The organism is Streptomyces sp. WM6372, assembly GCF_001279655.1.
Taxonomy (GTDB): Bacteria; Actinomycetota; Actinomycetes; order Streptomycetales; family Streptomycetaceae; genus Streptomyces.
In genome coordinates this window covers 1-91,255 of the sequence record NZ_LGDB01000175.1, presented here as the reverse complement: position 1 = coordinate 91,255, position 91,255 = coordinate 1, and the positions used below count along the sequence as shown (strand labels likewise).

General features: G+C 69.1%; 84 protein-coding genes and 13 pseudogenes. 46 read left to right on the top strand and 51 right to left on the bottom strand.

Translation table 11 applies throughout. The features are described 5' to 3' along the window. The first annotated feature begins 426 nt into the window (after positions 1-426). The 4 genes from ADK52_RS43660 (at position 427) to ADK52_RS14415 (ending at position 3,156) form a co-directional block, all read left to right on the top strand. Positions 427-834 carry a hypothetical protein gene (locus ADK52_RS43660; protein WP_234343768.1) on the top strand — a complete coding sequence of 136 codons (408 nt, stop codon included), beginning with the start codon at positions 427-429 and terminating at the stop codon, positions 832-834. Between the two features lie 155 nt (positions 835-989). Continuing rightward, entirely contained in the window at positions 990-1,478 is a 489-nt protein-coding gene (locus ADK52_RS42365; RefSeq protein ID WP_159045950.1) for an RICIN domain-containing protein, read from the top strand. Positions 1,479-1,606: 128 nt separating this feature from the next. Beyond that, complete coding sequence (locus tag ADK52_RS45040; RefSeq protein ID WP_420714863.1) at positions 1,607-1,879, top strand: transposase; 273 nt, start codon at positions 1,607-1,609, stop codon at positions 1,877-1,879. A 527-nt stretch (positions 1,880-2,406) separates the two neighbouring features. Beyond that, positions 2,407-3,156: an IS5/IS1182 family transposase gene (locus tag ADK52_RS14415; protein WP_053690178.1), complete on the top strand. Its 750-nt coding sequence runs from the start codon at positions 2,407-2,409 to the stop codon at positions 3,154-3,156. A 66-nt stretch (positions 3,157-3,222) separates the two neighbouring features. Here the strand turns inward: ADK52_RS14415 and ADK52_RS14410 are convergent, their stop codons facing one another. Then, entirely contained in the window at positions 3,223-3,735 is a 513-nt protein-coding gene (locus ADK52_RS14410; RefSeq protein ID WP_267887255.1) for an SMI1/KNR4 family protein, read from the bottom strand. 320 nt (positions 3,736-4,055) lie between these two features. Between ADK52_RS14410 and ADK52_RS14405 the strand changes: the two genes are divergently transcribed. Further along, positions 4,056-4,418, top strand: coding sequence for a hypothetical protein (locus ADK52_RS14405; protein ID WP_053690176.1), 363 nt, complete (start codon positions 4,056-4,058; stop codon positions 4,416-4,418). Between the two features lie 202 nt (positions 4,419-4,620). Continuing rightward, positions 4,621-5,289: pseudogene (locus tag ADK52_RS14400) on the top strand (transposase); the annotation flags it as partial. Between the two features lie 65 nt (positions 5,290-5,354). On the opposite strand, the gene ADK52_RS40030 reads toward ADK52_RS14400, so the two are convergent. The 3 genes from ADK52_RS40030 to ADK52_RS42970 all read right to left on the bottom strand — a co-directional run bounded on the left by ADK52_RS40030 (position 5,355) and on the right by ADK52_RS42970 (position 6,958). Then, positions 5,355-5,912: a GNAT family N-acetyltransferase gene (locus ADK52_RS40030; RefSeq protein WP_078988320.1), complete on the bottom strand. Its 558-nt coding sequence runs from the start codon at positions 5,910-5,912 to the stop codon at positions 5,355-5,357. 9 nt (positions 5,913-5,921) lie between these two features. Then, positions 5,922-6,419, bottom strand: coding sequence for a hypothetical protein (locus tag ADK52_RS43655; RefSeq protein WP_234343753.1), 498 nt, complete (start codon positions 6,417-6,419; stop codon positions 5,922-5,924). 287 nt (positions 6,420-6,706) lie between these two features. After that, entirely contained in the window at positions 6,707-6,958 is a 252-nt protein-coding gene (locus ADK52_RS42970; protein ID WP_199828501.1) for a hypothetical protein, read from the bottom strand. Here ADK52_RS42970 and ADK52_RS14390 point away from each other — a divergent pair. Next, positions 6,944-7,468: pseudogene (locus tag ADK52_RS14390) on the top strand (endonuclease I family protein); the annotation flags it as partial. The gene ADK52_RS42970 and the pseudogene ADK52_RS14390 sit on opposite strands and share 15 nt — an antisense overlap. Positions 7,469-7,482: 14 nt before the next feature. On the opposite strand, the gene ADK52_RS41490 reads toward ADK52_RS14390, so the two are convergent. Together ADK52_RS41490 and ADK52_RS14380 are read right to left on the bottom strand one after the other, a co-directional pair. Beyond that, positions 7,483-8,076: a hypothetical protein gene (locus tag ADK52_RS41490; protein WP_063783843.1), complete on the bottom strand. Its 594-nt coding sequence runs from the start codon at positions 8,074-8,076 to the stop codon at positions 7,483-7,485. Positions 8,077-8,245: 169 nt separating this feature from the next. Next, complete coding sequence (locus tag ADK52_RS14380) at positions 8,246-8,575, bottom strand: hypothetical protein (RefSeq protein WP_053690173.1); 330 nt, start codon at positions 8,573-8,575, stop codon at positions 8,246-8,248. A 300-nt stretch (positions 8,576-8,875) separates the two neighbouring features. On the opposite strand from ADK52_RS14380, the gene ADK52_RS42360 reads away from it, so the two are divergent. Both ADK52_RS42360 and ADK52_RS14375 read left to right on the top strand, forming a co-directional pair. After that, entirely contained in the window at positions 8,876-9,106 is a 231-nt protein-coding gene (locus ADK52_RS42360) for a hypothetical protein (protein ID WP_159045948.1), read from the top strand. 295 nt (positions 9,107-9,401) lie between these two features. Beyond that, the gene (locus tag ADK52_RS14375; RefSeq protein WP_053690172.1) at positions 9,402-9,797 is read left to right on the top strand and encodes a DUF4265 domain-containing protein; all 396 of its coding nucleotides are present in this window, start codon (positions 9,402-9,404) and stop codon (positions 9,795-9,797) included. A gap of 208 nt (positions 9,798-10,005) precedes the next feature. Here ADK52_RS14375 and ADK52_RS14370 read toward each other — a convergent pair whose 3' ends face one another. From ADK52_RS14370 to ADK52_RS14355, 4 genes are all read right to left on the bottom strand, one after another. Continuing rightward, positions 10,006-10,212, bottom strand: a complete 207-nt coding sequence (locus ADK52_RS14370) for a hypothetical protein (RefSeq protein ID WP_159045947.1) — start codon at positions 10,210-10,212, stop codon at positions 10,006-10,008. A 566-nt stretch (positions 10,213-10,778) separates the two neighbouring features. Beyond that, positions 10,779-11,066, bottom strand: a complete 288-nt coding sequence (locus tag ADK52_RS14365; protein ID WP_053690170.1) for a hypothetical protein — start codon at positions 11,064-11,066, stop codon at positions 10,779-10,781. Next, positions 11,059-11,349: a hypothetical protein gene (locus tag ADK52_RS14360; RefSeq protein ID WP_053690169.1), complete on the bottom strand. Its 291-nt coding sequence runs from the start codon at positions 11,347-11,349 to the stop codon at positions 11,059-11,061. The genes ADK52_RS14365 and ADK52_RS14360 overlap by 8 nt, the downstream gene beginning before the upstream one ends. Before the next feature lie 154 nt (positions 11,350-11,503). After that, entirely contained in the window at positions 11,504-11,707 is a 204-nt protein-coding gene (locus ADK52_RS14355; RefSeq protein WP_053690168.1) for a hypothetical protein, read from the bottom strand. Positions 11,708-11,794: 87 nt separating this feature from the next. Between ADK52_RS14355 and ADK52_RS14350 the strand changes: the two genes are divergently transcribed. From ADK52_RS14350 to ADK52_RS14340, 3 genes are all read left to right on the top strand, one after another. Then, positions 11,795-12,808, top strand: a complete 1,014-nt coding sequence (locus ADK52_RS14350) for a helix-turn-helix domain-containing protein (RefSeq protein WP_053690167.1) — start codon at positions 11,795-11,797, stop codon at positions 12,806-12,808. Positions 12,809-13,334: 526 nt separating this feature from the next. Further along, positions 13,335-13,781 (top strand): DUF2690 domain-containing protein, encoded by a 447-nt coding sequence (locus tag ADK52_RS14345; RefSeq protein WP_159045946.1) that lies wholly within the window; start codon positions 13,335-13,337, stop codon positions 13,779-13,781. A gap of 298 nt (positions 13,782-14,079) precedes the next feature. After that, positions 14,080-18,141, top strand: a complete 4,062-nt coding sequence (locus ADK52_RS14340; protein ID WP_078988316.1) for a GDSL-type esterase/lipase family protein — start codon at positions 14,080-14,082, stop codon at positions 18,139-18,141. 86 nt (positions 18,142-18,227) lie between these two features. Here the strand turns inward: ADK52_RS14340 and ADK52_RS14335 are convergent, their stop codons facing one another. Continuing rightward, positions 18,228-21,971, bottom strand: coding sequence for a helix-turn-helix domain-containing protein (locus ADK52_RS14335; RefSeq protein ID WP_159045945.1), 3,744 nt, complete (start codon positions 21,969-21,971; stop codon positions 18,228-18,230). A 364-nt stretch (positions 21,972-22,335) separates the two neighbouring features. Further along, entirely contained in the window at positions 22,336-22,575 is a 240-nt protein-coding gene (locus ADK52_RS14330; RefSeq protein WP_053690163.1) for a hypothetical protein, read from the bottom strand. An 841-nt stretch (positions 22,576-23,416) separates the two neighbouring features. Between ADK52_RS14330 and ADK52_RS14325 the strand changes: the two genes are divergently transcribed. Both ADK52_RS14325 and ADK52_RS14320 read left to right on the top strand, forming a co-directional pair. Beyond that, entirely contained in the window at positions 23,417-23,905 is a 489-nt protein-coding gene (locus ADK52_RS14325; RefSeq protein ID WP_053690162.1) for a GNAT family N-acetyltransferase, read from the top strand. Then, positions 23,902-24,646 (top strand): annotated as a pseudogene (locus tag ADK52_RS14320) (hypothetical protein). Before ADK52_RS14325 ends, ADK52_RS14320 begins: the two are co-directional and overlap by 4 nt. Positions 24,647-24,924: 278 nt before the next feature. On the opposite strand, the gene ADK52_RS14315 reads toward ADK52_RS14320, so the two are convergent. After that, entirely contained in the window at positions 24,925-25,698 is a 774-nt protein-coding gene (locus tag ADK52_RS14315) for a class I SAM-dependent methyltransferase (protein ID WP_053690161.1), read from the bottom strand. 217 nt (positions 25,699-25,915) lie between these two features. Further along, positions 25,916-26,236, bottom strand: coding sequence for a hypothetical protein (locus ADK52_RS14310; RefSeq protein WP_159045944.1), 321 nt, complete (start codon positions 26,234-26,236; stop codon positions 25,916-25,918). Positions 26,237-27,110: 874 nt separating this feature from the next. On the opposite strand from ADK52_RS14310, the gene ADK52_RS14305 reads away from it, so the two are divergent. Both ADK52_RS14305 and ADK52_RS14300 read left to right on the top strand, forming a co-directional pair. Continuing rightward, complete coding sequence (locus ADK52_RS14305) at positions 27,111-27,638, top strand: hypothetical protein (RefSeq protein WP_199828500.1); 528 nt, start codon at positions 27,111-27,113, stop codon at positions 27,636-27,638. A gap of 653 nt (positions 27,639-28,291) precedes the next feature. Then, the gene (locus ADK52_RS14300; RefSeq protein ID WP_053690158.1) at positions 28,292-29,803 is read left to right on the top strand and encodes a hypothetical protein; all 1,512 of its coding nucleotides are present in this window, start codon (positions 28,292-28,294) and stop codon (positions 29,801-29,803) included. Here the strand turns inward: ADK52_RS14300 and ADK52_RS40005 are convergent. From ADK52_RS40005 to ADK52_RS14270, 5 genes and pseudogenes are all read right to left on the bottom strand, one after another. Beyond that, positions 29,800-30,620, bottom strand: a protein-coding gene (locus ADK52_RS40005) for an IS5 family transposase (protein WP_107090061.1) whose coding sequence is annotated in 2 segments (ribosomal slippage) — positions 29,800-30,278 and positions 30,278-30,620 — 822 coding nt in all. Because the reading frame shifts where the segments join, the coding sequence is not laid out codon by codon here. The genes ADK52_RS14300 and ADK52_RS40005 overlap by 4 nt on opposite strands. A gap of 68 nt (positions 30,621-30,688) precedes the next feature. After that, a protein-coding gene (locus tag ADK52_RS40000) for an IS5 family transposase (protein WP_420714862.1) occupies positions 30,689-31,533 on the bottom strand; the annotation gives its coding sequence in 2 pieces (ribosomal slippage) (positions 30,689-31,188 and positions 31,188-31,533; 846 coding nt in all). Positions 31,534-32,201: 668 nt separating this feature from the next. Then, positions 32,202-32,594 (bottom strand): annotated as a pseudogene (locus tag ADK52_RS39995) (ATP-binding protein); the annotation flags it as partial. A 434-nt stretch (positions 32,595-33,028) separates the two neighbouring features. Next, the gene (locus ADK52_RS42355; RefSeq protein ID WP_159045943.1) at positions 33,029-33,172 is read right to left on the bottom strand and encodes a hypothetical protein; all 144 of its coding nucleotides are present in this window, start codon (positions 33,170-33,172) and stop codon (positions 33,029-33,031) included. Positions 33,173-33,616: 444 nt separating this feature from the next. After that, a complete protein-coding gene (locus ADK52_RS14270; RefSeq protein ID WP_053690155.1) occupies positions 33,617-34,339 on the bottom strand; it encodes an SDR family oxidoreductase in 723 nt (240 codons plus the stop codon). A 96-nt stretch (positions 34,340-34,435) separates the two neighbouring features. Here ADK52_RS14270 and ADK52_RS14265 point away from each other — a divergent pair, with 96 nt between their 5' ends. The 3 genes from ADK52_RS14265 (at position 34,436) to ADK52_RS42350 (ending at position 36,955) form a co-directional block, all read left to right on the top strand. Further along, entirely contained in the window at positions 34,436-35,383 is a 948-nt protein-coding gene (locus ADK52_RS14265) for an AraC family transcriptional regulator (RefSeq protein ID WP_053690154.1), read from the top strand. A gap of 361 nt (positions 35,384-35,744) precedes the next feature. Next, positions 35,745-35,879 (top strand): hypothetical protein, encoded by a 135-nt coding sequence (locus tag ADK52_RS44470; protein WP_267887253.1) that lies wholly within the window; start codon positions 35,745-35,747, stop codon positions 35,877-35,879. Between the two features lie 473 nt (positions 35,880-36,352). Further along, positions 36,353-36,955 (top strand): hypothetical protein, encoded by a 603-nt coding sequence (locus tag ADK52_RS42350; protein ID WP_159045942.1) that lies wholly within the window; start codon positions 36,353-36,355, stop codon positions 36,953-36,955. 298 nt (positions 36,956-37,253) lie between these two features. On the opposite strand, the gene ADK52_RS14260 is transcribed toward ADK52_RS42350, so the two are convergent. Next, positions 37,254-39,005: an FG-GAP repeat domain-containing protein gene (locus ADK52_RS14260; RefSeq protein ID WP_053690153.1), complete on the bottom strand. Its 1,752-nt coding sequence runs from the start codon at positions 39,003-39,005 to the stop codon at positions 37,254-37,256. Between the two features lie 350 nt (positions 39,006-39,355). Between ADK52_RS14260 and ADK52_RS45035 the strand changes: the two are divergent. Together ADK52_RS45035 and ADK52_RS45030 are read left to right on the top strand one after the other, a co-directional pair. Next, a pseudogene (locus ADK52_RS45035) lies at positions 39,356-39,582 on the top strand (BCCT family transporter); the annotation flags it as partial. Continuing rightward, positions 39,563-39,775: a hypothetical protein gene (locus ADK52_RS45030; protein WP_420714864.1), complete on the top strand. Its 213-nt coding sequence runs from the start codon at positions 39,563-39,565 to the stop codon at positions 39,773-39,775. The pseudogene ADK52_RS45035 and the gene ADK52_RS45030, both read left to right, overlap by 20 nt. Positions 39,776-39,819: 44 nt before the next feature. Here the strand turns inward: ADK52_RS45030 and ADK52_RS14255 are convergent, their stop codons facing one another. Then, positions 39,820-40,560, bottom strand: coding sequence for a rhomboid-like protein (locus tag ADK52_RS14255; RefSeq protein WP_063783841.1), 741 nt, complete (start codon positions 40,558-40,560; stop codon positions 39,820-39,822). A 119-nt stretch (positions 40,561-40,679) separates the two neighbouring features. On the opposite strand from ADK52_RS14255, the gene ADK52_RS44465 reads away from it, so the two are divergent. Then, positions 40,680-40,901 carry a DUF6233 domain-containing protein gene (locus ADK52_RS44465; protein WP_267887257.1) on the top strand — a complete coding sequence of 74 codons (222 nt, stop codon included), beginning with the start codon at positions 40,680-40,682 and terminating at the stop codon, positions 40,899-40,901. Between the two features lie 51 nt (positions 40,902-40,952). On the opposite strand, the gene ADK52_RS42345 is transcribed toward ADK52_RS44465, so the two are convergent. After that, positions 40,953-41,165 (bottom strand): hypothetical protein, encoded by a 213-nt coding sequence (locus tag ADK52_RS42345; protein ID WP_053690152.1) that lies wholly within the window; start codon positions 41,163-41,165, stop codon positions 40,953-40,955. 113 nt (positions 41,166-41,278) lie between these two features. After that, positions 41,279-41,683 (bottom strand): transposase, encoded by a 405-nt coding sequence (locus tag ADK52_RS14245; protein ID WP_159045941.1) that lies wholly within the window; start codon positions 41,681-41,683, stop codon positions 41,279-41,281. A gap of 226 nt (positions 41,684-41,909) precedes the next feature. On the opposite strand from ADK52_RS14245, the gene ADK52_RS14240 reads away from it, so the two are divergent. Further along, positions 41,910-43,112 carry an ISAs1 family transposase gene (locus ADK52_RS14240; RefSeq protein ID WP_053690151.1) on the top strand — a complete coding sequence of 401 codons (1,203 nt, stop codon included), beginning with the start codon at positions 41,910-41,912 and terminating at the stop codon, positions 43,110-43,112. 75 nt (positions 43,113-43,187) lie between these two features. Here the strand turns inward: ADK52_RS14240 and ADK52_RS41465 are convergent, their stop codons facing one another. Both ADK52_RS41465 and ADK52_RS45025 read right to left on the bottom strand, forming a co-directional pair. Beyond that, positions 43,188-45,161 carry a caspase, EACC1-associated type gene (locus tag ADK52_RS41465; RefSeq protein ID WP_159045940.1) on the bottom strand — a complete coding sequence of 658 codons (1,974 nt, stop codon included), beginning with the start codon at positions 45,159-45,161 and terminating at the stop codon, positions 43,188-43,190. After that, a complete protein-coding gene (locus tag ADK52_RS45025; RefSeq protein WP_420714861.1) occupies positions 45,133-45,534 on the bottom strand; it encodes an effector-associated constant component EACC1 in 402 nt (133 codons plus the stop codon). The genes ADK52_RS41465 and ADK52_RS45025 overlap by 29 nt, the downstream gene beginning before the upstream one ends. Before the next feature lie 286 nt (positions 45,535-45,820). Between ADK52_RS45025 and ADK52_RS14225 the strand changes: the two genes are divergently transcribed. Then, entirely contained in the window at positions 45,821-46,177 is a 357-nt protein-coding gene (locus ADK52_RS14225; protein WP_063783840.1) for a transposase, read from the top strand. Here the strand turns inward: ADK52_RS14225 and ADK52_RS39975 are convergent. Beyond that, complete coding sequence (locus ADK52_RS39975; protein WP_107090059.1) at positions 46,139-46,399, bottom strand: NUDIX domain-containing protein; 261 nt, start codon at positions 46,397-46,399, stop codon at positions 46,139-46,141. The two genes, ADK52_RS14225 and ADK52_RS39975, sit on opposite strands and share 39 nt — an antisense overlap. Positions 46,400-46,500: 101 nt before the next feature. Here ADK52_RS39975 and ADK52_RS14220 point away from each other — a divergent pair, with 101 nt between their 5' ends. Continuing rightward, entirely contained in the window at positions 46,501-47,349 is an 849-nt protein-coding gene (locus ADK52_RS14220; protein WP_053690148.1) for an arylamine N-acetyltransferase family protein, read from the top strand. Between the two features lie 283 nt (positions 47,350-47,632). Further along, positions 47,633-48,441: pseudogene (locus ADK52_RS39970) on the top strand (IS5 family transposase). Here ADK52_RS39970 and ADK52_RS14205 read toward each other — a convergent pair. Beyond that, positions 48,433-48,840, bottom strand: a complete 408-nt coding sequence (locus tag ADK52_RS14205; protein ID WP_234343749.1) for a hypothetical protein — start codon at positions 48,838-48,840, stop codon at positions 48,433-48,435. The pseudogene ADK52_RS39970 and the gene ADK52_RS14205 overlap by 9 nt on opposite strands. A gap of 225 nt (positions 48,841-49,065) precedes the next feature. On the opposite strand from ADK52_RS14205, the gene ADK52_RS14200 reads away from it, so the two are divergent. Next, a complete protein-coding gene (locus ADK52_RS14200) occupies positions 49,066-49,593 on the top strand; it encodes a hypothetical protein (RefSeq protein ID WP_234343747.1) in 528 nt (175 codons plus the stop codon). Here the strand turns inward: ADK52_RS14200 and ADK52_RS41460 are convergent. Next, a pseudogene (locus ADK52_RS41460) lies at positions 49,541-50,373 on the bottom strand (IS5 family transposase). The gene ADK52_RS14200 and the pseudogene ADK52_RS41460 overlap by 53 nt on opposite strands. An 82-nt stretch (positions 50,374-50,455) precedes the next feature. Here ADK52_RS41460 and ADK52_RS41455 point away from each other — a divergent pair. Then, positions 50,456-51,271, top strand: a pseudogene (locus ADK52_RS41455) (IS5 family transposase). Between the two features lie 86 nt (positions 51,272-51,357). Here ADK52_RS41455 and ADK52_RS14185 read toward each other — a convergent pair. The 8 genes from ADK52_RS14185 to ADK52_RS14155 form a co-directional block, all read right to left on the bottom strand. Continuing rightward, positions 51,358-51,747, bottom strand: coding sequence for a hypothetical protein (locus tag ADK52_RS14185; protein ID WP_053690144.1), 390 nt, complete (start codon positions 51,745-51,747; stop codon positions 51,358-51,360). A 105-nt stretch (positions 51,748-51,852) separates the two neighbouring features. After that, positions 51,853-52,371 (bottom strand): nucleic acid/nucleotide deaminase domain-containing protein, encoded by a 519-nt coding sequence (locus ADK52_RS39955; protein WP_053690143.1) that lies wholly within the window; start codon positions 52,369-52,371, stop codon positions 51,853-51,855. Between the two features lie 616 nt (positions 52,372-52,987). After that, positions 52,988-54,388 (bottom strand): isopeptide-forming domain-containing fimbrial protein, encoded by a 1,401-nt coding sequence (locus tag ADK52_RS14175; protein WP_199828498.1) that lies wholly within the window; start codon positions 54,386-54,388, stop codon positions 52,988-52,990. A gap of 565 nt (positions 54,389-54,953) precedes the next feature. Next, positions 54,954-55,424 (bottom strand): helix-turn-helix domain-containing protein, encoded by a 471-nt coding sequence (locus ADK52_RS14170; RefSeq protein WP_324615913.1) that lies wholly within the window; start codon positions 55,422-55,424, stop codon positions 54,954-54,956. 358 nt (positions 55,425-55,782) lie between these two features. Then, complete coding sequence (locus ADK52_RS42965; protein ID WP_063783839.1) at positions 55,783-56,208, bottom strand: hypothetical protein; 426 nt, start codon at positions 56,206-56,208, stop codon at positions 55,783-55,785. Between the two features lie 132 nt (positions 56,209-56,340). Continuing rightward, positions 56,341-56,505, bottom strand: a complete 165-nt coding sequence (locus ADK52_RS45020) for an IS3 family transposase (protein WP_159045939.1) — start codon at positions 56,503-56,505, stop codon at positions 56,341-56,343. Positions 56,506-56,928: 423 nt separating this feature from the next. Next, entirely contained in the window at positions 56,929-57,783 is an 855-nt protein-coding gene (locus ADK52_RS14160) for a hypothetical protein (protein WP_053690141.1), read from the bottom strand. A 3-nt stretch (positions 57,784-57,786) separates the two neighbouring features. Continuing rightward, complete coding sequence (locus ADK52_RS14155) at positions 57,787-59,469, bottom strand: PHP domain-containing protein (RefSeq protein ID WP_053690140.1); 1,683 nt, start codon at positions 59,467-59,469, stop codon at positions 57,787-57,789. An 851-nt stretch (positions 59,470-60,320) separates the two neighbouring features. Here ADK52_RS14155 and ADK52_RS42335 point away from each other — a divergent pair. The 4 genes and pseudogenes from ADK52_RS42335 (at position 60,321) to ADK52_RS14130 (ending at position 63,999) form a co-directional block, all read left to right on the top strand. Further along, positions 60,321-60,587: a hypothetical protein gene (locus tag ADK52_RS42335; RefSeq protein WP_159045938.1), complete on the top strand. Its 267-nt coding sequence runs from the start codon at positions 60,321-60,323 to the stop codon at positions 60,585-60,587. Positions 60,588-60,730: 143 nt separating this feature from the next. After that, positions 60,731-61,628, top strand: a pseudogene (locus tag ADK52_RS45015) (SDR family NAD(P)-dependent oxidoreductase). 241 nt (positions 61,629-61,869) lie between these two features. After that, positions 61,870-62,787, top strand: coding sequence for an alpha/beta fold hydrolase (locus ADK52_RS14135; RefSeq protein ID WP_053690136.1), 918 nt, complete (start codon positions 61,870-61,872; stop codon positions 62,785-62,787). A 228-nt stretch (positions 62,788-63,015) separates the two neighbouring features. After that, positions 63,016-63,999, top strand: a complete 984-nt coding sequence (locus ADK52_RS14130) for an SDR family oxidoreductase (RefSeq protein WP_053690135.1) — start codon at positions 63,016-63,018, stop codon at positions 63,997-63,999. A gap of 477 nt (positions 64,000-64,476) precedes the next feature. On the opposite strand, the gene ADK52_RS14125 is transcribed toward ADK52_RS14130, so the two are convergent. Next, on the bottom strand, positions 64,477-64,719 hold the full coding sequence (locus ADK52_RS14125; RefSeq protein WP_053690134.1) for a hypothetical protein: 243 nt from the start codon (positions 64,717-64,719) through the stop codon (positions 64,477-64,479). A gap of 98 nt (positions 64,720-64,817) precedes the next feature. Continuing rightward, the gene (locus ADK52_RS14120) at positions 64,818-65,768 is read right to left on the bottom strand and encodes an alpha/beta fold hydrolase (RefSeq protein WP_053690133.1); all 951 of its coding nucleotides are present in this window, start codon (positions 65,766-65,768) and stop codon (positions 64,818-64,820) included. Between the two features lie 142 nt (positions 65,769-65,910). On the opposite strand from ADK52_RS14120, the gene ADK52_RS14115 reads away from it, so the two are divergent. The 3 genes from ADK52_RS14115 to ADK52_RS14105 all read left to right on the top strand — a co-directional run bounded on the left by ADK52_RS14115 (position 65,911) and on the right by ADK52_RS14105 (position 67,696). Next, entirely contained in the window at positions 65,911-66,567 is a 657-nt protein-coding gene (locus ADK52_RS14115) for a TetR/AcrR family transcriptional regulator (protein WP_053690132.1), read from the top strand. A 155-nt stretch (positions 66,568-66,722) separates the two neighbouring features. Beyond that, on the top strand, positions 66,723-67,061 hold the full coding sequence (locus ADK52_RS14110; protein WP_078988321.1) for an STAS domain-containing protein: 339 nt from the start codon (positions 66,723-66,725) through the stop codon (positions 67,059-67,061). A gap of 359 nt (positions 67,062-67,420) precedes the next feature. Then, entirely contained in the window at positions 67,421-67,696 is a 276-nt protein-coding gene (locus tag ADK52_RS14105; protein ID WP_053690130.1) for an isoamylase early set domain-containing protein, read from the top strand. Positions 67,697-67,757: 61 nt separating this feature from the next. Here ADK52_RS14105 and ADK52_RS14100 read toward each other — a convergent pair. The 4 genes and pseudogenes from ADK52_RS14100 to ADK52_RS14085 form a co-directional block, all read right to left on the bottom strand. Continuing rightward, positions 67,758-68,141, bottom strand: a pseudogene (locus ADK52_RS14100) (GNAT family N-acetyltransferase). A gap of 26 nt (positions 68,142-68,167) precedes the next feature. Continuing rightward, on the bottom strand, positions 68,168-68,587 hold the full coding sequence (locus tag ADK52_RS14095; RefSeq protein WP_053690129.1) for an arsenate reductase ArsC: 420 nt from the start codon (positions 68,585-68,587) through the stop codon (positions 68,168-68,170). A gap of 31 nt (positions 68,588-68,618) precedes the next feature. Then, a complete protein-coding gene (locus ADK52_RS14090; protein ID WP_053690128.1) occupies positions 68,619-69,365 on the bottom strand; it encodes an aquaporin in 747 nt (248 codons plus the stop codon). After that, positions 69,362-69,754, bottom strand: a complete 393-nt coding sequence (locus ADK52_RS14085; RefSeq protein WP_053690127.1) for an ArsR/SmtB family transcription factor — start codon at positions 69,752-69,754, stop codon at positions 69,362-69,364. The genes ADK52_RS14090 and ADK52_RS14085 overlap by 4 nt, the downstream gene beginning before the upstream one ends. Positions 69,755-69,842: 88 nt before the next feature. Between ADK52_RS14085 and ADK52_RS43635 the strand changes: the two are divergent. After that, positions 69,843-70,219 (top strand): annotated as a pseudogene (locus ADK52_RS43635) (ArsI/CadI family heavy metal resistance metalloenzyme); the annotation flags it as partial. A gap of 710 nt (positions 70,220-70,929) precedes the next feature. Here the strand turns inward: ADK52_RS43635 and ADK52_RS39935 are convergent. The 3 genes and pseudogenes from ADK52_RS39935 to ADK52_RS14075 all read right to left on the bottom strand — a co-directional run bounded on the left by ADK52_RS39935 (position 70,930) and on the right by ADK52_RS14075 (position 73,687). Beyond that, a complete protein-coding gene (locus ADK52_RS39935) occupies positions 70,930-71,805 on the bottom strand; it encodes a GNAT family N-acetyltransferase (RefSeq protein ID WP_078988309.1) in 876 nt (291 codons plus the stop codon). A gap of 24 nt (positions 71,806-71,829) precedes the next feature. Further along, positions 71,830-72,789, bottom strand: a pseudogene (locus ADK52_RS14080) (sensor histidine kinase); the annotation flags it as partial. Between the two features lie 442 nt (positions 72,790-73,231). Beyond that, the gene (locus tag ADK52_RS14075; protein ID WP_053690126.1) at positions 73,232-73,687 is read right to left on the bottom strand and encodes a DUF3592 domain-containing protein; all 456 of its coding nucleotides are present in this window, start codon (positions 73,685-73,687) and stop codon (positions 73,232-73,234) included. A gap of 272 nt (positions 73,688-73,959) precedes the next feature. Between ADK52_RS14075 and ADK52_RS14070 the strand changes: the two genes are divergently transcribed. Both ADK52_RS14070 and ADK52_RS14065 read left to right on the top strand, forming a co-directional pair. After that, positions 73,960-75,531, top strand: coding sequence for an alpha/beta hydrolase (locus tag ADK52_RS14070; protein WP_053690125.1), 1,572 nt, complete (start codon positions 73,960-73,962; stop codon positions 75,529-75,531). Between the two features lie 323 nt (positions 75,532-75,854). Beyond that, a complete protein-coding gene (locus ADK52_RS14065; RefSeq protein ID WP_053690124.1) occupies positions 75,855-76,700 on the top strand; it encodes an SAM-dependent methyltransferase in 846 nt (281 codons plus the stop codon). Positions 76,701-76,984: 284 nt separating this feature from the next. On the opposite strand, the gene ADK52_RS14060 is transcribed toward ADK52_RS14065, so the two are convergent. Together ADK52_RS14060 and ADK52_RS14055 are read right to left on the bottom strand one after the other, a co-directional pair. Then, complete coding sequence (locus ADK52_RS14060) at positions 76,985-77,380, bottom strand: hypothetical protein (RefSeq protein WP_234343743.1); 396 nt, start codon at positions 77,378-77,380, stop codon at positions 76,985-76,987. After that, on the bottom strand, positions 77,377-77,706 hold the full coding sequence (locus ADK52_RS14055; RefSeq protein ID WP_053690123.1) for a DUF6247 family protein: 330 nt from the start codon (positions 77,704-77,706) through the stop codon (positions 77,377-77,379). The genes ADK52_RS14060 and ADK52_RS14055 overlap by 4 nt, the downstream gene beginning before the upstream one ends. A 264-nt stretch (positions 77,707-77,970) precedes the next feature. Here ADK52_RS14055 and ADK52_RS14050 point away from each other — a divergent pair, with 264 nt between their 5' ends. Both ADK52_RS14050 and ADK52_RS14045 read left to right on the top strand, forming a co-directional pair. Continuing rightward, the gene (locus ADK52_RS14050) at positions 77,971-78,609 is read left to right on the top strand and encodes a ClpP family protease (RefSeq protein ID WP_053690122.1); all 639 of its coding nucleotides are present in this window, start codon (positions 77,971-77,973) and stop codon (positions 78,607-78,609) included. Between the two features lies 1 nt (position 78,610). Further along, on the top strand, positions 78,611-79,213 hold the full coding sequence (locus ADK52_RS14045; RefSeq protein WP_053690121.1) for a ClpP family protease: 603 nt from the start codon (positions 78,611-78,613) through the stop codon (positions 79,211-79,213). A gap of 85 nt (positions 79,214-79,298) precedes the next feature. Here the strand turns inward: ADK52_RS14045 and ADK52_RS14040 are convergent, their stop codons facing one another. Continuing rightward, the gene (locus tag ADK52_RS14040) at positions 79,299-79,739 is read right to left on the bottom strand and encodes a helix-turn-helix domain-containing protein (protein WP_053690120.1); all 441 of its coding nucleotides are present in this window, start codon (positions 79,737-79,739) and stop codon (positions 79,299-79,301) included. Between the two features lie 455 nt (positions 79,740-80,194). Between ADK52_RS14040 and ADK52_RS43630 the strand changes: the two genes are divergently transcribed. Next, positions 80,195-80,614 (top strand): hypothetical protein, encoded by a 420-nt coding sequence (locus ADK52_RS43630; protein ID WP_234343741.1) that lies wholly within the window; start codon positions 80,195-80,197, stop codon positions 80,612-80,614. A gap of 30 nt (positions 80,615-80,644) precedes the next feature. Here the strand turns inward: ADK52_RS43630 and ADK52_RS42330 are convergent, their stop codons facing one another. Continuing rightward, a complete protein-coding gene (locus ADK52_RS42330; RefSeq protein ID WP_053690118.1) occupies positions 80,645-81,034 on the bottom strand; it encodes a DUF4258 domain-containing protein in 390 nt (129 codons plus the stop codon). 207 nt (positions 81,035-81,241) lie between these two features. Between ADK52_RS42330 and ADK52_RS42325 the strand changes: the two genes are divergently transcribed. Next, positions 81,242-81,433, top strand: coding sequence for a hypothetical protein (locus tag ADK52_RS42325; protein ID WP_159045936.1), 192 nt, complete (start codon positions 81,242-81,244; stop codon positions 81,431-81,433). A 480-nt stretch (positions 81,434-81,913) separates the two neighbouring features. On the opposite strand, the gene ADK52_RS14020 is transcribed toward ADK52_RS42325, so the two are convergent. Next, a complete protein-coding gene (locus ADK52_RS14020; protein ID WP_053690116.1) occupies positions 81,914-82,639 on the bottom strand; it encodes a peptidylprolyl isomerase in 726 nt (241 codons plus the stop codon). A gap of 525 nt (positions 82,640-83,164) precedes the next feature. Here ADK52_RS14020 and ADK52_RS14010 point away from each other — a divergent pair. Beyond that, positions 83,165-84,637, top strand: coding sequence for a lipase/acyltransferase domain-containing protein (locus tag ADK52_RS14010; protein ID WP_159045935.1), 1,473 nt, complete (start codon positions 83,165-83,167; stop codon positions 84,635-84,637). Continuing rightward, complete coding sequence (locus tag ADK52_RS14005) at positions 84,634-87,450, top strand: NACHT domain-containing protein (protein WP_053690113.1); 2,817 nt, start codon at positions 84,634-84,636, stop codon at positions 87,448-87,450. The genes ADK52_RS14010 and ADK52_RS14005 overlap by 4 nt, the downstream gene beginning before the upstream one ends. Before the next feature lie 263 nt (positions 87,451-87,713). Here the strand turns inward: ADK52_RS14005 and ADK52_RS42320 are convergent, their stop codons facing one another. Next, the gene (locus ADK52_RS42320; RefSeq protein ID WP_159045934.1) at positions 87,714-87,878 is read right to left on the bottom strand and encodes a hypothetical protein; all 165 of its coding nucleotides are present in this window, start codon (positions 87,876-87,878) and stop codon (positions 87,714-87,716) included. A gap of 143 nt (positions 87,879-88,021) precedes the next feature. Between ADK52_RS42320 and ADK52_RS14000 the strand changes: the two genes are divergently transcribed. Both ADK52_RS14000 and ADK52_RS13995 read left to right on the top strand, forming a co-directional pair. Further along, a complete protein-coding gene (locus ADK52_RS14000; protein ID WP_159045933.1) occupies positions 88,022-90,046 on the top strand; it encodes a serine/threonine-protein kinase in 2,025 nt (674 codons plus the stop codon). A gap of 65 nt (positions 90,047-90,111) precedes the next feature. Continuing rightward, positions 90,112-91,255, top strand: a pseudogene (locus tag ADK52_RS13995) (hypothetical protein); the annotation flags it as partial.

Genomic DNA, 91,255 nt, shown 5'->3' with positions numbered 1-91,255 from the left:
GCGTCGATTCCCTCCTCCGCCTTGCGATCGCACGCACCAGACCCCGCCAGCCCCGCCCTTCGGGCGGCCGACGCTACTTTGACGACACTCCCTAGGCGGCCCGGCCAGACGGCCCTCGCATCCCCTCCATCCGAGGGGCGCCACAGGCCGTCGGAGGCGGTCTCGGGCCCGGCTGCGGCACGGTGGCTTTGTCGCCGAGAGCCAGCAGCGCTTATCGGTCAGGGCCGAGTGCGCCGAGCGTCTCCCTCGCCTGCAGCCTCATCTGCTGGCGACGCCTCAACAAGCCCGACTCGTGATCGTGTTACGAGCTCAAAGGCAGGTTCCGCACCTCAGTGTGCGAGCACGCCGCACATGTGGGTGCGGCACCGCCTACTTCGAGCTCGACACCAGCAAGGTGGACATGCACCCACCGGCCCCAGCACGGCCGTGGCAGCCGAAGTGCAGCTCGTCACCGAAGCCGGCGAGTGCCCCGGTGAGGTCCTGGTCTTCGCCCAGGGCGGCTATCTGTCTGTCCTGGCTGGAAGTCTGTTCATGGAGCGACGACATCGAAGTGACACTGGCCGCCGCGCGTCGCTGGTTGCAGACACGCTCTTGATCCCGAACGACCAGCGCCCAACGGCCTCCGCGACACCGCCGACATCACGAATTCAAGTTCAGAAGCGCTGGCCACGCCGCCGCGCGGCCGATGCAGCCCCCGATGGCCTTCTACAGGAACAGGGCCTCGGTTTCCAATGTTATCTCGATCACGTTTATCTTACCGCACAGGTGAACACCCGCCCATATGCGGACAGCTCGAATCCCGCAAAATGTCTTTATTACCCAAAGCCAATGTGATGCCGAGAGGTATCGATGGGCCAGAGGGTTGACTCACCCCGAGTTGAAGCAGGATGCTCACAACGTAGCAATCGATATCGATTGCTTTCTCTCAGCTCAAATAGGCTAAAACCTGCACTGGTCGTGGACAACGCGCCAACATGAGAGAGTGGGACGTGAAGAATAAGATAATCACCGGACGGATCGGGGCGCTATTATCAGCGCTTGTAGCCGTAATCGGGTTCAGCGTCATCGATGCCGGCAGTGCACGTGCTGACGGCGGCACCATCCACCACATCCAGCACGCCATCGGGGGCTCCTGCCTGGACAGCAATGTAGCAGGAGACGTCTACTTCAACCCCTGCCAGTCCGGAAACGTCTACCAAGAATGGCGCTTCATCTGGGTTGGAAATGGCCTCTGGCATATCCAGGACGTAAACACCGGTCGATGCCTGCACGTAGACTACCAATGGGGCCTCGGAACGAGCTCGGCATGCAATAACAATGACATGGCTGTGCTATGGCAGCTCTGGACCGGGAATCGCCAGTTCGAAAACGGGGACAATTTCGCTTGTCTCGACGGAAATCTCAGTCGCCCTTATCAAACTCAGGGCACCTGCGTGGCAAGCAATATATACCAGACCTGGAATCTCATCAATATCTAGAGAGGGTATCGGGTGGCCGGCACCCTGCGTGTCGGCTGCCTTCGCGTTCCTCAGAGCTCGTAACAGGATCTTACTGAGAAGCCCTGGTCGGGCACTACCGGTGCGATGATTCGGCCGTTCGTGATGGCGTGAGCACTCGGCCTTGGATCCTGGATGACGTGTTGTGGGTACTGATCGAACCGCTGCTGCCGCCCTGGCCGGAACGGTCGCCGGGGCCGCGGCCGGTGCCGGACCGGTTGTGTCTGCAGGGCATCCTGTACGTCCTGCGCAACTACATCGCCTGGCAACTCCTGCCGCCTGAGCTGGGGTTCGGTCGGGACAGACCTGCTGGCGGCGCCTGGAGCGGTGGCAGCAGGCCGGGGTCTTCGACCAGCTGCACCGCATCCTGCTCGCCGAGCTGAACGTGGCCGACCGCCTCGACTGGTCCAGGGACTGCGTGGACAGATCCCACATGCGGGCGAAAGAGGGGGAGCCGACACACCGGTCCATCGCCGGTCGACCGGCATAGCCACGCGTCCGATCCGAACATACGCACCGCACCGCCCGATGCAGCCCGCACCCGGGGCGGGGGGCCGCGCTGTGCCGCGCCGCGCACGGCGTGACCAGCACCGCCGTGGCCACGTTGTGCCACCAGACGTACGTGTGACTGGTCGAGACAGATGTCGCCTGGCCTCGATGGCCGTCACCCGTGTCACCTCAGCGGGCTGCCATCATGCTCAGATGGCCCACGACATAGTGCTCTTCCTCGCCGCCGACGACGAGACCGCTGCTGCGACGCGCCTGCGGGGACCTGGTGAGGCCGTTGAGTCAGTGAGCTCTTTCAGAGTGGCCACTGATCGGGTGACGGGCCAGCCTCCCGCAACTCACTAGGCTCCCGTGCCGTTGAGAGAGGTGATCGACGTCTCAACTCATCAGCACAGGAGCCTCGTTGGTTCCCCGTCCTGCCGCATTCGACCTGCCTCATGCTCTGGTCGAGTGGGTATCGATGCTCATCGTCACCCGTGAGGGTGACCGACGCTGCAAGCTCCCGCCCCACCAGCGCGCCCTCGTCGGCCTGGTCTACCTGCGCCGGCACGAGAGGCTCGCGCAGATCGCCGCCGGCTTCGGCATATCTGTCGGGACCGCCCACGCCTACGTCACGGCCGTCGTCAACCACCTGTCCCGCCGGGCACCCGGTCTGCTGCGGGTCCTGCGCGAGACGGATCCTGATCACGTCCTGCTCGACGGGACGCTCGCCGAGTGCGACCGGGTCGGCGACAGCCGGGCCGACTTCTCCCAGAAGCACCGCCGTCACGGCGTGAACGTGCAGGTCGTGGCCGATCCCACCGGCAACCTGCTGTGGATCTCACCCGCGCTGCCCGGCCGCACCCATGACCTGACCGCGGCCCGCACCCAACGCATCATCCGGATCTGCGAACGCCAGGGCGTTCCCGTGCTCGCCGACCGCGCCTACATCGGGGCCGGCCCCTGGGTGACCACGCCCATCAGACGGCTTCCCGGCCAAGACCTCACCACAACCCAGTGGGCGATCAACCGAGCCCTGTCAGCGGCACGAGCACCGGTCGAACGAAGCATCGCGCGACTCAAGTCCTGGCAGATCCTGCGCCGGGCCCGCTGCAGCCCCAACCGGATGACCGTCATCGCCGCAGCCGTCCTCGCCCTGGAACGTCAACGCTGATGAATCTCACTGCCGTTCCAGGGTGAGGACGGATTGGCAATGGCCGTCATCCAGTTGGGAACCGTCTCACGACCAGACAAGTCGCCCTTCGGCAACGGAACAGACCGGATAGTCCCCCGCGCCGATCCTCGTCAGCATCTCCGCCACGGAGTCGAAGTAGTGAGCCAGTGACGCGTACTCGCCGGTGACCGTGGGCGCACCCACGAACCATCTGCCGATACGTCCGTCCCTCGCGTCGATGAACTGTCCCATCCAGCCGTCCCGGTCCGACTGGAACGGGATCCACTCCTCGCGCCATTCGCTCCCACCGGACAAGGGGTGATTCGCGTAGAGCCTCTCCATCGCCCGGATGCCCAGAATGAAGCTTCCCTCGTCGGGGAACCCGTCGAAGCCGCAGCACATCACGTCGTCGTCGACGTCTTCCTCCGGCAGATCCAGATTGTTCTGCAACAGCCACGTCCGCAGGTCCCCATGAAGGGAGATCCCCATCCGTTCCTCGGCTGCCGCGAGCATCTGCTCCGTAGCGGGCCCCGGCAGATCCGCGTGATCGGCCGGCGCATGCTCTCGAAGAAGGCTCATCACACGCGACCAACTCTCAGCCACACTCATCGCCCTATGCCCTCTGTCCTCTCTACAGGGATGTCTCCGTCCGACTACGCCACTGCGGAGGTTGGGAAGTACCGGCCGGAGAACCTTGCAGGGATGGTACTTCGAGCATGCGTTCCATCCCTCCCCACAATCACCTTCCGCCCCGAAGCGCAGGACCGGCCCCTCAGCGAAGTGACCGCCCGCGACTTTTCACAGACAACCCACCGTGCCCGGCGGGGCCAGCCGAGGAGCTTCCAGGCTCAAGCGAGGGCCGCGGCGTCACCCTGGAGTGGCGAAGCTGAAAACGCTCAGTGACCTGCCGTTTCATTGAGCCGGACAGCGCCATCGCCGAATGGGACATGTACTTCGAGGAGCCTTCGGCCGAGGCCCCACCGGTCGATCGGCTCCTTGGGTGGGCGTGGCCGGACTGGGTCACTGCCCCCTTGAACGATGGCGTTGAGGTGTTCGCTCTGCCGCAGCGTTTGACCGGGGCGCTGACCAACGCGAGCTCCGACGGGCTCGAAGAGCTCGCAGGCCGCTGGACCACGCGGGTCCGATCTGAGGATGGGCACGACTTGACCGACGATGATCTACTGGCGGTCCTGCAAGGCGTTGCCCGCCTCGCAGCGTCTGCGGTGAATACGGGTGGCGGCCTCTACAGCTGGAGTTCCTGACCATTCTCCTGCGAGGGACACTCGTTTTTAACACCACTGCATGCCAAGAGCTCGGTCCCAGTGGAGTCGAGCAATGCTCAAGACCTGTGTATCGGCCTCGGGAGGGGTGCCTCGCGGAATGCGGAGGGCGTACCTTCCCGAGTGATCGATTGATGGTCACCGAGTAGACCCGCGTTGCACCGCGGGTTGGGAAGGCACGCCCGTGCTCAGCGTAGTCAACAACGACGGAACCACCGAGACCGGATCCCTGATGGACGACATCGTCCGCGAGGGTGCCCGGCGGATGCTCGCCGCGGCCCTGGAGGCCGAAGTCAACCAGTACATAGCCGAGTTGGCCGGTAAGCGGGACGAGGTGGGCCGCCGTCTGGTGGTCCGCAACGGCCATCATCGCGAACGGACGGTGACCACCGCCGCCGGGCCGCTCGCGGTGAAGGCGCCCCGCGTGAACGACAAGCGCGTCGATGCGGAGACCGGTGAGCGCAAGCGGTTCTCCTCGAAGATCCTCGCGCCGTGGTGCCGCAAGTCCCCGAAGATCAGCGAGGTCCTGCCCCTGCTCTACCTCCACGGACTGTCCTCCGGGGACTTCGTGCCCGCGATGGAGCAGTTCCTGGGCTCCTCGGCCGGCCTCTCGCCGGCGACGGTGACCCGGCTGACGAAGCAGTGGACCGACGACCACACCGCCTTCCAGGCCCGCGACCTGTCGGATTCCGACTACGTCTACGTGTGGGCCGACGGCGTCCGCCCCAAGGTCCGCCTCGGCCAGGCCCACTCCTGCGTCCTGGTCCTCATGGGCGTGCGCCCCGACGGCCGCAAGGAACTCATCGCGCTGGCCGAGGGGCTGCGCGAATCGACCGAGTCCTCGTCCCACTTGTCCGCGCCGGAGCCCGCTTCGAGAGCGGGATCCTGGTCGAGCGCGAAGAGACCGCGGCAGCCTGATCAAACGCCACTTGCTCCAAGGATGCACTCATCGTTCCAATCAGGAACCGTTGTGCTGCCGGAGAGCCAGTCACGTCGCAGAATCGCATACCCGACGGCGTCACGAACCTTGCCGTCGGCCGTCGGCCACGCGTCGCGATAGTGCGCTTCCTTCGCGTAACCACACCTTTGAAAAGCACGGCGCATCGCTACGTTGTCCTGACGAGTGGTGCCCTCGATCCGCTGGACCTGGGGGAACTCGGTGAACACGTACCTGGTGAGCCAGGTCAGGGCCTGTCCTCCGAGTCCCCGCCCTCGGTGCTCGGAGCGGATCCGCAGATCGAACAGCGGCGTGTCGTCGCACAGGTCCATCAGCCGGACAAGGCCGGTTCGCGCACCGGCAACCATGATCCAGAACGCCCGGTTGTCCTGGTTGTCATAGCGGCCCTCTCCAATCCACTGCCGGACTTCGGCCTGGTCGACAACGTCCGAGCCGTGAAATGGCCACGTGTCGCCTGAGAGAAAGCCGACCAGTTCTTCTGCGTCGGCCGACTTGAAGCGTTCGTAGGTGATCTCCACGGCCGCACTCTAGAGACGGAGGCGCCAGCCCGGAACCGATTTTCCAGACCGCCGACGGAACACCTGAGGAAGGCGAGGAGGTTCCGAAGTAGGCACTGAGCCCGGCCAGCCTCGACATGGCAGCTGATCACCAAGACCTGCCAGGACGTCGCAAGTCGAGTGATCCACAACTATTGACAATTGCTCAGTGGAGTCGAAGTACAGGGTGAAGAACCAAGATCGGTCTGCTGCAACGATGTTGCCGGTACGCAATTTTTCGTCGAGGTGCCGAGCGCTGAGGATCTCAACGGTCTCGTCGAGGTCGAGTGTCGTCAGGCCGATCTTCAACGACCGCTTCAGCCTTGTCGCGGCGATGCCGACGACCATCCACTGTGGCGGCTGTCCGTCGTAGAGCACTACCTCGTTGCCGGTGGCGATGGCGTCGCGTGCTGCCTTGCAGGCACTGTTTTGCTCATGGAGCATCACGGTGATGTCGGGCGGACTTGAGCCCTCGTCCTCGGTGGCCATGCGGCGACTGTAGAGACCGAATGCAGGCGTTGCCACAGGATTCGGGGTGACCTCCACAGGGCTCAGGGACAGAGGCGGTGGTGACAGGTAGGACTGCGGACCGGCAACATGATGGTCAATCGGTCAACAGCAAACCCTGGCTACAAGATGCCCTCCACCCCGGAGACGTCGGTCCAGTCCTCCAGCCATGCACGTGCCTTGGCCGGGTCGGTCTTCATCGGGACGAGGGTCCATGGGGCCGTCAGGCCGTGGTCGGTGAACAGTGCCTCCAGTCGGGCGCGGCGTTCTCAGTAGGGCAGGTGCTGCAGCTCGATCCCCTCGTGCTGCAGCGCGGCGAACGCGATGTAGAACGCAGGCAGCGTGGCGGCCAGACCGCGCGCGCTCCGGGCGCGGGCGGCGGCCCGGCGCTGCAGCGCCTCAAAGGACAGTCGGCCGGTCACGGCGTCCCAGACGAGGAGCTCGCCGTCGAGGACAAGGCCGTGCGGCAGCTGCTCTGCGGCGGCCGCCACCAGGTCGGGGAACCGGTGTACTCGGGCCACTCCCAGTCCAAGAACTCCAACGGCGGCGGCGTCGACGACTGAAACCGCGAGCACGTCTGGGCCAAGAGCCACGGCGACTTCGGCACCGCCACCGGCCCGGGCACCGACCTGCACCACCTGCGCCCCGAGGACGTCACGGTCAACAGCACCCGCGGCAACAAGGACTTCGACATGGCCGGCAGCCCGGTCGCCCAGTCCCCCGGCAGCTACACCGACGCCGACTCCTTCGAGCCGCGCGACGCCGTCAAGGGCGATGTCGCGCGGATGCTGCTCTACATGGCCGTGCGCTACGAGGGCGGGGACGGCTTCCCCGACCTGGAGATGAACGACAGGGTCAACAACGGCACCGCCCTCTTCGGCCGGATCAGCCTGCTGAAGCTGAAGAAGTGGAACCAGATGGACCCGCCGGACGCCTTCGGGCAGCGCCGCAACCAGGTCATCTACGACACCTACCAGCACAACCGCAACCCGTTCATCGACCACCCGGAGTGGGTCGACTCCATCTGGTAGGCGGCGGCAGCGGGCTACTTCACGTAGATCTCGTCGAGGGTGTCGATGACCCCTTCCGCGTTCAGGTGGTAGCGGAAGGGAAGGCCCTTGTCCGGGTGAGTGTCCAGCCAGGAGGTCAGCTCGCTGGTGGAGATGGGCTTGCCCATCACCTCCGAAGGGAGGATCGGCGCCGTCGCGGTGATCTTGGCCTTCTCCGAGATCGGGATGTACGTCCACGCGCCCGACGGTTCGAAGCGCCCGGGGCAGCCGTACGTGCCGTGCTGGACGATGAGGTTGGTCATGCCGCCCTCGGGCGTGTAGCGGTGCACGGCGATCGTGTCGGGCGAGACCGGCATCCTGTGGTCGGCGCCGCAGGCCGGCGCGGAGGGCGGGGCCGGGGCGGGGGGATTCTTCCCCGCCGGGGTGGCGGTCGCCGAGGGCTTGGGCGCCGCGCCGGTCTTCGAAGGGGCCGGCACGGCGGTCGTGGAGGTGGGCGACGCCGGTGCGGCCGCACTGGGCTTCGCGTCCGGTGCGGCGGCCTGGTCGTCGCCGTTCTGACAGGCGCTCAGCGCCAGCATCCCGCACATCGCGAGGACGGCCATGGCCGCCTGCCCCCGTACCGCTCTCATGGTCTTCTCCCTCTGCGAGTTCCGCCGTCGCGCAGACCGTAGCCCCCGGGATCCGGCCGGGGTGATGGCCGGATGTGATTCGTCACCGGGCCGGGACCGGCTTGTTGCGGAGTACTGACCTCCGGCCCCGTGCGGCGGACATCCCTGACCGCTCGGCGGTCGGCGTCGGTCAGGCGGCGGTGCGGCCGCGGGCGGCGGCCCGGCGCTGGAGCGCTTCGAAGGACAGGCGTCCGGCTGCGGTGTCCCAGACGACGAGTTCGCCGTCGAGGACCAGGCGGTCAGGCAGTTGCTCGGCGGCGGCGACCAGATCGGGGAAGCTGTCCTGGACCAGGGGGCCGCGCCGGGTCTGGAGCAGGACCCTGCCGTCCGGGCTGGCCGGGGTGAAGAGAATGGCGCGGTGGCCGTCGAACTTCTGCTCAAAAGCAAGATCACGCACGAGAGCAGGCACCGACTCCACGGCCTGCGCCAGCATCGGCTCAACCGGCGGTCGCAGCACCATCCCTGGGGCCTCCCTCTCAGTCGCCCCCTTCCAGAGTCGACCCGCCCGGCGCGACACGGTCAGGCGGGCAGCGCCGCGTCATCCATCCGAAGGGCCGGCGGGGCCGACCGGGGACGGGCGCAGCTCCGCCCCGGCACAGGGGCGGCACCCTGTACCGGGGCGGGCACGGGCTGGGCCGAGGAGGAACGGCCTCTACCTGAACTCGTTGATCACGTTTCCGAACCCGTTGTTCACCGCGTCACCGAAGGTCTGCGAGGTGACGTTGAACGACTCGTCCCGTGCGACGCTCCCGATGTCGCCGTGGCTGTCGACCTAATCGGCCATTGCGGTTCCCGTGAACGACAGGGCGGCTCCTACGAGGGCGACAGCAGCAAGTACACGCTTGGTGTTGTCCATGCCCAGCCAACGATCTTGAATCCCGGCGGGTTACATCCGGACAGCCCGGAGTCCGTGTCATTCGTTGTCGATGATGATCGACTCGTTGTCGTGGCGGCCGTGGTGGTCGTGGTGTTCGAACTCGTCGGCCAGTAGGACGATCTCGTTATCGTGGTGGTCGAGGCCGTGGTCGAAGAGGTCATGGTGGGGGAAGTGACCGAAGTCGTCGTCCTCCTCGATGACCGTCGTGTCGTCCGTCTTGAGGTTGAGCTCCTTCTTCTCGGCAACGATCGTATTGTCGGCGCCGTCCTCGATGAAGGCCTGTTTGGCTTCGATGTGCGGCGCGTCCGCCTGGGCGGGGGTAGACCGGGGCCGTCACGCGGCACACCTGCACCCACGCCCCTTACATCGCCCAAGCCGACCTGGCGCGCCGTTCGGCCTGGATGGTCAGATGGAACAGCTGTGGCTGACGCCCCTCAAGGACGACACTTACTCCATCGCCTGCATCCCGTTCCAAACGTACGGACTTGCTCTCGGCGACCGTGTACGCCTGTCAGCGAACGGCCGGGTCAGCGAGGTCGTGGGGAGCTCTTCACATCGTGTCCTGCGGATGCCTCTCATGCCCGTCCCAGACCCGAAGCAGTTGACGGAAACGATGGATCGGATCCGGACCGCGATTGATGCCGCGGGGCTGCTGAGCGAGTGGAGTGGGGACCGCCACGTAGCCGTCGACATTCCGCCTGAGGCAGAGCTTTCGATGCTGTTCGACATCATGCAACGCGAGGTGTCCGAAGGCGGGGCCTTCTGGGAGTGGGCTGATGCCATGGCATTCTCCGCCCAGCACTGAGCCGCCGCACTGGACCTACAGGCCCCCTCTTAAGAACTTCGTGAGGATCCGGGTCCGAAGAAGCGCGAACGATGCACGGCCGTACATGGCCCTCTTCAGCGTTTTGACTCTGTTGACGTGTGCCCTTCGACAACGCCTGAGCTCCAGCGGACGGTGAGCCCGGCGGTGACGGCTTCCAGATCCTGGCGGAGGAAGCCGGCGAAGCCGCTCATCGGGTTCGAGGCATCTTGCTCGGCTTTCGGATCCATTCGAGGAGGAAAAATCCGCGGCGGTTGCAAACGAGGTCGGCGAAGGCGCGGGCCAGGTCACAGGCCCGGGTGATGTCGGGGCAGGCGAGCCGGACTTCCAACAGTCGTTCCTCCTGCTGGTCGGTCAGCGTCTCGCGAGGGCGCATGATCCAGCCGGTGATCTTCACAACCCCCACAACCGAGAGATCCCCTGGCGAAACGTTCCCGCACGCACCTCGCTGACCTGGGGACTCACGAAACTCCGGTCAGAGCCCTGAAGCCGCGCAGCGCTCAATCAACCTGCCAACCAGGATCCGATCTCAGAACTCCGCAGCTCAGACGGCTGGCGCACCCGGACACTGTGCGGCTTCGGGAGCCAACGCGCGATCCGTCGTTGAGCCGGTATGAAGACGATCATGCTGTGCACGGCCCCGGTTCCGGACGGATGGGCCGCCCGCAGCAGCGAATGTCCGCCATCCCTCCGGAACCGAGGGGCTGACGGGACTGAAATCCGCGATCGCATTCACGGGTGCGGGTAGCCGTGGCCGGCAAGCTGGTGCTCCCGGCCCGGAGGCCCGGCGACGCCGTGGAACACGATCCGCTCGAACTCTGAGTCCCCACCCGGTCGCTCTAAACCGCACCCACCGTCCCCGCCGGTGTCCCGCCCCCTTCGCGGGCGCAGCGGCTTGCCGGTGCGCAGGTACGGCCGGCTCGGCGTGGCCCTGCCGCGCCGGGCAGGGCGCCGCCGCACCAGTCAGAACACTAGGACGTGTGTGATGACGATCTGCAGTGGATCTTCGTCGCGGCTGATGACGTACTCGGCGATCCCGAGCTCGCCGTCAGCCCCGAGTGCCAGGCGCCGTTGCTGCGGGCGCCGCGGCGACGCCGTGCTCCCCGGCACCATGCCACCGGTCTCGCCGATGGTGACCATCGCGGCCACGATCGCACCGAAAACGTCCGGCGGCAGCAATGGGTCCATCATCAGCTGGGAGACGCTCTCGGACAGGACGCACGGCAGGCCTTCGTCGTACGGCTCACTCAACGGGCAGCCCCGCCGCCCGGCGCCGCGCCAGCAGCTCATCCAGCGAGACGGTGGACACCGTGCCGACCAGCACCGCATCGGCACGCGCGTCGGCGTCCGGATCGGTGTCGAGCATCGCCTGGCCCCACCAGCGCAAGAGCACCCCCTTGGCCTGCTCCGGGGCAGCGGCCAGAAGTTCGCGGTAGAACTCCATCCGCTGCCCACCCGACAGCGCGGCCGCGATCCCCTCCGCGTTACGCGGCACCCGCTCGCCTTCGTGCCGGTATATCGGCTCTGCGGTCATCAACCGCCCCTTTCCCTCTCACCCGAGTCTGCCTTGCCGACACCGCTGCGGTCGACCGTCCGCTCGGGAACGGCCGCCTACCAGTGTGTCGGGTTCCCAAGACGATCGTCGCGGGAACCCGACCCACAATGGCTTGCTGCCCGGGCATTCGCGGTCAGCGCGCCATGGCAGCGAACGCCCCGACTACGGCGGTGGCGGTGGTCACCGTCGCCGCGAAGCCGACCGGTCCGGACCTGATCGAGGCCCGGTAGCTGCCTCCGTCCCGGCCGGCGAGGTACGCGGCCGCGACGGCCACCGTCATCGCGAGCATCAGCATCACCACGGCCACCAGCAGAATCAGCGTCAGACGGACAGACATCACAGGCTCCTCGGTGAGGGATCCGCACCGGGTGGTGCCGTTCACCGAATGTCGCGGTCCAGCCGTTCAACCGGGTTCATGTGACGGATGATGAACAAGGTTGAACAGGGCGTCGGTTTGGGCAGGTGGATCTTGGAGCGTGAGTACGGTCAGGCCGGGCAGGGACCTCTGGCCGAGCTGAAAGCAAAACTCAGACGCCGTCAGGAGACCGCGGGCCTGAGCAGGGACCAGTTCGCCGCGCGGACAGGGCTCAGTACGACGACGCTCCACAACGCGATCAACGACCCGGGCAAGGTACCGACCGCGCAGACCCTGCGCCTGCTGGTGCCGAAGCTGAATCTCGACCTGGACGAGCTGCTGGACCTCCGGGGCCGGGCTGTCGGGCAGCGGAGCGGCAGGGGCGTAGAGGAGGCGGAGGCCGCGGAGGCGGCGGTTCCTGCCCGTGCGGCTTTGGTGGGAAGGCCGATTCTTGAGTGCGACCCGTACGACCTGGAAGTCAAGCCCGCGCCGCCGGCGGGCGTCGGCCGCCCTCGGGCGGGCCACGTGATCGGTTCGCCGGGCCGCTCGGCCTCGCTGCCGGGATACGTGCGGCGTGACCACGACACCTCGACGCGCAAGACCCGAGCGTGCTGGGAGGCCATTCAGGGTCTCTGGCCGAACGGTTGGCGGCTGTGGCACCCGTATCACCCCAGCCGGGCCGAGGCGGCAGTCGCCGGCCTGGACAGGGTCGGGCCGCGCACCGTGGTGCGGCCGAACGACGCACAGGACTACTTCGGTGACAGCGGACATGGTGAGGCGATTGCGGCCGCGCTGCACACGCTGGTGACCGACCCGGGCCGCGGCCCGGTCCTGGTCCTCGGCACGCTGCGGCCCGAGCACGTGGCCAGGTACTGCGCGCCCACGCGTGCTGAGGACCGTGATGAGCACGCGCGGGTGCGGGAGCTCTTGGCGGGCCGCCTGGTCGCCGTGCCCGAGACCGCCGCCCGCCTCACCCGCGGCGGCCGACGCCTTCACCTGCGACTCTCCGCCACCTGGCCCTGGAGACACGACCTCGCCGCCGCGTTCCACCGACTCGCTGCCTTGCCCGGCCCGGCCAGCTGACTGGCAGCCCCCGACCATCCACGGCCCGAGGAACTTGGAGAACCCGACCGCCGCGCCGGAAGCCCACCATGGCCACCCACCAGCACCACCCCAAGCGACCTCGCTCGGTCATCCAACAGCCGCAACTGAAACGGCGAGGTTAGGCGGCGGACGCCTGCGCCGCATCGGGCGGACAATCGCGGCAGCGGCAGCGGCCGGGGCCCGAAAGGCGCGGTCGCAGCCGTCGCAGGTCTGGAACGGGTCCGGCCGTCTGGCGAGCCGGGCGACCGGGGCCGCCCGCGCGCCTGGATGCGACGGGACTCGTCGCCAAGGTCCACGCCCTGCGCCGCCGCCCCCGTCCACGCAGGCCGGGCTCCGGGGTTGTGCTGGTGCATCCAACGTGACCTGCGCAGACATCACATCCGAGGTGTGCGAGATCGTGCGGAAGACGGCCTGAGCCTCGCCCCGCTCGCCCTGAAGCCCTTTTGATGAGTGCACGTCGCGACAGCCGCGATCACCGAACGATTGGGTGGGGATCATCATGCTCATGGACACGAGGAAGACCAGGTTCGCCCGGGCGGCACTGACCGCGCTGACACTGACGGCCGGACTGCTGCTACCCACGACGGGGACGGCCACGGCGGCCGCCACGGCCGGCTGCTACCGAGCTTCCTGCGAGAACGAGGACCCTCAGGACATGGGCTGCGCCGCCGATGCCTTCACTGCTGCCTGGGCGGGCGGCAACGTTGAGCTACGGTTCAGCCCCCAGTGCCAGGCAGCGTGGACGAGGGTCAACGATGCCAACGGCGCCGGCCAGGTTTCCTGGCGTTTGAGGAGCCTGTACTCGAACGGCGTGCCGCGGCAGACGTACGACTATGCCGGCAACTACGGCGGCGTGGGCTGGTCGAAGATGTCCGACGACGGGGACGGCCTCCTGGCCGAGGCCTGCTACAAGGTCATCAACCAGCCTGAAGTCTGCAGTCCCCGCTACTGATCGTCGCAGCGGAGCACCCAGTCGCCGCAGCGCTGTACTGAGGTCGCTGTCCAGGTCCATCGGTCACGAGCGTCTGGTGGCTGCCAGTGATGGCGCACTCAGTCACCAGACGCTCGCTCGTGGCCACAGCACCTTCCGCAAAGGCGTCGGAGCGGAAAGCCAGTCGAACCGGGCCGAGTCATGAGGACGGCTCCGCTAGCCCCTTCCCAGTTCGCTGTCGCGCCCGGGCTGTCGACGCCGTGGTCGCCGTGTCCGGGTGCACGGCGGACCCTCGCGCATCGACCTGAAATGAGCCCGCATGCACAAGTCGAGAGATACGAGACACCGGCGCAGAAGCCGGCTCAGGCTGGCCGCCCTGGTGGTGGCGGCATCGATGGTGTTCTCCATAGACGCCGCCGCTTCGGCCGAACCCAGTCCGCCGCCCGCCCCCGCACCGGCCGACGCACGCCCCGCCACCGAGGACCGCTCCGCCGTGGACGTCGCCCAGCGGGACTCGATCCTGCCGAAGGACTGGCGGCGGTCGCAGGACCGGGCGTGGACGACGTCGGGTGACCCGACCGGCTTCCACCTGCTGATCGCCGACGCGAAGTCCGGCTACGCGTGGCGGACCGTCGCCTCCCTAGCCGAGCCGGGGTTCGAGACCGATCTCTGGATCGGCAACGTGTGCTTCACCGGTTCCGGCCGACGTGCCGTGGTCGTCTACGGCCCTCGCCGGTTCACCAACCGCGAGGAGACCTTCCAGCGCGGCGGGTTCGTCGCCGTGGTCGACCTCGACGACGGCAAGGTGACCAAGCTCGGTTCCACGGCCAGCCTCGCCTATCACAACCCCGGCTGCGGGGTGGGCGAGACGGCGGTGCTGGCGCAGAACGGCGGTGCAAAGCTCGGCCGCACCCGGTTGAGCGTCGTGGACACGGTGAAGGCGACGACCGTACGGAGTCACGAGCTGGCGGGCCAGATCACTTCGGCCGTCCCGGTCGGCGACAAGATCCTCGCGGCCGGAGGTCCGGGGGTCATCGAGATCGACACCGCCGGCCGGACGAAGACGCTGACGTCGACCGCAGGGGTGCCGCTCTACCTACGGCCCGACGCCGACGGCGGCCTGGCGTTCCTTGAGGCACCCGATGAGAAGACGGCCGTGGCGAAGCACCTCCCCGCGAAGGCGCGTACCGCCAAGGAGATCGCCCGAGGCCCACTCACCGGTCTGGGGCTGTCCGCCGGGGCGGGCGGCAAGGTCTTCCTGACCGGCAAGCCCACCAGCAAGAAGTCCCTCCCCCGCACCATGTCCCAGGTGGACGCGGCCCCGGGAGCGGAGGTGTCCAGCCTCGGCCAGGTGGAGATCCGCAGAGACGCCACCCGGGGCGAGGGGGCGGCCACCGCCGCGCCTGACGCCGCACAGCCCGTGGCCTTCACCGCGCGGATGACCGGCTCCGGCAAGACGGCCGACTTCCGCTTCACCCCGGCCGCACCGCCTGTGGCGGCGTCGCCCGAGGCACAGTCCGAGGCGCAGCCTTCCGTCACCGCACAGACGCTGGCCGCCGGCTCACCGACGAACCCGGTCGACGACGACCGCACCTGCGCCGTCCCGCGCAACGACCCGAAGACGCAGGTGTTCCAGCCGCACTGGAAGCAGGTGGAGTGGGCGGCCAACCTCGCGGTGCAGGATGCGCTGAGGACGGAGCGGCCCGCGAACTGGAACCAGTCGGGGCTGCCCGCCTGGAGCCCACAGGGACTCCGTCCCTCGATCCCGCTGGAGGGCGGTGGCCGGGTTCCGGCGCAGATCCTGCTGGGCGTCCTCGCCCAGGAGTCCAACCTGTGGCAGGCGTCCAACCACGCCCTGGAGGGCATGACGGGCAACCCGCTGGTCGGCGACTTCTACGGCAGGCGCGCCGGCATGCGTGCACCCAGTACCGACGAGTGGTCGGTCAACTGGGACGAGGCCGACTGCGGTTACGGCGTCGCCCAGGTCACCGACGGGATGCGGGTGGGGCAGCAGCCCGAGACCACCCAGCGGGCGATCGCGGTGGACTACGCGACCAACATCGCGGCCGGGCTGCGCATCCTCCAGGAGAAGTGGAACCAGACCTACCGGGCCGGCATCCGTATCAACAACGCCGACCCCGCCAAGATCGAGAACTGGTTCGCCGCACTGTGGGCGTACAACTCCGGGATCAATCCGCAGGCGCACACCGGCAACACCAGCGGGTGCACCCCCGGTCCGATATGCACGGACTCCAGGGGCAACTGGGGACTCGGCTGGACGAACAATCCCGCCAACGCGGACTACCCCAAGACCCGGGCGCCCTTCCTGGAGTCCCCGTCCGCCGCGAAGACGCCTCAGTTGTGGCCGTATCCGGAGAAGGTGATCGGCTGGGCGGCCTACCCCATCACCAAGTACGACTTCCGCAAGTCGGGCAACGCCGCTTGGGCGACGGGGTACAACCAGGCCTGGTGGAACGACACCACCTGGCGGGCCAACGCCAAGCCCCCGGTCCGGGCGTTCTGCGACAACGGCCCGGACGGCAACCGTTGCGACTTCACCCGGTCCGAGCCCTGCCTGGAGGGCGACTACCACTGCTGGTGGCACAAGCAGGTGACTTGGAAGACGGACTGTGCCGACAGCTGCGGGAACGAGAACATGCGCTTCCCCACGGACTATCCCGAGCCCGTCTTCGCACTGAAGCCCGAAGAGGAGGCGGCACGCAAGATGCCGGTCGAGCACTACCGGCCGAACTGCGATCCGTACGACACCGACGAGGGCGGGGTGAACGACGTCCCGGACGACGCGCTGATCATCGACAACACCGTGGACTCGGTGAACTCGGTCCGGCCGGCCTGTCTTCGCAACTGGGTCAACCAGGGGACCTTCGGGCTGACCTTCGCTCAGGACAACACCGGGCACTACCGGTCCAAGATCGACCTGCACCAGATCGGCGGCGGGCTCGGCGGCCACTTCTGGTTCGGCCACACCCGGAAGGCCGAAGCCGAAGGGGGGCAGATGGCGGTCACCGGTACCTGGAGGCTGAACCAGCCTCTCAACTCCTGGGCCCGGGTGATGGTCCACCTGCCCGCCCACAGTGCCGATACCCAGCAGGCCGCCTACAAGATCGACCTGGGGGACGGCACACCCGCACGGGAACGCATCATCCCCCAGCGGGTCCTGGAGCACCGCTGGGTGTCCCTGGGCGTGTTCCGGATCAACGGGACGCCGAAGGTGTCGCTGGCGAACGTGACCAGGGACGGCGACGGCAACGAGAAGATCGCCTGGGACGCGATCGCCTTCCAGCCGCTCGCCGCCAAGCCGAGGAACATGGTCGTCTCGCTCGGCGACTCGTTCGCCTCCGGTGAGGGAGCGTCGATCAGCGCGCAGAACGACTACTACCGGGAGACGGACAACACCGGCGGGGACATCGTGGGCAGCTACAACGACTCTGGCTACCAGTGGCGTTACGGCAATGCCTGCCACCGGTCCAAGTACGCCTGGTCGCGGCTGGCGAGGCTGGCCGACAGCGCCACCCCGATCGGGGCCAGGGCCGATGCCTGGGATCCGGAGGTGGACCACAAGCTCCTCGCCTGCTCCGGCGCCCGGACGAAGGAGCTGCTGCCCAGCAAGGCGGTCCGCCCCGATGAACGGATCACCGACGCCGACGGCAAGGGCGCTGCCGAGCGGTTCCACGAAGTGTCCCAATTGGACGCGGGTTTCCTCGACGAGAACACCACCTTGGTGACGCTGTCGATCGGCGGCAACGACGCGGGATTTACCTCGGTCCTCCAAAGCTGCGTCGTCTCGGTCGGTGACGGAAACTGCCAGGACGAACCGCTGGACGCGGCGAAGGACCCGCGCCCGCTCCGCGAGACCGGCCCCGAGGTGGTCCGGAACAAGGTGATCCCGTCGGTGGACACCGTGCTGCGGACCATCCACAACCGGGCTCCGAACGCCAAGATCGTGCTCATGACGTATCCGAGACTGATCTCCCGCCAGGGAATCTGCGTCGGCACGACCATCATCGTCGACGGAAGGGCCGTGCCGATCGGCATCAACCCGAGCGAGGCCGACTGGGTCAACGAGAGCACCGAATACCTGGACAACCAGCTGAGCAGCAAGGTGTCGGCGCTGGCACTGGAACTGAACGCGCCGATCACCATCGCCGATCCCCGTCAGGACCTCGAAGGTAAGGCGGTCTGCGGTGATCCGGCAGGTCTGCACGGCTTCACCATGACCAGGACGGAGGGAGAAACGCCCATGCTCCCGGAACCATTCGACAGGATCCGTCCCTCCCAGCAGACCTTCCACCCGAACCGGGAGGGCACTCCTCTGTTCGCGAACGCGCTGAACCGGACCCTCGCCGCGATGGGCCTCTGAGGTCAGGTGTCCGCCGGTAGGTGCCGCCGCCGGTCATCCGGCGGCGGCACCTACCCGTTCGGCTGCCCGTACGCCTACCGGCACGGCTACCCGCACGGCGCCCGGTAGCCAATTCCCGGGGCGTACTTGCTCCACTCCGCGCCCGTCATGCGGTCACCGCTGGTGCCGCACACGGTCTCGATCACCTTCCCCACCTCCGTGTCGACCTGGTGGAGGTCCCCGGCGGCACCGCTGAGCACGTGTCCGCCAGGGTGGAAGGCCACGCCCCAGACGGCCGTCTGTCCGGTTTGCAGCACGGCGGTCAGCCGAGGCCGGGAGGGGTCGGCCGCGTCCCACAGCCAGATCTGACCGGCGCCCGTCCCGGCGGCCAGGGACCGGCCGTCGGGACGGAAGGCCAGCGCGTGGATCCGTCCGTCCGGCCCGCTGACCGGATCGCCGATCCGGGCGGGACGGGCGGATCCCACGTCCCACAACTGCACGGTCCCGTCGGCCGATCCCGCCGCGAGGGTGTCCCCGCCGAAGGCGACCGAGTACACATCGGTCCGGGAGACGGGCAGGGGCTCTCCTACGAGCGCCGGCCGGGCCGGGTCGCTCATGTCCCACAGCGGCACCTGACCGCGCGAGGTGGCGGCCGCGAGACGCTTTCCGTCCGGGCTGAAGGCCACCATGAAGACGATGCCCAGCTTCGGCTCCAGCACCGCGAGCGGCTTGGCGTGGGCCGGGTCGCCGACGTCCCACAGACGTACCGTCTCGTCGTCGCCACCGGTGGCCAGCACCGCGCCGTCGGGACTGAACTGCACATATTCGATGAGACTCGTCGCGCCTGTCAGCGGCGATCCGAGCAGCCGGGGATCGCCGGGGTCGCTGATGTCCCACAGCAGCACCGCGTTCCCGCCGCGCGTTCCCGCCGCGAGGAGCCGTCCGTCCGGACTGATCGTCACGATGCCGGCGATCCGGTCGAAGGGCTCCGGTGCGCGCAGGACCGCTGTGAGCTGCGCAGGACGCTCCGGGTTCGTGGTGTCCCACAGCCGGACGTCCCCCGCCGCCGCGGCCATGAGCCTGCCGTCGGGACGGTAGGCGACGGTGGTGATCGGGACCTCCCCCGCGGGAATCACCGGACCGGGCAGGGTCCACAACCGGGCAACGCCGTCCGCCGCGTTGGTCACCAGTCGTCTGCCGTGGTCGCGGAAGGCGACCGCCGTCACCGGATCCGGGTGCGGCAGTGTCGACACCACGGTCTGCGTCGACATGTCCCACAGGCGCACCATGCTGTCCGCGCTCCCTACGGCGACCAGCCGCCCGTCGGCGCTGAACGCCAGGGTGTTCACCCAGGCGCCGGCCTTGCCGACCATCGGCTTCCCCGCGACGGGCAGCGCGGGATCGCGCACGTCCCACAGCCGGACCGCGCCGTCGTTGCTGCCCGCGGCCAGCTGGGTCCCGTCGGGGCCGAAAGTGACGGCATTGACCCGACCGGTGCCGCCGAGCGGTGCACCGACGGGCAGCAGGCGTCCTGTGGAGAGCTCCCACAGCCGCACCTCACCCGCCGAGTCACCCGTGGCCAGCAGGCCGCCGTCGGGCCGGAAGGCCACGGCGTTCACGCTCTTCGTGTGGCCCACGGCCGCCTCGACGGGCGTCGGCCGCGCGGGGTCGCGTACGTTCCACAGGTGGACCTTCGTGTCCTCGCTGCCCGCGGCCAGGAAGGCTCCGTCCGGGCTGAACTCCAGGGCCTGCACCGCGTCCGCGGGCCCGGCGAGCGGTGCGCCGAGGGCGACCGGATGCGCGGGATCCCGTAGCGACCACAGCGACACCGACCGGCCCTCGCCGGCAGTCGCCAGGGTCTTCCCGTCCGGGCTGAAGGCGACCGCGTAGACCAGCCCGTTCGTGGGCAGCGGCGGAGCGCCGGTACGCCGGGGCCCGCCCGGACCGGTCAGCTCCCAGATCAGCAGCTCGTTGTCGCTTTCCATCGCCCCGGCACCTGCCAGCAGCCTGCCGTCGCCGGAGACGGCCACCGCCTGCCGTGCCCGTCCCGGACGCACGATCCGGGTCACCTCGGGCGTGGTCGAAGCGGCCAGCAGGGCCGATCGGGCCTCGGTGGTGGGCGCTATCCGGTAGGCGCTCAACGCCAGTTGGTTGGCCAGTCCCGGATCGGACTCGCGCAACCGGGCGGCCGTCACCGCCAGCTGGCGGGACACCGCGACCTCGCGCCGGGCATTGGCCTCCGACCGCTGCCACAGCGAGTACACGCTCAGGCCGCTCGCCACCAGTAGCAGCGCCACCAGCGAGGCCACGAGCCGCTGCAGTCGGCGGGTACGGCGGCGGGTGGCCGCCTCGTCGGCGTGCTCGGCCGCGACACAGGCGTCGAGGAACTCGGACTCCAACCGGTTCAGGTCGGCCTCGTGCACCCCGCCGACCGCCCACTCGCGGGCCATGGACAGCTTCCCGGAGCGCAGCAGTCCACCCGGGTCCCGGTCGCCCTCGTCCCAGGCGCGGGCGGCGTCCGTGATCTGCCGGTGAATGCGTAACCCCGCCTGGTCGGCGTCGATCCACTCGCGCAGCCGGGGCCAGGCGGTGAGCAGCGCCTCATGGCTGATCTCGACCGCATCGGCGTAGGCGGTGAGCAGCCGGGCCTCCACGAACCGGTACAGCACGTCCTCGACGTCGTCGGCGAGTTCGGTGTGATCGGCCCGCCTGCGGGTGTCGGCGACGCCGTCGCCTATGTGGACCAGGCGCAGCAGCAGCCTGCGGGCACGTTCTCGGTCGGCGGCGTCGAGCCCCGCGTACACGGCTTCTGCGGTGCGGGCGACCGCGCCGTCGAGTCCGCCCGCCTGCCGGTAGGCCTCTACGGACATGCGCGCGTCGGGGCCGCGGCGTTCCCAGGTGGTCAGCAACGCGTGGGAGAGGAGCGGCAGGGCGCCCGCGTTGCGGACCCGCTCGGCGCCAGCCGGGCCGATCTCACGCAGGACGAGGTCGACCAGGGCGTCGTCGATGTCGCAGTGGGCCTTGCGGGCGGGTTCCACGATGGCCCGGCGCAGGTCGGTGGCGGTCATCGGGCCGATCACGACCTGGTTGGCCTGGAGCGCTTCGGCGAACCTGGTGTCGCGCAGCGCGTCGGCGTAGAAGTCGGCGCGCAGGCCGATCAGTACGCCGCCCGGCAGCGTGAACACCGCGTCCAGGAACCGGGCGCGTTCCGCGGGGTCGGCACAGGAGGTGAAGACTTCCTCGAACTGGTCGATCACGAGCACCGACCCGGGCTCGGCGGGCAATCGGCTCATGGGATGGGCACCGGGGGTGCACAGGGACCATGTCGTGCCCCGGTTGGTCAGCTCGGCAAGCACTCCGGCACGCAGGGCGGACGACTTGCCGGAGCCCGACGGCCCGACGATCACCACCGGTGCCCGTGCTTCGTCCATGCGGGCCAGCAGCTGATCGGTCAGTCCTTCCCGCCCGAAGAACCAGCCCGCGTGCTCCACTTGGAAGGCCTCCAGCCCGCGATAGGGAGAGGGGCCGTCCAAGGTTCGTCGTGCGGGCAGTCTGCGGACCCTGGCCAGGGCCGAGAGCCACAGCTCCCGGTCGGCCCTGTCCTCGACCCCGCACAGGGCCAGTACCTGCTCGAAGGCGTCGATCTGAGCGGGCTGCGGCAGGCTCGCCCCCCGGAACCAGCCGCCCAGCGTGCCGAAGGGAACCCCGGCGGCCTTGCCCAGATCGCGCAGGCTCCAGCGGGCGGCCTGCCGCAACTCCGTCAGTTCGCGTGCCAGATCGTTCCTGGTCGCCACCGCCCCCGGGTCCGGCTTCGCCGGTCTCGGCAGGTCTCCTGCTTCTGCAACGTCCACGTCTCTTCCCCCCACGAGCGGATTGCCGCGACGATCGGCGCGCAGGAGCATAGGGGCGCTGCGCCCTACGCGGCAGCTGATTCCGCATCTGGCGGACAGTCGCGGCAGCGGCCCGGTGCGGGAGCGCGGAAGGCACGGTCGCAGCCGTCGCAGGTCTGGAACGGGTCCGGCCGTCTGACGAGCCGGATGGAAGGTCACCTCCGGCTACCCTGCCCCAACGTCCCCACCTGCCCCAGCTCGGTCCGGACGATGCCGCCGAGGCTCTGCGAGCTCACTGGCACCTCGGTGGTGCTCCCGTTGGCCAACTCCTCGTCGTTCGGAGCGCCCTCCCGGCTTCCCGCGGGAGGGCCGCCGTGTGGCCGCCTCAGGGCCCGTCGGACTCGGCCTCGTACAGGTGCGGTTTCCCGCCCTGCCAGGCGATGGCCGATGAGTCGCCGAGGACCAGGCCATCCGGGTCGGGGACGTCGATGCGCCGCAGGAACTCGATCAGATCCCGGTCGCTGTGGGCGACCCCGAGCACCGTGTCGACGCCGCGGACACGGATCACGACCCGTCGGCCGCCCGTCGGGGAGATTCTGTGCACGAGGATCGGCGCAGGCTCCATCCCTCCAGCCTGCTACCTGCCCGCGGGGCGGGCATCTCGCGGTCAGCCGCCCTCGGCGACGGCGCGGGCCTCGGCGCGGCCGAGGCCATTGGCCGACCTGCGCCTTCGCGCCGTCACCGACGCCGACCTCGAGTCGGTCACGCTCCTCGTACGGCTCTGTACTCGGCTGTCGTGTCACCTCTGGTACGGACGTCTCTCCGCGCTCCCGGCGAGCCCATTCTTCGGCAGTCCATGCCCACTGATACATGAACGGGGCTGGGGGAACCGGGTCGGGGCGAGCCTCGGAATCGAATCTGGCAACGGGCACCATCCCGCAACGGCGACGCCGCCAGGACGGCGCCGTCCAATACAACGCCAGCTTGGCACGACGTGTGAACGACGACTTCGAGCAAATGGCCAGCGTCGTCATCCAGATCTGATCGACGCACGAGGCCAGGAGCGAGACCGCCAACAACGTGAAACGCCTCGCCGTACCCCGCCCCAAAACCAGCTGGTCGACCCGGGGTGCCCAGGACTCAGGCACCCGGCACAAGCTCAAGCGCCTGGTCAGCCTCGGCGTCCTCACTGAGCCCGAACCCGGCTTGTTCACCCACCACCGCCCGAGCAACTCCGCACCACCAGCCCACCTGCCCCAAGCCGGCTGCAGAATCGGGCTGGCGCCCCGCCCACGGGCGTCACCGTGCTGCCCCCGGACGCCCCGAACCTCGCCGACGCCCGGCCCCGGTCGCGAGCGCAAGCCCCTCCGGCTGACGTCAAGGCCGGTCCGAAACCCCTTGGACGGCACGGGGAGCGGCTTGCTGAAATAGGAGACGGCGGCTGTCGGAGTCGAAGGGATGCGTCGATGACCGAGATCAGGTTGCACCTGTCGGTGCGAGGCCTCACCGACGCGGACCTGCCGTCCTGCAGCTGGGCCGGCTCCCCCAAGCACGTGCGCGAGCTCGTCCACCAGATCCGCCGCGCCGAGGCGGGCGAGATCGACTACCTTGCGGTGTGCACGCCGGTCGGGCTCCCGGTGGCGGTCGGCGGCATCGACTACACGGTCAAGCCCGGCGCCGGCACGCTCTGGCAACTCAGCGTCCACCCGGCCCTGCAGTCCTGCGGGATCGGAACGCTGCTGATCCGCTCCGCCGAGCAGTGGATCAGCGCCCGGGGCCTGACCCACGCCGAACTCGGCGTCGAGGAGAGCAACCCGCGCGCCCGCGCCCTCTACGAACGCCTGGGCTACCGGGCCTTCGGCCGCGAGCTCGACTCCTGGGACGTGGAGGCCGAGGACGGCTCGCTCCGGCGGTACGAGACGATGTGCACGCTGATGCTCAAGGACCTGGCGTGACGCTGGATTTCGCGGCCTTCGTCGCCGATGCGGGGCCGACGCGGCCGTCGTCGGACTCGTCCTCAAGGGCTCACAGGCCCACGACGGCATCACCACCCGTCACTCCGACCACGACCTCTACGTCATCCTCGCCGACGACGCGGCGAGCGAGCTGGCTGCACTCGACGGCTACCGCTCCGCGCAGCTCGACCTGGTCGTCACCACCCTCGAACGGTTCCGCCGGCCCGCCGACTGGGAGCGGTACGCCATCGCCCGCTCCAGGTGCTGGTCGACCGCCGCGACGGGGAGGTCACCCGGATCGTCGCCGCGATGGGACGGCTCGGCGCCGAGGAGGCCTTCCGGTCCGGCGCCGCCCTGCTGGACGCCTACGCCAACTCGCTCTATCGCTCGGTCAAGAACCACCGCGATGGCAACCCGCTCGCCGGCCACCTCGACGCGACCGTCAGTGTCGGATTCCTGCTCGACCTGCTCTTCGCCCTGGACCGCCGACCGCGCCCGTACAACAAGTATCTGGCCTGGGAGCTGGACCGGTTCCCGCTGCCCGGCTGGGAGAGCGCCCCGCTGCTGAAGACCGTCGCCCGGATCGCCGCGACCGGCGAAGTGGCACCGCAGCAGCGGCTCTTCGCCCGGGTCGAGGCGGCCGCCCGGACCGACGGCCACGCGGCGGTGCTCGACGCCTGGGGCGATGACCTGGTACTGATGCGGCCCCACCCGGACTCCCCAGCCCACCAGCCCTCCTGACCCGAGCCAACAGTCGAATCAGGCAAAGCAGCTCAGAACATCTTCTCAAAGGCCCTGCGTGAGTACAGCCAGCTGTCCAGGTCAGCCGAGACGGACAGCTCCAACGCAGAGGTGATCGCCCTTCAAGCCACCCGGCGGCACAGTGCGCCAACCACGATGGCGTCGAGATGCGCGTGGTGGCCCTGGAGAACTACGCCGCGCAGGTCCGCGAGGCCGACCTCCGCTACGAGGAACTCCAGCAGCTGACATCAGCCTCCCCCGCCGAGCGATGGGATCACCTACTCGCCAGCGCGGGCCACAAGCAGCGGCTGGAAGAAGCCCGTCTCCTGTGGCATCCGCCACTGAGGGTCGACAAACCCGGCCTCGGCTGCGAGGCCGGACAGCCGGTCCCGGCCCAGTGCCCAGTAGGTGGTCCGGCGGACCTGGACGCGCCATTCTCCGCTTGCCGGGAGGAGTTGGAAGTGCTCCAAGTCGTAGTGCTCGCCGTCGTCGTGCCAGTGCCAGAGCTGGAAGGTGACGGTTCGCTCTCCTCCGTCGGCTTCGGCGACCCTGTGGACTTGTGGAGGCGTCGAAGCCGGGCGATCGCGCAGCAGGTCGTCGTAGGGCCGTGTGCTGATCAGCAGCCGGCCGCCGGGGCGCAGGACTCGGCGCATCTCAGCCAGGGCGGCGTTCACCTCCTGCTCTGTCAGCAGGTGAGGCAGCGAGTTGTCGGCGCAGACGACAGTGTCGAACTGGCCATCGGCAAACGGGAGGCGCCGCATGTCGGCGGCGGCCGTGCGCAGGCTCAGGCTGCGGCGGGCGGCCTCCCGGGCAGCGCGGGCGGCGGCGCGGGGGCTGATGTCGGTCCCGGTGACCCGGTGCCCGTGCAGCGCCAAGCCGATGGCCTGGGTGCCGATGCCGCAGGAACAGTCGAGCACCGCCGCGAGATCCTGGCCGATCAGTGAGTCCAGGGCGTCCCCCTGCCGACGGATGCTCGCGTCCCAGTCTGAGTAGATCAGGTGGTAATCGTCGGCCAGTTCGTCATAGAAGTGCGCCACTGATGTCTCAGGCATGACCTGAGATTACCGTGCCAGATTCCCTGGAGGCGCTGGTCCAGGGGCGTTTCAAAGTCGAGGTGATCTTGGAGTTCGGCTGCGCTCAACAGAGGGGCGGGCGGAGGGTGCAGAGGGTCCGATGGCCAGCTGGAGAAGGCGTGTTCGGCACCCCCGCGAAGGCGAGGCTTCGTCACGTGTCTGCGCCCACGCTCAGCAGGACGGGCGCTTGAAAGGGTTAGTCGTCGTCTTTGCAGGGGGTAGCGCCTTGGTCATCGTCGTACAGCCGCTGATCGTGGGAGAGCTCCGGGCCGTCGCAAACGCCCCGGCCCATACCCTTGAAAGCGCTGAGCCAATTCGCTCTGGCGCAATCACATACGACCGCGCTGCTAGCAAGATCGTCGATCAGCGCGACCTCGGTGATGTTGTTCGCCGCGAGGTCAATCTGCCTGAGACGGCCGTCGCCATCAGCCGACGCAGGGGAGGCGAGGCCGACGAACGCGGCGAGGGCAGCAGCAAGAGCGACGGCCACGGACGCTCGTTTGGTGTTGTTCCACACCGCCAACGATCTTGACTCGCCGGAGTAACGCCCCTGATCGAATCCATAGCTTCCACTGCGGCACCATCAAGAACGACACCTGGCACCACAGCCGGGCAGCCACCCCATGGCTCCTACATCAACCGGAACAGCCAGAGTCACGCGAGCCCTTGGACAGGCCCCTTGGATGTCAGCCGGTCCCCGCAGGTCGTTCGAGAATCCCGCCGGATTCGTCAGCCGCCTGCCTGCCATCAGCTCCACCCCTTCGCCACACGTAACCAGCTGCACCGGTCCGCCGTGAACTGGACCTGGCTGGTCGTGGAGGCCGCCGGGCCCCCTGGAACCCGATGATCTCCTCCCACACGGACAACAAGAGGGGAGAAGAAGGGTGCGACAGCGCATTTTCCACAGTGACTCGAGTACTGACCTGCATGTTTGCCACCCTGCCGGGTTTCGGGCCCCCAAGTGGGTTCCGAAGAAGACTCCGAAGTGCCCCCTCAAGGAGCCCACTTCGGCTGGCGGTGGATCGTCGTCATCCTTGCATCTCCTTCACTCACTCACTGCCCCCACACCGGGGCCGAGGAGGCCGAGCATGCAGAGGTACCCCTTCACCGCCGTCTAACGGCCGCCCGTCGCAGAGCAGGTCAAGGGGAAATGTGGCGTGCACGGCCGCGCGGTCGACCTGGTCGAGGGGGTCAGCGGGTGGAGCCAGCGTCGGGTGGGGTGCTGGCCAAAGGGGTCCGGCAAGGCCAATGCAGTTGCTTCAAGCACCCGCCCAGTTCATAGGGCTCCTCTGCGCTTCGGTTTCGCCGCCGTAGGCGCTCGCCGCCATCACCCGCAGCTGCCAGGCCCCGGGATACACTGCCCCGCCCCACCCCGACCGGAGGTCATCTCAGTGTTCCCCGCACGAATACCCGCCGTTGCCCCGCTGGCTCTGGTGATTCTCGCCCTGACCGGCTGCTCTTCCTGGGGATGCACCGACACGACGGCGGAGCGCGGTAAGGCGGGTGCCAGGGTGCAGGTCGTGAACACGGACGGGCAACCTCTCGGCGTCAGCGCCGCGGTCGTTGACTGGCGCCTTGAGCCCCACCCGCAGGTCCCCTCCGAAGGTGACCGGGTCCACTTCCACTTCCGCTTCGACGGCGCCGACAAATATTCCGACCCCGCAGTGGACGCCTGCGCGGTCGACAAGGAGCGTGTGGCGTTGGGGTGTCAGACGGTTCACTCGTCCCAGGCGTTCGGGCCGGCCGATGATCCCCTCACGGGCGACGACTGGCTCGCCGTCGAACACCCTGAGCAGGTTGCCGGAGTGTTGTTGATCCCCAATGACCAGTCCCACGACCGACGCACCTGTGAAGTGGACATCAAGGACGGTGGCGGGATGCATCCTCCGGAACCACCCAGCAGGGGGGACCAGCTGTAGGGAGGTCAAGGCGGTTGAGCGCGAGGCACGGGTCTGCCGACGCCCGTGTGTTTGCGCTGTTTGGTGGTTTGGTTACGTGCTCATCGCCCCGGTGCGACCTTGCTGCGGCCGCTCCGGGTTCTCAGGATCGGCCACCGCATCGGTTTCTTGATCGCTCGGGGCCCGTCCCGGCCGGACCGGGGCAGCAGTAGACGGGACCGCGCTTCTACGCTGCACCGGGCGATCCGGACGCAGCGGAGGTAGGAGACTCCTTCGCGAGTCGCCCGTACAGATCGTCGAGGCGCACCAGAGGGACACCGAGGCCAGGCAGGCCGGCGCACCGCCGACCGTCTGCCCGTACGGCCGTGACGACATCCTGCGACCGCGTGGATCACGGGCTATGTTCTCGCCCGACGCAGACGCGAGGGGTCCGAATCCAAGCAGAAGGGAGGTGGTCAGACTTCGCAAGTGCCGGTGTAGTTGTTGAGCCAGGCCATGTAGGCCGTCTCCGGGCCGAACCGCTCATTGTCGGGCGTGTGCGGTATGCAGACCACACGCGCCCTGCCGTCCGTGTCGTCCCTTGGGTCGGAATCGGCCTGGGCTTAGAACTCCTAACGGAATGAACCGGTGACCCGCTTGGCGCGCCTGAGTGAGTAGATCATTACTCTGCATGGGTGCTGACCTATGACGAGATGACCCCGCCGGAGCGCGAGCTGTGGGACGCCTTCCCTGAGGGGCGTCGCGTTGACCTGCGCACAGGAGTACCCGACGCGGACGCTCCCGCTGCGGGTGACCGGTGGGGCCCCGACCGTACTGTCCGCGCGGCCGTCGTGGCGACGCTGTTGCTCGGCGCGAACGAAGACCGGTCTGGCACCGTAGCCGCCTTGCGACTCACCGGCGCGCGTATCACCGGTCGTCTCGACCTGTCCGGGGCGGAGATCTGTCACACGTTCTTGCTGCAGGGCTGTCGGCTGGACGAGGCGGTGCAACTGCACGGTGCGACGACCCGGACGATCGAGATATCGGACAGCTGGGTGCCGGGGATCAACGCCGAGCTCGCCCGAATCGAGGGTGACCTGGACCTGAGGCGGTCGACTCTCGAAGGCGGCTCCCTCATACTCGTCAACGCTCGTATGGCCGGGAATCTGGTGATCTCGGATGCCGAGATCTCGGGCCCGGAAGAGTGGGCAGTGCGCGCGGGCGGCCTCGTCCTGGATGGCGGCGTCTTCGGCCAGCGGCTCACCACGCAAGGCGGACTGCGGCTGCCCGGCGCACAGCTGCTCAGCGGCCTGTTCCTGCAAGGCGCACGGCTGGGGAACACCGCGGGCGTCGCACTTGCCGCAGGAAGTATGGCCGCTTCGACGGTGGACTGCTCCCAGGGGTTCACCGCGCAAGGAGGCGTACTGCTGCGAAGGGCCCGAATAGAAGGTCTGCTGACCTTCGAAGGAGCCCATCTGAACGGGGATGGCGTAGCCCTGGACTGCGTATCCATGCACGTGGGCGACTTCGACTACAGAACCGCAGCACCGCTCTCAGGACTGGTGGATCTCCGGTCCGCCCAGGCCACCTGGTGTCAGGACAGCGAGCAGAGCTGGCCGAGGAAGGTGCTCCTGGAAGGGTTCACCTACGGGTCCATCCGATTCGGGGACGCCCTGTCCGCGGCAGGCGACGACGCACCGCCTGCGAGGGACGACGTGGCCCGTCGCCTGGCCTGGGTCCGCCGGAATCCTGGCTATGTCCCGCAGCCGTACGAGCAACTCGCGGGCTGGTACCGGCAAATCGGCCATGACGATGACGCCCGCCGCGTGCTCCTGGCCAAGCAGCGCCACCGGCGTCTCACCCTGTCCCCGCCGGCCCGGGTATGGGGGCACCTGCTGGACGTGACCGTGGGCTATGGCTATCGGCCCTGGCTGGCTGGCGTCTGGCTCCTCGCGCTGACCCTACTGGGCACGCTGGCCTTTGGCACTCACTCTCCCAGCCCGGTCAAACGAGACGAAGGCAGCCCGTTCCAGCCCCTCGTCTACACGCTCGACCTTTTGATCCCCCTCGGTGGTCTGGGTCAGCGCACGGGGTGGTATTGGCCGAACAGCAGCCTCCAGTGGCTGGCCTACCTGCTGATCGCCTTCGGCTGGATGCTGACGACCGCCATCATCGCCGGTATCACCCGCACCCTGCAGAAAAACTAGTGAGCAATAGTTGAGTTCAGCCGTCGCCAGCAGATCAGTGCGCATCCGAGGGTGAGGAAGGCTTCGTGGATGTCGTCGCGGATCTCCCAGCGGATCCGTAGGCGGCGGAACCAGTGCAGATGGGCGAACGCGCGCTCCACGAACCAGCGTTGGGTGCCAAGTCCGGAGCCGTGCTCGGTGCCCCGGCGGGCGATCAGTGGCTTCACGCCGAGATCCCAGACCAGGCGGCGGTACTTGTCGTGGTCATAGCCGCGGTCGGCCAGCACCACGTCCGGGCGGCGCCGGGGCCGGCCGCGCTTGCCCCGCACGGGCGGCACGGCCTGGAGGAGCGGGATCAGCTGGGTGACATCGTTGCGGTTGCCGCCGCTCAAGGTGACCGCGAGCGGGATGCCGGTGGCGTCGGTGATCAGGTGGTGCTTGCTGCCCGTCCTGCCCCGGTCGACAGGGCTTCGTCCTGTCTTGGAGCCCCCTTTAATGCCCGGATGTGGGAGCCGTCGACCGCCGCACGGGAGAAGTCCAGGACGTTCGCGCTGCGGAGCTCGGCAAGGAGGAGCTCGTGCAGCCGAGGCCACACCCCGGCCTTGGTCCACTCGGCCAGACGGCGCCAGCAGGTCATGCCCGAGCCGAAGCCGAGTTCCTGCGGCAGCTGCTCCCAGGCGATCCCGGTGTGCAGCACGAACAGGATGCCCTGGAACACCAGCCGGTCAGGATGCCGCATACGTCCGGGGTGCCAAGCCCGACGCTCGACCTTCGGCAGCAGTGGCTCGACCACCGCCCACAGCTCGTCGTCGACTTCCCATGGCTTCAGCCGCGCCACCCCGCACCCCCGGATAATCCGTCCCGGAGTGATCCAACCATCTTTGAAGATCATTTCGTTAGGAGTTCTTAGCGGTCCCAACAAAGGCGTTGGACGTGTCGGTGGGTGATGAGGCAGGTGGCGAAGCCGAGGAAGGCTTCGTGGATGTCGTCGCGTCGTTCCCACCGGATGCGTGGTCGGCGAAAGCCGTGGAGCCAGGCGATGGTCCCCTCGACAACCCAGCGGTGGACTCCGAGCCCGGATCCGTGCGGGACTCCGCGGCGGGCGATCACCGGTTTCACGCCCATCGCCCGTACGAGCCGACGGTACTTGTCGTGGTCGTAGCCGCGGTCGCCGAGCAAGCTGTCGGGGCGCTTGCGTGGCCGTCCGACCAGGCCGTCGACCGATGGGATCTTCTTCAGCAGCGGTATCAGCTGGGTGACGTCGTTACGATTACCGCCAGTCAGTGAGACTGCGAGCGGGATGCCCTGGCCGTCGACGATGAGATGGTGCTTGCTGCCCGGACGTGCGCGGTCGACCGGGCTGGGCCCGCTTTTGGGCCCCTTCGAGCGGCCCGGACATGACTGGAGTCGATCACCGCCCTCGACCAGTCGATCTGCTTCGCCGCCCGCAGCTTGGCAAGGAGGACGGCATGGAGCCGGTCCCAGACGCCGGCCGCGTTCCAGGCCTCAAGGCGGCGCCAGCAGGTCATGCCCGACCCGAAGCCCAGCTCCTGGGGCAGGTACTCCCACTGGATGCCGGTATGCAGCACGAACAAGATCCCGCACAAGGCCTGCCGATCCGGTACCCGCGGTCGCCCCGGCTTCAGCTTCGGCCCAGGTACCGGCAGCAACGGCTCGATCTGCGACCACAGTTCATCCGAGACTACCCACGGACGAGACTCCCTCTTCCCCACGACCAGACCAACGAGCATCCAAGCCGACAGACACACCACAACCGACTTCTGTTAGGGACTCTAAGTGCCCGGCCTCGGTGGAAAATCTCGTTGATGGATGCGGTGAAGTGACATGTTTGCTCGGCGGTGGGGCCAGGGACTCTCGCGCGGGCCTTCCGCAGGGCGCGCGCCACCGTGAGGTCAAGTGCCGTCAGCGGCTCGTCGTGCCAGCGGGCCGGGCTCCGCCGTCAAGCTGTCGGCTCGTCTTCGCCAACGACTACTGCCGCCTCGGCTGGTGGGAGACTCCCCCGGGCGCGCACCATATCGGCACGTGCGTGGACAAGGAGGGCCAGGGCCTTCAGGACACCAGCGATGCTGAAGCCGACGGCTGTCGCAAGCCCACTGACCGCCGTAATGACCTGCGCTGTGTCTGATGGGCTGAACCGATCCTGCTGAATGCTCTCCACCACGGCGCCTGCGGCTAGGACAGAGATGAAGTAGCCAACTGCTGCCAGGGCAAAGAGCACGGCCACGACGACGACTTCCGCCCTCTTTGCGGCTCTGCGAACTCGCAAAAGCCCTTGTATTTGCTCACGCTGCCTGGTCTCCATCTCCTCCCGCCTCACTCCACGAGCCAGGCGGGCAACCACGAGAGACCACGTCAGGCTGTTCCCTACCGACCTGTTTGCGGACCCGTCATTTGGCGTACGGGTCATCTCCAGCTCGACCTCCATACCGCCTTCCGGTACCTTGCGCAGCCGCGCCGTGCCGCCATTGCGCTGCATCCGGCCGATGATCGCTTCCCGGACGCCCCTACGGTCGACAGGAACACGGTCAAGTTCAAAACCGGGTCCTCGGTCCCTGATCGACACGAAAACCGTGTCTCGCTCGACTTCCGCGTAAACCTGAACGGGGCCGCCTTCACCACCGTGCTTGGAGGCATTCTTCATGGCCTCGCATGCGGCCTGCATCTGCGCCTCGAGCTTCTCGTCCAGGACACAGTCACCGATGACCACCACCTCGACAGGCGTGCCGAATCCCTCCTCGACTACGGCAGCAATCACCTTCAGCGTCTCGGCCAGCGATGCCAACCCCTCGTCCCCACTTCGCATGCCGCACATCATGCCGTCAGGACGCAACGGGTAACAGCGACTTGGGACATTGCGCCGGGAGGACTCCCTCGCCCCGAGTGTTCCAGGGAGCCCTGGATCGCTCCCCATGCCTCTCCCCCACGGATCGGTTGTCGGCTTTGAATCCATGACTCACATCCGGAAGCTGGTCCGGAATCCGTTGGACAACGAGATGTCCTACAGACATCTCAGCGGCCTGCGCCTCGCGAGTACGGGCCGGGGCATCCCGCACGGTGCGCTGGCTGATCCTCCTCGCGCGCCGGCCGCAGCGCAGTGGCGTCCCGCCGCTCGGCGTATCGGTCCATCGTCCTGCGGGCCCGGTCGGCTGCCTTCGTGAAGACGCCCCGGAGGTGGCGCAGCTGTTCGTCGGTGAACTCCAGGGCTTCCACGTCGGTGCGCGACTTCTAAGACGAAGTCGAAGCCACCGTGCGCATCAGCTCGCGGAGGTGGCCCGTCGTCTCCACCCCGGACAGCTCCACCCGCGCAGTGAAGAAGGCGTCATCCGACTCGATGAGGGACAGCAACACCTCCGGCCGCACGAACGGCACGAGACTGCCTACCGGTTCGGGGTGCGCCGCGTGAAGGCGTTCCAGGGCGTGTCGCTGGGCAAGCCCTTCGTGCAGAGGGCTTGCCCAGCGGGCCCGTGGCCGATGCCCGGTCGGCGGACCGAGCGTGACCGATCCGTCTCCCATGATCGGTCAACAGCACGTCAGCGCCGTGACCGACCCGTGCAACTCCCTACCAAGTCGGTCACCGGCCATCTGTGAAGCTTCGCCATCTTCGAACGTGCTGGTCAGCGGGGCTGGCGTGACGAGCTGCTGGCGTACTCGTGCTGGTGGTGGGCGGCAGTCTGGCGTGTAGGTCGTTTGGCAGGGGGTCTTTGCAGATTCCCCTCTGTCCCTTTCCGGGTGGCTCCCGTTCTCCGGCAGAACATGCCGGGGGTGGCGCCCGAGGCTGTCGGACCGGGCTTGTCGGTCCGACAGCAGCCGATGTCAGGCCAGTGCGGCTCCGCCGTCGAGGGTGAGCACCGTGCCGGTCGCGTAGCCGTTGCTCAGGAGGTAGAGGTAGGCGGCCGCAGCCTCCTCGGGGCTGCCGACGCGCTGCACGGGAAGGCCGCTGCCTTGCGCTTGGAGGAAGGCCTCCGGCTCGGGCACGGTGCTGTCCCAAAGCTCGGTGCGGATCGCGCCGAGGCGGACCGCGTTGACCCGCAATGGGGCGAGTTCCAGGGCCAGGGCTCGCGTCAGACCCTCGGCGGCTGCTGTGATGCTTGCGCCGAGCGAGGCTCCGGGGGCGGGCCGGGCGGCGAAGGCGCCGGAGGTGAAGGTGATCGAGCCGCCGGGACGGAGCTTCGGCGTCGCGTACTTCGCGGCGAGCAGGGCGCCCCAGAAGCGGCGCTCGAAGAACGCTCGGGACTCCTCGGCGGTGAGATCGGCGAGCGGCTTCAGCAGCAGGGACTCGCCCGCCGTGTAGACGAGGTGGTCGAACTCGCCGATCCGGTCGAAGAAGGCGGCGAGCGCGGCCTCGTCGGCGACGTCCAGCAAGATGCCTTCGGCCGGGCCACCAAGCTTCTTCACCGCCAAGTCGACCCGTCCCTGGCTGCTGGAGGCGACGACCACGTTCGAGCCCTGACTCGCTGCGGCCTGCGCAACGGCGAATCCGATGCCGGAGGTACCACCTATGACGACGACACGCTGGGTGTCTGCTGCGATGTTCATAGCCAGGACGCTACGTGTCACGACCGAGACAATGCATGGCCTGAAATCTCGATTCTTTGTCTGATCGTCTCGATATCGGCACGCTATGGTGGGTGTATGGACATACTCAGTGACACGCTTGCGGCCCTGCGCACCGGGCGTCCGTCTGTTGTCCGTACCGACGCGCAGGCACCGTGGGGTGTGCTCTTCCAGCCCATCGCGGGAGCCGGATTTCACGTCGTCGTCGAAGGACACTGCTTCCTCCTGCCGGTCGGCGGCGATCCGATAGCCCTGGGGCCCGGCGACGTCGTGTTCCTGCGGCGCGGTACCGATCACGCCATCTGTGACGCGGTCACCAGCGAGCTGGTCGCCTTCGAACCCGACCGCGTCGACACCTCCTCGCCGATCGGGTGTTTCACCGTCGAGGGCGACGGCGCTCGCAGCGTGCTGGTATGCGGGGCCTACCACCTCGACATCGACCGGCCGCATCCGCTGCTCGGCGACCTCCCGGAGGTCATCCACCTCCCAGCCAGCGCCGGTCGCCATCCGGCACTGCGCTCGGCGGTCGACCAGCTCTGCGCCGAGATCCACCAACCTCAGCCGGGTTCGGACTCAGTGGTCACGACGCTCGTCGATCTGCTGCTTCTCTATATTCTGCGGTCCTGGTACGCCGATTTGCCCAGGGAGCAGACGCAGGGCTGGGCCTCGGCACTGAACGACCCCTTGATCGCCCCGGCGCTGAAAGCGATCCACGACGACCCGGCGCATCCGTGGACCGTCGAATCGCTGGGGAGCCGGGCCGGGCTGTCGCGCGCCGCGTTCGCCCGGCGGTTCACCATGGTGGTCGGCGAGCCGCCGCTCAGCTACCTGACGACGTGGCGGATGGCCATCGCGGCGCGGATGCTGCGCGAGACGGTCGACTCGCTGAGCGCCGTGGCCGAGAACGCCGGCTACACCTCGGAATTCGCGTTCGCGAAGGCATTCAAGCGGCACTTCGGCGCCCCGCCTGGGGCATATCGGCGGGAGCGGCGGCCAGCGTCGGTTTCGCCGTCGGTGCCGGTTTGATTCTCTTGGGCGGGAGTCTGGGTTCTTGCTCGTTCGTCAGCGTGTCGTCAGCGGTTGACTTCGAGGTTGGTCACCCCGAGCACCTCGATAGCCCGCCACGCCAGTCCCTTTGACCAGCACGTTCGAAGATGGCGAAGCCTCTGTATACGCGGCTTCGCCAAGGAGCGCTCCAGCCAGGGTGGGCACGCCGCGGTTCAGGGCGGCTTGCCCAGGCTCCCCTTGGGCTTTTGCCCAGCCTGATGGGCCGGCTCCCGCAGCGGGCGAGCAAGCCCTTGCCGGGTGGCTTGCTTCCCCATCGCGCTCACCGTGCCTTCAACAGCGCTGCCAGGGGCCGGCGATCCTCGCCGCGGCCGACGAGCCCGTGGTCAAAGGCAAGGCCCAGCGCTACCTCCCCGAATACCGGGGCTGGACCAAGACGGGCGTGAAGTTCGCTACGGCCTGTGGCTCGCGCGATGTCCTGGACGCGATGCTGGTCCGCCCGGACCTGGTCGCCTAGGTCGGCGCCGACCGGGCCATCGACCGGGGCGGAGTGTTCCGTCACCCACTGCGGTTCAACCGGCTGCGCCTGGACGTCACGGTGGAGGACGTACCCCGCTTCGGGACCCGGCCGACGGCTGCCGCAGGGTGAGCGCCATGGCAGCAGACCGGCATGACGATGCCCCCGACTCAGTGGGGGTGGGGTCCAGCTGACAGTGCCCGGGCACGCCCGCGTTCCCTCGTGCCGCATGTCTGATCGTTTCTGCGGTGAAGGCCGCCCCCGACCGGATGGTTTATGGCCCCGGGGTCTGTCCACGGCGTCCTGGGCACCGTTACAACCCCCTGCGTGATCAACATCTCCTGCGGCGTGGTCTGCCCGCGCTCGCTCTCGCCGCCCTGCCTCGTCTCGCCACCGCCCCGCCGCGCACACGGCAGGGCCTCATACCCGCCGGTCAGGTGCTGGCGCCGTACTTCGACAATGCAGGAGTGGTGATGAGCCTTTCAGCAGCGCCCCGGGAGATCCCGTTCACCCTTCCCCACGGGTACACCGATGCGGCCGGTGTCACCCACCGGGAGGGGATGGTGCGCTTGGCCAACGCAAACGATGAGCTGGCCCCGTTGGTAGACCGGCGGGTACGGGAGAACTCGTCGCATCTGGGTGCTGTAATCCTCAGCTTGGTCATCACACGCCTGGGCACTATGGGCCGGCCCGACCCGGCGGTGATCGAATCCCTCTTCCCGGCGGGCTGCCAGACACCGTCTGACAGCCCGCACCGCTCTTGCCGGCGAGAACGCGCCCAGCGGACCGCCATGACCACCACGCAGCACTTCAATGGATCACTGACGCTGGATCATCCCGAGGGAGGAGTAGTCATGGGTCGTTCCCAAGATTGTCCAGACAGCTCGTGGCCCCCGTTCAAACCAAGGGGTCAGGAGGGGTTCCCGCCCGGATCCAAGTGCAAGTACAAGAAGGCGGCATGGCAGGCCGATGCATGGTCTCCGGGCAATCTCCTGCCTGGGGATGCCAGCGCGGACAACGGCTGGCGCCAGGTGGACGAGCTCTACGACGCCAGCGACAGCACAGATGAAATTTAGGGTCGGCGGGCCCGCGCGACGGTGAGAAGTCGGGGCGGGCCCGCTGCTGGCGAACTCATCACTCGGCGACGTCATCGGTTGTGATCAACGGTGCACGAGGCACTCGGGGTCCACCTTCGGCATCCCGAGGGTCCGCTGGGTTCCCTCCAGGCGGGAAAGGCCGTTCCTCCGTTCGTTCGGTGGCCCCAGCCGTGATGGCCGGCCCCGCCTCACTGCGCGCGGCCGCCGACTCGCGCCTGCGCCGCACACGCCGGGCAATCGCCCGTACGCCCCTTTGAGCAGGGTCGGGTCGCGGGCCTCAGATCATGTTCTTGTAGATGTTCCAGCCCTTGCCGAACAGCACCCGGGTGGTGAAGGTCGCGGTGCCGGAGTTGCCCGTTGAGGTGTACAGGTACATGTCGCCGTTCGGGAGACGGCCGAGCACATCGCCCTTGCCGTCGCCGTCGATGTCACCCGGCACGAGCAGCGTGTCGTACACGTTCCAGCCGGTGGCGACCTGCTCCCGGGCGGCGAACGGCGCGGTGGACGTCCCCGTGCCCTTGTAGAGGAACAGCCGGCCGCTGGTGTCCCGGGCGAGCACGTCGGGGCGCCCGTCGCCGGAGTAGTCGCCGGCGCCGACGAGCGCGTCGTAGGCGTTCCAGCCGGTGCCGACCTTGATACGCGCGCCGAGCTTGGTGTCCACCGCGCCGTCGCCGGGGTGCAGCCACAGCACGCCGGCGGAGTCGCGGCTGAGCAGGTCGCCCTTGCCGTCGCCGGTGAGGTCACCGGGGCCGACCATGAGCGTGTAGTTCCACGTCGTGCTGACCTTCTGGCCGCGGATGTACAGATCGCTGCCGATGTTCTGCACGTAACTGGCGTGGTTGTGGCTGTTGAGCCCGGTGGCGTAGGTGTTGCGGGAGCCGGGCGTCTCGGTGCCGACGTTGGTCGGCGGCGTCAGATAGGTGTCGTTGGCCAGGGCGTAGTACTTGGCCAGGGTGTTGTTGGCCTCGGTCATGAGGTTCTGTGACTTGCCGTAGAGCTGCGTGGTGCCGGCGCCGACTATGAACCTGTTCCGTTCCCACCCGTTGCCGTAGTAGGTGGGGGCGGCGAACTTGCCGCCGCCGATCGACTTGTAGAAGTACTGCAAGCCGTCGCGGTTGCGGGCGAGCAGGTCGCTCTTGCCGTCGCCGTCGACATCGTCCGGTCCGCTGATCACGTTGTAGGTGTTCCAGCCGGTGCCGACCTTGACGCGGGGCTTCAGCGGGGCGGTGGCGCTGCCGGCCCCCTGGTGGAACCACAGCTCACCGCTCAGCGTACGGGTGAGGACGTCGCCGAGGCCGTCGCCGTCGACGTCGCTCGCGCCGACGATCTGGTCGTACATCCCCCAGCCGGTGGCGACCTTGACCCGCGTGTTGAAGGGCTTGCTGATGCTTCCGGTGCCGGTGTACAGCCACAGGTCGCCGACGTGGTCGCGGGCCAGCAGGTCGGGGTGGTGGTCCCCGGTCACGTCGCCCGTGGCCACGAGGTGGTTGTACTTCTGCCAGCCGCTGCCGGACCACAGGGGTGCGGAGGTGCCTTGCAGGCCGGCCTCGTAGAGCGTGAGCACGCCGTCGAAGGAGAGGGAGAGCAGCTCGGGCTTGGTCGTGCCTCCGACGTCGCCCACCGGCAGCAGGTCCTTGAACGAGGCCTCGCCGTCGGTCTTGTAGACCACGTAGTCGCTCCAGGCGGAGATCGACGATAGGTAGACGGCCGTGCTCTGGTCGTACTCCATGACGATCATGTCGCTGATGCCGTCGCCGTCGACGTCGTGCCGCGGCTTGGCGGCGGCCGCCCGCGCCGGCTCCGTGGCACGGCCGGGCAGGACGACGGTCGGGTACCCGCGGTCGCTGCGCGGCCCGGCGACGGAGGCCGACGCCGGTTCCGGGGCGGTCGAGGGCCGCGCGGGGACGGAGGCGGGTGCTGAGCGCTGCGGGGCGGCGGTGCTCGGGGCGGCCGAGAGGGCGCCGGCGGCCAGGGCGAGTACGCCCCCGGCGGCCAGGGCACGCAGGCGTCCGCGGTGCGATGAAGTCAAGATCCCCCCTGAGGATCGAGCCGGGATCGCCCGGACACGTCTTGCTGTGCGCTCGGAGACACGGATTTGGGCATGAACGGTTCCCCATCCGTCCGTTGAGGAGCCCGGGCTGCTGACCCTGGGATACGGGTCGCGAGGCCTGGGCCCCGGGTAGACGGACCGGGGCCCGGTCCAGGCGGTCGTGATCCGGCGCGCCGAACGGGCGCCGGCCGTGCCGTACCCGCCGCAGCCGGAGCTTCACCCCGCCCGGCTCGGGGCTGCGCCCGGGCAATCGTCTCAACCGATTTCCGCACGAACTCCCTCGCCGCGTCCATCGAGGAGCTGCCGCACGGGCGACGGTGAAGTCCATCGACTGGCTGAGCGGTTGGGCGGTCTTCCACTGGGCCTGGTGGAACTCCTGTACGCCCTTCGTTGACATGTTCATCACCCGCATCAGCCGGGGCCAATGATCCGTCAGTTCGTCGGCGGCGTCATCCTGGTATCCAGCCCGGTGAGCCTGGTCTGGTTCGCCATCGTCGGCGGTACGGCCATGCGCCTGAAGGAGCAGGGGAGCCTCGATGCCGCGACCACGCCGGAGGTGCGGTGCGGGACCCCTGATCGTCCGGGTCCAACTCGCCGAGGAGGCGGTGGAGGAAGCCGTGATCGCGGGCCACGAGAAGTACGCGGGCGACTTCTGGATCCGCATCGGCCTGGGACAGGACGAGGCACCGGCGAAGGCGAAGGACGACCACGACGGCAAGGACCCGGGAGCCCCGCCCGCGACCTCGTGACACAGACACGGCCGTGCATGCCTCGTTCTTGTCGCCGCTGAGGCTCAGGCGGATGGAGGTATCTCTGTGCCGGCTGCCGGTGAGGATGCCGGAACGGAGTCTCGGTGCAGCCCGGGGCCGCTCGCAGCGGAGGACGGCGCGGTCGAGCGGACCCGTTGCCGTCTGACGGCCGGGACGCCCAACAGGCCGAAGCCGACTGCCGCGGCTGTGAGATGGCCGATTGTCGTGAAATCCGGCAGCGGACCGGTCCAGTCGGCACCGCCGAGAGGCCATGCGAGAACAAAGACGGCCCAAGGGAGGCGACCACGGCGTGGCAGGGCGAGTGTGCCGATCGCCAGCACGGTCTGGGCCCCGTAGCTGACCCCGTAGTCCAAGGCCTGCCGCACGGCAGTCGGATACCAGCCGTGCCGCAGCGCGATGGCGATGACCACAGCGGTGAACAGGGTGGCCACGACATGTCCGCCGAAGAACACGGCTACAGCGCGCGGCGTTCCCCACCGGCACTCCACCCAGGCCAGAAAACAGCAGACACCGAGGCCGAAGGTGATCAAGGTACCCGCGAAGTCGACCGAGGTGACGTCCGTGAGCGTTCCGTCGAAGAACAGCGCACTGCCGAGAAGCGCGGACAGCGGGTGATCTTGCAGGTTGTCCAGGTTGGTACTGAGGTAGCCCAACACGGTGGCTGCCCGATCGGCCGACAGCCCGTGGTTGGCCCATAGGTGGCCGACAAGGAGCAGGCAGACATACGCGAGGGTCAGCGGCGCACGGCGCGGGTACTGGCGCACGGCGTGGAGCGGTCTCCCCAGAGGACCCCACAGTGACTGAGAGTTCATACCGTGGCATTCTCCAGGTCCATCCGGAGGCGGGGATCAGCGGGTGGGGACAGCTGTCGGCGCACTCGTCAATGCGCTCAGGCAAGTACGGACGAACGTGCCCAGTTTGGGGGCTGCCTGCGTGGGCGGAGCCGCTTCCAGGGTTCGAGGCATCATGCCCAGGTAAGCAAACGTGCTGGGACGCCCGCAAGCGCTGTACGGGCATGAGCATGGACGAGGCGCGGCGGGCTCTGGCCGAGGGCGTACAAGTCTGCCCGCGCTGTCGGCCCGACGTCGCACTCGGCATGGAATGACTCCCGCAGGACACAGCCACCGGCATACCCCCACAACCTGTCCCCCGCGGGCTACTGGGCAATGCGCTGCCGGTCGGTGCGGAGGGCGAATGCACAGTCCGCGCGGCGGCGGTGGTAGACGGCTTCGGGGCGGATACCGGCGGCAAGCGCTTCTTGGCGCAGCGCGACGCCGGGGCGCAGGTTGCCGAAGAACGTGTCACCGCCACCGTCTACGCCCACGTCCGACTCCGCCTCCAACGCGACGCCATTGACCTCCTCGGCCACGCCCTCCGTAACCCCGCCGAGACCACCAGCCCGCCCGACGGCGACGACCCACCGCTGTCCGCAGTCCCCGTCCGCTGACGTTGCCGCTGCGGTTGAAAGGGTGGGGTGACTGGCTACGGAGGCTCCAGTCCGAGTCCGGTCTCGGCTATGAAGCCGTCGAGGATCTCGGGTCGGCGTTGGATGCCGCGTAGGCGGTTCTTCACGAGCGGGGTGAGGTCGTCAATTGTGCGGGGCGCGAGGTTGGCCAGGGACGTCTTCAGGTGGGCCCATACGCCATCGACAGGGTTGAGATCGGGCGCGTAGGGCGGGAGCTTGACGATGGTCAGCCAGTCGCTGTTGCGGTCGCAGAACTCCCGCAATGCCTTGGCGTGATGGGTGCTGGCGTTGTCCCACACCACCTCGGCAAAGATCTCTGCAGCGACAGTTTTGGGTGCCGTTTCGCCGGTGAGCGGGTCGGTAGCCAGTACTTCGTCACCGACGCGGACGTCTCCGATGTCCTTGGCCCTGCCGTCGGCCATCAGGACAGGGGTTTCCTCGGTGAAGCGAAGGGAAGTGGGCCGTACTCGGCGGTGGCGCGCAGGGCGCCGGGCAGGGGCATTGCATGAACGCGAGTCGTCCGGTTCGTGGCGCTCTCATGCATGACACGACGTCATGACCGTTTTGCGGGCGGGGTTTTGGAAAAAGAGCAGGCAGGGCGCCGGTGATCATGTGGTTGTCGAAAACCCATGAGAACCGAGCGAGACCGTGCCTGCCCAAACATCATCGCCCATACCCGCGGCGCTGGAGCAACTGCCCCTCCAGGCTGCCTCCATCGCCGCGGATGACGCTGCTGACCTGTGCTACTTCCTGGGCCGGGTGCCCGATCCGCGCGGCCGGAGGGGACGACGGTATCCCGCCCTCGCGCTGCTGTGCGCGGCCGTCGCGGCGGTACTGACCGGCGCCCGCTCGCTCATCGCGGTCAGCGAGTGGATCGCCGATGCCCCGCAGCACGTCCTGGGTGTCCTCGGCTTCGCTGCCGACCCGCTCACCGGAATCAGGCCCGTGCCGCACGCAGCCACCGTCCGCCGCCTGCTGCAGCACATCGACGGCGACGCGCTGGACGCGGCGATTGGCGCGTATCTGCAGGCCCGAAGGCCACCCTCGATGCGGCCGGAGCCGAAACGGCCGGCCCTGCGGGCGGTCGCGGTCGACGGCAAGACCGTACGCGGCTCGCGCACCCAGACGGCCGCGGCCGTCCAACTGCTGGCCGCGATGGACCACCAAGGCGTGGTCCTCGCCCAGCGACAGATCTCCTCCAAGAGCAATGAAATCCCTTCCTTCCAGCCCCTGCTGGACACCACCGACCTGGAGAACACCGTCCTGACCGCCGACGCCCTGCACACCCAGCACGGCCACGGCGCTTACCTGCGCGAGCGCGGCGCCCACTACCTGGCAATGGTCAAGAAGAATCACCACGGCCTGAACGCGCAGGTCAGAAAGCTTCCCTGGCAGGACATCCCGTTGGATCACCGCACCCGAGACCGGGCCCACCACCGCGACGAGATCCGCCGGCTCAAGGTCGCCGCGTTCCACCACATCGACTATCCCGGAGCCCGGCAGGCCATCCAGACCGTGCGCTGGCGCCGCGACATGAGCACCGGAAAGCTGACCATCCAGCGCGTCTACCTCATCACCAGCCTTGGCGTCTTCGACGCCACCCCGGCCGAGCTCGCCGCCTGGATCAGAGGCCACTGGGGCATCGAGAACCTCCTGCACCACGTCCGTGACCGGACCTTCCGCGAGGACGACTCCAAGGTCCGCACCGGCCACTTGCCCCGCGCCATGGCCAGCCTGCGCAACCTCGTCATCAGCCTCTTCCGCCAGAACGGCGAGACCAACATCGCCGCCGCCCTCCGACACACCAGCCGCGACTACTCCCGGCCCCTACACACCCTCGGCCTCACATGACGAACCCGAACAGACCTCGATCACGCAATGACCCTGGCTCCGGCCGACCATGGCGAAGGAATCGGTTATCCCTAGTCAGGATATATGCCACAGCCAGCATCCCTCGTCATAGGGAACACCGAAAGACGCATTCTTGGTGCTCTGTTTGGAAGTGGCACCCGCAAGGGTCTTGCCGTCAGGACTGAATGCAAGGGAATGGGTCGTGTTAGCGGTAAGAGTGCCGATGGTTCGGCGAGTGGCCATATCCCATAGCCGCACATCGTCGTATGGCCCTCCCGTGGCAAGAGTCTTGCCATCGGGGGACACTGCCACCGTGTATGTGTGACCCGTGGCAAATGTGGCAGTAATACGTTTCGTTGTTATGTCCCAAAGCCGGGTTCCATCCGCGCCGCTGGTGATGAGCTGATCGGGCGAGATGAACGTCACCGCGTGTGTCGTCCTACCGATGGGGAGGGCGGTGAAAGTCTGGGACGCCACATCCCAGAGCCAGCACCCGTTGGAATTGGCGCATGCGATCGCCTTGCCGCCGGGGCTGAATGCTACAGCCCGCACATTGTATTGTGCCGATGTTGCGATGACGCTTCCGGTGGTCACATCGAGCAGTCGGAAACTGTCCTTCATGTCCTCGGTATTGCCAGTGCCATCGACCGACCACCAAACGGCGCCTCCGCATGCGAGCGTTTTACCGTCAGGGCTGAATGCCACCGGCAGCATGTCGAGCTGCGAGGGGGCACTCAGAGTGGCAAGGGCGACACCAGTGACCGGATCTCGCAAGAATAGGAAGGAACTCGATCCGGACTTCCCGCCGGTCGCTAGCAGTTTGCCATCTGGGCTGAATGCAACGGATATGGAAGTTTCGTTGAAAGTGGCGATGATGGCTCCGGTGCCCGCGTCTCTGAGCTGCGAGTCCGAGCCGATGAGGACAAGGGTCTTGCCGTCGGGGCTGAATGCCACCTCCGCAGTGGGCGAGGCGGTGAGTTTTTTCACCTTGCTGGGTTGGGTGGTCTTCTCTGGCCATAGTGTCACCGCGGCCCCGATCCCGGGGCCGACGACCGCCAGCGTCCCGAGGACAAGGGTGCGCCGACGGGCACCTCTACCAGATTCTGGTGTGGCCAGGCGGCGGGTCGGCACTACATTGTCAGGCGCATCTGGATCGGTTGGAGGTATTGCCTGCCGGGTGGTCGGCGTTTCGGTCGGCAGATCCGTCGGGGCTGACGGCGGACCATGGGAGGGCATTGCGGCGGCCGCACGATTGCGGAAGTTGATCTGCCGGGCGACGGTGTTCTGGGCGAATTGCTGAGGCTCAGGACTTCCCTGATCGCGCAGCCTGGCACGAATCCGGTGCCAGATCAGTTCCATGCTCAGTAGCGGCCCGGCGCCGGGGATGCCCTCGTCGAGGGTTTTGATCAGTTCGCCCGTGAACTCTGGGTAAGCGGAACCTGGACGGACGAACGAGCGCTGGGTGGGTGGCGCGGAAGTCAGCACCAGATTGCCGTAATCATCCGCACCGCCATCTGGGCCGGTTCTCGGGATGTGTGGCTCGTTGAGGGCTCGCGCGAGGTCGGAGCGGCTCGGCGCGGTGCTGGCATTCATTCCGCCGGCCAGACCGCTGTAGCAGCAGTCCAGGACGAGCATCCGGTAGCGCGCCCTGTAGCCTGCCTGACGCATGACATCACGCAAGGTCAAATAGGACAGGGTTCCGATCTGAGGATGGTCGGCGTCCGCGTCCCGCAGGGCCAGATAGAGCCGTTCATCGCGATCACGGAGTCCGTGCCCGGCGAAGTAGACCATCACTGTTCCGGTCGCTGCACTGGCGGCGTCGCGAACCGCGCCCAGGACATCTTCCGTGGCGGCTCCCGCGCCGAGCACGGTTACCTGGTTGCCGGGAAGGCCCCACACCGTGGGGTCCCTGAGCAGTGTGGCCAGTCGCTGCGCCGCAGCGGCCGCGGCGGATAGCGGCGCCAGATCGGGGTGGGTGTAGGCATCGACGCCGACCAGGACGGCCCGGCTCGCCTTGGGGTCAGGGACCTTCATCGGGTTCGCCGGCATGCGGTGTCCCGCTTCCGGCGGGGGCGACTGGAGGGGCGGGTCGAGCCCCAGGTTCAGGTGCGGCCAGAGCGCGGGCGATCCGGGCCGCATCCTCCGGCGAGCCGTCCTCGATGACGATGCGGAAGTCGCCATGCTCGATGACCAGCCGCGCGGGAGTCCGCAGGCGCGGGGGGAGTGAGGCACGGAAGGTCTGGTGTGCGTAGACCAGTGACGCCGCTGAAAATCCGGAGGACAGGGCCAGTGACAGCCACCCGATCAGTTCTCCAGACATCCCGCCGTCATCACTGACCGTACGGATTCGACGGATTTCTATATACGGGCCTGTGCTTCGTTCTTGGGCTAGCCAATCCGCGAACAACGCAGTCAGGTCCACCTCTGCTCCGGACTCTCTGTCCCTACCGCTGCTCTCGATACGGATTCGCACATCCACCCCCAACTCGACCAGCACACCGTGCGCTCACCCTACGCCGCCGCAGTTCACGCCAACCAACCCTCTGCGAACTGGTAGCTCGCGTTCCAGATGATTCCCATGGCGCATCCGATCACGCCGCGCCATCGACGGTTCGCAAGTTCGACCACTGGATGGGAGGAGCACCAGGCGTACGGAGCTCCTCCCATCGCTCCTCGACTACCCCGGCGCCCGGCAGGCTTTCGAGGTCGTGCGCCAGCGACGCGACCTGACGACCGGAAAGCTCACCATCGACCGGGTCTACCTGATTACCAGCCTGGACGTCTTCGACGCCACCCCGACCGAGCTCGCCGCCTGGATCAGAGGCCACTGGGGCATCGAGAACCTCCTGCACCACGTCCGTGACCGGACCTTCCGCGAGGACGACTCCAAAGTCCGCACCGGCCACTTGCCCCGCGCCAAGGCCAGCCTGAGCAACCTCGTCATCAGCCTCTTCCGCCAGAACGGCGAGACCAACATCGCCGCCGCTCTCCGACACACCAGCCGCGACCACTACGAGCCCTCGGCCTCACCTGACGAAACCGGACACTTCCCCATCATGCAATGACCCTGGGGCGCCGGGTGGAATGCCAGCCTCCTCGTGGACATCGCGCAGCGCCGCTTCCAGAAGCGTCCGGTCGCCGGCCTCGACGTGTCCGTCCGGTGCCAGCGGCTTGCCGGTGGCGTTGTGACGGATAGGCAAGACGCCGCAGTGGCGGTCGACCACGACCGCGCTGCACGTCACGTGTCCGGGCAGGGTGGAGCGGGGCGTTCTCCCGCCGGAGCCCATGGACCGCTCGTGCGTCGGTGCTGGTCCTACGACGAACGGAGTAGGGGATATCCGGCGCGCAGCCGAGGCTGGGTTCCATAGCGGTGGCTAGCGTCTCTGCCATGCAGCAAGTCGATGTGCAACGTTACTTGCAGCGCCTGGGGATTGCAGATCCAGGGCCGCCCTCGGCTGCCGGCCTGCGTGCGCTCCATGCAGCGCACGTGGAACGCGTACCTTTCGAGACGTTGGAGATCCATCTGGGACGGGCGACTACCGTAGATCCGCACGAGTCCATCGCCCGGATCCTGCGCGGGCGTGGCGGGTACTGCTTCCATCTCAACGGCGCCTTTGCCACTCTGTTGCAAGCGCTCGGATACACCGTCTCCTGGCATCGTGGTGGCGTCCACAGCACGTCGCGGACCCCGCCGCCGGGAGCAACCGGCGACCACCTCACACTCACTGTGGCTTGCGAAGGTCAGTCGTGGTTCGTCGACGTCGGGCTCGGTGATGCACTGCATGAACCTCTTCCCCTGCGCGCAGCGACGTACCGGCAAGGCCCCTTCACCTACGGGCTGACGCGCTCGGGCGTCGAACCGGGCGGCTGGCGGTTCGACCACGACCCACGCGGCACTTTCGTCGGCATGGACTTCTCGTTGGCCCCCGCGGGACCGGGCGACTTCATCAGATTGCATCGGGAACTGTCGACATCGCCAGACTCGGGGTTCGTCCGCATCGTTTCCGCCATGCGCAGGGATACCCGCGGCGTGGATGCGCTCGAGGGGTGCATCCTGAGCCGGACAGACAGCACCGGCCGCAACCAGCGGGAACTGGAGAGGGCCAGCGACTGGTTCGGTGCTCTCGCCGACGTGTTTGGCCTAGCCCTCGACGACGCCACGGCAGATGAGCGCACTGTCCTGTGGGCCAACGTGTATTCCAAGCACCAGGCGTGGAAAGCCCGTCGCAACTGCTGATGGTCTGAGTGGGCGGTCCGTGATTCTTTGAGTGTTTCTGTCGCCGCCCGATGGTGTGGGTGCGGGCGGAATCCGATGGCCCGCGGCCGGTGGTCGTGGGGTGGCGGGGTGAGTGAACGGAAGCCATCCCAAGGCGACTTATCGCTGAGCAGTGGTCGTTGATCGAGCCGGTGATCACGGCGTGGACTGGCACCGATCGGTCAGCGGCCACTAACTGATCGTTTCAGAATGAGGTGAGCTGTGGGTCTTGCATCCGGTGATCTTGGTCGGCAGGGTGTTCCGAGTGCGTGCTGATCTTGTTCCGGATGACCTGTGGGAGCGGGTGGCTCCGCTGCTGCCGTCCGCTCCCGAACGGCGCCGTCGCTAGCCGGGTCGACTTCGGATTCCGGACCGGGCGGCCCTTGCGGGCGTCATGTACGTGCTGCGGACCGGTGTCGCCTGGCGCGATGTTCCGGCCGAGACCGTGGGCTGCTCCGGGGTGACGGCCTGGCGCCGGCTGCGGGACTGGACCGAGGCCGGCGTCTGGCCGCGTCTGCATGCCGCCCTGCCGGCCGAACTGCGCCGCGCTGACCTTCTAGGCCTGGACGACTGCGCCGTGGACGCGTCGCATGTCCGGGCCCTGAAAGGGGGGATCCCGTCGGTCCCTCGCCCGTCGACCGTACCCGTCCCGGCTCCCATCACCATCTGATCGTCGACCGCCACGGCACACCGCTTGCTGTCACGCTCACCGGTGGGAACCGACATGACGTCACCCAGTTGCTGCCGCTGCTGGACGCCGTCCCAGCGATTCGGGGCCTGCGAGGACGTCCCCGCCGCAAGCCCCGGCGTCTGTCTGCCGATCGGGGCAACGACTTCGACAAGTACCGTCGTCTGCTGTGGAAGCGCGGCATCAAGCCGATGATCGCCCGACGCGGGGTCGCACACGGCTCCGGACCGGGAAAGGTGCGCTGGGTCGGCGCGCGTGCCTTCGCCTGGCTGCACCAGTTCAAGCGGCTCCGCATCCGCTACGAACGACGCGCGGATCTGCACCAGGGCCTGCTCGAACTGGCCTGCAGCCTCATGTGCCTTCACCGTCTCCGAACTTCATTCTGAAAGATCAGTGAGCGGCGACATGCCGGAGGCGGTGGCAGGGTGGCAGAGTCGGTTCCTGTCCTTGGGGGCTGATCTCAGGGGAGGTCGAAGGTGATGGTCACCGAACCTCCCGTCCGACGCCTCCGTGAGCGTGAGAGTTCCATCCTCCACCTCGAGGACTCTCACCAAGATCCCGCCGCTCTCCTCGCCGGGAAACACAATGGAGAAGTGGGGGTCCATCTCCATGAGGAAGTCCCAGCCCTCGCGCTGGATCGTGTCGAGGGCATTGGCATGCCGACCGGTTGCCCGCCACGTGCCGACCGCGTCGACACTGACGGTGATGTCGATGTCGTACTTCTCAAGGCACGTCGCGTGATTGGCCCACCATTCGAGGCGGGCCTGACCCACGAATCGATCCATGAGCACACTATGCACGGTGCCCAGGCCGGACGGGCGAGTCTGTGCGGCTGCCAGCCGCGTGGGTCAGGCTGGGAGACAGAGCCGCATGGGGCAGGCCGAGCGGGTCCCTCGCCTCAACCGGCTGCACCGCATATGCCTTCGCTGTCTCCGGATCTCATTTTGAAACCATCAGTAAGACATCGTTTCTTTTGGTGGTTCTCGGGCCGAGCTGTGCAGGATACTGCTGTGGTGCTGTTGACGTGGATTGCTGAGGTGGCGGCCGAGCCCCTGGTCCTGGAGCCGGCTGACCGGCGGGTGGAGTGGGAGACCAACACCTGGTCGCTGAGTACGGCGGACGAGGACAGAAGTTCGTTGTCCGTCGCCGCGGTGGTGGCTGCCTTCGAGCGGACTGCTGCTGCCATCCGGGAACGCATTCGGGATCTGGGCTTTCCCGGCGTGGCGACGTTCTACGTGTGGCACGACGAACAGGCCGGGCAGCTTCGGTGCTCGACCGGTTCTGTGCCCTCAGATGCGTTGCCGTTCGCCGGTACCTATGTGGCTTCCGACGACCTCGGTCCGATTGTCGAGGGCTTTCTGGCCGACAGCGAGCCAGGCTCCATCGCCTGGTCGGATCTGGACGACGTGCAGAGCGTCTCGGTGAAGACCGGGACCGAGCCGGAGATCATGCCGTTCGGTGTCTGGGTCGCCAGTGTCGGGGGCCTCACGCTGACTGTTCCTGCCCGTCCACACGGACGAGTCTGCGGTGGCAGATGAGGGCTGCGGCTATGCCGGCGAAGGCGGGAAAGTGTTCAGCCTTGCGCTCGCAGCGGCGGTGGAGCCGACGGCAGCCGGCGAGCCAGGACACGGTCCTCTCAACAACCCATCGGTGGCGGCCGAGCCGCTGTGAGGACTCGATCCCTTTACGGGCGATGCGGTGGCGGATGCCGCTCTTGCGGAGCCATCGACGCAGGTGATCGTGGTCGTAGCCCTTGTCGGCGTGTAGTTTCGCCGGTCGTCGCCGTCGCGGGCCTCGGCGTGAGCGGACCGATGGGATGCCCCGCACGAGCGGTTAAAGGCCTTGGCTGTCATGCATGTTCGCTGCGGAGATGCCCAGCGACAGCGGCAGTCCGTTCCGGTCGGCGAGCAGATGGATCTTCGATCCCAACGTGCTGCGGTCGGTCGGATTCGGTCCTGTCAGAGACCCCCTTTTGCAGCCCGCATGCCGACGGAATCGATCGCACAGCGCGACCAGTCGATTTCCCCGAGGGCGCCGAGTTCGTCAAGGATGACGCGGTGGAGCCGGGCCCAGACACGGGCCCGGCTCCACTGGGCGAAACGCCGGTAGACCGTCTGCCAGCTCGGGCCGAACACCGGCGGCAGCTGCCGCCAGGTGCAGCCCGACGTCGCCACGAAGACGATCGCGGCCAAGGCTTCGCGGTCACCCGCTCGACGGCGGCCGCCGCCCTGCGGGCGTATGACCTCGGTCGGCGGTACCACCCGCCGGAACAGCACCCACAACTCGTCCGGCACCAGCCGCTCAACCAGATCCGTCATGCACGGTGCAACGAACGATCACGCCAAAAGAAACGACGCCTGAGACCGTGTCCTATGTGGTGAGGCGGACATTGAGCCGTTCATGGGGCGGGGTACGTGGAGCTGGATTGTTCCGAACGGGTTGTGGGAGATCGCGGAGCCCCTGATCCCGCCATCGAGGGTGCGGCCGCAGGGCGGCGGACGCAGGACAAGCCTGATGAGACGCTTTTCGCCGCGATCATCTACGTGCTGGTCAGCGGCTGCGCCTGGCGATCGCTGCCGCCCTGCTTCGGGATATCGAAGTCGACAGCCCATCGCCGGTTCCTGATCTGGTCGAGAGCCGGCGTATGGGGCCGACTGCACGAGGAGATCCTGCACCGGCTCGACGATGCCGGTCTGCTCGACCTCTCCCGGGCAGTACTCGACTCCGCACACGTCCGGGCCAAAAAAGGGGGCGAACTCACAGGTCCGAGCCCCGTGGACCGGGGCAAGCAGGGCTCCAAGATGCACGTCCTGTCGGACGCGAACGGGCTGCCCCTCCTCATCGGCATCTCGGCCGCCAACACCCACGACAGCCAAGCGCTGAAGCCGATGGTGCTCGGTCACCAAACGAGACACGAGCCCCACCGCGGACGTCACTTCAAACCCCAACGCCGCACGCCGACAAGGCCTACGACATACCTGAACTGCGGAAATGGCTACGCGGCAAGCGAATCGGTGTCGCATCGCCCGCAAGGGTATCGAGTCATCAGAGCGGCTCGGCCGCCGCCGGTGGGTGATCGAGCGGACCATCTCATGGGTGACCGGCTACCGCCGGCTCAACCACCGCTATGAGCGTCATCCCCGCAACTACCTGGCCTTTCTCGGCCTCGCCGCCGCCCTGTGCTGCTACAAGCGACTCGTCCGCCAGACCACATAGGACACGGTCTGAAGCGGACCGGCCGCCGTCAGGCGAACGGCTCCGACATCACCCAATCAAGTTGAGTAGCCAGCCTCCCTCAAAAATCAGCCTTCAACACGGATCAAGTAGGGACTCATATCATCATCGGCATCGCCAGCCTGAAAGCCCGCGGATCCGAGAATTGCGATCAACGTCGCGTACATATGCTCGGTCACAAAGCCGAAATGCCGGAATGCCGGCGACTGGATCTCGCCCTTCTGCGTACTCTCCACTGCAGCGCGACTGAGGGACGGATTGATCAGCCACTGGACGAAGACTCCACCCCTGGAGTCATCTGCCGAGTCCACCCAGACCAGAGCGCCCTGCGTGGCAGACGCCTGGTTTACGTCCTGATGCACGGTGAACCCGGCCATCGCCAACGCTTCGGCCACCTTGCCGGCCAGGTCGTCTCGTTTGGCGATCTCAACCTCGCTCGCCTTCTTGATTTCGAACATCGCTATCCGCTGTCATTTCGCCATAAGGTGAGGAGAAGGGGTGGGTGACGTGATGGGTCACCCACCCCATTGCATCTTACGGGGCTAGCCGACCGAGATCAGGACCTAGGGGCGCCCCTGGGCTTGGATCAGACCTGCCAGAACATCTTCGAAAGCCCTGTTCATCACTCCGTTCGATCCCCACTGAACGGACCACGTGATCTCTGTACCGTCCTTGAGGAGGTTCTCCAGATTCGATCCGCACACCGGGCGCGGCTGCCGTTCGGTGTAGAGCGCGTTGATCTGCTTCGGTGAGACATCCTTTGCGGCCAGCTGAGCAAGGATGTCGTCCTCCGCATGGAACCCGCCCCCCTTACTGCGCGGCTGGTCGCCGATCGCGTCCCAGTCCACGGGGTACTCTGCGGCACCTCGCCATCCGCACGCGCAACTCGCCCTCAGCGCCTCGGCACGCGGGCGGGTGGCCCGGCCGTCGTAGGCCGTCCAGTGCATGGTCGACGCCACGTCCGCACCACTCCCGACATCGAAATACACCGGACCCGGCTCACTGCCGCCGACGAGCACACCCACCGCGCCCGCGTGCGCGTCCCCGAACTCCACCGTCCACCAGTCCCGATCCACCAGCACACCGCCCCCTCCCACGTCCCCGCCGACACCGGCCGGATCCCGACCGCGACCTTGCCCCGCCCGCGCACGCGCCCACACCCGGGCGGCCCCGACAATCAGTGCAGTTGGGTACCGGGCCGCGCGACACAGCGCTGCTGGAGGGTGAGCCCCGGTTGACGTCTCCGGCGGAGCGGGCGCGGCTGCGTGAGGCGGCAGGTGTCACGCAGGCCCGGCTCGCGGCCGCGTTGAAGACGCCTCAGACGGTGAACGACCGGGGAGAACGGCCGCTCCGAGCCGAAGAACCCCGACCAGCCGGGGGGCTGGCCGGGGCGGGGCCCCGGCCAGCGGGGGGCGCCGGCCGGGGACATACGGGGGCGGAGCCTCAAGGGGCCCTCGCTTCACCGCGGATCCCCCCGACTCCAGCCGACCGATCCTCGCAGGCGAACGCCCACCAGGCCCGCCGGACACGCGTCCTGGGCAATACCACGCGTCCCGTCGCGGGAACCGGCCGCCAAAACTCATGCGGTCGCGGACAGTAGCGGTAGGGCCCCGGAGCCCTACTCCCGGCCGTGTACTCCCGCAGGGCTGAGCCGGGAGTAGTTGACGGCAAGTGGTCCTCGTGGCGATTGGCTGGGGGCTATTCCTGGCTGGCGCAGGGGTCGCAGCAGGAGGGGGCCGGTTCGACGCAGACGCTGACGGTGTCGGTGTTGTTGGTGGTGTCGGGGTCCTTTTCGTTGCCGGTGACGGTGGCGGTGTTGCCGATCAGGCCGGCTTTGGTGGCCTTGGCCCGCAGCACGAGGGTGGCGGTGGCGCCGTCGGCCAGGTCTCCCACGGTCCACTGCCCGGTTGCCGGGACGTAGCTTCCGGGGCCTTCGGCGGAGAGGAAGGTGAGGCCGTCGGGGAGCTGGTCGGTGGCGGTGACGCCGGTGGCGTCGTTGGGGCCGGTGTTGTGGACGGTGATGCGGTAGGTCACCGTCTGGCCGACGGTGACGGTGGTGGCGTCGGCTGCCTTCGCCACGGTCAGGTCGGCGGCCGGCTTGACTTGTGTGACCTGCTCGTTGGAGGTGGACGTCAGGGGCTCCGGCGTGTCACCGAGCCGGTTCTCGTAGGAGGCGGTTGCGGTGTTGCTGATCTGCTTGCCAGCGCTGGCCCTGTCGATGACGGCCCGGTACTCCACCGTGGTACCTGCCGGCAGGGTCTCGGTGCTGGGCAGGCTGCCCCCTTCCACTGCGGAAGCACCGTTGCCGAGATGGAAGACGACCTTGTCCGCCTGGGCGTCGTAGTACGCCTGGTCGTCTCCTTGCGCGTCGCTCTTCGCTCCGGCGTTCGGGCCGTCGACGATGTGCAGGGAGCCGGGCAGGTACGTCGTGCCCTGCGGGATCACGTCGCTCACGATGAGGTTCTCGGCCCCGCCGCCGCCTTCGTTCTTCGCGGTAATGCGGTACGTGACGACGTCGCCCACCTCCACCGGCCCCGCGGGAATGGCGGTCTTGGCGAGCACCACGTAGGGGGCGGTGCCGAAGAAGATGCCGTCCAGGAAGTTGCCGACGCTCCGGTTGCCTCCGGCAGCCGAGATGGAACGGAAGGCGAAGCGCGTCAGCGTCTGGCCTGCCGGGACGGTGTAGGTGCCGGTGTAGTAGCCCCAGGCGGTGTTGCCGTCGGTGAAGCGCCTCTGCTCCACCGCGGAGCCCGGCGCGCCGATGTCCAGTGCCATGGTGTCGTCCCCCTGGCGGCCGCGGTGGTACAGCCGCCAGTACAGCTTCGTACCGGGGGTGGTCGGCAGGTCCTGGTAGAGCGTGGAGACCTCATTGGCGTTGAGCTCGGCGAACTGGGCACCGTCGGCCGCCGGTACACCGTTGAAGCCCGAATGCCACAGCTCGATCTTGCGGTCGGAGGCAGTGGTGAGCCAGCCCGGAACCCGCTTGGCCGCCTGCGTCTGTGAGGCGTCCGGCAGGATTTCCACATCGGTCACGGCAGGCTGTTCGAAGCTGCCGTTGGCCAGGGCGACGCGGAGCGGAGCAGCGGGAGGTGTGGTCATGGTTCTTTCCCCTCGGGACGCTTCTGGAATGCGCCGCCGGGCCGGCCGCACAGTGCGTGCCGTGGCGGAGCCGAACACCCCGTAGCGCATCGCATCCAACCGAACACGTAAAGTGACGAACGGAGGGGTTCGGCCAATCCCGCGAAGCACGTTTGCGGAATCCGCGCGCGGGACCACTCCCCCACACCGTCATGAATGAGGCCAAGGCCACCGCAGCCACCACGCAGGCCCCCCACCCCTCTCCCGCCCGCCCCGTCATGGCCGAAAGTCCCTGCTGCACCTTTGCGGCCATCCCCGACAAGAGTGAATCCACCACCCGTGAAGTTGACGCACCTGGTGCACCGGCACGGCCAAGCAGGAACGGCGCAGTAACCGGGGTTAAGTGGTAGTCGGCGTGAGAATGACCTGGCCAGTCGTCACTCGTGTCAGCAGCAGGTGCGCGCTGACCGTCAATGTCCTCGACGCCCCCGGCTACAGGGCGTCCATCAACGAGTGACCAACAGCAAGCCGCCTGAGCCCGCCTCCCCGCCGAGCTGGCCGAGGCACCCCATGCTCCTGGACGAGATCAGAGCCTGACCGCAGAACCCGCAAGGGCGTTCAGGCGGGCGGTCTCCTGCTGATGGTGCTGGTGCCGGGTGCGGAGTTCGTCCTCGACAGTGGCGAGGGCCTGGCTCGTCGTCTCGTGCCGGGCCAGGAGGTCGTCGTGGTCGGCCCGCCGGCGGTGCTGCTCGCCAAGGACGTCCTCCAGACGGGCCTGGATCCGGTCATGGAGGACGAGGGCCTCCTCGTAGGCGTCGGACATCGCCAGGCGCTCGGCGAACGCCGGGTGCGCCTCGCCCAGGGCCGCGGTGTGCAGGCACAGCGACAGGGCCCGGACCTCCTCGCTCGCCCCGCAGAGCTGGACGATCGCCTCGACCGTGGAACGGTGGGGCAGCCGGTCTCCCGAAAGGGTCTTCGACAGGGCCGAGGCGCTCATCGCCCCACCCGGGGCGACGTGCTTGCTGGCCAGGTCCGCGGCCTCGATCAGTGAGCGCAGGTGCTCGACGAGCGCCAGCTTGTGCGAGCAGTTGCTGAAGACCTCCGGCTTCAGCCGATTGAACGGCCGACGGGCCGGCCTGGCATCCGCGCCTGCGGGTCCTTCACTGCCGGTTCCCTCCTTCGGCAGTACCCGTCATGCCTGTTCTCCCAGTTGACAGTGGCGGAAAGAAGAGGCAGTCCAAGCGGTATCGCCGTGTGCTTGCCCGCGGCCGCCGCGGCTTCAGCCACCCCGGCGATGCTGATACGGCCTGCCTCTGGGTCCAGGCCCTCACTTCGCGCTGAGGCCCATCGGCGGCCACGGCAGACGAGTTCCCGGCGCAGTCAGCTTGTCGTTTAACCACTGGCCTGGCGTGCAGTCATGGTGATGGTGGGCGTTCTTGTGCTTGCTGATCGGTCGCTTCGGCTTGTGTGAGTGCCTGGCGCAGAAGCCCGGCATACTCGCGCATCGTCCGGACTATGGACGAGTCGGTGGTTCGCTGGGCGGCGGCTTCGGCCGACTCGGTCCAGGTCCGGAGCACTTCGAGGGGGCGCTGGTGTCCGCAATCCAATTCGGCGCCGGACTGGTCGTAGACGACGGCCTCGTAGCCGATGTTCACGCAGACGCTGACGCCTTGGTCGTGGAAGGAAACGTCGAAGGGCGCTTCGTCAGAGTCCACCCCCTCAGGGGTTTCGGTGGCGATCGTGAACCGCTCCTTGGGGTTCATCCAGTAGTCCTCGCCCCATGGCTCGACCCAGATGCAGAGCGTCTTCGGGGTGTCGTTGTTCAAGCTGATCTTTGGCATTGCCGCAGGGTAGGGCCACTCGGGCAACTGTCATAGGTCTGATCGAGTTCGGCGGGGCTCGGTCCCTCTCTTGTGGTGTGCGGGTCGGGTGTAAACATCCCACCTTCAGGGCCTCGCGGCCGGCAGCCAGTTTCAGCGCGTCGGCGACGAGCTCGGCGCGGTAATGGTCCGCCATCGCGTACCCGACCACACCTTCTTCCGGTTTGTCCTCCGGCCCTTTCGGCGCAGCGCCGCCGTGATCCGCGGGGCTCCGTAGGCGCCCCGCGAGGAGGCGTGGACCTTCCGTATCTCCGTCACCGACTCATCTTCCGCACAGGCGCGTTCGGCTGCGGCTTCGCGCCCGGCGAGCCGCGCGTGTAGACGGACCGGGGCACGTTGAGTGCCCGGCACAGCCGGGCGACCGGATGGCGTCCAGCAGCCTTCTCCGCGTCGATGAACAGGCACTTCGTGCCTATTTCATCTCCTTCGCGAAGAAGGCAACTCGCTTAGCCGGGTGAGGATACCGCCGGCCGGCTTCGTCACGAGGGCGGACCCACCCGCTCCCCCATGACCCAGGAGGCCGTGGAAACAGCCGTGCACACGGCCGCGAACCTGGTCCACTGGATTTCAAGCGGCAGCATCCGAATCCTTGTCCGGCAGGTCGTTGAACCAGCCGGACTCACGAGTGCGCAAGAGGCCCGGCCATGGCCGGGCCTCTTGTGTTCGGGCCCGGAAACGGCGTCAGTGGGCGCTGTATGTGTAGACGGCGGTGGAGGCGGCGCACTCGCCGGGCGGGATCATCTCGACCCGCAGCGTGCCGGTACGGGCGTCGTAGTCCACGCCTTCGGTCTCGAAGTCGGTTCCCGCGCAGGTGGAGCGCTGCGGGAGGGGGAGGATGACGGAGACGTGGCCGGTGACGGGCTTGCCGTCGAGCGCGCGGTCGAGGTCCACCTGGAACAGCGGGCGCTCCACCGGCCACAGCGACAGGGTGCTGTCGTCGGAGGCGCACACCAGGCGCCTCGCCGAGACGAAGTCGCAGCCCTGGATGTCCCGGACCGGGTGGTCCAGGGAGATCCGGCCTGCCTCGGGAAGCTCGCCGCCACCCGCGGGGGCCTGGGCGTTGAAGAGCGGTGCGGGGAAGACCAGGAGCCGGTCCTGCTGGTCCCATTCGCCCGAGACCAGCCACTGTGCGTCGGGGGAGACGGCGGCGAAGGAATTGTTCATCCGCTCGTCGCCTTGGAGCTGATGTGTGTAGACGAGGCGCTTTCCGCCCCGGGTGGTGACGGCGAACATCTTGGCAGTCGCGCCGCCATTGCCCTGGTAGGCGTCGAAGATGTGCTGGCGGGCGATCTCCGGGTCGCCGACGTGGGTCCATCCCTCGTCTCTGAGGTCCTGGGGGATGGAGCCGTTGCCGCGGAACAGCAGGCTGCCGTTGCTCCAGGACGCCAGGCCCTGGCCGCCGGCCCGCGAGTTGACGTACGAGACGCCGGTCTCGGTCCACCTGTCGGAGGAGGGGGAGCCGGAGGCGACGGCGGTCGCCGTTCCGCTGGCGGCGGCCAGGGCCAGTGCCCCCAGGAGTACGAGGAACTTCTTCATGGCTTAACAGCCCTTCGTCTCAATGAAGATGGGGTTGGTGTAGAACCACGTGTCGAGCCAGGGGTTGCCGTCGCCCGGCACGTGCGGAATCGGTCCGTTGGGGTCGATCGAGGCGCCCAGGTAGCCCGCCCCGGTGCGCTTGCCGTCACTGCCGCGCAGCCGCAGGTAGAAGGACTCGTCCCCGGCCTCGACAGGGATGGTGAGGGTGTACGTCCCGGTGCGCTCCGACACGTCGGAGGTGTGCACCACCCGGGTGTCCGGCGCCCGCCACTCGTCGCGGTCGGCGACGGGTCCGCGCACCACACCGCGGATCACGTCGACGTGCGCGAGCTGCGGGATTTCGCCGTACGGGTTTCGGCGGGTCGACGTCGTCACCGTGACGGTCAGGGTGAGCCGCTCGCCCCGCCGGACGTGCAGCCGACCGCCGAGCGTGGTGCCGCGGCCGGTGCCCTTCTCGCCGTGCAGCCGTACGTCGATGCCGTCGAGGAGGTGGCCGTGATCGACCCACACTCGGCCGGCCCGCATCCCGGCCATGACGTTCCGGTAGCCGTACTTGGTGACGCCGACGTGGGTACGGCTGAACTGGCCGGGCCAGAAGTCACTGCCCGGCTGCGGTTCGGTCGTGTTCACCGGATCCGGGACATGGCCGGTGTTGTCGAAGTTCTGGCCGGGCAGCCAGTCGCCGTTCTTCCAGGTGTCGTACGCGACCCGGTGGACATCGGAGTTGGACGTGATGGTGAACAGCCTGCCCTCGGCCAGCATCGCGTCCCACAGACCGCCGACCGTCGCGGTCGCCCAGTCGAAGCCGCCGTAGGTGACGTACGCCTCGCGCGGATAGCCCGGCCAGGAGTTCCCCGACGGGGAGTTCGTGTACTCGCCGCGGATGTTGTTCGGGCCCCCCAGGCCCGGGAACGCGCCGGCCTGGGCGCCCGGGGCGCCCTCCATGCCGATCATGATCTCGGGGGCCGCGTCACGCCAGTTGCGCATCTCGTGCGGTGAGTCGATGCCCAGCCGGAGCGGGTGGTTGGCGAGGACGAGGACATCGTCGACGTAGCCGCTGCGGCGCTGCTGGTCGAGCCACTTGAGAGCCTTGACGGCGTGGGCCTCGTTGCGCGGGGTATCGGGATGGTCCGGCGCGCCTGCGGTGTAGCCGAGGAGTTTGCCGTCGTACGCCTCCTCGAAGCGCGTCAGCAGTTCGACCTCGTGGCGGCCGGGAGGCGAGAAGACGGTGCAGTGCTCGGCGCCGGGGATGTACCACTCCAGGCCCTGGAAGATCAGCATGCGTTTGTTGTCGGCGCGGGCCTGGAGTATCTGCTTGTGCTCCAGCTGGGCGCCGTAGAGGGCGTGCCCGAAGTTGCTGTGTTCCGTGAAGACCATCCAGTCCAGGCCGTATGTTGCGCCTGCGGCAGCCAGTTGGGAGAACGTGTACTTCGCGTCGTGGCTGTAGACGGTGTGGTTGTGGTGGTCGCCGACCAGGTAGACGAGGTCGGGATCGTTGCCGCCGACCCGGGGAGGCGTCAGGGCGTATGCCTCAGTGGCCGGCAGCAGTGAGGCGGCCGCGAAGGTGGCGCCGAACAGACCGGCGCGACGCAGGAGTCCGCGGCGACTGAGGGACTGGGTGTCAAGTGACGTCGTGGGGGTCTGCGGATCGGCCCATCTGGGCAGGGGGTGGCGCTTTGCGGGCATGGCGGGTGTGTCTCTCCTCTTCGGGGGAAAAACGGGTGCTGGAGCGAAAGGAGGGTCCAGTCCGTGCGGTGGGCGCCCCGGCGCGACCGGACGCGCCGGCAGGAGCGGGAGGGTGCTGAAGTCACCGTGGGCGACGGGGGTGTGGATCACCGGCAGTCGAGCGATATCGGTTCGTTGTGGTGCGTGGCAGCGCCGTCACACAAGTGCCGTCAAAGAGCGCCGCGGCCGTAGCCGGAGCGGCTCGCATACGAGCGGGTCAGCGCCTCACGAGAGCGCTCCGCTTCAGCACTCAGTGGGCCGCTTCCGATCGGTGCGTGCCGTCGGCTAAGACTCGGCCGGGACATTTCATGTGATTCATACCTTGCGGTCTGGTTGTCCGGTCGGGGTGGAGCAGCCTGCGCGCGATGGGGACGCCGACTTACGGGATGCCGCCGAAGTCCCGCCACATGTCCGGCGGTGGCCTCCGACAGCCGCTCCCTTCACGTACGCGCAACGCCCGTCCGCCCCACGGCGCGGCTGTCGGCCGGCGTCTGCAGCCTCCCGCAGCCCTGTACCTTCCGGGTGAATCCGCCCTTGCTGTCAGGGGCAAACCAGATGGCCGTCCAGCGCCCGCCGGAACCCCGTTTGAACTCACCGGTGTACCGCTCCGGGTGCTTACTTCCCACCTGGCACTGCTTCCCCTGGAACCGCATGTCCCTCTCTCCAGGTACCCACGAACAAGGGGAAGCTCCAGCATCACGCGGTCCTGAACTGATGTCACTACGCGTCAGTGCCCAATACCACCAACTGCCATCGATGACACGGCAGCTTGACCAGTCTGTCCACGGATGCTCCGGGCCCGCTGCGGTGAGGTGCTCGGCAACCTGCTGGGCCGTGTCCGGGCACAGCGGTACCGTCCGGCAAACGGCGCGGAGGCGGCCGTGGTGGTCGTGGCGGCCAAGGACGAGAAGCTGGGGCCGGGCGAGGAGTTCGGTGCCGTCTTGCTGGAGGACGTCGAAGGCGGAAGCGCGCGGGTTCGCGGATTTTCGGATTCGCGGATTTTCGGATTTTCGGACTCGAATGCGTACGAACCGGTGCGTCGACTGGTTCATTGTGCTGGTCTATGCCGCGGTTCGTAGTGGGGCGCCTGAAGACGTCGGGAGCCCGTCGAGCGGTCCTGCGCAGACAGTGCGTGCCCTGAGCCGGTGTGACGTCGTTGTCGCCGAAGGCACATCTCGGCCGAGGCCGGGGGCAGAACCTCCGGGACCTGGCTCGCGGCGGGATGTCTACTGACATACCAATGGAGCGGCACGTGAATGAGCAGACGAGCAGTGCCGGTTGGCCGGCCAGCGTGTTGGTGACGGGTGCGACCAGTGGGATCGGGCTGGCCACTGCTCTGCTCCTTGCCCGTCAGGGCCGACGGGTGATCGGGACTGCCCGCTCGCAAGACAAGGCCGACGCTCTGGTTCGGGCCGCCCGCGACCAGGGGCTGGTGTTGGACGCGGTGGTCATGGACCTCATTGACCCGGTCTCCTGCCGGGAGGCTGCCGGGAGAGTGGCTGAGCTCACCGATGGTGGCCCCGATGCGTTGGTGGCCAACGCCGGGATCCCGCTGACGGGTGCGATCACCGATGTGTCGGAGGACCGGATCCGTGCCTGCGATGCGTGAGCGGGGCAGGGGGCGGATCGTGACCGTCTCCTCCGCCGCGGCTCGGATTCCGGCACCGATGAACGGCTGGTACTCCGCGAGCAAGCACGCGCTCAGCGCGGCGACGCACAGCTTGCGCATGGAGGTCCGCCGCTACGGCGTGCAGGTGGTCCTCGTAGAGCCCGGCACGGTCGCGACCCCGTTCTGGGACCGGGCCCAGGAGGATCTGTCCGGCTTGACCGCTGGCGACGCCGACGCCGGCGTCCATGACCGGGCCGCGAGCCTCTTCTCCCGCATCCAGCGGTCGGCCGGCGGACCGCAGCCGGTGGCCCGCACCATCGCCAGGGCTCTCCGTGTCCAACGGCCGCGTCGCAGGTACACCGTCGGCGTCGACGCGTACTTGGGCACCGCCCTGCAATGTGCGGCGCCTCTTTGGCTCAGCGATCACGTCAAGAGCCGCCTGTTCGCCCTCCACGCCCCGGCCGGCACCGCACCGGCACCCGCCCGGATCAGGCAGAGGAGCGGCAGCTGAGTGCTTCACGGGCGCAACACAGAACCTGACGACCCCGCTGCGGCCCGTCTGCTGCGAAGGGGCTTGAACCGACGAACGCACTCGACTCAAAGCCACGTTCAGGCCGGGCGCTGCTCTGCGCCATCCGCGTGACGCCACGTGGCCAAGATCGTTGCACCTGATGGCGCGTACGCCGCCGCCGTGGCCGCTACGGGCGGCGCGGGGCCGGGGTCCTCACGGGTCACAAGAACAGGAGAGCGTCTTGGCCTTCGAAGAGTTCGTGGTGTCCAGCTATGGCGGATACAAGTCCGAGGGTCGCACGCTGTGGCACGGCGACCCTGCGGCGGAAACGGTCGTGCTGATCGGCGGGGCTCTTCAGCGCAAGACGGCATGGGGCCGCTTCGAGGCGGCTCTGGCCCAAACGTTTCACATGTTCACGGTGGATCTGCCCGGGTGGGGTGACGCGGACACGCTGCCCGCCTCCTACGGGCTGGACTTCCTCGCAGGCGCCCTGCATGACCTGCTGGAGGCGGCCGGGCACCGGCGGGTGCATGTGCTCGGCGCTTCGTACGGTTCGGGCATCGCCCACCGCTATGCCCAGACCTGTCCCCAGGCGGTACGCAGCCTGGTGCTTGCGGGACCACTCCTGTGGGTCCCCGACGCGGTCCGGGAGGATCTGCGCCGCACCGTGGATCTGTTGGCAGGTAAGCGAATGGAGGCGTTCGCCGAATTGAGCGCCGACATCATTTTGCGCTCCACGCCGGGCGAGCGGGTGACCCGCCAGTCGGCGGTGCGCCGCATCCTGCGTTCCATGTTCCGTGACATCGGTGAGGTGGACCGGGACAAGTACCGGAACAACACTCTGAGGTTGCTGCACCAGGCGCCGTCGCCGCAGCCGCCGATCACCGTGCCCGTCATGGTGGCCACCGGTGAGCACGACCTCTTCACTCCGCCCGACCTGTGCCGTGAAGTTGCTTCACCTTGCCTGGACGCCCGCGTCGTGCTGGTGCACGGAGCCGACCACGCGATGCATCTGGAGCTCCCAGATCTGGCCGGCGACCTGCTGACGCGCTTCGCGACCGGGCAGTCCCTCGATGGCCTCGCCTACTGCCACCCCGTGGAATATTCGACCGCGCCATCGCTCAGTGCCGCGATGCGCGCGGCGGACGGCCAGCGATGACCCGATTCACCGAAACCCGTTCCCGCCCCAGGTAAGCCAGCGCCCGCCTCCCCCGGCTCTCCCACCGCTCCGTACCCAGCGCCGGTCCGTACGGGATCCTTCCCGCCGACGGCGTGTGAACTGACCGTGGCCACTCCCCCGACCCCGGCCCCGGCCCCGACATCCCAATTGCCGGGTATCCCGCACAGAGGGCTGCCCCGTGCCCGTTCCTCCAGTTCCGAGGCCCCCATGACCGCAGCCCGTCCCACCGTCCTCCTCACCGGCTCGACCGGCGTGATCGGGGCGAACCTTCTCCCGGCACTCGCCGTCCGCCACGACGTCACCGCGTTCGTCCACCGCCGCCTCCCCGAAGGCGCCACCACGTGCGTGCAGGCCGACCTGACCGCCGACGGCCTGGGCCTGAGCAGCAGCCAGCGCCGCGAACTGGCCGCCGGCATCGACGTCATCGTGCACTGTGGCGGTCTCACCGACTTCGCCCCCCGCGACCGCACCGCGTTCGACAACGTCAATGCCGAGGGCACCCGCAGGATCCTGGAGTTCGCTGAGGACGCCCGCGTGCCCGTAGTCCTGCTCTCCTCCGCCTCAGCCGCCTTCGACATCCCCGGGGACGACCTCGCCGCCTGCTCCATGCGCGCGTACGGCCAGTCCAAGCGCCGAGGCGAGGAACTGGCCTCCCAGTGCAGCCAGCCTGTCGCGGTCGTGCGCACCGCGCTCCTGTTCGCCGCCCGAAACGCGCTCACCGCCCCGCGACACCAGTTCCCGCACGCCTTGTTCACCGCCATGCTGCAGGCGCGACCCGGTTCGCTGCCCGTCCACCCCGACCACTGGACCGACATCCTCCCGATGGAAACCCTCGTCGACTACGTCACCGCACTGACCGAAGCCCAGATCTGCGGCAACGCAACGGCTCCCGGCCTCCACTGGGTCACCGCCGGCCCCGCCCGCCTGACCGCAGCCGACCTGGAACAAGCATGCATCGACTTCCTCAGCGAGGCAGGCCGCCCGGCCACCGGACCCCTGCTGGCCGATCCCTCCACCCCGCAACCTCGCGCACGCGGCATGGCCCGTGTAGCCCAAATCGGCTTCCTGCCACCCGGCCAGCCGGACATGCCCTCCCACCTGACCCGGCTGCTCCCCACTCAGGTGACCCGCTCCGAGGTACTCGAAGCCCTCGCGCACAACGTCCGACGCTGCGCGCCGTGGACGTCATGACCCCTACTCCTCGGCGGCCCCGTCATGCTCGGCAGGTCCGATAAATTCACGCCACCCCGGCCGCGTGTCCCCAGAGCCGAGAGTGATGTCAGATGTGGGGGTGGTTCCGGCAGGGTCCAGGTCGAGGACATGGTCTACGTGCGTCTTCCACCGTGAGCAGGCTGCGGAAGGAATGGCCCTGTCAGCGGATGCGTGGCAGAGCCTTGTCCGGGTGAGCGGCCTGCACGTACTTCACCGCGACGCCTGGGCGGAGATCGAAGAGACGTACGAAGTGGACCGGGTCGGCTGTAGAACGCGAAGTACGCGTCGACCTTGTCGATCAGGGAGCGGGTTTCAGATCCCCCATGAACTAGCAGATTACGAGCGCCATTCGCAGAATCCGCGAGTGGTTGCGGGAATCTCACGCCCACCTGGGACGCATCGAACATGGTTCTTTTACCTGCTGAATTCACCCGATCGCGCCTCTGGGGTGCCCGCTCAGGAACCCGTGCGTACTCCAGTTACGAAGGAGGCCGGGAAGGCCGCGGCGAAGCTGGCGGCGCCGCGGGCGCGGGCCGCGGCCCGGCGCTGCAAGGCCTCGAACGACAGCCGGCCGGCCGTCGTGTCCCGGACGAGCAAGTCGCCATCGAGGACCAGCCCGCCGGGGAGCTGCTGGGCGGCGGCCACCGGGTCCGGCCACCGATCCTGGACCAGCGCCCCGCCCCGGGTCTGCACCAGCACCCGCCCGCCCGGCTCGGCCGGGGGTGAACAGCAATGCCCGGTGTCCGTCGAACTTTGGTTATGCCCTGTTGGACAGTCCGTGCCTGCGGCCCTCGCGGCTAAGCGTCCGTGGCGCCCGGTGCCGCCGCCGGATCGAGGGTGTCGATGTCCTCCATGAAGCTCAGCATCCGGGCGTTGACCAGGTCGGGGTGGTCGATCTGCGGGCCGTGGCCGGTGGCGGCGACGATCTCGGCACGGGCGCCGGGGATCAGGCGCGGTACGCGTTCCAGCTGCCGCTTGGGGTGTACGAGCAGGCTGCGCTTGCCCATGATCAGGTAGAACGGCGTCCGGATGGAGCCCAGTTCCGCGTCCGACAGCGGCAACGGCGCGGGGCGGCGGATCCGAAAGGCCTTCACGCTCGCCTGGATCATCGCGCGGAGCTCGGGAACGATGATCACCGGCTGTTCCAGCCACTTGGCGAGGCGGGGGCGCCACGCCTTGGGGGCGTAGGTGGCGAAGAGGCTGACGAAGATCCATACGAAGAAGCGCAGGCCGACCTTCTCCAGACCGCCCGGGTCGAGGGCGGTGACCGAGGCGAGCCGCCCGGGCCGAAGGTGGGCCTGGTTGATGACCAGCCAGCCGCCGTACGAGGAGCCGACCAGGTGGACCTTGTCGAGGCCCAGCGCGTCGAGGGCCTCGTCCATCCACTGCGCCGCGCGCTCGGGCTGCCACATGGGCTCGCGTTGGACACTCCGGCCGGGGTCGCCGGGAGTGTCGAGGGCGTAGACAGGGCGCTCGGCGCTGAGGGCAAGGGTGTTGGGGTACCACTGGGCGGAGCAGCCTCCCGAGCCGTGTATCAGGACCACGGGTGTGCGTGAGTCGGCTGCCGGGTCGGTGGGGCCGTACCGGTAGACGTGGGTGGTGCCGAAGCTCGTCTCGACGTCCGTCTCGGAGCGGACGGGTGCTCCCTTCGCGTAGAGGACGTCGCAGGTGGCGAAGTACCGGTCGCGCAGTTCGTCGCTCACGTAGTGGCCGATGTCGCGGCGTACTCGGGTCGTGTTCTCGGGCACGGGGCACCTCCAGGAAGATCGGTTCTTCGTGATACGAACGTACCATATTGTTGATACGGCGGTACCATGAAGATGTTCGGACCGAGCCGGACTGTGAGCCCCTGAACCACCCACCCCACCCCCACGGCCGGAGACAGCACTGATGCCAAAGCGCGTGGACCACGAGGAACGGCGCACGCAGATCGCCGAAGCGCTCATCCAAGTCGCGGGGCGGCGAGGGCTGCACGCCGTCGGCATGCGCGACGTGGCCGCCGAGGCCGGCGTATCCCTCCGGCTCGTGCAGTACTACTTCGAGACCAAAGAGAAGCTGCTCTTCTATGGACTCCAGCACCTGACCGACCGCTTCACTGCCCGCGTGGGCGCCCGACTGGCCGCCGCCGGCCCGGACCCGGGCCCGCGCGCGACGATCGAGGCGCTGTTGCTGGCATCCCTGCCGACCGACCAGGAGAGCCGGATCTTCCACCTCCTGTACAGCTCCTACTCGATCCTGTCCGTGACCGACGGAGCACTCGCCGCCCAGCCCTTCATCGACAACCCCGACGCGGCCGAGAACGCCCTCACCGGCCTGATCGAAGGAGCCCAGGCGGCAGGCCTGGCCGATCCCGGCGCCGACGCACGCACCGAGGCCATCAGCCTGCTCGCCATGACCGCGACCATGGGCACCAGCATCCTCGTCGCCCAACGAACACCAGAGTCAGCCATCGCCGTACTCCGCCACCACCTCGACCGCATCTTCACCGCCGGCGGCCACACCACCCCGGACGCCGGACAACGGACAGACGCCAATCCCTGTACATAACTTCTGCTCGAAGGCCGCCTCGGCCGAAAGCAGGCGCGCAGGCGGGATCGCCTAGGCGGCCTGCGCCGGCACCGGCTCCACCGGGGGGCGCAGCGTCACACCGGGCCTCCTCTTCGGGTGTGTTCCCTCTCCCAGCCTGCACCATCATGGGCTCCATGGAAGATCAGGAAGGCCGCGACCCCGGCATGTGGGTGGACGGCGGTGACCAGCGGGTTGTCGTGCACGTCGGCGGTGAGATGGACATCGACCGTGCCCCGATGCTGTACACCGCCCTGCATGTCGCGATCACCCAGGCGGGCGGCCCGATCGAGATCGTGGCCGACCTCTCGGAGATGTCCTTCTGTGACTCCGCCGGCCTCGACGCCCTCATCCGGGCCCGGCACACAGCGGACGAACACGGCAGACGCATGAGCCTGCGCGCACCGCAGCCGCAGTTCCTGCGCCTGCTGGAAATCACCGGCGCCGACCTCCTCTTCCCGATCACCGAAACCTGACCCCGCAGCCCCCGACCCGCGCTGCGGCACGACCGCAGAGCCCACGGCCCGGGGCGTCACGCTGCGCGACTCCACCGGCCGGATCCCATGGCGGGCAGATTGGGTACGGCCGTGGCACGGTGGCAGGGCGATGACAGGGTCCACGCACGGCAGGGCCGCCGGTGGCAACCCACACCACCCTGGCCGGGCCCCGCTACGGACGCGGGGAGCCGCCGGCCCGGGGCCATCTCGCGACAGTCCAAGAGCGACGCATCCGGCCGGGTGACCGGCGCACCGGCCAGCGGCCACGTCCCGCCAAGGCCGGCCGCAACCCAGGCGAGGATTCCCGCACCCCACGACTTCCACGGCTGGAGACCACCGTGATCGAACGCAAGCAGCTCAAAGAACGCACCCAGGTCACCTTCGTCCTCCCCGAGGGCACCCCCGAAGGACCGGTCAGCGTGGTCGGGGACTTCAACCACTGGAACCCCGCCGCCCACCCCCTCGAACCCCAAGGCAACGGCACCCGCGCCGCGAAGGTCACCCTCCCCGCCCACACCAGCCACGCATTCCGCTACCTCGCCGCAGGCGACTACTGGTTCAACGACGAACACGCCGACAGCCACGACGGCACCAACAGCCGCATCCACACCTGACCCCGCCCGCCCCGGGCCCGTGGTGGACGGTCACACGCGGCTTCACGTGCGGGGCGCCGCCTCAGGAGACGGCAGGACTGCGGCGCTCGACCAGCACGACGTCGCGCCAGCGGGCGCGGTGGCGGCCCAGGCGCTCGCGGGTGCCCACGACGCGGAAGCCGGCCCTTGCGTGCAGGGCGAGGCCCACGCCCTGGCCGCGTGCATCGGGGTGGACGTAGACGGAGTGCTCGACCACGCCCGAGTACGCGCACCGGTCGCACACCGACACCGCAGCGGCCCAGCCCAGCCCAGTACCTGGTTGCCGTCGACGGCGACCAGGCGGTGTTCGGCGAGGCGGTAGGCGTCGAACGCCTCCCAGGTCGGCGGAGGTCTCGAAGGTGGCGTCGCCGCCGTCGATGCCCAGTCGGTAGATCGCCAGCACCTGCTCAGCGTGCTCCGGGAGCATCGCCGAGACGGTCACCGGGGCAGTGTTCACCCGGCGGCCTCGATGCCGAGTTCGGCGATCAGGACGCGGATGCGCTGCTCGATCTGGTCGCGGATCGGCCGGACCGCGTCCACGCCCTGGCCGGCCGGGTCGTCCAGCTTCCAGTCCAGGTACCGCTTGCCGGGGAAGTACGGGCAGGCGTCGCCGCAGCCCATGGTGATCACCACGTCGGAGGACTGCACCGCCTCGACGGTGAGCACCTTCGGCACCTCGGCCGAGATGTCGATGCCGACCTCACGCATCGCCTCGACGACGGCCGGGTTCACTGTATCGGCCGGGGCGGAGCCGGCCGAGCGGACCTCGACCCGGTCCCGGCCGAGGTGGGTGAGGATGGCGGCGGCCATCTGGGAGCGGCCCGCGTTGTGGACGCAGACGAACAGCACGGACGGGACGGCGGGAGTGGTCACGGGGTTCTTCCTTCGGGCAGGCGCAGTGGGTTCAGCGGCCGGAGGCGGCCGGGTGGTGTTCGCCGTGCGGGACGACGACGTCCTCACCGGCGGGTGTCGGACGGCCGAACAGCACGGCGACCAGGGCCACGCCGACGACCAGGCCGACCAGCTGAGCGGCGACGAACGCCAGCAGGGAGGCGGGGGCGATGCCGGCGAAGGTGTCGGTGAAGGCCCGGCCGATCGTGACGGCGGGGTTGGCGAAGCTCGTGGAGGAGGTGAACCAGTACGCGGCGCCGATGTAGGAGGCGACCGCGACCGGGGCGAAGTGCGCGCGGCCGGTGCGAGCCAGGCCAAAGATCAGCAGGACCAGGCCGGCGGTCGCCACGACTTCGCCCAGCCACAGGTGCGGGTCCGAGCGGTCGTGGGTGGACCAGCGCACCAGCGGCTCGGCGAACATCGCGTTCGCCAGCACCGCACCGCCGATGGCGCCTACGACCTGCGCGGGCACGTAAGCGGTGACCTCGCGAAGACTCGACCCCTCACCGCCGCGGCGGCCGGTCCACCACGCGGCCAGTGTGACCACGGGGTTGAAGTGGGCGCCGGAGACCGGGCCGAGCAGGGCGATCAGCACGCCCAGGCCGAACACGGTGGCCAGCGAGTTGGCGAGCAGTTGCACGCCGATGTCCTGGGAGAGCTTGGTGGCCTGGATGCCGGAGCCGACCACGACGGCGACAAGGGCGCCGGTCCCGACGAACTCGACCGCGGCCCGGCGCCCCAGCGGCGTTATCTCCGTCACCTGGTGCCCCCCGCGGCTACCGGAACCGCGCCGGCCGGGGCCTGGAGCAGGGAGGACAGTTTGGCCAGGGCGGCGGGCAGCACCCAGTAGTAGACCCAGGTCCCGCGCCGTTCGGAGCCGACCAGGCCGGCCTCGCGCAGCACCTTCAGGTGGTGGGAGATGGTCGGCTGGGAGACGTCGAACGGGCCGGTCAGGTCACAGACGCACGCCTCGCCGCCCTCGTGCGAGGCGATCAGAGACAGCAGCCGCAACCGGACCGGGTCCGACAGCGCCTTGAACATCCGGGCCAGGTCGACGGCGGCTTCCTCGCCCAGCGGTTCGCGGACCATCGGCGAGCAGCACACCATGGCGTCGTCCTGCCCGAGGACGACCAGCTCTGATTTCGACATACGTCTATGTTGACAGCCATCTATCCGGAGAGGCAAGCTCGCTGTATCGACAGATGTCGAAACAAGACCTCGGATCGGGGAGACCGCCATGTCCCGTGTTCAGCTCGCCCTTCGCGTCGCCGACCTCGAAGGCTCCATCGCCTTCTACTCCAAGCTGTTCGGCACCGAGCCGGCCAAGCGCCGCCCTGGCTACGCGAACTTCGCCATCACCGAGCCCCCGCTCAAGCTCGCCTCATTGAGGGCGAGACCGGCGAGGACACCCGTCTCGACCACCTCGGCGTCGAGGTCGAGTCCACCGACCAGGTCACCGCCGCCACCACCCGCCTCAAGGACGCCGGCCTGGCCACCTTCGAGGAGTACGACACCTCCTGCTGCTACACGCTCCAGGACAAGGTCTGGGCGACCGGCCCCGGCCAGGAGCCCTGGGAGGTCTACGTGGTCAAGGCCGACGCCGACACCCTGGGCAACCCTGGGCTATGCGCGCGAGATCGACGGGGGCGGCTTCGACCCGCACGCGGCCGCGAGGGCCCGGTGCGCCGGGATCCCGGGGAGCCAGGCGTCCGGGCCCGGATCTACGCCGACGTCCTGCGCCGGGCCGGAACAACCCATGAGCCTGGGCAAGCCCTGCACGCAGGGCTTGCCCAAGGTCGCCTAAGGCTTGCCCAGGCGCTCAGGCTTAGTCGGACTCCACCCCCCACACGGGATACGCCCGCCCTGTGCCATTGCAGTGGCAGCACGATCCGTCGCCGGAGGCGCCATGCGCGTTGATGTTGTCGACGGCATCGCGCAGGAGCCGGGCGAGGCCGTCAACGTGACCGGCGTGAAGGTCGAGCTGGTGGCGCTTGCCGACCAGGATCTCTGGGCCGGTACAGCTTCACCGCCTCCCAGCCGGTCGACGGCCTGCGCCCCCTGCGCGACCCGGAAGCCGTCGACCTCGACGACGATGACGACGGCAACGACGAGTGAGGCGAATGCGGACCGCTCCGTCCGCCTCCCCGATGCGGTCGACGGACAGCCGGGAGATCGCCGCGGGCCACTGGGCACAGAGAGGAGCAACAGCAGTCCGGCGAGGCGTGAGGGTGTTGTCGTGCGGCAGGCGGCGGGCGGTGGCCCAGGGGGCTTCGTCGTCCATCGGCTGCGAGGGGCCGTTCCATCTGACGGCTGGGAAGCTGAGATCACGGGCGATCTTTTGGGCGGTCCAGCGCACGAAGTGGCCCGCCTCCTGGCGAAGCCGGACGTCGTCGCTGGTCATCCAACCTTCGAGGTCGGTCTGTCGGCAGGAGGTGAGGGTCAGGTTCTGACCCTCGAGCCAGTTCAGGAGATAGACCGCCGCCCGCAGATGCTGTCGCGCGACCGTGAGCTGGTAGTGCGTGCTGTCCTTGCCGCGGCTGCGACGGCGAAGTTGGAGCAGGAGGTGCCAAGTCGCCTACCGGTGCGGGATCTTCCGTCCCTCGGCCGTCGCAGGGGTCCGAGTAGGAAAGGACCGGGAAACCGGTGTTGATGTCAGAAGTCGGCGCTGTGTCAGGAACCCGGGGGACACGGAAGTCGGGGCAGCCCAGAATGCGCAAGACCTTGGTGGGGTCCAGCGGGTAGGGGACGGTCTTCCGGAGGTCGTGGAACCCGATGCGTCGGTAAAAGGCCATGGCGCGGTGATTGTCCTCGCGCACTCCCAGGGTGAGCCAGGCGCAATCGGTGTGCTCGCGTGCGAAGTCGACTGCCGCTTCCATCAGCGCGCGCGCCGGACCGTCCGGACCGCGGTGCGCCGGGGCGACATAGACGGCGTGCACGTGTGCGGTGTCGGGGATGCCGTCCAGGGGTGCGGCCCCGGCGGTACCGACCCAGGAGCCGGTCGCGTCGATGGCCACGAACAGCCCGTCGTCGGCCGCGGCCGCGGCCCTCTCCGCCTGCTCCCGCCACGTGCGGTCGGAGAGCGCGACGGCGTCGGCGTGACGGACACCGAAGGCGTCGGGCGAGTCCAGCAGGGACTCAAGGCGTATCGCGCGCAGCTCGCGCCACTCCTCCGCTGTGATCCGGCGTATGACGTACTTCATGGTCCTCACTCTGTTCGGGGGCGGTCAGGGGCGGCTTGCGGGCACGGTGTCCTTCGTCAGCAGCGTGTTGCCGGACCAGCAGAGCCGGTAGAGGTCCACATCGTCCAACAGGTCGCGGCCGGAACGGTAGAACTCGCAACGGGCACCGGGCGGCCCGGATGCGGAACGGGCCTGGTCGGACGGGTAGGGGTAGGAGCGGGCTGGCAGCAGAGGGGCGAGTTCGGCGCGCGGCCGGCCGGTGGCCAACTCCTCAAACCGGGAGGGCGGCAGCACGCTCGTCGTCAGTTGCCAGGCCAGGTAGAGGGCGGACGGCACGAAGAAGACGGCTGCGACGACAGGTGCCACGAAGGCGACGGCGGAGCGGCGACGGGCGTCGCTGCGTACGGAGGCGAGGCGCTTGGCGGACTCCGGTACAACGGTGCCCGTGTCCGTATCCGGGTCCGGGTGGGGAGTGGATTCGGACGGCAACGCGGACCCTCGGGTCCCGACCGGCCTTCCAGGCGCCGCTCCTGGTCCCGGCGTCGGCGTCCCGGTACGGGCGGTGGCAGTGGCCTGGTGCGGGAGGACGGCGGTGACGTGGAACCCGCCTTCGTCGGGCGCGGTCCGCAACGAGCCGCCGAGGACCGTCACCCTCTCCCGAAGTCCTGTCAGCCCCCGGCCGCCGACGCCGCTTGCCGGGCTTTCGCCCGCGTGCGACGGTCCGTCGGCCGACGGGGCGGCGTTCACGACGCTCACGCAGGTACGGTCGGCCTCGTGGGTGATCCGTACCCTGATCGCACAGTCCGGCGCGTGCTTTACTGCGTTGGTGAGGGCCTCCTGCACCACCCGGTACATCCCGCGTTCGACCAGGGGGGACATCGGGGGCATCGCCCCGCGCCGCTCCCAGCGCACCGGCACCCCGGAAACGACCGCCCGTCCGAGGAGATCCTCGACGGTGTCGTTGACCGGCAGGCCCGCACCCGTGTCCGTGCCGGGCGGGTCGTTCCTCGGAGCCGGTCACGTTCCGGGACGTCGGCCTGAAAGGCCGCGCGGATCCCGTCCTGCCACCGCAGCCCATGCAAAACGATCACCTTGTCCAATTCCCGCAGCAGGCCGAGCAGATCGCGGTCCCGCAGGGCGAACTGCCTCGCCCGGCATCACCGTCAACAGGCCCTTCGCATATTCACCCTTGGCCTCGGCCCGTCCTGCCGAGACGCCGCGTCGGCAGGGGGAAGGATGACCACAACAAGAACAGGGACAGCCCTCCCATCACGGCTGACGCCCATCCAGTGCCACCACCGCACCCATACACAATCGCTCGGCGTATCTGCGCATGAGGGACGGTAAACGAGCTCTGTTAGCCGGTCTTGAGCCGTAGAGATGCTTCTTCATGACTCCAGGTGTACGGACCGTGGCGTCTCGCGAACGTCTCGCACGTCAAGGCCCCTTACGACAGGCCCCCTAGGGCGAACCCCAGCCCCATCGCGACGAACAACGCGCCCAGTGTGCCGAACAGCCACCAGAAGGCGGTGCCCTCGGCCGGGAGGGTCCAGCGTGACGGGTCTGCCTGGTCGTATCGGACCTCGACGCGGGCACCGACGGGAAGGGTCCTGTCCTTGGGGCGAGCGATGCTCGTCCTGGTTTCCATTGCGCGGCCGTCGCCCGTGCTCCACGTGATGACCGGGTAGTACACGGTGGTTCCGACGCTCCGGCTGGTGCTGCCGGTATCCGAGGCCGGCGCGATCCGGGTCTCCTCAAGACGGGTCACCACGCCCCGCGCAGTACTGCCCTCCCTCAGCAGGAACCGGACGCGTCGGATCTTGAGGGAGGCGACGACGCCGATGACCGACCCCGCGGCGGTGAAGACCGATGCGAAGAGCAAGAGGATCTGGGAAGCAGACACGGGTCGTCTCGATTCTGGAGCCGAAGGACTCCTGACAGCATGCCAGTGCGGCGATCTCCCCTTAACGGCGGGCGCATGGCCGGGACGGCCCTCAGCGCGGCCCCGCCGACGGTCTCCTCCCGGAGGAGGAGACCAGACCGGGCCGCAGGTCCCGGACCAGGGGTGGACGGGGACCTGGGTCCTCGTGCCCTTGGGCGATGTGCCGTACCAGGGCGGGTTCCTAGCCTCGGGGCATGCGATCACACGAAGCGGACGATGCTCAAGGAGACCCCGTGACCACTGTCAGCCCCGCCGCACGCCGCGCCTTGGCCGTGGGCCTCACCCTCGCCGCCTGCCTCACGTCCTCCCCCGTCCTCGCCACGGCCGCCGAGACCCCCGCCCAGGACAGCTCCGGGACCGGACTGGACCGGTACTACCGCCAGCACCTCGGCTGGGGCAGCTGCATCAAGGGCCCCGACGACACCACGGGCCGCGATCTGGACCAGGCAGGCGTGCAGTGCGCGGACGTGACCGTGCCCCTGGACTACGCCGACCCCCGGGAACGCACGATCACCGTGGCGATCTCCCGGCTCAAGGCCACCGACACCCGCCACCGCATCGGCGCGATCCTCCTCAACAACGGCGGTCCGGGCGGTCCCGCGCTCCAGTCCCCGCCGCAGGCCCGCGCGTCGATGAAGGAGGTCGGCGCGCGCTACGACATCGTCGGCTTCGACCCGCGCTTCATCGGGCGCAGCACCGCGCTGGACTGCGGCTTGCCCGTCGGCATGACCTGGCTGTCCGCCGGCACCGGCCGGGCGGGCTTCGACCGCCAGGTCGCCCTGCAGAAGAGCCTGGCCGACAAGTGCCGGGCCACCGACGCCGCGGTGCTCCCGCACATCACCACCCGCAACACGGCCCGCGACATGGACGTCATCCGCGGCACGCTCGGTGAGCGGAAGATCTCCTTCCTGGGCTACTCGTACGGCACCTACCTGGGCACGGTCTACACGCAGATGTTCCCCGGCCGCCACGACCGGATGGTGCTGGACGGGGCGATCAACCCGAGCGACTACCGCCCCCGGCTGCTGAAGGGCACCGAGCGCGAGAACGAGAAGGCGCTGTCCGACTGGGCCGCCTGGGCCGCGGAGCACCACGACACCTACGGCCTCGGCCGCAGCCGCGCCGAGGTGCTCGCCGCCGTCGACCGCATCGTCGCGGCGGCCGCGCGCGGTCCGCTGACCATCGGCACCGGCGCCAATGCCTTCCGGATCGACGACAGCCAGGTGCCGCTCCTCCTCTTCTCGGGCATCGCGGACGACACCGCCCCGGCGCGGGCATCGTTCGGCGAGCTGGTTTCCGTACTGGCCAAAGCCGCGGAGGGCCGGCCGACGACGGTGCCGCCGATGCTCGTCCCGGAGCTCCGGTACGTGCTGCGCGGTGAGGGCGAGCCCACCGGCGCGCAGTCCGCCGTCATCTGCGGGGACGTGGCCGCCGCCCGCGATCCCGAGCTCTACTGGCGGGACATCGAGCGCAACCGCACCGCGCACCCCCTGTTCGGCGCTCTGACCAACAACATCAACCCGTGCGCCTTCTGGGACGCGCCGCGCGAAGAGCCCACCCGGGTACGGCGCGATGCCCCTGCACTGATCGTCGCCGCCACCGGTGACCCGCGTACGACGTACAAGGGAAGCGTCGAGCTGCACAAGCAGCTGCCGAGCTCCAGGCTGGTCACCCTCGAGGGCGCCAACCGGCACGCCCTCTTCGGGCGCTATGGCAACGCGTGCGTGGACGACCAGGTCAACCGGTACCTGGCCACCGGCAAGCTGCCGGCGAGTGACCGGACCTGCGTCAAGCAGGCGGGGTAGCGGCCCGCGAGACGCTCTCGCGTCGCCCGGCCGCCCGCCCGCCCCCCACGACCTCGTAACTCCGCCGATCCGCGGCGGGCCGGCCCGGACTGCAGACACCGGCCCCGCCGCCGCGCTCGCCGCCACTCAGGCTCGTTCCCCGCGCACGAGGCGGAACGGGGCTCGCAGGTACGTCGAGCTACTGTCCGACGGCTGGTGCGCGCCGGGGTGTTCGCCGGGATGGCTGGTTTGGTGTTCCTGTTTCCTGCCCGGGGCCCGGTTACTCTCGCGCCGAGCATCTGCGCCGGCTGTGGCAGCCGGGTCCCGACAAGTGAGGGCGTGAGATGACCAGTCTTGACAGTGCGGCCAAGGCCTCTGCTGCAGCGGCCCGCTACTACGGCACAAGTGATGTCGATGCGTTCTACGGCACGGTGTGGGGCGGGGAGGACATCCACACCGGCGTGTACGTCCATCCCGACGAGCCGCTCGCCGTTGCTTCCCGCCGTACCGTCGAAATCGCAGCGTCGAAAGTCGCCGGCCGTCTCGGGCCCGGATCCGTGGTCCTCGACCTCGGATCCGGATACGGGGGACCCACCCGCTACCTGGCCGAAACCTTCGGCTGCCAGGTCGTCGCCCTCAACATCAGCGAGGCCCAGAACGAGCGCCACCGCAAGACCAATGCCGAGCGCGGCCTCGACGGGCTCATCACCGTGGTCACCGGATCGTTCCAGGACATCCCCTCCCCCGACCGGCACTTCGACGTCGTGTGGTCGCAGGAGGCCTTCTGCCACAGCGGAGACCGGGAAGAACTCCTCTCAGAAGCCGTCCGTGTTCTCAAACCCCAGGGGCACCTCGTATTCACCGACCTGATGGCGGCCGACCACACCCCACCCCAGGCGCTGCGCCCTGTGATCGCCCGCCTCGAGGTCGACGGGTTCGCCACCCCCGCCTTCTACCGGCGGCAACTCACCGCCCTGGGGCTGACCTCAGTCGACTTCGACGACCGCAGCGACCAAATGCTCACCCACTACCTCCGCCTCACCGAGGAGACACGGCAGCGGGCCAAAGAACTCCAGGGCCTCATCAGTCCCGCCTACCTGAAAGGCCTCCTGGAGAATCTGCCCCTCTGGGTGGAAGCCTGCCGCAACAACCTGACCAGCTGGGGCATCTTCCACGCTCACCGCCCCTGACCACGAAATGTCTGAACGGACGCCGCAGGACGACCACCGACGGGCCCTGGCCGAGGTGGTGCTCGCCCAGGCCGCCGAGCGGCCCCGGATCCGGAACTGCGCGCGATCGTCACCGAAGGCCTCCAGGACCTCTACTTCAAGGACGGCCGAACCCGCGCCGACCACCTCGAAGTCGAATTCACCGAGTACACCGCACTGCGCGCACCGGACGTACGTCCCCGCGACCGGACCCGCATCCCGAACGGCAACCACTCCATCTCCATGCCATGCCCAACGCGGCCAGGTCACGCCGAACACCGCCGAGCCAGCCAGCAGAGGGGGTTAAGCATGTTCGACGTCTCATGAGGAGGCCCCGTGAACCGGACGAGACAGCGAAGTTCCCGGGGCGACGGCTCGGCCGACTCGCGGTAGTCGGATGGCCAGCCGAGCCAGATGATGTCCAGGACGGACAGGTGCCGTAGCGGACGGTTGACGAAGTGGATGACGGACAGGCGGCCGGCGGACGCGATCCGGACGTCTTCGCCTTCGGGGTCAGCGGGGTCCCACTGGCGGCAGCCCCACGGGTCGGCCGCGGCAGCGTCGCGCAGGTCCCACACCGTCTCTTCTGCGTGTTCGGGGAGGGCGGCGAGGATCTTCGCAGCCGGCGACGAAATGCGGACCGTGTACGGCCGCAGGCTCACCGGCGCCGCCGACCGCGGAGCTCGGCCATGTCCATGAACCCGGCCTCGTCGCGGCCGGAGGACACGAACGCGTCGACCGAGGGGGCGGAGGCGAGACGGGCCTGCCCGGCGTGGACGACCTCGTACAAGGTGGTCGAGGAGAACGTCCGGCGCGACTCCTCCAGCGCCGCCGCCCACTCCGCCTCGAACGCCGGCACCCACCGCGCGGCGCGGCGATCGGCGCGCAGCTGCGCGAGGAGTTCGCCCGGCGCGCCGGGCGCAGGCCCGTACAGGGCAGGGGAAGCCGTGGAGGCTCGGGCAGATACGGCACCGTTCCCCTGCTCCATGCCGCCGTCCAGGGCGCAGCGCCCGGGACGGGACTGCACCTTCTACGCCCGGGCCTTCGAATCTTCCGCACGACGCAGGGCGTTCACCAACGTCCACGACAGGTCGTCTGAATCCGGGCCCTCGTCGCCGACCGCTTCCGGGTACGAGTGCCGTGACGTCGTGTCCGCCCGTGGCGGATCTGCTGGGGGCAGAGGAACGGCGTCCGGGGGGTTCCCGAGGTCAAGAGTGGAGTCGACGGCATCCCGCCTCGACAAGGAGAAGAGATGAATCCCCTCACCATGCTCGCGCCCCGCGCGGAGGAGGGCGACACACCGCCCGGCCACTTCGACGACCACCTCGCGGCAAGGCTGCTCGACCAGCGGATCGTCCTCCTCGGCACCCAGGTCGACGAGGTGTCGGCCAACCGGGTGTGCGCCCAGCTGCTGCTGCTGTCGGCGCAGGACCCGCGCTCCGACATCAGCCTGTACGTCAACAGCCCCGGCGGGTCGGTCACCGCGGGTCTCGCCATCTACGACACGATGCGGCTCATCCCGAACGACGTCTCGACGCTGGCGATGGGCTTCGCCGCCAGCATGGGCCAGTTCCTGCTCACCGTGGGGACGCCCGGCAAGCGGTTCGCGCTGCCGAACGCGCGGATCATGATGCACCAGCCCTCGGCGGGAATCGGCGGCACCGCCGCGGACATCGAGATCCAGGCGGAGAACCTCCAGTTCACCAAGAAAGCCGTCGAGCGGATCACCGCCCAGCACACCGGGCAGAGCGAGGAGACGATCGCGCGGGACGGCGACCGGGACCGCTGGTTCACGGCCGAACAGGCCAGGGAGTACGGGATGGTGGACCGGGTGGTGGAGTCGCTCACCGACATCCGCCCGGCCACGCCGCGCCGACGGACGGGGCTGTGACATGGGGTCGTACACGGTTCCCTACGTGATCGAGCGGACCGCGCAGGGCGAACGGTCCTACGACGTCTTCAGCCGGCTGCTGAACGAGCGGATCATCTTCCTCGGCACCGAGATCGACGACGGGGTCGCCAACGTGGTCATCGCGCAACTCCTTCACCTGGAGTCGGCGAACCCGGAGCAGGAGATCTCGATCTATCTCAACTCGCCCGGCGGATCGTTCACTTCGCTGATGGCGATCTACGACACGATGACGTTCGTGCAGGCACCGATCTCCACCTTCTGCGTCGGTCAGGCGGCGTCGACGGCGGCGGTGCTGCTGGCGGGCGGAGATCCCGGGCGACGGTTCGTGCTGCGGCACGCGCGGGTGCTGCTCGGCCAGCCGGCCAGCGGCGGCCGGCAGGGGACGGTCTCCGACCTCAGCCTCGCGGCCAAGGAGATGGTCCGCATCCGCTCGCAGGTGGAGGAGGTCCTGTCCCGGCACACGCACCACGACGTGGCGACGCTGCGCACGGACATGGACCGGGAGAAGGTGTTCACCGCCGAGGAGGCCGTGGCCTACGGGCTCGCCGACGAGGTGCTGAGCCGACGGTTCGCGTTCGTCTGAGCCCGCGCGGCCCTGGCCGAGGGCCGGCGAGCCGGCCGGTACGGCGGGGGCGCGCCCCGTCGTACCGGCCGTGGGCCCGGTCCGGTCAGGCGGCGAGGCAGAAGCCGTCGTACTGAGCCGTGGGCGACGTGGGTGACGTGCGGCCCCGGACCACCCGGCTCCGGGCGTGCCGGGCCAGCTCGTCACCGGCGAGCAGCAGCAGGTCGGCGAGGCCGAGCCCGAGGGCCTGGGCGGCGGCCGCGAGCACCTCGGAGGATGCCTCCTTGCGTCCACGCTCCACCTCCGACAGGTACGGCATCGAGATCCGGGCCGCCTCCGAGACGTCCTTCAGCGTGCGCTCCTGGGCGAGCCGCTCGCGCCGCAGCACGTCGCCGACGAGGTCACGCCACAGAGGCTCCCTCGGCGCGCGTGGCTGTGGACCCCCCACGGGTCGCCGCGGGGCGCCGGCCGCCCCGCCGGAACCAGGCGACGGGGCCTGCGGGCGCAGGGAGATGACGCGGGACTCGTTCGGCGCATGAGTGCTCACCCCCTCACCCTAAGGATCCGGGGCGCGGGGGGAAGGGAGTGGCCTTCTGCCCTGGGTGAAGCCGCGCCGGTGCCTGGGGCGACGCGGGTCCGCTCGACCGGCGTTTAATCACTTGACCCGGTCCGTACGGTGTTCGGGTGAAGGACACTCAGATCAACGAACTCCGCACCGCGTATGACGCCCAACTCCGTGGTGTCACCCCGCCCGGTGGCAGCGCTCGCATCGAAAGAGACGGCCCGTTGACCCGTGTCGTCGGGTGGCACCGTGGCTTCGTCACAGGCCCACGCGACCTCGACCTGAACGCACCCAGCTGACAACACCGACCCAGGCGCACTACATCAACGGCCCGTCATAGCCGCGGCGCCATCCGCCCCGCTGTCGCCGACCTCCTGCCCGAGCACACCACCGCCGGCTCCGGGGACGCCCCGCCCCCGGAGCCGCCCGTCACCCTCGACATGCCGGGCAAGGTCGCCGGCTTCCTCCGCACCACCGAGCTGGAGCCCGCCGAGCGCGTCGCGCTCGACCAGGGCGTTACCGTACGGCGCGGTCAGCGCTATACCCTGCGCGTCAGCGCCGTTCCCGCGGTCCATTGCCGGTTCCTCGACCCGTGTCGGCCTCTCGACGGCACCCCGGGCGCCCCGGCGATCCCGTCGCAGCGCAAGGCCTGCCGCGCGTACGAGAACCGCGTCAACACCCCCCTTGCCACTGTCCGTTGGTTATCCCGTCAGACGCTCGAGATCATCTCGTGGCGGGTTTCTGGTGTATCTGGGTCATGCCCCTTCACCGCCGTTCTCGTACTCGCCGTGCCACAGGGGTTGGCCGCCGCAGAAATCGTGCGGCCGGCCGCGACCATGCCTCCGGCGGCATGCCGGTAGCGGCACGGACGATCGCGGAGCCGACTGCTGCTACTCGCCCTTCCAGAAGACGGTGACGACGTTCCAGCCGCCGTCGCCGAGACCGACGAGGACCACCAGCTCGCCGCCACTGGAAAGCCCGAGCGTGTAGCGCCAGTTCCCGTTCTGCTGGCACGCGGCGTTCTTGGCACCGACCCTGACGACCTTCTGGATGTCGTCCTCGGTCACCCCGCGCTCGTTCATGCGGTCGCGGGCGTGCCGGGTGATGCGGTCGTAGGCGCTCGGCGCGACATCCGAGTAGCAGCGGTTGGTCACTTCGTGTCCGCCGCGGATGGGCGGGCCCGCGATCGTCGTGGCGGCCATCGCAGGGCCGGAGATCCCCATCACGGCAGAGGTGACGAAGCCGAGAGCCAGGAGCCGAAGGCGCTTCGAGGTGTTCACGGTGATTCCCTCTTCCGGGTGCTGTGTGCGCGGCCGGCCGGCCGCTGCGGAAAAGGTGCCCGGAGGCCATCCATGTGTGATCAGCAGAAGATCAACGGCAACCATCGGAGCCCAACCATCGGGGTCAGCAGTCCCAGCGGGGCGGTGAGGAGTTTGCACAGCAGCATGCCGCGGGCGGTGCCTAAGCGCCGGACCGTGGGCGTGGCGATGAGCGCTCATGCGAACGCCCTCGGTTCGCACCGGACACGCCTGGACACCGGCCGGGACCGCGAGGGGCTCTCCGCGCCGGGCACGCTCGGGCACTCCGGGTACACCGAGGTCCGCGAGAAGTTCCGTCGGCCGCCCGGGCACCGCCTCGGCGGAGCGGACCTCGCGCTACCACGACCCCTGCCGGGCTGACCCGGCAGGGGGCTCTGGGTTCCTGTGCCCCACCGGGGAGAGGAGCACGAGGCGGTCTATGCGGCCGATCGACGTGGAGTGCGACCCCGGTGCCGACCCAAGAGCCGCGGCCGGCGGTGGTGCCGGCCGCCTGCGGCCAGGCGGCGCGGTGCGCTACCGTCCCGCCATGACGACGCCGTTTGCGACCGGCCCCGACCATCCGGCGTGCGGGATCTGTCCGGCGACGCGGCTCCCGAACGAACACCCGTGCCCACCCGACAAGGTCAGACTGGAGCCGGACCGGATCGCCCCTCCGCGGGAACCGGTCGTCGTCCCTGCGGAACCAGTCCGGCTGCGGAACTAAAAGAATCGGTGCAACTCCCATCATGGAAGATTGCACCTGTGCCCAGCGAGAACGTAGCCACACCGTCCGAGGCGGAGGCCGCGTCGGCGGGCGTGGATGACCGGCACGCTCATCAAGGATGTGGCCACGCCGGTGCGTCAATGCCGCCAGGACGGCCGGACGCAGAGCAGCTCGGTCCGCAGCACGGGTGTGCCGTCGACCGGTGCCGGGGCCTCCGCGGTCGGCTCGATGCCTCCGGCGGCGACTTTGTCGAGTGTCGTCAGGCCGTCGGCGCCGACCGTGCCGAAAACCGTGTAGTTCGGTCGCAGCGCGGAGTCGCCGTAAACGACGAAGAACTGTGAACCGTTCGTGTCCGGACCGGCGTTGGCCATCGCCAGCAGGCCGCGCCCATAGAGGCGGCGCGCGCCGGTCGGATCGGTCGGTGCCGGCGGCAGGTCCACCGGCAGCTCGTCCTTGTACTTGTACCCGGGCCCGCCCTCACCGGTACCGGTCGGGTCGCCGCACTGCAAGACCTTCAGCGTCGGATACGCCGTCAGACGGTGGCACACCGTACGGTCGTAGAACCCATGCCGTGCCAGGTGCAGGAAACTCTGGACCGTGCACGGCGCCTTGGCCCGGTCCAACTGCAGCGGGAGCGGGCCCTGGCTGGTCGGAACAGCCATGTCAACCGTGCCACGACTGGGGGTGCGCCGCGGGTCAGGCGGCAGCGGAACAGCGCGCGCCGGCGGCTCGTCCGGGGTCTGCGTGTACTGGCAAGGGCCGTGCGTCATGCGCGGCGGAGCACCGTCGGAAGCCGTGGCGACACTCCCCCCGGACACGACTAACGCCACCGCCGCGAATGAGCTGATCAGTGCCCGTTTCATCTCGCACGCCCTCCCGATGATCGCCAAGTCCTGGAGCGGTCGCAGTCTAGGGCGTGGGTTTGGTCCGCGGGAATAGTCAACGGCAGAAGGCCGGACGGGCCGACCCCGAAATCCTCGCCCTCCAGCCGACGTCCCTGCTCAACGGAGCCACTGGCGCTGTAGGCGTCGGCCGTACCACAGGCTCCGGACAGCCCTCACGCGCCCCCGCCAGCCACTTCCCTACCGCCCGAACCTTCACACCGGCAGCCTCTCCGCGCCGGCCTCAGGCGCGGGCACGGGGCGAGGTCGACGGAATCATCGGTATCGACAGCCGCGACTGCCTGGTCGACGGTACGCTCGGCAACCAGCCCAAGTAGGCCATCTGGCTGGAGGGTTACGGGTGGGACGTGGAGCATCGCGGCGTGGATCAGGAGGTGGACGCGTGCAGCGGCCCCGCGGCGGCGCCCGTCCGCAACACCCGGCCGCGGAACGACCGGCAGCCGGGCCGGGAACATCGGGGGAACGATGAACGCAAGGCACCTAGTCGTGGTGATTCCTGGGATCGGGGGCAGCGTCCTGGAGCCCACCCGGCCCGACGGCAGGACGGCGAGAGCCTGGGACGCCAGCCCGAAAGGCATCGCGGGACTCCTGGTGCGTCCCGGCCGACTCAGCCTCGACGAGGAACCGGAGCTGCGGCCGGTCGGGTTGATCACCTCCAAGCGCCTGCTTCCCGGGTGGACGGTCGTGCACGGCTACGAAGGACTCATCCAGGGGGTCAGCGCCAGCTTCCCAGGCGCCCGGATCGACTTCGGTCACCCCGAACGACCGGACCCGCACGCCGACGTGCTGCTCTTCCCGTACGACTTCCGGCGGAGCATCGCCGAGGCGGCGGACCGGCTGGCCGCGCAGATCCACCTCCGGCTGGCGGGCCTGAGCGCGGCGGAACGGCGCGGCCGGGTAGTCGTGGTGGGGCACTCGATGGGCGGCCTGGTGGCCCGGTACTGGCTGGGCGTCCTCGGGGGCTGGCGAGAGTGCCGTGCGCTCATCACACTGGGGACGCCGCACCGCGGCGCGCCCAAGGCCCTCGACTGGCTCGTCAACGGCGTCCGGGTCGGGGGCGTGCCGTTACCGAGGACGTCCGGGGTCATCCGCGGCTGGCCGTCGGTGGCCGAACTCCTCCCCCGCTACCCGATGATCCTCGACACCAGCGGCCCGGCCGGTCCGCCGCGGGATGTGCCCGACACAGCGGAGCGGGACGGCGGCCGGCGGATCCTGTACCCGCACCAGCTCCCCGTCGACTGGCTGCGCCCGCAGGCCCGGCGCGCGTTCGACTTGCACCGGCAAATCGAGACGGCGTGGGCGGAGATACCGCGGTCGGGGACGGAGATGCGCTCCCGGTTCTCCTGGTCCCACCCCACTCTGACCGCCGGACACTGGGACGGCACCCGGCTGCGGGTCACACGGGATCAGCCCGACTGGCTCGCCCCCGACGGTTGGGAGGACGACCTCGGGGACGGTACCGTCCCCGCAGCCAGCGCGGTGCCTATCGAGGACAGCGACCGGGACACCTCGGGCATGCGGACCCGCGAACGGCACGGTCCGCTCGCCGCTGCAGACTGGGTCGGCCCGCTCATCGGCGGCTACCTGCGACGGGACGGACTGGCCCGGCTGCGGGGCGGCGACGAGCGGCCGGTCTCGCTGGGGCTGGAACTGGCGGAGGCGTATCTCCCCGACGCGCCGATCCCGGTGCGCGCCACGGTGCTCGGCCAGTCCGGTGAAGCGGCCTCGCAGGCCCCCTCTGACCCGCTGTGGGCGGTGGCGCGGCCTGACGGCGCCCCGGACGCGGAGCCGGTGGTGGTGCCGTTGGAGTGGGACGCCCGCACCCAGGACTTCCGCGGCGAACTCCCGGCCACGGCGCCGGGTCTGCACACCGTGACAGTCACTGCGCAGGACGTGCCCGGCGGTGGAGACCTGTCGGTCGGCGAGACGCTCGCCGTGATTGACGGTGCCGAGGCATGAACCGCTGGCCGCGCTGGTGCCTGGAAGGCGAGCCCGTCGCGCTCGCCAAGTACGTGAACCCGGACGCAGTGGCTGCGCTGGTGCGGCTGCCGGGAGCCTCCTCGGCCGGCAGGACCGATCGGCTGCGCGAGGTCTACCGCGCCTTGGCCGCCGTAGGGATCGGCTACGCCTTCGAGTCGCCATCCGACGAACGTGGCCGCCAGGTGATCCTCACCCCCCGCGAGGTGCTCTGGTCCCCGCGCCACGGCACCTGCCTCGACCTGGCCGTCGTCCTGGCCGCCGCCTGTATGACGGCGGGGCTCCACCCGGTGGTGGTGTTGGTCCGGCCGGCGGACGGCGACTTCGAGGCCGTCTCGACCGGTCATGCCCTGGTCGCCGTGCGGATGGCCGACAAGGCGCCCGTCGGCACCCCGGCCGGCGCGGTGTGGCCGCAGCCCCCGGCCGGTTTCGCACAGTCCGTGCAGCGGACCGTTCCGGGGCCACCCGGCGCCTACGTCGTCATCGACCCCGTGGGTGTGGCAAGACCGCTGCGGTCCACGCCCACCGAGGGGCTCGGCGTCGGTTTCGAGGAGGCCGCCGCCCGCGGGGCTCGGTACGTGTTCGGCGGGAACTGGGCCTGGCACACGGCGATCGACGTCGGTTCGGTGTGGCGGGAACGCGACCAGTACCCGCTTCTGGAGTCGTCGGACGCCGTGCTGCACAGACCTCCGGTGACCGTCGCGGGCTCGCCGTCCGTCCGGGCGCGCGCCCGGACACAGGTCCTGGCCGGCCCTGACAAGGCCCTGGACGACATCACCGCCGCGCTCGCGGAGGCGGTGCGCTGCCAGTGGGAGAGCGAGCAGCTCCGGTACCGGTCCCACGATCCGTTCCCCCTGCCGGTGCACTGGGGCAACGCGCCTACGGACCTGATGGACCAGGGCAGCAATATCCAGGACCTGCGGCAGTCGGAGCACACCCCGATGGACCTCGGGGGCGACCTGCGCGTGATTGCCGACATCTACGACCAGGTGCCGTCCGGCCGGCTCGTCGTGCTGGGGCAGGCGGGCGCCGGGAAGACGGTCCTCGCGACCGAGTTCGTCCTGACCCTGCTGGATCCGGGACGCTGGCGGCGGAGGATGCCCGTCCCCATCCTGCTCTCCCTGCTGTCCTGGGACCCGTCCTCCGAGGTGTCCTTCCACCGGTGGTTCAGGGAGCAGCTCCTGAGCACCTACCCGGGCCTCCAGCACGCCGAGAAGCAGAGCCCCGGCACGGTCTCCCGGCTGCTGACCACCCGTCGCGTACTGCCGGTGCTCGACGACTTCGACGGGCTGGCTCCGGGGCTGCGTCCGGAGGCCGTCCGGAAGATCAACACTTCCCTCCAGCAGAGCGAGGGATACCTCCTGCTGAGCCGGTCGCATGAGTACCGCGCCGCGGTGGCCGAGTCCCGCCCGCTGAAGAAGGCGTTTGTCGTGTGCCTGGAGGACCTGACGGTGCACGACTACGCCGACTACCTGCCGCTGTCTGCGGTCCCGGAGGCCGGCGGAACCCGCACGGCCTGGGACTCGGTGGTGGACCGGCTCGGTCGGGACACCGCCGCTCCGGAGACGCAGGTGCTGCGCGAGGCCTTCACCACACCGCTGGCGGTCTCCCTGGCCCGGCGCATCTACAGCGACGGCGACGCGGGCTCGGCGAAGGACCCCGCGGAACTGCTGGAACCGGACCGTTTCGCCACCCGCGAGAGTGTGGAGGAGTACCTGCTGGGGGAGTTCATCGAGGCCGCGTACGCGCCCGACCCGGACGACTTCCCGCAGCCCGCGCCGTGGTCCCGGCGGTCCCCGCGGGGCCGCCACTCGGCCGACCAGGCCAGGAAATGGCTGGGTTACCTGGCGCGCGACATGGAGGCACGCTCCACGCGCAGCATCGCGTGGTGGGAGCAGAACCTGGCACTGCCGCCCATGTTCTTCGTGGCGGCCGGGGTGCTGTTGGTCAGCCTGTCGCTGGGCGGCAGCGCCCTGCTGGCCCCGCTAGTCGGCATCCACCCGGACCACACCGTCCTCGCCCTGCTTCCGCTGCCAGCCGTGATGTACGTGCTGCACTACCCGGTCGCGCGTCGCACGTCCACGATGTTTCTCCGGACGGTGACCGTGCAGCGCACGGCCGCCTCGCGTCGGCTGCTGCTCTTCCGTGCACTGTTCAGCGGGACCATGCTGGCCCTGACCATGTCGGTCTGTTTCCTACTGCTGTTCAGGTATGCGGGGGGCGCCCGGATCGGCTGGCCGACGGCTTGCGTCCTGGGCTTCGGCACGGGCGTCTGGTCGTTCGGGAAGACCTGGGTCGACTACGGCATGGAGCCGGTGGACATCGCGCGGGCACCGAACCCGGTGCACCTGCTGGAGAACGCCCGCTGGGGTCTGCTGCGCACCCTGAACACCACGTGGCTGGCCCTGTTCGTGTCCGTCTGCGTCCTCTACGTCGGCGCTCGGTCGCTCGGGGTGGCAGTGCCGCGCGCGGGCCTGCTGCTGATGGTCCTCTGGTTGGCGTTCATCACCGTCGCCATCGCGTTCCTGTCCGGCCCTTGGGGGTTTTTCACGCAGACCCGGGTGTGGCTGGCCGTTTCCGGACGCCTCCCGCTCCGCCTGATGACGTTCCTCGACGACGCGCACCGCCGCGGGATCCTGCGGCAGAACGGCGCCGTGTACGAGTTCCGCCACGTGCTGCTCCAGCGGCATCTGGCTGGGCGGCCGGCGCGTTCCGCCCCGGCGGACCCTCCGTCCGACGAGCGGCGCAATACGAGCGGGCCTGCCCCCATTCGTCGTGATCAGCGTGAAACATGACGGTTCCCCCCTCCAGGGCAGCAGCCGCCCTCGGCGTCTCGCAGCCCGAGACCGGGCGTAGCGTTACGCTCCGTACGATGCAGCCAGAATGAGGTCCTCGGTCGCGCCGGAGGGGGAGCACCACACCCGGCCTGCAGGCCGTCCGCGTACGCGGGGCCGCTGCCGGCGGGTTCGGTCTCTCGATCGGCGACCGCCCCCGGGCCCACCGATCGCGCGGATCCCGGCCGCCGACGGCAGGCAGCCCACTGCGTTGGCCGCCACGGTCAGCACCGGGCCGAGCAGCCCGACGTCGGCCCGCCGAGCGGGAGGCCGAGCACGGCGGCGGGCCACGTCGTGGACTCGAACCGGGCGTTCGCGACGAGCGGGTCCTCGCGGCGCCCGAGCGCCTTCATGAACGCGCGGCCGGACGCCCCGGGGACGCTGATCAACGCCGCTTCCGCAACCGTCCATCGCGAAGGGGGCCCACCGCCGCACGCCCGGCGCCGCCGAGATGCACCCCCGCTCGGCCTGGGATCCATCAACTTTGTTGATTCCAAGGATGGTTGACGGACGCACGCATACGATCAACGGCATGACACCAGTGATCGCCCCGTTGCCGGGCGGTACGCCCGCGCAGCTCGGAGGTCACCGGATCCTGGGGGTGCTCGGCGCCGGCGGCATGGGGACGGTCTACCTCGCCCGCCGCCGGGGGCGTCCGGTCGCCCTCAAGACCATCCGGCCCGAACTCTTCCGCGACGCGGACCTGCGCGAGCGGTTCACCCGCGAGGCCGCCGCCGCGGCGGCGGTCCGCAGCCCCTTTGTCGCCAACGTGCTCGGCTCCTCGACCGCCGAACAAGTGCCTTGGATGGCGGCCGAGTTCGTCCCCGGCGCGACCCTCGCCGCCGCCGTACTGCGGCACGGGCCCCTGCCCGCGCCCGCCGTGCGCGTCCTCGCCGGAGCACTCGGCCGGGCCCTGACGGCCCTGGGCGCGGCCGGGGTGGTACACCGCGATCTGAAGCCGTCGAACATCATCCTCGGCACCGACCGCCCCCGCGTCGTCGACTTCGGCATCGCCCGGGTGACCGGCGACGCCACCTTGACCGCGACCGGGCAGCGCCCCGGAACGCCCGGCTACATGTCGCCCGAACAGGTGGTGAAGGGCCCCCTCGGACCGCCGAGCGACGTCTTCTGCCTCGGCGCGCTGCTCGTCTTCGCACTGACCGGCCGGCACGCCTTCTACGACGGAGACCCGGTCCGCTCGGACTTCCGCATCGCCTACGAGGCCCCCGACCTCACCGACGTTCCGGCCGAGCTGACGCCCGTGATCCGCGGCTGCCTCGAAAAGCAGCCGGAAGACCGGCCCGCCGCCGCGGAGGTGGCTGCGGAACTCGACCCGCAGGGCACCGCCCTGCGCGCCGCCACCCGCTGGCTGCCACCCGCGGTGCTCGCCGACGCCGCCGAGATCGCACGGGCCGCAGCCGCCCTGGGCGCCGGCCCGCTGCCGACCCGGCGCAGGGTGCTCACCGGCGCCGGGGCCGCCGTACTTCTCGCGGCGGCCGGTGCCACCGCCCTGCGCACCCTCCAGGAGGACGACGGCTCCGGCCGCACCCCCGCCCCCCGCTGGAGCGGCCCGCCCGGCACGGTGCCGGGGCCCCTGTGGTCGTACGACGGCGCTGCGGCGCAGCCGGCCTTCGGGCCGGTCGACGTCGACGGCCGGGTGTGCTTCGCGGACGGCGGCGGCGAGCTCCTCCTCCACGATCCGGTCTCGGGCGAACGGCGCTGGCGCGGACCGGTGGTGCGCGACCTCGTCGGCGGCCGCCGACCCGTCGCCCTGGACCCGGACGGCGCCCTGCTGTTCCTGGACCCCGGCAGGGGTACGGTCCGCCACCGCGCGCGCGACGGCGTGACCGCGCTGCTCGCCGCCGACGAGGACCGGGTGTACGTCCTCGACGCCGACGGCCGGGTGGCCGCGCTCAAGCTGACGGACGGCGCGGTGCGCTGGCGCGTGCCCGCCCCCGTGTCGGGCACGGGGCTCTCGGCAGCCGCCGGGTACGGGCGGCTGCTCCTGGCCTCCGCCGCCGGCGGGGTGGTGGCCCTGTCCGCCGCCGACGGCGGCCCCGTGTGGCGGCGGCCCGCCGGCACCGATGGCTCGCGGACGGTCCTGTCCGCGAGCGGAGTGCTGCTCGGCGGGGCCGGAGACCGGACGCTGACCTGCCTTGACCGGGGGCGCGGCGAACAGCTGTGGAGCCTGCCCGCGGACGACAGCGCGGGCTTCGGCGTGCCCGCGCAGGCTGGCGACAGCGTGTACGTCGCCGACGGCCGCCAGCTCCGCAGCATCGACGTGAAGACCGGAGCCCCCGCCTGGACCGTGCTGGCCTCCGAGGAACTGGCCCGGGACCAGGCTCCGTTGGTGGCGGGATCCGGGATCTTCGGGCCGCTGCGGAAGTCCGAGCTCGGCATCCTCGTGGTGCACGGGGGGCGGGCAGCCGAACAGTACGTGTTCGCACCGGCCCCGGCCGGGGAGGTCCGGGCCGACGTTCCCTGGCGGGGAGTGGTCGCCGGAGGCAGCGTCATCTGGCAACGCGGCAGCGCGGTCCGCGCCCTGCCGGGCATGTGACCGGCCCCGGGCGGGGCCACGAGGTGAGGGGGGAACGCATGGGGGGCGGACGTCTGGGAGAGGGCTTGCACCCCGAAGACCCGCGGTCGGCCGGGCCGTACCGGCTGCTGGCCCGTTGGCCCGGCCCCCGGCCGGTGCCGCCGCGCAACGGGATGTACGTAGGCCGCGACCGGGCCCACGGGCACGCCGTGGTGTGCCTGCTGCCCCCGGCCGCGTACGAGGCGGCCGAGGCACTGCACCGTGGGCCCGTGCCGGGAGTGCCGCACGTACTGGACCTGCGGACCGGGACCGAGCCCTCGTGGGCGGCCCTCGCGCACACCCCAGCCGTGTCCCTCTCCGACGTGGGGCGGCGGCCCCGCACGGAGTCCGGGGCCCTGCCGCTGGAACAGTCGGTGCGGCTCGCCGCGGAGATCGCCGGCACCCTGGCCGCCCTGCACGCCCGGGGCATCAGCTACGGCGCCGTGGCACCCGACGGCGTCTGGCTCACCACGGGCCGGCCGCTGCTGATGGCGCTGCACTCCTGCCGCATGCCGTCCACGCCGCCTCGCGAACCGGGCCGGGGCGAGGGACAGGGGCCGCGACCCGACGCAGGGCCCGGGCAGCCCGAACCGCACAGCCGCGTGTCGACCGTGCCCGCCGCCTTCATGGCCCCGGAAGTGGCCGCGGGCCGGCCCTCCTCCACGGCCGCCGACGTGTACTCCCTGGCGGTGCTGCTGCTCCACACGGCCACCGGGCGGCTGCCCTTCGGGGACGGGCCGCCGCCCGTGCTGGCCTACCGCGCCCTCCACGACCGGCCCGAACTGGCCGACCTGCCAGGGGCGTTGGGCGAGGCGGTGGCCGCGGCGCTGGCCGCCTCCCCCACGGACCGCCCGACCGCCGCGGAGCTGTGCCGGGCGCTGGCCCCCGGCGGGCAGGACCCGGAGCGGGCTCCGGACCCGCTGCCCGGCCGGGTCATCGCCGCACTGGCCGTACGCACGCAGGCGATCGCCGACCTGGAGATCGCCGATGCGGATGCGGACGGAGACGGGGGCGGGAACGGAGACGGGGACGGAGACGGGCATGCGGACGACCGGGCCCCGGCGGACGCCGATGCCCATGAGCCCACGCACCCCGCCACCCGGGCGGCTACGCCCCCGGCCCCCGGCCCGGCTCCGGCCCCGGCCCCGGCCACCCCCGACGCGGCCGCCCGGCCCACCCGCCGCCGAGTCC

What these genes read in the sequence shown, in the direction of transcription:
- ADK52_RS42325 (WP_159045936.1), top strand. Translation starts at nt 81,242, where the DNA reads ATGAGCGCTCATGCGAACGCCCTCGGTTCGCACCGGACACGCCTGGAC.
- ADK52_RS14000 (WP_159045933.1), top strand. Translation starts at nt 88,022, where the DNA reads ATGACACCAGTGATCGCCCCGTTGCCGGGCGGTACGCCCGCGCAGCTC.
- ADK52_RS14175 (WP_199828498.1), bottom strand. Translation starts at nt 54,388, where the DNA reads ATGACCACACCTCCCGCTGCTCCGCTCCGCGTCGCCCTGGCCAACGGC.
- ADK52_RS43630 (WP_234343741.1), top strand. Translation starts at nt 80,195, where the DNA reads ATGCCGGGCAAGGTCGCCGGCTTCCTCCGCACCACCGAGCTGGAGCCC.
- ADK52_RS14410 (WP_267887255.1), bottom strand. Translation starts at nt 3,735, where the DNA reads ATGAGCCTTCTTCGAGAGCATGCGCCGGCCGATCACGCGGATCTGCCG.
- ADK52_RS14330 (WP_053690163.1), bottom strand. Translation starts at nt 22,575, where the DNA reads ATGGAGCCTGCGCCGATCCTCGTGCACAGAATCTCCCCGACGGGCGGC.
- ADK52_RS45030 (WP_420714864.1), top strand. Translation starts at nt 39,563, where the DNA reads ATGCCGCGACCACGCCGGAGGTGCGGTGCGGGACCCCTGATCGTCCGG.
- ADK52_RS14270 (WP_053690155.1), bottom strand. Translation starts at nt 34,339, where the DNA reads ATGAACATCGCAGCAGACACCCAGCGTGTCGTCGTCATAGGTGGTACC.
- ADK52_RS14220 (WP_053690148.1), top strand. Translation starts at nt 46,501, where the DNA reads ATGCAGCAAGTCGATGTGCAACGTTACTTGCAGCGCCTGGGGATTGCA.
- ADK52_RS14085 (WP_053690127.1), bottom strand. Translation starts at nt 69,754, where the DNA reads ATGTCGAAATCAGAGCTGGTCGTCCTCGGGCAGGACGACGCCATGGTG.
- ADK52_RS39935 (WP_078988309.1), bottom strand. Translation starts at nt 71,805, where the DNA reads ATGAAGTACGTCATACGCCGGATCACAGCGGAGGAGTGGCGCGAGCTG.
- ADK52_RS44465 (WP_267887257.1), top strand. Translation starts at nt 40,680, where the DNA reads ATGCGCTCAGGCAAGTACGGACGAACGTGCCCAGTTTGGGGGCTGCCT.
- ADK52_RS43655 (WP_234343753.1), bottom strand. Translation starts at nt 6,419, where the DNA reads ATGGCCACCGAGGACGAGGGCTCAAGTCCGCCCGACATCACCGTGATG.
- ADK52_RS14265 (WP_053690154.1), top strand. Translation starts at nt 34,436, where the DNA reads ATGGACATACTCAGTGACACGCTTGCGGCCCTGCGCACCGGGCGTCCG.
- ADK52_RS14155 (WP_053690140.1), bottom strand. Translation starts at nt 59,469, where the DNA reads ATGCCCGCAAAGCGCCACCCCCTGCCCAGATGGGCCGATCCGCAGACC.
- ADK52_RS14055 (WP_053690123.1), bottom strand. Translation starts at nt 77,706, where the DNA reads ATGGAGCAGGGGAACGGTGCCGTATCTGCCCGAGCCTCCACGGCTTCC.
- ADK52_RS14130 (WP_053690135.1), top strand. Translation starts at nt 63,016, where the DNA reads ATGACCGCAGCCCGTCCCACCGTCCTCCTCACCGGCTCGACCGGCGTG.
- ADK52_RS42350 (WP_159045942.1), top strand. Translation starts at nt 36,353, where the DNA reads ATGAGCCTTTCAGCAGCGCCCCGGGAGATCCCGTTCACCCTTCCCCAC.
- ADK52_RS14360 (WP_053690169.1), bottom strand. Translation starts at nt 11,349, where the DNA reads ATGACCGCAGAGCCGATATACCGGCACGAAGGCGAGCGGGTGCCGCGT.
- ADK52_RS14045 (WP_053690121.1), top strand. Translation starts at nt 78,611, where the DNA reads ATGGGGTCGTACACGGTTCCCTACGTGATCGAGCGGACCGCGCAGGGC.
- ADK52_RS14050 (WP_053690122.1), top strand. Translation starts at nt 77,971, where the DNA reads ATGAATCCCCTCACCATGCTCGCGCCCCGCGCGGAGGAGGGCGACACA.
- ADK52_RS14245 (WP_159045941.1), bottom strand. Translation starts at nt 41,683, where the DNA reads ATGGCCGACGGCAGGGCCAAGGACATCGGAGACGTCCGCGTCGGTGAC.
- ADK52_RS14345 (WP_159045946.1), top strand. Translation starts at nt 13,335, where the DNA reads ATGGACACGAGGAAGACCAGGTTCGCCCGGGCGGCACTGACCGCGCTG.
- ADK52_RS14110 (WP_078988321.1), top strand. Translation starts at nt 66,723, where the DNA reads ATGGAAGATCAGGAAGGCCGCGACCCCGGCATGTGGGTGGACGGCGGT.
- ADK52_RS39975 (WP_107090059.1), bottom strand. Translation starts at nt 46,399, where the DNA reads ATGGGCTCCGGCGGGAGAACGCCCCGCTCCACCCTGCCCGGACACGTG.
- ADK52_RS14005 (WP_053690113.1), top strand. Translation starts at nt 84,634, where the DNA reads ATGAACCGCTGGCCGCGCTGGTGCCTGGAAGGCGAGCCCGTCGCGCTC.
- ADK52_RS14205 (WP_234343749.1), bottom strand. Translation starts at nt 48,840, where the DNA reads ATGGATCGATTCGTGGGTCAGGCCCGCCTCGAATGGTGGGCCAATCAC.
- ADK52_RS14065 (WP_053690124.1), top strand. Translation starts at nt 75,855, where the DNA reads ATGACCAGTCTTGACAGTGCGGCCAAGGCCTCTGCTGCAGCGGCCCGC.
- ADK52_RS14325 (WP_053690162.1), top strand. Translation starts at nt 23,417, where the DNA reads ATGACCGAGATCAGGTTGCACCTGTCGGTGCGAGGCCTCACCGACGCG.
- ADK52_RS14350 (WP_053690167.1), top strand. Translation starts at nt 11,795, where the DNA reads ATGATGAACAAGGTTGAACAGGGCGTCGGTTTGGGCAGGTGGATCTTG.
- ADK52_RS14315 (WP_053690161.1), bottom strand. Translation starts at nt 25,698, where the DNA reads ATGCCTGAGACATCAGTGGCGCACTTCTATGACGAACTGGCCGACGAT.
- ADK52_RS14020 (WP_053690116.1), bottom strand. Translation starts at nt 82,639, where the DNA reads ATGAAACGGGCACTGATCAGCTCATTCGCGGCGGTGGCGTTAGTCGTG.
- ADK52_RS14355 (WP_053690168.1), bottom strand. Translation starts at nt 11,707, where the DNA reads ATGTCTGTCCGTCTGACGCTGATTCTGCTGGTGGCCGTGGTGATGCTG.
- ADK52_RS14115 (WP_053690132.1), top strand. Translation starts at nt 65,911, where the DNA reads ATGCCAAAGCGCGTGGACCACGAGGAACGGCGCACGCAGATCGCCGAA.
- ADK52_RS42965 (WP_063783839.1), bottom strand. Translation starts at nt 56,208, where the DNA reads ATGCCAAAGATCAGCTTGAACAACGACACCCCGAAGACGCTCTGCATC.
- ADK52_RS14375 (WP_053690172.1), top strand. Translation starts at nt 9,402, where the DNA reads ATGGAACAGCTGTGGCTGACGCCCCTCAAGGACGACACTTACTCCATC.
- ADK52_RS41465 (WP_159045940.1), bottom strand. Translation starts at nt 45,161, where the DNA reads ATGCCGGCGAACCCGATGAAGGTCCCTGACCCCAAGGCGAGCCGGGCC.
- ADK52_RS14160 (WP_053690141.1), bottom strand. Translation starts at nt 57,783, where the DNA reads ATGAAGAAGTTCCTCGTACTCCTGGGGGCACTGGCCCTGGCCGCCGCC.
- ADK52_RS14340 (WP_078988316.1), top strand. Translation starts at nt 14,080, where the DNA reads ATGCACAAGTCGAGAGATACGAGACACCGGCGCAGAAGCCGGCTCAGG.
- ADK52_RS14185 (WP_053690144.1), bottom strand. Translation starts at nt 51,747, where the DNA reads ATGTTCGAAATCAAGAAGGCGAGCGAGGTTGAGATCGCCAAACGAGAC.
- ADK52_RS41490 (WP_063783843.1), bottom strand. Translation starts at nt 8,076, where the DNA reads ATGAGAGCGGTACGGGGGCAGGCGGCCATGGCCGTCCTCGCGATGTGC.
- ADK52_RS14380 (WP_053690173.1), bottom strand. Translation starts at nt 8,575, where the DNA reads ATGGTGCTGCGACCGCCGGTTGAGCCGATGCTGGCGCAGGCCGTGGAG.